Source organism: Escherichia sp. E4736, from assembly GCF_005781225.1.
Lineage (GTDB): Bacteria > Pseudomonadota > Gammaproteobacteria > Enterobacterales > Enterobacteriaceae > Escherichia.
The window spans coordinates 57,672-173,014 of sequence record NZ_VATT01000007.1 but is presented as its reverse complement, the minus strand read 5'-3'; the positions used below and the strand labels follow the sequence as shown (position 1 = coordinate 173,014).

General features: G+C 50.4%; 110 protein-coding genes, 2 tRNA genes and 3 pseudogenes (2 of these 115 cut by a window edge). 57 read left to right on the top strand and 58 right to left on the bottom strand.

Translation table 11 applies throughout. The features are described 5' to 3' along the window. The 4 genes from murJ to rimJ form a co-directional block, all read right to left on the bottom strand. On the bottom strand, positions 1-1,105 hold the 5' portion of the coding sequence (gene murJ / locus FEK46_RS05455) for a murein biosynthesis integral membrane protein MurJ (protein WP_130205507.1). 431 nt of this gene lie to the left of the window's left edge; 1,105 of the gene's 1,536 nt are visible here — the first part of the coding sequence; it begins with the start codon at positions 1,103-1,105; the stop codon falls past the left edge of the window. 108 nt (positions 1,106-1,213) lie between these two features. Next, the gene (locus FEK46_RS05450; protein ID WP_135559658.1) at positions 1,214-2,137 is read right to left on the bottom strand and encodes a Gfo/Idh/MocA family oxidoreductase; all 924 of its coding nucleotides are present in this window, start codon (positions 2,135-2,137) and stop codon (positions 1,214-1,216) included. 1 nt (position 2,138) lies between these two features. Next, positions 2,139-2,786, bottom strand: a complete 648-nt coding sequence (locus tag FEK46_RS05445) for a YceH family protein (protein ID WP_064528533.1) — start codon at positions 2,784-2,786, stop codon at positions 2,139-2,141. Positions 2,787-2,796: 10 nt separating this feature from the next. Then, positions 2,797-3,381 carry a ribosomal protein S5-alanine N-acetyltransferase gene (gene rimJ / locus FEK46_RS05440; RefSeq protein WP_130205501.1) on the bottom strand — a complete coding sequence of 195 codons (585 nt, stop codon included), beginning with the start codon at positions 3,379-3,381 and terminating at the stop codon, positions 2,797-2,799. A 235-nt stretch (positions 3,382-3,616) separates the two neighbouring features. Between rimJ and mdtH the strand changes: the two genes are divergently transcribed. The 10 genes and pseudogenes from mdtH (at position 3,617) to FEK46_RS05390 (ending at position 11,040) form a co-directional block, all read left to right on the top strand. After that, entirely contained in the window at positions 3,617-4,825 is a 1,209-nt protein-coding gene (mdtH, locus tag FEK46_RS05435; protein ID WP_131162252.1) for a multidrug efflux MFS transporter MdtH, read from the top strand. Positions 4,826-4,888: 63 nt separating this feature from the next. Continuing rightward, positions 4,889-5,536: a glutaredoxin 2 gene (gene grxB, locus FEK46_RS05430; RefSeq protein ID WP_130259666.1), complete on the top strand. Its 648-nt coding sequence runs from the start codon at positions 4,889-4,891 to the stop codon at positions 5,534-5,536. Between the two features lie 133 nt (positions 5,537-5,669). Continuing rightward, positions 5,670-6,230: a lipoprotein gene (locus FEK46_RS05425; RefSeq protein ID WP_064528527.1), complete on the top strand. Its 561-nt coding sequence runs from the start codon at positions 5,670-5,672 to the stop codon at positions 6,228-6,230. A 105-nt stretch (positions 6,231-6,335) separates the two neighbouring features. Continuing rightward, complete coding sequence (pyrC, locus tag FEK46_RS05420) at positions 6,336-7,382, top strand: dihydroorotase (RefSeq protein WP_135486305.1); 1,047 nt, start codon at positions 6,336-6,338, stop codon at positions 7,380-7,382. A gap of 73 nt (positions 7,383-7,455) precedes the next feature. After that, positions 7,456-7,701, top strand: coding sequence for a DNA damage-inducible protein I (gene dinI / locus FEK46_RS05415; RefSeq protein WP_001217771.1), 246 nt, complete (start codon positions 7,456-7,458; stop codon positions 7,699-7,701). 284 nt (positions 7,702-7,985) lie between these two features. Beyond that, on the top strand, positions 7,986-8,240 hold the full coding sequence (gene bssS / locus FEK46_RS05410) for a biofilm formation regulator BssS (protein ID WP_000414435.1): 255 nt from the start codon (positions 7,986-7,988) through the stop codon (positions 8,238-8,240). Between the two features lie 114 nt (positions 8,241-8,354). Further along, positions 8,355-9,473 (top strand): N-methyl-L-tryptophan oxidase, encoded by a 1,119-nt coding sequence (gene solA, locus FEK46_RS05405; protein WP_135559659.1) that lies wholly within the window; start codon positions 8,355-8,357, stop codon positions 9,471-9,473. Between the two features lie 47 nt (positions 9,474-9,520). Further along, positions 9,521-9,633, top strand: a pseudogene (locus tag FEK46_RS05400) (YceO family protein). A gap of 261 nt (positions 9,634-9,894) precedes the next feature. Then, complete coding sequence (locus FEK46_RS05395) at positions 9,895-10,461, top strand: cytochrome b (RefSeq protein WP_130205491.1); 567 nt, start codon at positions 9,895-9,897, stop codon at positions 10,459-10,461. Positions 10,462-10,464: 3 nt separating this feature from the next. Next, a complete protein-coding gene (locus FEK46_RS05390; protein ID WP_135559660.1) occupies positions 10,465-11,040 on the top strand; it encodes a YceI family protein in 576 nt (191 codons plus the stop codon). A 41-nt stretch (positions 11,041-11,081) separates the two neighbouring features. Here FEK46_RS05390 and FEK46_RS05385 read toward each other — a convergent pair whose 3' ends face one another. Beyond that, positions 11,082-12,134, bottom strand: coding sequence for a rhodanese-related sulfurtransferase (locus tag FEK46_RS05385; protein WP_130205489.1), 1,053 nt, complete (start codon positions 12,132-12,134; stop codon positions 11,082-11,084). Between the two features lie 223 nt (positions 12,135-12,357). On the opposite strand from FEK46_RS05385, the gene lpxL reads away from it, so the two are divergent. The 3 genes from lpxL to FEK46_RS05370 all read left to right on the top strand — a co-directional run bounded on the left by lpxL (position 12,358) and on the right by FEK46_RS05370 (position 15,133). Continuing rightward, entirely contained in the window at positions 12,358-13,278 is a 921-nt protein-coding gene (gene lpxL, locus FEK46_RS05380; protein WP_130205487.1) for a kdo(2)-lipid IV(A) lauroyltransferase, read from the top strand. A 171-nt stretch (positions 13,279-13,449) separates the two neighbouring features. Further along, a complete protein-coding gene (mdtG, locus tag FEK46_RS05375; protein ID WP_130215860.1) occupies positions 13,450-14,676 on the top strand; it encodes a multidrug efflux MFS transporter MdtG in 1,227 nt (408 codons plus the stop codon). Between the two features lie 82 nt (positions 14,677-14,758). Continuing rightward, complete coding sequence (locus FEK46_RS05370) at positions 14,759-15,133, top strand: MysB family protein (protein ID WP_130205483.1); 375 nt, start codon at positions 14,759-14,761, stop codon at positions 15,131-15,133. On the opposite strand, the gene FEK46_RS05365 is transcribed toward FEK46_RS05370, so the two are convergent. From FEK46_RS05365 to mdoG, 3 genes are all read right to left on the bottom strand, one after another. Further along, positions 15,134-15,361, bottom strand: a complete 228-nt coding sequence (locus tag FEK46_RS05365) for a YceK/YidQ family lipoprotein (protein WP_130205481.1) — start codon at positions 15,359-15,361, stop codon at positions 15,134-15,136. Between the two features lie 172 nt (positions 15,362-15,533). Further along, positions 15,534-18,077 carry a glucans biosynthesis glucosyltransferase MdoH gene (mdoH, locus tag FEK46_RS05360; protein WP_130205479.1) on the bottom strand — a complete coding sequence of 848 codons (2,544 nt, stop codon included), beginning with the start codon at positions 18,075-18,077 and terminating at the stop codon, positions 15,534-15,536. Beyond that, positions 18,070-19,605 carry a glucans biosynthesis protein MdoG gene (mdoG, locus tag FEK46_RS05355; RefSeq protein WP_130258319.1) on the bottom strand — a complete coding sequence of 512 codons (1,536 nt, stop codon included), beginning with the start codon at positions 19,603-19,605 and terminating at the stop codon, positions 18,070-18,072. Before mdoG ends, mdoH begins: the two co-directional genes overlap by 8 nt. 393 nt (positions 19,606-19,998) lie before the next feature. Between mdoG and mdoC the strand changes: the two genes are divergently transcribed. Continuing rightward, complete coding sequence (gene mdoC, locus FEK46_RS05350) at positions 19,999-21,156, top strand: glucans biosynthesis protein MdoC (protein WP_131162257.1); 1,158 nt, start codon at positions 19,999-20,001, stop codon at positions 21,154-21,156. Between the two features lie 7 nt (positions 21,157-21,163). Here the strand turns inward: mdoC and clsC are convergent, their stop codons facing one another. The 6 genes from clsC to csgB all read right to left on the bottom strand — a co-directional run bounded on the left by clsC (position 21,164) and on the right by csgB (position 24,989). Next, the gene (gene clsC / locus FEK46_RS05345) at positions 21,164-22,645 is read right to left on the bottom strand and encodes a cardiolipin synthase ClsC (RefSeq protein ID WP_135559661.1); all 1,482 of its coding nucleotides are present in this window, start codon (positions 22,643-22,645) and stop codon (positions 21,164-21,166) included. Beyond that, positions 22,587-23,120, bottom strand: coding sequence for an O-acetyl-ADP-ribose deacetylase (gene ymdB / locus FEK46_RS05340; protein ID WP_131162259.1), 534 nt, complete (start codon positions 23,118-23,120; stop codon positions 22,587-22,589). The genes clsC and ymdB overlap by 59 nt, the downstream gene beginning before the upstream one ends. Before the next feature lie 94 nt (positions 23,121-23,214). Beyond that, complete coding sequence (locus tag FEK46_RS05335; RefSeq protein WP_130205471.1) at positions 23,215-23,526, bottom strand: type 1 fimbrial protein; 312 nt, start codon at positions 23,524-23,526, stop codon at positions 23,215-23,217. A 117-nt stretch (positions 23,527-23,643) separates the two neighbouring features. After that, positions 23,644-23,976, bottom strand: coding sequence for a curli assembly chaperone CsgC (gene csgC, locus FEK46_RS05330; RefSeq protein WP_000992819.1), 333 nt, complete (start codon positions 23,974-23,976; stop codon positions 23,644-23,646). A gap of 58 nt (positions 23,977-24,034) precedes the next feature. Continuing rightward, positions 24,035-24,493, bottom strand: coding sequence for a curli major subunit CsgA (gene csgA / locus FEK46_RS05325; protein ID WP_000771421.1), 459 nt, complete (start codon positions 24,491-24,493; stop codon positions 24,035-24,037). A 40-nt stretch (positions 24,494-24,533) separates the two neighbouring features. Continuing rightward, the gene (gene csgB / locus FEK46_RS05320; RefSeq protein WP_130205467.1) at positions 24,534-24,989 is read right to left on the bottom strand and encodes a curli minor subunit CsgB; all 456 of its coding nucleotides are present in this window, start codon (positions 24,987-24,989) and stop codon (positions 24,534-24,536) included. Positions 24,990-25,746: 757 nt separating this feature from the next. Between csgB and csgD the strand changes: the two genes are divergently transcribed. The 4 genes from csgD to csgG are packed head-to-tail and all read left to right on the top strand — an operon-like array spanning position 25,747 to position 28,089. Then, positions 25,747-26,397, top strand: coding sequence for a biofilm master transcriptional regulator CsgD (gene csgD, locus FEK46_RS05315; protein WP_064528493.1), 651 nt, complete (start codon positions 25,747-25,749; stop codon positions 26,395-26,397). Between the two features lie 4 nt (positions 26,398-26,401). Then, positions 26,402-26,791 (top strand): curli production assembly/transport protein CsgE, encoded by a 390-nt coding sequence (csgE, locus tag FEK46_RS05310; protein ID WP_130205465.1) that lies wholly within the window; start codon positions 26,402-26,404, stop codon positions 26,789-26,791. Positions 26,792-26,813: 22 nt separating this feature from the next. After that, positions 26,814-27,230 carry a curli production assembly/transport protein CsgF gene (csgF, locus tag FEK46_RS05305; protein WP_130205464.1) on the top strand — a complete coding sequence of 139 codons (417 nt, stop codon included), beginning with the start codon at positions 26,814-26,816 and terminating at the stop codon, positions 27,228-27,230. A gap of 25 nt (positions 27,231-27,255) precedes the next feature. Then, positions 27,256-28,089 (top strand): curli production assembly/transport protein CsgG, encoded by an 834-nt coding sequence (gene csgG / locus FEK46_RS05300; RefSeq protein WP_130205462.1) that lies wholly within the window; start codon positions 27,256-27,258, stop codon positions 28,087-28,089. Positions 28,090-28,150: 61 nt separating this feature from the next. Here the strand turns inward: csgG and FEK46_RS05295 are convergent, their stop codons facing one another. From FEK46_RS05295 to ghrA, 4 genes are all read right to left on the bottom strand, one after another. Next, on the bottom strand, positions 28,151-28,642 hold the full coding sequence (locus tag FEK46_RS05295) for a DUF1097 domain-containing protein (RefSeq protein ID WP_135559662.1): 492 nt from the start codon (positions 28,640-28,642) through the stop codon (positions 28,151-28,153). A gap of 101 nt (positions 28,643-28,743) precedes the next feature. Continuing rightward, positions 28,744-29,298 (bottom strand): molecular chaperone YcdY, encoded by a 555-nt coding sequence (gene ycdY, locus FEK46_RS05290; protein WP_130205458.1) that lies wholly within the window; start codon positions 29,296-29,298, stop codon positions 28,744-28,746. 22 nt (positions 29,299-29,320) lie between these two features. Then, on the bottom strand, positions 29,321-30,058 hold the full coding sequence (gene ycdX, locus FEK46_RS05285; protein WP_130205456.1) for a zinc-binding phosphatase: 738 nt from the start codon (positions 30,056-30,058) through the stop codon (positions 29,321-29,323). Positions 30,059-30,112: 54 nt separating this feature from the next. After that, positions 30,113-31,051, bottom strand: a complete 939-nt coding sequence (ghrA, locus tag FEK46_RS05280; RefSeq protein WP_130205454.1) for a glyoxylate/hydroxypyruvate reductase GhrA — start codon at positions 31,049-31,051, stop codon at positions 30,113-30,115. A gap of 233 nt (positions 31,052-31,284) precedes the next feature. Here ghrA and FEK46_RS05275 point away from each other — a divergent pair. The 3 genes from FEK46_RS05275 to FEK46_RS05255 all read left to right on the top strand — a co-directional run bounded on the left by FEK46_RS05275 (position 31,285) and on the right by FEK46_RS05255 (position 33,635). Further along, positions 31,285-31,372, top strand: a tRNA-Ser gene (locus tag FEK46_RS05275). Between the two features lie 965 nt (positions 31,373-32,337). Further along, complete coding sequence (locus tag FEK46_RS05260; RefSeq protein ID WP_130205450.1) at positions 32,338-32,715, top strand: DUF1878 family protein; 378 nt, start codon at positions 32,338-32,340, stop codon at positions 32,713-32,715. Between the two features lie 209 nt (positions 32,716-32,924). After that, on the top strand, positions 32,925-33,635 hold the full coding sequence (locus tag FEK46_RS05255; protein WP_135559663.1) for a hypothetical protein: 711 nt from the start codon (positions 32,925-32,927) through the stop codon (positions 33,633-33,635). 262 nt (positions 33,636-33,897) lie between these two features. On the opposite strand, the gene phoH is transcribed toward FEK46_RS05255, so the two are convergent. The 5 genes from phoH to putP all read right to left on the bottom strand — a co-directional run bounded on the left by phoH (position 33,898) and on the right by putP (position 40,408). Further along, positions 33,898-34,686 carry a phosphate starvation-inducible protein PhoH gene (gene phoH, locus FEK46_RS05250; RefSeq protein ID WP_167852394.1) on the bottom strand — a complete coding sequence of 263 codons (789 nt, stop codon included), beginning with the start codon at positions 34,684-34,686 and terminating at the stop codon, positions 33,898-33,900. 608 nt (positions 34,687-35,294) lie between these two features. Then, positions 35,295-36,566: an iron uptake transporter deferrochelatase/peroxidase subunit gene (gene efeB / locus FEK46_RS05245; RefSeq protein WP_135559664.1), complete on the bottom strand. Its 1,272-nt coding sequence runs from the start codon at positions 36,564-36,566 to the stop codon at positions 35,295-35,297. 5 nt (positions 36,567-36,571) lie between these two features. Continuing rightward, positions 36,572-37,699, bottom strand: coding sequence for an iron uptake system protein EfeO (gene efeO / locus FEK46_RS05240; RefSeq protein ID WP_130205442.1), 1,128 nt, complete (start codon positions 37,697-37,699; stop codon positions 36,572-36,574). A 57-nt stretch (positions 37,700-37,756) separates the two neighbouring features. Next, positions 37,757-38,587 carry an iron uptake transporter permease EfeU gene (gene efeU, locus FEK46_RS05235; protein WP_000497942.1) on the bottom strand — a complete coding sequence of 277 codons (831 nt, stop codon included), beginning with the start codon at positions 38,585-38,587 and terminating at the stop codon, positions 37,757-37,759. A gap of 312 nt (positions 38,588-38,899) precedes the next feature. After that, on the bottom strand, positions 38,900-40,408 hold the full coding sequence (gene putP, locus FEK46_RS05230) for a sodium/proline symporter PutP (protein WP_135559665.1): 1,509 nt from the start codon (positions 40,406-40,408) through the stop codon (positions 38,900-38,902). A gap of 421 nt (positions 40,409-40,829) precedes the next feature. On the opposite strand from putP, the gene putA reads away from it, so the two are divergent. After that, positions 40,830-44,792 carry a trifunctional transcriptional regulator/proline dehydrogenase/L-glutamate gamma-semialdehyde dehydrogenase gene (gene putA, locus FEK46_RS05225; RefSeq protein WP_135559666.1) on the top strand — a complete coding sequence of 1,321 codons (3,963 nt, stop codon included), beginning with the start codon at positions 40,830-40,832 and terminating at the stop codon, positions 44,790-44,792. A 39-nt stretch (positions 44,793-44,831) separates the two neighbouring features. On the opposite strand, the gene rutR is transcribed toward putA, so the two are convergent. Further along, positions 44,832-45,470: an HTH-type transcriptional regulator RutR gene (gene rutR / locus FEK46_RS05220; RefSeq protein ID WP_000191701.1), complete on the bottom strand. Its 639-nt coding sequence runs from the start codon at positions 45,468-45,470 to the stop codon at positions 44,832-44,834. A 260-nt stretch (positions 45,471-45,730) separates the two neighbouring features. On the opposite strand from rutR, the pseudogene FEK46_RS23640 reads away from it, so the two are divergent. Then, positions 45,731-45,985: pseudogene (locus tag FEK46_RS23640) on the top strand (solute carrier family 23 protein); the annotation flags it as partial. Positions 45,986-46,243: 258 nt separating this feature from the next. Here the strand turns inward: FEK46_RS23640 and FEK46_RS05210 are convergent. Continuing rightward, a complete protein-coding gene (locus FEK46_RS05210; RefSeq protein WP_001273658.1) occupies positions 46,244-46,417 on the bottom strand; it encodes a general stress protein in 174 nt (57 codons plus the stop codon). A 376-nt stretch (positions 46,418-46,793) separates the two neighbouring features. On the opposite strand from FEK46_RS05210, the gene wrbA reads away from it, so the two are divergent. Both wrbA and FEK46_RS05200 read left to right on the top strand, forming a co-directional pair. Continuing rightward, positions 46,794-47,390: an NAD(P)H:quinone oxidoreductase gene (wrbA, locus tag FEK46_RS05205; RefSeq protein WP_001151442.1), complete on the top strand. Its 597-nt coding sequence runs from the start codon at positions 46,794-46,796 to the stop codon at positions 47,388-47,390. 20 nt (positions 47,391-47,410) lie between these two features. Beyond that, positions 47,411-47,638, top strand: coding sequence for a YccJ family protein (locus FEK46_RS05200; RefSeq protein WP_001143120.1), 228 nt, complete (start codon positions 47,411-47,413; stop codon positions 47,636-47,638). 400 nt (positions 47,639-48,038) lie between these two features. Here the strand turns inward: FEK46_RS05200 and agp are convergent, their stop codons facing one another. Then, on the bottom strand, positions 48,039-49,280 hold the full coding sequence (gene agp / locus FEK46_RS05195; protein ID WP_135559667.1) for a bifunctional glucose-1-phosphatase/inositol phosphatase: 1,242 nt from the start codon (positions 49,278-49,280) through the stop codon (positions 48,039-48,041). Between the two features lie 149 nt (positions 49,281-49,429). After that, positions 49,430-50,863 (bottom strand): gluconate:proton symporter, encoded by a 1,434-nt coding sequence (locus tag FEK46_RS05190; protein ID WP_130205434.1) that lies wholly within the window; start codon positions 50,861-50,863, stop codon positions 49,430-49,432. A gap of 272 nt (positions 50,864-51,135) precedes the next feature. On the opposite strand from FEK46_RS05190, the gene FEK46_RS05185 reads away from it, so the two are divergent. The 5 genes from FEK46_RS05185 to cbpM all read left to right on the top strand — a co-directional run bounded on the left by FEK46_RS05185 (position 51,136) and on the right by cbpM (position 55,146). Beyond that, a complete protein-coding gene (locus FEK46_RS05185) occupies positions 51,136-52,050 on the top strand; it encodes a LysR family transcriptional regulator (RefSeq protein ID WP_135492174.1) in 915 nt (304 codons plus the stop codon). Positions 52,051-52,100: 50 nt separating this feature from the next. Further along, positions 52,101-53,354 (top strand): D-amino acid dehydrogenase, encoded by a 1,254-nt coding sequence (locus FEK46_RS05180; RefSeq protein WP_135559668.1) that lies wholly within the window; start codon positions 52,101-52,103, stop codon positions 53,352-53,354. Continuing rightward, complete coding sequence (locus FEK46_RS05175) at positions 53,351-53,707, top strand: RidA family protein (protein ID WP_135559669.1); 357 nt, start codon at positions 53,351-53,353, stop codon at positions 53,705-53,707. The genes FEK46_RS05180 and FEK46_RS05175 overlap by 4 nt, the downstream gene beginning before the upstream one ends. A gap of 213 nt (positions 53,708-53,920) precedes the next feature. Next, a complete protein-coding gene (gene cbpA, locus FEK46_RS05170) occupies positions 53,921-54,841 on the top strand; it encodes a curved DNA-binding protein (protein ID WP_130205426.1) in 921 nt (306 codons plus the stop codon). Then, complete coding sequence (cbpM, locus tag FEK46_RS05165) at positions 54,841-55,146, top strand: chaperone modulator CbpM (protein ID WP_130205424.1); 306 nt, start codon at positions 54,841-54,843, stop codon at positions 55,144-55,146. Before cbpA ends, cbpM begins: the two co-directional genes overlap by 1 nt. A 155-nt stretch (positions 55,147-55,301) precedes the next feature. Here cbpM and torD read toward each other — a convergent pair whose 3' ends face one another. Genes torD through torC form a run of 3 tightly spaced genes read right to left on the bottom strand, consistent with a single transcriptional unit; the run spans position 55,302 to position 59,601 of the window. Then, entirely contained in the window at positions 55,302-55,901 is a 600-nt protein-coding gene (torD, locus tag FEK46_RS05160; protein ID WP_135559670.1) for a molecular chaperone TorD, read from the bottom strand. After that, the gene (gene torA / locus FEK46_RS05155; protein ID WP_135559671.1) at positions 55,898-58,432 is read right to left on the bottom strand and encodes a trimethylamine-N-oxide reductase TorA; all 2,535 of its coding nucleotides are present in this window, start codon (positions 58,430-58,432) and stop codon (positions 55,898-55,900) included. Before torA ends, torD begins: the two co-directional genes overlap by 4 nt. After that, a complete protein-coding gene (gene torC / locus FEK46_RS05150; RefSeq protein ID WP_130205418.1) occupies positions 58,432-59,601 on the bottom strand; it encodes a pentaheme c-type cytochrome TorC in 1,170 nt (389 codons plus the stop codon). The genes torA and torC overlap by 1 nt, the downstream gene beginning before the upstream one ends. Positions 59,602-59,732: 131 nt before the next feature. On the opposite strand from torC, the gene torR reads away from it, so the two are divergent. From torR to FEK46_RS05135, 3 genes are all read left to right on the top strand, one after another. After that, complete coding sequence (gene torR / locus FEK46_RS05145; RefSeq protein ID WP_135559672.1) at positions 59,733-60,425, top strand: two-component system response regulator TorR; 693 nt, start codon at positions 59,733-59,735, stop codon at positions 60,423-60,425. Positions 60,426-60,457: 32 nt separating this feature from the next. After that, on the top strand, positions 60,458-63,202 hold the full coding sequence (torS, locus tag FEK46_RS05140) for a TMAO reductase system sensor histidine kinase/response regulator TorS (protein ID WP_135559673.1): 2,745 nt from the start codon (positions 60,458-60,460) through the stop codon (positions 63,200-63,202). A 71-nt stretch (positions 63,203-63,273) separates the two neighbouring features. Further along, complete coding sequence (locus FEK46_RS05135; protein WP_135559674.1) at positions 63,274-64,347, top strand: 4Fe-4S binding protein; 1,074 nt, start codon at positions 63,274-63,276, stop codon at positions 64,345-64,347. A gap of 48 nt (positions 64,348-64,395) precedes the next feature. On the opposite strand, the gene FEK46_RS05130 is transcribed toward FEK46_RS05135, so the two are convergent. The 4 genes and pseudogenes from FEK46_RS05130 to cspG form a co-directional block, all read right to left on the bottom strand. Continuing rightward, the gene (locus tag FEK46_RS05130; protein WP_130205410.1) at positions 64,396-64,569 is read right to left on the bottom strand and encodes an addiction module toxin, GnsA/GnsB family; all 174 of its coding nucleotides are present in this window, start codon (positions 64,567-64,569) and stop codon (positions 64,396-64,398) included. Continuing rightward, positions 64,559-64,794: pseudogene (gene ymcE / locus FEK46_RS05125) on the bottom strand (protein YmcE). Before ymcE ends, FEK46_RS05130 begins: the two are co-directional and overlap by 11 nt. Further along, positions 64,763-64,951, bottom strand: a complete 189-nt coding sequence (locus FEK46_RS05120) for a cold-shock protein (protein WP_130205730.1) — start codon at positions 64,949-64,951, stop codon at positions 64,763-64,765. Before FEK46_RS05120 ends, ymcE begins: the two are co-directional and overlap by 32 nt. A gap of 10 nt (positions 64,952-64,961) precedes the next feature. Then, positions 64,962-65,174: a cold shock protein CspG gene (gene cspG, locus FEK46_RS05115; protein ID WP_000066493.1), complete on the bottom strand. Its 213-nt coding sequence runs from the start codon at positions 65,172-65,174 to the stop codon at positions 64,962-64,964. A 286-nt stretch (positions 65,175-65,460) separates the two neighbouring features. Here cspG and cspH point away from each other — a divergent pair, with 286 nt between their 5' ends. Then, on the top strand, positions 65,461-65,673 hold the full coding sequence (cspH, locus tag FEK46_RS05110) for a cold shock-like protein CspH (protein WP_130205408.1): 213 nt from the start codon (positions 65,461-65,463) through the stop codon (positions 65,671-65,673). Here cspH and FEK46_RS05105 read toward each other — a convergent pair. From FEK46_RS05105 to hyaA, 10 genes are all read right to left on the bottom strand, one after another. Beyond that, positions 65,661-66,971, bottom strand: a complete 1,311-nt coding sequence (locus FEK46_RS05105) for an AppA family phytase/histidine-type acid phosphatase (protein ID WP_135559675.1) — start codon at positions 66,969-66,971, stop codon at positions 65,661-65,663. The genes cspH and FEK46_RS05105 overlap by 13 nt on opposite strands. 80 nt (positions 66,972-67,051) lie before the next feature. Continuing rightward, positions 67,052-67,144, bottom strand: coding sequence for a cytochrome bd-II oxidase subunit CbdX (cbdX, locus tag FEK46_RS05100; RefSeq protein WP_032161491.1), 93 nt, complete (start codon positions 67,142-67,144; stop codon positions 67,052-67,054). A gap of 12 nt (positions 67,145-67,156) precedes the next feature. Further along, positions 67,157-68,293 (bottom strand): cytochrome d ubiquinol oxidase subunit II, encoded by a 1,137-nt coding sequence (gene appB / locus FEK46_RS05095; RefSeq protein WP_130205404.1) that lies wholly within the window; start codon positions 68,291-68,293, stop codon positions 67,157-67,159. Positions 68,294-68,304: 11 nt separating this feature from the next. Beyond that, entirely contained in the window at positions 68,305-69,849 is a 1,545-nt protein-coding gene (gene appC, locus FEK46_RS05090; RefSeq protein WP_131162308.1) for a cytochrome bd-II oxidase subunit 1, read from the bottom strand. Positions 69,850-69,983: 134 nt separating this feature from the next. Then, positions 69,984-70,841 carry a hydrogenase expression/formation protein gene (locus FEK46_RS05085; protein WP_135559676.1) on the bottom strand — a complete coding sequence of 286 codons (858 nt, stop codon included), beginning with the start codon at positions 70,839-70,841 and terminating at the stop codon, positions 69,984-69,986. Further along, positions 70,838-71,236: a hydrogenase-1 operon protein HyaE gene (gene hyaE / locus FEK46_RS05080; protein WP_135559677.1), complete on the bottom strand. Its 399-nt coding sequence runs from the start codon at positions 71,234-71,236 to the stop codon at positions 70,838-70,840. The genes FEK46_RS05085 and hyaE overlap by 4 nt, the downstream gene beginning before the upstream one ends. Further along, positions 71,233-71,820 (bottom strand): hydrogenase 1 maturation protease, encoded by a 588-nt coding sequence (hyaD, locus tag FEK46_RS05075; protein ID WP_130215801.1) that lies wholly within the window; start codon positions 71,818-71,820, stop codon positions 71,233-71,235. The genes hyaE and hyaD overlap by 4 nt, the downstream gene beginning before the upstream one ends. Further along, the gene (gene hyaC / locus FEK46_RS05070) at positions 71,817-72,527 is read right to left on the bottom strand and encodes a Ni/Fe-hydrogenase b-type cytochrome subunit (RefSeq protein WP_135559678.1); all 711 of its coding nucleotides are present in this window, start codon (positions 72,525-72,527) and stop codon (positions 71,817-71,819) included. Before hyaC ends, hyaD begins: the two co-directional genes overlap by 4 nt. Before the next feature lie 18 nt (positions 72,528-72,545). Then, positions 72,546-74,339, bottom strand: coding sequence for a Ni/Fe-hydrogenase large subunit (gene hyaB / locus FEK46_RS05065; RefSeq protein ID WP_130260792.1), 1,794 nt, complete (start codon positions 74,337-74,339; stop codon positions 72,546-72,548). After that, on the bottom strand, positions 74,336-75,454 hold the full coding sequence (hyaA, locus tag FEK46_RS05060) for a hydrogenase 1 small subunit (protein WP_010344442.1): 1,119 nt from the start codon (positions 75,452-75,454) through the stop codon (positions 74,336-74,338). The genes hyaB and hyaA overlap by 4 nt, the downstream gene beginning before the upstream one ends. Before the next feature lie 404 nt (positions 75,455-75,858). Here hyaA and FEK46_RS05050 point away from each other — a divergent pair. The 3 genes from FEK46_RS05050 to tusE all read left to right on the top strand — a co-directional run bounded on the left by FEK46_RS05050 (position 75,859) and on the right by tusE (position 77,225). Beyond that, positions 75,859-75,946 (top strand) — tRNA-Ser (locus tag FEK46_RS05050). 198 nt (positions 75,947-76,144) lie between these two features. Further along, complete coding sequence (gene yccA / locus FEK46_RS05045; protein WP_131162313.1) at positions 76,145-76,804, top strand: FtsH protease modulator YccA; 660 nt, start codon at positions 76,145-76,147, stop codon at positions 76,802-76,804. A 91-nt stretch (positions 76,805-76,895) separates the two neighbouring features. Further along, complete coding sequence (tusE, locus tag FEK46_RS05040; RefSeq protein WP_000904443.1) at positions 76,896-77,225, top strand: sulfurtransferase TusE; 330 nt, start codon at positions 76,896-76,898, stop codon at positions 77,223-77,225. Here the strand turns inward: tusE and yccX are convergent. Further along, a complete protein-coding gene (gene yccX, locus FEK46_RS05035; RefSeq protein WP_000048252.1) occupies positions 77,222-77,500 on the bottom strand; it encodes an acylphosphatase in 279 nt (92 codons plus the stop codon). The two genes, tusE and yccX, sit on opposite strands and share 4 nt — an antisense overlap. A gap of 94 nt (positions 77,501-77,594) precedes the next feature. Here yccX and rlmI point away from each other — a divergent pair, with 94 nt between their 5' ends. Together rlmI and hspQ are read left to right on the top strand one after the other, a co-directional pair. Further along, positions 77,595-78,785, top strand: coding sequence for a 23S rRNA (cytosine(1962)-C(5))-methyltransferase RlmI (gene rlmI, locus FEK46_RS05030; RefSeq protein ID WP_064528417.1), 1,191 nt, complete (start codon positions 77,595-77,597; stop codon positions 78,783-78,785). Positions 78,786-78,842: 57 nt separating this feature from the next. Continuing rightward, entirely contained in the window at positions 78,843-79,160 is a 318-nt protein-coding gene (gene hspQ, locus FEK46_RS05025) for a heat shock protein HspQ (RefSeq protein WP_001295356.1), read from the top strand. Positions 79,161-79,204: 44 nt separating this feature from the next. Here the strand turns inward: hspQ and FEK46_RS05020 are convergent, their stop codons facing one another. Continuing rightward, positions 79,205-79,618, bottom strand: a complete 414-nt coding sequence (locus FEK46_RS05020; RefSeq protein ID WP_064528416.1) for a CoA-binding protein — start codon at positions 79,616-79,618, stop codon at positions 79,205-79,207. 172 nt (positions 79,619-79,790) lie between these two features. On the opposite strand from FEK46_RS05020, the gene FEK46_RS05015 reads away from it, so the two are divergent. Together FEK46_RS05015 and mgsA are read left to right on the top strand one after the other, a co-directional pair. Continuing rightward, complete coding sequence (locus FEK46_RS05015) at positions 79,791-80,453, top strand: DUF2057 family protein (RefSeq protein WP_130205387.1); 663 nt, start codon at positions 79,791-79,793, stop codon at positions 80,451-80,453. Between the two features lie 95 nt (positions 80,454-80,548). Further along, positions 80,549-81,007 carry a methylglyoxal synthase gene (gene mgsA, locus FEK46_RS05010; RefSeq protein ID WP_064528411.1) on the top strand — a complete coding sequence of 153 codons (459 nt, stop codon included), beginning with the start codon at positions 80,549-80,551 and terminating at the stop codon, positions 81,005-81,007. 31 nt (positions 81,008-81,038) lie between these two features. Here mgsA and helD read toward each other — a convergent pair whose 3' ends face one another. After that, positions 81,039-83,093, bottom strand: a complete 2,055-nt coding sequence (helD, locus tag FEK46_RS05005; RefSeq protein ID WP_131162342.1) for a DNA helicase IV — start codon at positions 83,091-83,093, stop codon at positions 81,039-81,041. Positions 83,094-83,215: 122 nt separating this feature from the next. Between helD and FEK46_RS05000 the strand changes: the two genes are divergently transcribed. Together FEK46_RS05000 and yccS are read left to right on the top strand one after the other, a co-directional pair. Further along, complete coding sequence (locus tag FEK46_RS05000; protein ID WP_032161476.1) at positions 83,216-83,662, top strand: YccF domain-containing protein; 447 nt, start codon at positions 83,216-83,218, stop codon at positions 83,660-83,662. A 9-nt stretch (positions 83,663-83,671) separates the two neighbouring features. After that, the gene (gene yccS / locus FEK46_RS04995) at positions 83,672-85,834 is read left to right on the top strand and encodes a YccS family putative transporter (RefSeq protein ID WP_130205383.1); all 2,163 of its coding nucleotides are present in this window, start codon (positions 83,672-83,674) and stop codon (positions 85,832-85,834) included. Here yccS and sxy read toward each other — a convergent pair. Continuing rightward, positions 85,797-86,426, bottom strand: coding sequence for a CRP-S regulon transcriptional coactivator Sxy (sxy, locus tag FEK46_RS04990; protein WP_130205381.1), 630 nt, complete (start codon positions 86,424-86,426; stop codon positions 85,797-85,799). The two genes, yccS and sxy, sit on opposite strands and share 38 nt — an antisense overlap. A 217-nt stretch (positions 86,427-86,643) precedes the next feature. On the opposite strand from sxy, the gene sulA reads away from it, so the two are divergent. Beyond that, positions 86,644-87,153, top strand: coding sequence for an SOS-induced cell division inhibitor SulA (sulA, locus tag FEK46_RS04985; protein ID WP_064528402.1), 510 nt, complete (start codon positions 86,644-86,646; stop codon positions 87,151-87,153). 356 nt (positions 87,154-87,509) lie between these two features. Further along, positions 87,510-88,562: a porin OmpA gene (gene ompA, locus FEK46_RS04980; protein WP_064528817.1), complete on the top strand. Its 1,053-nt coding sequence runs from the start codon at positions 87,510-87,512 to the stop codon at positions 88,560-88,562. A gap of 74 nt (positions 88,563-88,636) precedes the next feature. Here the strand turns inward: ompA and matP are convergent, their stop codons facing one another. Beyond that, complete coding sequence (matP, locus tag FEK46_RS04975) at positions 88,637-89,089, bottom strand: macrodomain Ter protein MatP (RefSeq protein ID WP_064528401.1); 453 nt, start codon at positions 89,087-89,089, stop codon at positions 88,637-88,639. Between the two features lie 185 nt (positions 89,090-89,274). On the opposite strand from matP, the gene FEK46_RS04970 reads away from it, so the two are divergent. Continuing rightward, a complete protein-coding gene (locus tag FEK46_RS04970) occupies positions 89,275-91,035 on the top strand; it encodes a Lon protease family protein (RefSeq protein ID WP_135493635.1) in 1,761 nt (586 codons plus the stop codon). A 68-nt stretch (positions 91,036-91,103) separates the two neighbouring features. Further along, the gene (gene fabA / locus FEK46_RS04965; RefSeq protein ID WP_000227926.1) at positions 91,104-91,622 is read left to right on the top strand and encodes a bifunctional 3-hydroxydecanoyl-ACP dehydratase/trans-2-decenoyl-ACP isomerase; all 519 of its coding nucleotides are present in this window, start codon (positions 91,104-91,106) and stop codon (positions 91,620-91,622) included. Positions 91,623-91,691: 69 nt separating this feature from the next. Here fabA and rmf read toward each other — a convergent pair whose 3' ends face one another. From rmf to rlmKL, 6 genes are all read right to left on the bottom strand, one after another. After that, positions 91,692-91,859 (bottom strand): ribosome modulation factor, encoded by a 168-nt coding sequence (gene rmf / locus FEK46_RS04960; protein ID WP_000828648.1) that lies wholly within the window; start codon positions 91,857-91,859, stop codon positions 91,692-91,694. Positions 91,860-92,114: 255 nt separating this feature from the next. After that, positions 92,115-92,678, bottom strand: coding sequence for a membrane integrity-associated transporter subunit PqiC (gene pqiC / locus FEK46_RS04955; RefSeq protein ID WP_130222099.1), 564 nt, complete (start codon positions 92,676-92,678; stop codon positions 92,115-92,117). Next, on the bottom strand, positions 92,675-94,315 hold the full coding sequence (gene pqiB, locus FEK46_RS04950) for an intermembrane transport protein PqiB (RefSeq protein WP_130205377.1): 1,641 nt from the start codon (positions 94,313-94,315) through the stop codon (positions 92,675-92,677). The genes pqiC and pqiB overlap by 4 nt, the downstream gene beginning before the upstream one ends. Before the next feature lie 4 nt (positions 94,316-94,319). Beyond that, entirely contained in the window at positions 94,320-95,573 is a 1,254-nt protein-coding gene (gene pqiA / locus FEK46_RS04945) for a membrane integrity-associated transporter subunit PqiA (protein ID WP_130260790.1), read from the bottom strand. 204 nt (positions 95,574-95,777) lie between these two features. Further along, entirely contained in the window at positions 95,778-97,685 is a 1,908-nt protein-coding gene (locus tag FEK46_RS04940) for an ABC transporter ATP-binding protein (RefSeq protein WP_130260789.1), read from the bottom strand. A gap of 11 nt (positions 97,686-97,696) precedes the next feature. Next, positions 97,697-99,805, bottom strand: a complete 2,109-nt coding sequence (gene rlmKL, locus FEK46_RS04935; RefSeq protein ID WP_135559679.1) for a bifunctional 23S rRNA (guanine(2069)-N(7))-methyltransferase RlmK/23S rRNA (guanine(2445)-N(2))-methyltransferase RlmL — start codon at positions 99,803-99,805, stop codon at positions 97,697-97,699. 242 nt (positions 99,806-100,047) lie between these two features. Between rlmKL and ycbX the strand changes: the two genes are divergently transcribed. Then, positions 100,048-101,157 carry a 6-N-hydroxylaminopurine resistance protein YcbX gene (ycbX, locus tag FEK46_RS04930; protein ID WP_130260788.1) on the top strand — a complete coding sequence of 370 codons (1,110 nt, stop codon included), beginning with the start codon at positions 100,048-100,050 and terminating at the stop codon, positions 101,155-101,157. Here the strand turns inward: ycbX and zapC are convergent. Further along, the gene (gene zapC, locus FEK46_RS04925) at positions 101,154-101,696 is read right to left on the bottom strand and encodes a cell division protein ZapC (protein ID WP_064528385.1); all 543 of its coding nucleotides are present in this window, start codon (positions 101,694-101,696) and stop codon (positions 101,154-101,156) included. The two genes, ycbX and zapC, sit on opposite strands and share 4 nt — an antisense overlap. Positions 101,697-101,869: 173 nt before the next feature. Then, positions 101,870-102,880 (bottom strand): quinone-dependent dihydroorotate dehydrogenase, encoded by a 1,011-nt coding sequence (pyrD, locus tag FEK46_RS04920; RefSeq protein WP_135559693.1) that lies wholly within the window; start codon positions 102,878-102,880, stop codon positions 101,870-101,872. A 236-nt stretch (positions 102,881-103,116) separates the two neighbouring features. On the opposite strand from pyrD, the gene ssuE reads away from it, so the two are divergent. From ssuE to ssuB, 5 genes are read left to right on the top strand one after another with little or no spacing between them, the layout of a single operon-like run. Next, positions 103,117-103,683 (top strand): NADPH-dependent FMN reductase, encoded by a 567-nt coding sequence (gene ssuE / locus FEK46_RS04910; protein ID WP_135559680.1) that lies wholly within the window; start codon positions 103,117-103,119, stop codon positions 103,681-103,683. Further along, positions 103,676-104,635 (top strand): sulfonate ABC transporter substrate-binding protein, encoded by a 960-nt coding sequence (locus FEK46_RS04905; protein ID WP_135559681.1) that lies wholly within the window; start codon positions 103,676-103,678, stop codon positions 104,633-104,635. The genes ssuE and FEK46_RS04905 overlap by 8 nt, the downstream gene beginning before the upstream one ends. Further along, positions 104,632-105,777, top strand: coding sequence for an FMNH2-dependent alkanesulfonate monooxygenase (gene ssuD, locus FEK46_RS04900; RefSeq protein WP_135559682.1), 1,146 nt, complete (start codon positions 104,632-104,634; stop codon positions 105,775-105,777). Before FEK46_RS04905 ends, ssuD begins: the two co-directional genes overlap by 4 nt. Before the next feature lie 11 nt (positions 105,778-105,788). Next, entirely contained in the window at positions 105,789-106,580 is a 792-nt protein-coding gene (ssuC, locus tag FEK46_RS04895; protein ID WP_130205723.1) for an aliphatic sulfonate ABC transporter permease SsuC, read from the top strand. Next, the gene (gene ssuB, locus FEK46_RS04890) at positions 106,577-107,344 is read left to right on the top strand and encodes an aliphatic sulfonates ABC transporter ATP-binding protein (RefSeq protein ID WP_130205361.1); all 768 of its coding nucleotides are present in this window, start codon (positions 106,577-106,579) and stop codon (positions 107,342-107,344) included. The genes ssuC and ssuB overlap by 4 nt, the downstream gene beginning before the upstream one ends. A 198-nt stretch (positions 107,345-107,542) precedes the next feature. Here the strand turns inward: ssuB and pepN are convergent, their stop codons facing one another. Next, positions 107,543-110,155: an aminopeptidase N gene (gene pepN / locus FEK46_RS04885; RefSeq protein WP_135559683.1), complete on the bottom strand. Its 2,613-nt coding sequence runs from the start codon at positions 110,153-110,155 to the stop codon at positions 107,543-107,545. A gap of 265 nt (positions 110,156-110,420) precedes the next feature. Between pepN and pncB the strand changes: the two genes are divergently transcribed. The 4 genes from pncB to aspC all read left to right on the top strand — a co-directional run. Further along, positions 110,421-111,623 carry a nicotinate phosphoribosyltransferase gene (pncB, locus tag FEK46_RS04880; RefSeq protein WP_130205357.1) on the top strand — a complete coding sequence of 401 codons (1,203 nt, stop codon included), beginning with the start codon at positions 110,421-110,423 and terminating at the stop codon, positions 111,621-111,623. Positions 111,624-111,790: 167 nt separating this feature from the next. After that, positions 111,791-113,191 carry an asparagine--tRNA ligase gene (gene asnS, locus FEK46_RS04875; RefSeq protein WP_130205355.1) on the top strand — a complete coding sequence of 467 codons (1,401 nt, stop codon included), beginning with the start codon at positions 111,791-111,793 and terminating at the stop codon, positions 113,189-113,191. A 602-nt stretch (positions 113,192-113,793) separates the two neighbouring features. Then, positions 113,794-114,864, top strand: a complete 1,071-nt coding sequence (gene ompF / locus FEK46_RS04870; protein WP_130205353.1) for a porin OmpF — start codon at positions 113,794-113,796, stop codon at positions 114,862-114,864. Between the two features lie 183 nt (positions 114,865-115,047). Continuing rightward, positions 115,048-115,343: the start of an aspartate transaminase gene (aspC, locus tag FEK46_RS04865; protein ID WP_130205351.1), read on the top strand. It continues 895 nt past the right edge of the window; the window shows 296 of its 1,191 coding nt (coding positions 1-296); the start codon lies at positions 115,048-115,050; its stop codon lies beyond the right edge, outside the window.

The window sequence follows — 115,343 nt, the reverse complement described above, 5'->3', positions numbered from 1 at the left end:
CTTTCACCACAATCAGGCCAATCAAACCTACCGAGTAGGCAATTAACGCCCGCTGGGTCATCAGCGCATCAAAGGCGGTAAATTTACCGTACTGGAACAGCGAAACAGTTAACGGACCGGAGAGGATGCCCAGCGCCACCGCGCTTGGCAGCGCCAGCAGGAAACAGAGACGCAGCCCCCAGTCCATCAGACGGTTGTATTCATCGTGATTACCGCTGGCAAAACTTTTCGACAACGACGGCAGCAAAATGGTCCCCAGCGCCACGCCCAGTACACCGGACGGAAACTCCATCAAACGGTCGGCATAATACATCCATGACACCGAGCCGGAGGCAAGAAATGAGGCAAAAATAGTGTTGATGATTAAGGAAATCTGGCTAACAGAGACGCCAAGAATCGCCGGCCCCATCTGTTTCACTACGCGCATCGCCCCTGCATCGTGGAAGTTAATGCGCGGCAATACCAACATGCCAATCTTCTTCAGATGCGGCAGCTGATAAACCAGTTGCAGGATGCCGCCCACCGTAACTGCCCACGCCAGCGCCAGCACAGGTGGATTAAAGTACGGCGCAGCAAACAGCGCAAAGCCAATCATGCTGATGTTGAGTAACGTTGGGGCAAATGCCGGAATCGAGAAACGGTTCCAGGTATTCAGAATTGCCCCCACCAGCGATGCCAGTGAAATCAATAAGATATAAGGAAAAGTAATCTGTAATAACTGGCTGGTAAGTGCGAATTTGTCGGCAGTATCCGCAAAGCCCGGCGCGGTTACCATGATCACCCACGGCGCGGCGAGCATGCCGGCGACCGTCACAACCGCCAGCGCCAGTGTCAGCAGACCAGAGACATAAGAGACAAAGACCCGCGTGGCATCTTCACCCTGCTTGCTTTTATATTCCGCCAGAATCGGCACGAAAGCCTGGGAGAATGCCCCTTCAGCAAAGATACGGCGTAACAAGTTAGGAAGTTTGAACGCGACAAAAAAGGCGTCGGTTGCCATCCCTGCGCCAAAGATTCTGGCGACAATAGCGTCGCGTGCGAAGCCAAGCACACGCGAAAACATGGTCATCGAGCTGACGGCGGCCAGCGATTTTAATAAATTCATCGGTGTTCTAATCCAGACCCACGGCAAAACGCCTGCAAGGCAGGCGCTGAAAGAGGCGAATAGTCTACCTGGATTATGGTGAATTGCTACCGCCAGATGTTACAGGGTTTATTCACTCATCGCATCGCGCCAGATCTTATCAACGATGCGCTGCGCCAGCACCGCCTGTTCACCCGCGGTTTGCGGAACTGTCTGATTTTGCACGCATTCAATGAAATGGCGCGCACAACCGACAAATCCACGCTGCTCGAGGGTACTTTGCCAGCCAGGAATCGGTTTATGCACCACGCCCTGCCCACGCTCCTCACGCCATTCACGCATATCGGTGATGTCGATTAATGCCCCTTCAGTCACTGCCAGCACCGCTTCACGCTGACTTCCGGCACGACGATGCATACAGGTGGTGATTTGTAACTGACCTGCCGAAAAATGGTGCTCGGCAAACAGCATTTCGCCAGACTCATTAGTCAGCAACGTACCGCTTTCGAGAGTTGCATTGCCGCCAGACAACCACAACGCGGTATCAACCACATGCAGATAATCATCCAGCAAGGTGAAATAAAGATCGTGTGGCCCGACGCTATTGGTACGATGTTTATCCATTCTTAGCGAGGCTGCGCTGGCAAGCTGCGTTTTTAACTCACAGTACAGCGGCGCGAAACGACGGTTAAAGCCGACCATCAGTGTCAGTTTTTTGCGCGCTGCAAGTTCAACCAGTCGCTCGGCATCGCGCAGATTTTCCGCCAGCGGTTTATCGACACAGACATGTACACCTGCATTTAATAACGCACTGACCACCTCAAAATGACTGGCGGTGCTGGAGTGGACAAATACCGCATCGCAACTGGCGGCAAGGTTAGATAACGAATCGGCGTAAGGAATGCGCCAGCTTTCACAAATTGAGATGGCTTTCTCACGCGTTGGCGACCACGCCCCCTGTAGCGTCCAGTCAGACGCAGCTGTCAGCACTGGCAGCCACGCTTTTTGCGCGATGCCGCCTAAACCCACTACGCCGATACGTAATTTTTTCACGTTAATCTCCCAGATGGGCCAGCAACGAATCAAGACGCTGTTTCAGTTCTGCCACCTCGATTTCCAGGGCTTCGACGCGGGATTGTAAATCACCACCAACCGCGTCCGACGTTTCTGTAAGCACAGGCTGATCATCCACCTCGCCACTGAAAAGATGCATATAGCGGCTTTCGCGTTTACCCGGTTCGCGAGCCAGACGAACGACAAAAGGCCCATCTTCGCGATTAGCCAGTTGTTCCAGCGTCGTTTCTACTTCCGTCATATCGCTGAATTCATACATCCGCGCCGCGCGACTGCGCAGTTCACCTGGCGTCTGAGCACCGCGCAACAACAAGGTGGTAATTAATGCGACTTCCGCGGCGCTAAGTTTCAGGTCACCAAACTCAGAGTTGCAGAAACGCTGTTCATATTTGGTGACTCGATTACCAAAGCCACTCACCGTGCGCAGATAATGGCGTTTTACCAGATTATCCAGTTGCTCCTGTACCTCGGATTCGCTCAGATTCATTACCGGTTCACGGTTTGTTTTCTGGTTACAGGCCGTTACCACGCCATTCACGGAAAGCGGGTATTGCTCTGGCGTCGTCACCTGTTTTTCCAGCAAACAGCCAATCACACGGGCTTCCAGTGCGGTAAGTTGATACTTCATGAAATTCTCCTTAGCGGCCGGGCGTCCAGTCCGGGGTGGTTAATGCCGTCAGTACGTGATCGCGCCATTTTCCATCAATCAACAAATAATCTTTCGCATAGCCTTCTTTTTCAAACCCCAACCGCGCCAGCAAATCACCGCTGCGTTTATTGTGCGGCATATAGTTGGCCATAATGCGATGAATATGTTGGGTACGTTGCATATAGCGAATGGCGGCGGTCAGAGCTTCAAACATCAGTCCTTTCCCCTGCCATTTTTGTCCGATCGAATAACCGAGATAACAGGCGTGAAAAGAGCCGCGTACCACATTGGAAAAATTGGCTACGCCAATAATCTCTTTCTCATCTGGATCAAATAATCCAAAGTAAAAGGCTGAGCCCTGTTTATGAAATTCGTTAATCATGCTTAACCTGGCCTGCCAGCCTGAAGGATAGCAGTGGCTTTCATCGCGCACCGGCTCCCAGGGCTTCAGGAAATGGCGATTCTCTGCGTAATAATCCGCCAGTCGCCAGGCATCACGTTCATGCACCAGACGCACGACCAGTCGGTCGGTGGTTAAGCGCACTTTTGGCACGTTACTGCGATAGCCAAACATTCTATACCTACTCCTTCCCGTAACGTCTTTAATACGCTGTAAGTATTACTATACCTGCGCAACCAGAGCCTGTGAAAAGTCCAAAATACCATTTTCTGCATTATTCACATATTTGATAAAAACTCTCTATCAAAGCGACGTTTTGATAAAAAAATATTGTCCCCGATATGATGGGAAAAATCTTAGCAGCAATGCAGAATAGAAAGTGCTCATCTTTTATTTCCCGGGAGGGGAAATGTCGCGCGTATCGCAGGCGAGGAACCTGGGTAAATATTTCCTTCTCGTCGATAATATGCTGGTCGTGCTGGGGTTCTTTGTTGTCTTCCCGCTGATCTCTATCCGCTTCGTTGATCAAATGGGCTGGGCCGCCGTAATGGTCGGTATTGCCCTCGGTCTGCGTCAGTTCATTCAGCAAGGATTAGGCATTTTCGGCGGTGCTATTGCCGACCGTTTTGGCGCTAAACCGATGATCGTTACCGGTATGCTGATGCGCGCCGCCGGATTCGCCACCATGGGCATCGCCCATGAACCCTGGATGCTGTGGTTTTCTTGTTTGCTCTCGGGCCTCGGCGGTACGTTATTTGATCCGCCGCGTTCGGCGCTGGTGGTGAAATTAATTCGTCCGGAACAACGGGGTCGTTTTTTCTCCCTGTTGATGATGCAGGACAGTGCCGGTGCGGTCATTGGCGCGCTGTTGGGGAGTTGGTTATTGCAATACGATTTTCGCCTGGTCTGCGCCACGGGGGCAATTCTGTTTGTATTGTGTGCAGCGTTTAACGCCTGGTTGTTGCCTGCGTGGAAACTCTCTACCGTTCGCACGCCAGTCCGCGAAGGCATGACCCGCGTGATGCGCGATAAACGTTTTGTCACCTATGTCCTGACACTCGCGGGCTACTACATGCTGGCGGTGCAGGTGATGTTGATGCTGCCGATTATGGTCAACGACGTTGCCGGAGCGCCCTCTGCCGTTAAATGGATGTATGCCATCGAAGCGTGTCTGTCGTTAACGTTGCTCTACCCTATCGCCCGCTGGAGCGAAAAGCGTTTTCGTCTGGAACATCGGTTGATGGCGGGGCTACTGGTGATGTCATTAAGCATGATACCCGTGGGCATGGTCAGTGGCCTGCAACAACTTTTCACCCTGATTTGTCTGTTTTATATTGGCTCGATCATTGCCGAACCTGCGCGTGAAACTCTTAGCGCCTCGTTAGCGGATGCACGAGCGCGCGGCAGTTATATGGGGTTTAGTCGGCTGGGCCTGGCGATAGGCGGCGCTATTGGCTATATCGGCGGCGGCTGGCTGTTTGACCTGGGTAAATCCACGCAACAACCGGAGTTGCCGTGGATGATGTTGGGCGTTATTGGCCTCATCACCTTCCTTGCATTGGGCTGGCAATTTAGCCATAAACGTGCCGCACGTCGGTTGCTGGAACACGACGCCTGATTTGATACTCCCCCCTGACTCCTCCATACTGAAAGTGAACTGACAGCCAAATGGAGGAGTCACGTGAAGCTATATATTTACGATCACTGCCCTTACTGCCTCAAAGCCCGCATGATTTTCGGCCTGAAAAATATCCCCGTCGAATTACACGTTCTGCTCAACGACGATGCAGAAACACCCACCCGGATGGTCGGTCAAAAACAGGTTCCCATTCTGCAAAAAGATGACAGCCGCTATATGCCAGAAAGCATGGACATTGTTCACTATGTGGATAAGCTCGACGGCAAACCGTTACTGACGGGTAAACGCTCCCCTGCCATTGAAGAGTGGCTGCGCAAGGTCAACGGCTATGCCAATAAACTGCTGTTGCCGCGTTTTGCCAAATCGGCGTTTGATGAGTTTTCTACTCCCGCCGCACGCAAATACTTCATCGACAAGAAAGAGGTCAGCGCGGGTAATTTTGCCGAGCTTCTCTCACATTCTGATGGGTTAATTAAAAATATCAGCGATGATTTACGTGCACTGGATAAACTCATCGTCAAGCCAAACGCCGTGAATGGCGAGCTTTCGGAAGATGACATTCAACTTTTTCCGCTGCTGCGTAATCTGACGCTGGTTGCCGGAATAAACTGGCCAAGCCGCGTCGCTGATTACCGCGATAACATGGCCAAACAGACGCAAATCAATTTGCTATCATCAATGGCGATTTAATCCTGGCCTGCCGCGGCAGCCTGTATTCGCGGGTTGCCGCTGTTTTCAGTTTTTTCTGCTGGCGAGTTTATCGCTGGTGACACATGCTGCGTTGTGTCAGGATATTGACGCAGATTTCATGTCGAGGACTACCATGAACAAGTTTTTATTTGCCGCTGCATTAATCGTCAGTGGCCTGCTCGTTGGCTGTAATCAACTCACCCAATACACCATCACCGAACAAGAGATTAACCAGTCGCTTGCGAAACATAATAATTTCTCAAAAGATATCGGTTTGCCCGGCGTGGCTGACGCCCATATAGTTCTGACAAACCTGACCAGCCAAATTGGTCGTGAAGAACCTAATAAGGTTACCCTAACCGGGGACGCCAATCTGGATATGAACTCTCTGTTCGGTAGCCAAAAAGCAACCATGAAACTGAAGCTGAAAGCGCTGCCTGTGTTTGATAAAGAGAAAGGCGCCATCTTCCTGAAAGAGATGGAAGTGGTCGACGCGACCGTGCAGCCGGAAAAAATGCAAACCGTGATGCAAACGTTACTTCCCTATTTGAATCAGGCATTACGCAATTACTTTAACCAGCAGCCGGCTTACATCCTGCGCGAAGATGGCAGCAAAGGCGAAGCAATGGCTAAAAAACTGGCAAAAGGCATTGAAGTGAAACCAGGTGAAATAGTCATTCCGTTCACTGATTAATTACGAGGGCGTATTTGCGCCCTTTATTTTTCGTGCAAAGGAAAACGTTTCCGCTTATCCTTTGTGTCCGGCAAAAACATCCCTTCAGCCGGAGCATAGAAATTAATGACTGCACCATCCCAGGTATTAAAGATCCGCCGCCCAGACGACTGGCACCTTCACCTCCGCGATGGCGACATGTTAAAAACTGTCGTGCCGTATACCAGCGAAACCTATGGTCGGGCCATCGTTATGCCCAATCTGGCACCGCCTGTAACAACAGTTGAGGCTGCTGTGGCTTATCGCCAACGTATCCTTGACGCCGTACCGGACGGACACGATTTCACCCCGCTGATGACCTGTTATTTAACAGACTCGCTGGACCCCAATGAGCTGGAGCGTGGATTCAACGAAGGCGTATTCACCGCTGCAAAACTTTACCCTGCAAACGCCACCACCAACTCCAGCCACGGCGTGACGTCGGTTGACGCAATCATGCCAGTACTTGAGCGCATGGAAAAAATCGGTATGCCGCTGCTGGTGCATGGTGAAGTGACCCATGCTGACATCGACATTTTTGACCGTGAAGCGCGTTTTATTGAGACGGTCATGGAGCCACTACGCCAGCGCCTGACCGCGCTGAAAGTCGTTTTCGAGCACATCACCACCAAAGATGCTGCTGACTATGTTCGTGACGGAAATGAACTATTGGCCGCCACCATTACTCCCCAGCATCTGATGTTTAACCGTAACCATATGCTGGTTGGCGGTGTGCGTCCGCATCTCTACTGTCTGCCGATCCTCAAACGCAATATTCACCAACAGGCGCTGCGTGAGCTGGTCGCCAGTGGTTTTGATCGCGTTTTTCTGGGTACCGATTCCGCACCACATGCCCGTCATCGTAAAGAGAGTAGCTGCGGCTGTGCAGGTTGCTTTAATGCGCCATCGGCGCTGGGTAGTTACGCCACCGTATTTGAAGAGATGAATGCACTACAGCATTTTGAAGCATTCTGTTCTTTAAACGGGCCGAAATTCTATGGATTACCGGTCAATGAATCGTTTATTGAGCTGATACGCGAAGAACAGCAAATTGCTGAAAGCATCGCTCTGACAGACGACACGCTTGTTCCTTTCCTGGCAGGGGAAACTGTACGTTGGTCTGTTAAGCAATAAAAAACGTAGCCACCTGTTGTCTTTAGCTTATTTTGCCTGTATAAATAACCAGTATATTCAACAGGGGGCTATTATGCGAATTGAAGTCACCATAGCGAAAACTTCTCCACTACCCACTGGGGCCATTGACGCTCTGGCGGGTGAACTTTCTCGTCGTATTCAGTATGCGTTTCCGGACAATGAAGGTCACGTATCGGTACGATATGCTGCGGCAAATAATTTATCGGTTATTGGCGCAACAAAAGAAGATAAACAGCGCATTAGCGAAATTCTACAAGAAACGTGGGAAAGCGCCGATGACTGGTTTGTTAGCGAATAATATGCAGTGATGTTTGTTTTTGCCGGGTCGCCCCGGCTTTTTTATATTTTAAGATTGTTTGTACAAATTTTACACTCCCTCAAAATAATTGCACAATATGCTAAAAAAATATGAACGACATGCTGTTTTATTGTTCATATAAATCTTAAAAGCAAAAAAATATCTCACTACCCCTTTAAAATTTCGGTGAATACCCATATTTATTGATATACTGAAGTTGCTTCAGATAAAAACGCATTGAACCTCGAATAACGTTGTCTAGTAACACGAATTAGGGGGCCATGATGGAAAAAAACAATGAAGTCATTCAGACTCATCCGCTCGTAGGGTGGGACATCAGCACCGTTGATAGCTATGATGCGCTGATGTTGCGTTTGCACTACCAGACCCCAAATAAGTCCGAGCAGGAAGGGACTGAAGTTGGTCAGACACTCTGGTTAACTACTGATGTTGCCAGACAATTTATTTCGATATTAGAAGCAGGAATCGCCAAAATTGAATCTGGTGATTTCCATGTCAATGAGTATCGGCGTCATTAACATGACATGACCATCCACCCAAAAGGCACCTTAACGGTGCCTTTACCATTTCTGGGTTGTATATCGTTTGTTACTTATTTACTCTGCTTAAACCATGAGAGCAGAGAGAAAAAAATGAAATACGATCTCATCATTATTGGCAGCGGTTCCGTAGGCGCTGCAGCCGGGTATTATGCCACCCAGGCCGGTTTGAAAGTGCTGATGACCGACAGCCATATGCCGCCACATCAACACGGCAGCCACCACGGAGATACGCGATTAATTCGCCATGCTTATGGCGAAGGCGAAAAGTATGTCCCGCTAGTACTCCGTGCGCAAACCCTGTGGGATGAACTCTCCCGTCACAACAAAGAAGACCCCGTTTTTGTGCGCTCCGGCGTCATCAACCTCGGCTCTGCCGACTCCGAGTTTCTCGCCAATGTCGCCCACAGCGCGGAACAATGGCAACTCAACGTCGAAAAAATGGATGCACAGACAATTATGGCCCGCTGGCCGGAAATACGCGTCCCTGACAACTATATCGGGCTATTTGAGGCCGATTCCGGTTTTTTACGCAGCGAACTGGCGATTAAAACCTGGATCAAACTGGCGAATGAAGCTGGCTGCGCACAACTGTTTAACTGTCCGGTCACCGCAATTCGTCATGACGATAACGGCGTAACTATTGAAACGGCGGACGGCGAGTACCAGGCGAAGAAAGCGATCGTCTGTGCAGGTACCTGGGTAAAAGAGCTGCTACCAGAACTGCCCATCCAGCCCGTACGTAAAGTATTCGCCTGGTATCAGGCCGATGGCCGCTATAGCGTGAAGAATAAATTCCCGGCCTTTACCGGTGAATTGCCCAATGGCGATCAATACTACGGTTTTCCGGCGGAAAACGATGCTCTGAAGATTGGGAAACATAACGGTGGTCAGGTCATTCATTCAGCGGATGAGCGTGTTCCGTTTGCGGAAATCGACAGTGACGGTTCCGAAGCTTTCCCATTCTTACGTAGTGTGTTGCCAGGTATCGGCTGCTGCCTGTATGGCGCTGCTTGCACCTATGATAATTCGCCTGACGAAGATTTTATTATCGATACCCTACCAGGACACGCTAATACGCTACTGATTACCGGCCTGAGTGGGCATGGCTTTAAATTTGCTTCGGTATTAGGGGAAATAGCCGCTGATTTTGCGCAAGACAAAAAAATCGATTTTGATTTAACGCCATTCCGGCTTTCCCGCTTCCAATAATCATCATCACGGCCTCTAAGTTGAGGCCGTTTTTACAGGAGCTTTTAATGCGTCGCCTGGTGAACTATCTCATCAATAATATTCGCGAGCATCTCATGCTTTATCTTTTTCTCTGGGGGTATTGGCGATTATGGATCTGATCTATGTGTTTTATTTTTAATCGCCAGGCGCTGACACAAACTGACAAAAATTTAATTTCCCTTTCATTTGGCGTGAAAATTTGAATAAGCTTATTCCAGTCGCAACAGCATTCACCAGACATCCCTCAGCCTGGAACCACTAAACTTATGAAGATTCTTTCATTATTAAATCAAAATTATTGAAATAAAAATAAATATCATTCGGATTGTTGTTTTTAAGTTGCAATTCATCTCATGACAGGCCATTTTCATTACCTCGTGAATATGTTCTGGATGCAGTTATGCAATTCATAAATTCCCCTCAACGCTATGGTGTTATTTCTGCCGCTTTGCATTGGCTAACGGCAATTATTGTCTATGGCATGTTTGCTTTAGGTTTGTGGATGGTAACGTTAAGTTATTACGACGGTTGGTATCATAAGGCGCCAGAGTTGCATAAAAGCATCGGTATTCTATTAATGATGGGGCTGGTTATTCGCGTTCTCTGGCGTTTAATTTCTCCTCCGCCTGGCCCACTGAAAAGCTATTCTCCCGGTATACGCTACGGAGCGAAAGCAGGCCATCTGGCACTTTATCTTTTGCTCTTTGCTATTGGCTTGAGCGGCTACCTTATTTCGACCGCCGATGGCAAACCCATCAGCATCTTTGGTTGGTTTGAAATCCCCGCAACGCTTGCCGACGCAGGCACGCAAGCTGACTTAGCAGGCGCTCTACATTTCTGGTTTGCCTGGAGTGTCGTCGTCCTGTCAGTTATGCACGGATTTATGGCGCTGAAACATCATTTCATCGATAAAGACGACACCCTGAAGCGCATTCTGGGAAAGTCGTCATCTGACTATGGAGTATAAAAAATGAAAAAAAGCCTGCTTGGTTTAACCTTCGCTTCCCTGTTGTTCTCTGCCGGTTCAGCTATCGCTGCCGATTACAAAATTGACAAAGAAGGCCAGCACGCCTTTGTCAATTTCCGCATTCAACATCTGGGCTACAGCTGGGTTTACGGCACTTTTAAAGATTTCGACGGTACTTTTACGTTTGATGAAAAGAATCCGGCTGCCGATAAAGTCAATGTCACCATTAACACCACCAGCGTAGATACCAACCATGCCGAGCGCGATAAACATCTGCGCAGCGCGGATTTCCTCAACACAGCAAAATATCCGCAGGCAACCTTTACGTCCACTAGCGTAAAAAAAGACGGTGACGAGCTGGATATCACAGGTGCTCTGACACTGAATGGCGTAACTAAACCAGTAACGCTGGAAGCGAAGTTGATTGGTCAGGGCGACGACCCATGGGGTGGTAAACGTGCAGGCTTCGAAGCTGAAGGTAAAATTAAGCTGAAAGACTTCAATATCAAGTCAGATTTAGGTCCGGCCTCTCAGGAAGTTGATCTGATTATTTCGGTGGAAGGCGTACAGCAGAAATAATGCTGAAATGTTGCCGGATGACGCGCATCCGGCAATGATGTTTATTCCGCAGGATCAGGTATGCCCAGCGTCGTATTCAGGCGTCCCCGCGACTTATTGAAGATTTTATTGCCATTTTCTCGCCCGGCTCGACGGCGTCGTTGTTCTTCTGGCGGTAATGCGCTCTCTTCGCAGCAAATCTCACTACAACACCCCTTGAATTTCTCAGCACACGTCGGACACTGGATAAACAGCAAGTGACAGCCATCATTTTTACAGTTGGTATGGCTGTCGCATGGCGTGCCGCACTGATGGCAATGCGCAATAATTTCATCAGAGATGCGCTCGCCCATCCGTTCGTCAAAAACGAAATTTTTGCCAACAAAACGCACTGGTAAGCCTTGTTCACGCGCCTTACGGGCGTATTCAATAATGCCGCCTTCAATATGCCAGACTTTATTAAAGCCGTTATGCTTCATCCAGGCACTGGCCTTTTCGCAACGAATGCCACCAGTGCAGTACATGACGATTTTTTTATCTTTATGCGTCTGCATCATCTCAACCGCTTTCGGCAGTTGTTCACGAAAGGTATCAGCCGGAATTTCCAACGCATTTTCGAAATGGCCGACTTCATATTCATAGTGGTTGCGCATGTCGATAAACAGCGTATCGGGATCATCAAGCATGGCATTCACTTCCGCCGCTTGCAGGTATTCCCCGACATTAGTGGCATCAAATTGAGGATCGTCAATCCCGTCGGCGACAATCCGCTCGCGGACCTTCATGCGCAGCACCCAAAAGGATTTCCCATCATCATCCAACGCGATATTCAGGCGTAAACCATCTAACGCAGGATCAAAAGCATAAAGCTGTGCACGAAATGTCTCGACGTTGCTCGCTGGTACACTAATTTGCGCGTTGATCCCCTCATGTGCCAGATAGACCCGGCCAAAAACATTCAACGAAGCAAATAGCTGATATAAAGCATCGCGGGTCACTTTAGGATCGGCAATATGGAAATATTTATAAAACGAAATGGTGGTGCGCGGTTCACTCTCGGCCAGCATTTTGGCTTTCAGTGCGTCGTTGGAAATTCGGTTGTGTAACACTGGCATGGTGTACGGTTCCTGCGAGGTGGGAAAGTAAAATCCGGCGCATGATATAGCAATAATCGCAAATTAACATCCACACACTTTACGCTACATTTGCGCATTAAAAATTATTAATAGTTTACATGCGCGGCATTTTCGCCCAGTCTTCAGCCTCAAATTTTGGTTGAGGGCGAAAAAATGCGACAATACATACAATTGCCCGTATAGGTTGAAAGACAGGATTGATATGACGAATCTACCCAAGTTCTCCACCGCACTGCTTCATCCGCGTTATTGGTTAACCTGGTTGGGTATTGGCGTACTTTGGTTAGTCGTTCAGTTACCCTACCCAATCATCTACCGCCTTGGCATTGCGACGGGGCGACTGGCGTTACGTTTAATGAAACGACGCGCCAAAATTGTGCATCGCAACCTGGAACTGTGCTTCCCGGAAATGAGCGAACAAGAGCGCCAGCAGATGGTGATTAAGAATTTTGAATCCGTTGGCATGGGACTGATGGAAACCGGCATGGCATGGTTCTGGCCAGAAAGTCGGGTTGCCCGCTGGACGGAAGTTATCGGCATGGAGCATGTCCGTGACGTGCAGGCGCAAAAGCGTGGCATCCTGTTAGTTGGCATCCATTTTCTGACGCTGGAACTCGGTGCACGACAATTTGGAATGCAGGAGCCGGGGATCGGGGTTTATCGCCCGAATGACAATCCATTGATCGACTGGCTGCAAACCTGGGGCCGCCTGCGTTCGAATAAATCGATGCTCGATCGCAAAGATTTAAAAGGGATGATTAAAGCACTTAAAAAAGGTGAAGTCGTCTGGTATGCGCCGGATCACGATTACGGTCCGCGCTCGAGCGTTTTTGTGCCATTGTTCGCTGTTGAGCAGGCGGCAACCACTAGCGGCACCTGGATGTTGGCACGAATGTCCGGCGCATGTCTGGTGCCATTTGTCCCTCGTCGTAAGCCGGACGGCAAAGGTTATCAGTTGATCATGCTGCCGCCAGAGTGTTCACCGCCTCTGGATAACGCTGAAACCACCGCCGCGTGGATGAACAAAGTGGTCGAAAAATGCATCATGATGGCGCCAGAACAATACATGTGGTTGCATCGCCGCTTCAAAACGCGCCCGGAAGGCGTTCCTTCACGTTACTAACCTTCTTTATGCCGGATGCGCAGCATCGCATCCGGCACATCAGCATCAAATCCCCTGATTTAGCGATAAAAGCTCTCTGCATTGCGTCACTTATAAGTCAGGCGCATAATTAGTGTGCTTATCTTTTATTCTCTTGTTCACCGCGCCCTGGCGCACCAACAGCGGATTGCTATGTCACCCTGTGAAAATGACACTCCCATAAACTGGAAACGAAACCTGCTCGTTGCCTGGCTTGGCTGTTTTCTTACCGGCGCCGCCTTCAGTCTGGTAATGCCGTTCTTACCCCTCTACGTTGAGCAACTTGGCGTTACGGGCCACTCGGCACTAAATATGTGGTCAGGGATTGTCTTCAGTATTACCTTTCTATTTTCCGCCATTGCTTCTCCGTTCTGGGGAGGATTAGCTGACCGCAAAGGTCGAAAAATTATGCTCCTGCGCTCTGCCCTCGGGATGGGTATCGTGATGGTGTTGATGGGGGTAGTGCAAAATATCTGGCAATTTCTGATCCTGCGAGCATTGCTGGGTCTGCTCGGTGGATTTGTCCCTAATGCCAACGCACTAATCGCCACTCAGGTCCCACGCAATAAAAGCGGCTGGGCGCTGGGTACGCTCTCTACCGGTGGGGTTAGCGGCGCGCTGCTCGGCCCCATGGCTGGCGGCCTGCTCGCCGATAACTACGGCTTACGTCCGGTATTTTTTATTACCGCCAGTGTGCTAATACTCTGCTTTTTCGTCACCCTATTTTGTATCAAAGAGAAATTCCAGCCAGTCAGCAAAAAAGAGATGCTGCACATGCGGGATGTCGTGACATCGCTTAAAAACCCGAAGCTGGTACTTAGCCTGTTTGTCACAACATTAATCATCCAGGTCGCCACCGGTTCAATCGCGCCAATCCTGACACTCTATGTCCGCGAACTGGCGGGGAATGTCAGTAATGTCGCTTTTATCAGTGGCATGATTGCCTCGGTCCCCGGCGTGGCTGCGCTACTTAGCGCGCCACGGCTTGGCAAACTGGGGGATCGTATCGGGCCAGAGAAGATCCTGATAACGGCGCTGCTCTTTTCTGTGCTGCTGTTAATCCCTATGTCTTACGTCCAGACACCATTCCAGCTGGGGGTTTTACGCTTTTTACTCGGAGCCGCCGATGGCGCGTTACTCCCCGCAGTACAAACGCTACTGGTTTATAACTCAACAAACCAAATCGCCGGACGAATTTTCAGCTACAACCAGTCATTTCGTGATATTGGCAACGTTACGGGACCATTGATGGGCGCGGCTATCTCAGCAAACTATGGTTTCCGCGCAGTGTTTCTGGTCACCGCAGGAGTTGTGTTGTTTAACGCGGTTTATTCCTGGAACAGTTTGCGTCGCCGCCGATTGCCCCAAGTGACAGGCTGATTTTTCGCCTTTCATACTTGCAAAAGCGCATAATCAGCTATTCTTTCCCTGAATACATCATCAAATCAAAGGGAGAATCGTGATGACTATGTACGCAACGCTTGAAGAAGCCATTGATGCCGCACGGGAAGAATTTCTTGCTGACAACCCCGGAATCGATGCAGATGAAGCAAATGTGCAACAGTTCAATGTCCAGAAATATATTCTGCAAGATGGCGACATTATGTGGCAGGTTGAGTTTTTTGCTGATGAAGGCGAAGAAGGTGAATGTCTGCCAATGTTCAGCGGTGAAGCTGCACAAAGCGTCTTTGACGGCGATTATGATGAAATTGAAATCCGCCAGGAATGGCAGGATGAAAATACGCTGCATGAATGGGACGAAGGCGAATTTCAGCTTGAGCCGCCTCTGGATACTGAAGAAGGACGCGCTGCCGCCGATGAATGGGATGAGCGCTAATTACTCATATGGCCCATGTTGAATATCAATGGGCAGCAGTAAGGTATCAAAGACGAGGGAGAACGGCAGATCGAGGATCGTAACATAGCGCCATGCGGAGTCACGAACATCCCATTGCACCCCGGGATAATATTGGTTGCCATGCCCCTGCCCCGGTAAAGTGCGGCTAATGATGCTGCCACAGCCACTCAGTAAGGTAACCATGATGCCTACCACAATGAAACGCATTTGATACCTCTTTCCTAAAAAAATACCGGCATTACGCCGGTATTTTTATTGGCTCGTTGTTTTTGCCGGATGCGGCGTGAACGCCTTATCCGACCTACAAAATCTTGCAAACTCAATATATTGCAGGAACGATGTAGGCCTGATAAGCGTAGCGCATCAGGCAACTACATTTTTATTGCGAAGCCGCATCCGGGTTACGCAATGCCTGTGGATTCAGCTTTATCCCTTCATAGTAACTCACCCATGAAGAATATTTCTCCGGAGAGTTCCATACGCGGAAATGCAAACGTGCCATCGTTACCGGATCGCTCAAAAGCACCAGACGACGATCGCGGTTCAGCTTCTCTGGCGTCTCGTTCAGCGCCTGTTCAACGTGGCGGTCACGGGCGATTTCCAGCACCTTACTGGCGCGGTGACGAGCGGTCGCCATTGCCGTTGCCAGGGCGTTAAACGACGGGTTAAATACCGCGTGCATAAAGCCATCGTCGAGAGAACGTTGACGGTTCATCTCAAGGAAACGATCGGTATCTACCAGCACCTGCGGCGGTGAATACTCTTCCGGGATCAGGAACAGTTTCCAGCGTTTAGCACGCAGCCCCACGGTCGCACGGCTGGAGATCACCGAAACAAACGGTGACAGGATCAGCGAGAAGACAATCGGCGCCAGCCAGAACAGGAATCTCAGATCCAGCCATGCCATGCCAACCGCCCACACAAGACCCAGTAACAGTTGCGAACCGTGACGTTTAAACGCTTCTCCCCAGGAAGTGGAGTCATCATCACGTTGCGGTGAATTCCACACTACCTCCCAGCCGAGGAATGCACTAACCACGAATACCGTATGAAACAGCATGCGCACCGGCGCCAGCAGTACGGAGAACAGCACTTCCAGTAGCAGCGACAAGGTGACGCGCCAGAAGCCACCATACTCTTTAGTCCCTTTGCACCAGATGAGCAAAATACTCAACAATTTTGGCAGGAACAGCAGCACCATTGTTGAGGCAAACAGTGCAATCGCCAGTTCAGGACGCCATTGCGGCCACACCGGAAACAACTGCCGTGGTTGCAGGAAGTATTGCGGTTCGGTCAACGCATGCACTACCTGCAATGCGGTCGAGAGCGCGAGGAACATAAACCACAGCGGCGCAGAGAGATAAGACATTACCCCCGTCAGGAACACCGCACGGTGTACCGGGTGCATCCCTTTGACCAGGAACAGGCGGAAGTTCATCAGGTTGCCGTGACACCAGCGACGGTCACGCTTTAGCTCGTCCAGCAAGTTTGGTGGCAACTCTTCATAAGAGCCCGGGAGATCGTACGCAATCCATACTCCCCAACCTGCACGGCGCATCAGTGCCGCTTCTACAAAGTCGTGCGACAGGATTGAACCGGCAAAAGAGCCTTCACCCGGCAACGGCGCCAGCGCGCAGTGCTCGATAAAGGGTTTCACGCGGATAATCGCGTTATGCCCCCAATAGTGCGACTCGCCAAGTTGCCAGAAGTGCAGACCGGCAGTGAACAATGGCCCATAAACACGGGTCGCAAACTGCTGGCAGCGCGCGTACAGCGTATCCATACCAGATGCTTTCGGCGAAGACTGGATAATCCCGGCGTTCGGGTTGGCTTCCATCAGGCGCACCAGGCCGCACAAGCAATCACCGGTCATCACTGAATCGGCATCCAGCACTACCATGTAGCTGTACTGACTGCCCCAGCGACGGCAGAAGTCATCGATATTACCGCTTTTACGCTTTACACGACGGCGGCGGCGGCGATAGAAAATCTGCCCTTCGCCGCCGACTTCAGCGATAAGCTCCATCCAGGCTTTTTGCTCTGCGACGCAGATATCCGGGTTGTAACTATCACTCAGAATGTAGACATCAAAGTGTTTAGCATTGCCGGTGGCTTTTACCGATTCCCACGTTGCGCGCAAGCCTGCAAAGACGCGATTCACGTCTTCATTACAGATGGGCATGATCAATGCCGTACGATGCTCCGGGTTTAGCGGTTCATCGCCAACGGTCGACGCAGAAATACTGTATTTATCGCGACCAATGAGCAGTTGCAGGAACCCCATCAACGCGGTCCAGAAACCGGCAGACACCCAGCAGAAAAGAACAGCAAAGAGGATCAGAATGCCGGTTTGCAGCATATAAGGCAGGAGCTGCATAAAGGAAACCCACAGATCCTGATCGACCATATCAACCGGATTAATAAACGCCCACCCCTGGTACGGCAGAATCGTCTTCATGTACCAGGTAGCGACAACGGTTTGCGCCAGTGTCAGGATAAGCAGGATATAACGACGGATTGTCCCGACGGTACGCCACTTTTGCTCGCTTTCCTGTTCTTCTTTGGTTAACCGAGCCAGATAGCGCGGTGTCACATCGCGGCCGCGCAGACGATCCCAGAATCGCCCTACCGGGTTAGTTCGCCACGGATCGGGAAACATAGAGGAGCGTTTTGCTTTCGGCATTGCCTGAAGCTGATCGCGTCCTTCGTCGTCCTTAATTAACTGCCCATCAGCCAGCGAATCCGGCCAGGCTTGTTCAAGACGTGCCTTCACCGACCCTTGCGGGGAGTCATCCTCCCGCGCATAGATGCGGTGTTCGGCATCCAGCGCCTGATGAACGGCGCGGATATCGGTCTTCGGCAATGCCGCTTTCTCACTGGCGGAGATGGGCATTGCGTCAATGTACTCAGTTGTTTTATTCATTGGCAGGTAACTGGTAGCTCCAGGTTTCACTCAACGTCTGATCGGCATTCACCAGCGCAGCACGCATTTCAGTGGTTTTCTTGGCATCTTTCACTTTCACGCGCATTACCAGACGCCAGCCTTTGGTGACCGGGTTATAACGCACTGTACTCTCTACAATCTCACCATTATCGCCAATACTGGTTTGTGCGGTGACTGGCGTATCCGCTGGCAGTTTTTTCATTTCTGCACCAGTAAAATCGACCACAAAGGCGATAGTACCGTCAGGTTGACGAATCAGGTTTGATTGTTTCACATCCCCCGTTGAACGACGCGTCTGCTGTACCCAGGCGTTATCTGGCGCATGCAATTTGTCTTCGTCCCGGCTGAAGGTGATGGTGTATTTAAAGTTCATCTCTTTACCCGGTTCCGGCAGCTGGTCCGGCGTCCAGTAAGCGACGATGTTATCGTTAGTTTCATCGTTAGTCGGGATTTCTACCAACTCAACGCTACCTTTGCCCCACTCCCCTTTCGGTGTTACCCAGGCGCTTGGACGCAGATCGTAACGGTCGTCGAGATCTTCAAAACGAGAGAAGTTGCGGCCACGCTGTAACAGACCAAACCCTTGCGGATTCTCCATAGAGAAGCTGCTAACTGCCAGATGTTTCGGGTTATTCAGCGGACGCCAGATCCACTCGCCGTTACCGGCATGGATAGACAAGCCATTTGAGTCGTGCAATTCCGGACGATAGTTATTCGCCGGAGACGGCTGGTTCGGTCCGAACAGGAACATACTGGTTAGCGGCGCAACACCCAGTTTGCCGACTTTGTCGCGCAGATAAATTTTAGACTGCACATCAACAACCGTGTCACGTCCTGGCATAACCACAAACTTGTAAGCGCCTGTCGCTCGCGGTGAGTCAAGCAATGCATAAATGGTTAAACGTTTATCAGTCGGTTTTGGTCGCTCGATCCAAAACTCTTTAAAGCGCGGAAATTCTTCACCGGATGGCAACGCGGTATCAATTGCCAGGCCGCGGGCAGAAAGGCCATAAACCTGACCTGCACCAATCACGCGGAAATAGCTGGCCCCGAGCATGCTGACGATTTCATCGTTTTTATCTTTGCTGTTGATCGGGTAAAGCACTTTAAAACCGGCAAAACCAAGGTCTTTTACCGTGTCTTTGTCATGCTGAACATCGCCGAATGTAAAATAATCCGGACTGTATTTGATTCTTTTTACTGCCGTTGCAGTAACTTCATTGATTTTGACCGGCGTGTCGAAGTACATACCCTGATGGTAGAACTCGAGCTTGAATGGGGTCTTCAGATTGTTCCAGTAGGCTTTGTCATGATTAAACTGGATCTGCTGATAGTCCGCGTATTTCATGTCGCGGAAAACGGAGGGCAAGTTGCTTTTAGGCGCCTCATAGCCTTTTCCGGCTAAGGATTGAGCTTGCTTTGCAACATCGTCAATGCTGAACGCCCAGCTTGAAGAGGTATACAGGGTTAACATTACTGCAGCACTCAACCAACGCATTTTCATCATTTGTAGTTTATGTTTCATAATAAGTAAGCACTTCCCCCTTTGTGTGCTTATATCGATCCGATCTATTTTAATGGATAACCAGCCATTACGACAACAGAATCCCGGCGTTATTCAGCATGCTGGCTCATGGATTAAGCACTTGATTGCGGCCGTTTTCACTTTCCGTGCTTCTCCTAAAGACAGAAGCAGCGAGTTCGTGTAGGGTTTGCCAGCAAATTTATTTATCAACAGTCTTACAGACGCTTCCATTTTGGTTAGTGGTAGTGACTATGCCGCGCAAAAACACCCGCGAAGCCTGTGCCAGATGCGGTCAGGTCGATGTTGTTATGGCAAAAGTCTAAAGGCATTCCCCGGCAGGGATAAGACGAAAAATCCGAGATTAGTTAACCATATATGAATCCAGTACCCGCGCAGCGTGAATATTTCCTCGACTCCATCCGCGCCTGGTTGATGTTGTTAGGGATCCCTTTTCATATTTCTTTAATCTATTCAAGCCACACCTGGCATGTGAATAGCGCAGAGCCGTCCTGGTGGCTGACACTTTTTAACGATTTCATCCACTCGTTCCGCATGCAGGTATTTTTCGTTATTTCTGGTTATTTTTCCTACATGCTTTTTTTGCGCTACCCATTGAAAAAATGGTGGAAAGTTCGTGTCGAACGCGTGGGGATCCCGATGTTAACGGCCATTCCTCTGCTGACCTTGCCGCAATTCATTATGCTGCAGTATGTCAAAGGCAAAGCAGAAAGCTGGCCTGGCCTGTCATTGTATGACAAATATAATACACTGGCCTGGGAATTAATTTCGCACCTGTGGTTTTTACTGGTATTGGTGGTCATGACGACACTTTGCATATGGATATTTAAGCGCATCAAAGACAATTTAGATAATTCCGATAACAAAAATAAAAAATTCTCAATGGCTAAACTATCGGTGATCTTCTTATGCCTCGGCATCGGCTATGCGGCAATAAGAAGAACGCTCTTTATCGTTTATCCGCCCATTTTAAGCGATGGCATGTTCAATTTTATTTTCATGCAGACGCTGTTTTATATGCCGTTTTTTATCCTTGGTGCATTAGCTTTTATTTTCCCTAATCTTAAAGCCTTGTTTACCACACCTTCTCGTGGTTGCACACTCGCTGCAGCAATGGCATTTGTCGCCTATTTGCTCAATCAACGTTACGGTAGCGGCGATGCCTGGATGTATGAAACCGAGTCGGTGATCACGATGGTACTCGGCTTGTGGATGGTGAATGTGGTTTTCTCCTTTGGTCACCGTTTGCTCAATTTTCAGTCGGCGCGGGTGACCTATTTTGTAAACGCATCGCTGTTTATCTACCTGGTTCACCACCCGTTAACGCTGTTTTTCGGCGCATACATCACCCCGCATATCACCTCAAATTGGCTTGGTTTTCTCTGCGGCCTGATATTTGTGATAGGGATTGCGATAATTCTGTATGAAATTCATTTACGCATTCCGTTGTTGAAGTTTTTGTTCTCCGGAAAACCGGCCACTAAGCGCGAGAATGATAAAGCGCCAGCCCGCTGAGCCACACTTACAATAACCATTCAACGGGTAATATTGACGCCAGTCTGACCAAAACCCGCTTCCAGAAACTGGTTGCGGGTTCTTTTTTGAGAATAATTTCTTCCTTCCCGCGACGATCGACCCAGTTAATCCGCCCCCATCGATCCAGACGCAGCTGCCAGGCCGCATCATACTGACTCTGAATAAAGCGTTTATCGATCAGTTGCGCCAGCATTTTGCTCTCTATTACCAGGCCCATTTCAGTGTTGAGTAATGTTGAACGCGGGTCGAAATTGAATGAACCAATAAATACGGTTTTGCCATCGACACTGAAGGTCTTGGCATGCAGACTGGCACCGGAATTCCCGGTTATTCCGCGGTCGTGCAGTGTACCGGGTTGTTCCTGCGTCGGCTTTAGTTCATAGAGTTCCACGCCATAACGGAGCAATTTTTTGCGCCAGCGTGCGTAGCCAGCATGCACCACAGCGACATCATTGGCGGCAAGTGAGTTGGTTAAGATTGCTATCTTTACCCCTTTTCTTACCATCCGTAACAGTTGCGCTACACCTGCACGCGTCGGCACAAAATAGGAAGAGATAATATCAATCCGCTCACCGGGTGACCCCATGATATCGAACAGTCGCTGCGGCAGAAGGGAATGGCGTTTTGCTTTGCCCTCCCCTTTCGCAGGATCATCACTTAATAAACGCGTTTTTGCCCAAATAAGCGGTAACGCCCCCTCAACGAGTTGATTCATAAAAGGGCTTGATTCCAGTTTACGCAAATAGCGATGCGTGATGCTGTCATTATGCCAGGATGCGGGTAGTTCAATACGATCAGCCATTTCACCTTCTGGCACATCCAGAACATGCTGCAAGGGTGAAACTGATTTGCAATACCAGTAGCGGGCGAAATCATCAGCGACGTCCTCAACAACCGGCCCCATTGCCATCACATCTAAATCTGAAAAAAGCGGTTCTTCTCCTGCACCAAAATATGCATCGCCGATGTTTCTCCCCCCCACCAGCGTCACCACGCCATCGACGGTAAAACTCTTATTGTGCATACGTCGATTGAGACGGGAAAAATCGGTGATATAGCCAAGCGGACGCAATAAGCGAAATGAGAAAGGATTGAAAAGTCGAACTTCAATCCGCGGGTGGCTATCAAGCAAGCGTAAAATGTCATCAAGTCCGGGGGTATTGTTGTCATCAAGCAACAAACGAACGCGAACGCCACGCTTCGCGGCGGCTAACAGAGCGGAAAACAGTAACCGCCCCGACATATCGTCCTGCCAGATGTAATACTGAACATCCAGCGTATGTTCCGCCATTTCTGCCAGGCGATAACGTGCGGCAAACGCATCCAGACCTTTATCAAGGGGGAAAATGCCGCACAGTCCTGGATGTTGCGAACACAAGTGCAACACCGCGCTCGCCAGCCGAGGCAAATCATTCATCTCCTTGTTGGGTAAGGAGTCTTTCGTAGAGATGGGCGTTTTCTTCATCATAACAGACAAAGTATACCTGCTCGGGTAAAGCGTGACGGATAATAAATTCCGAAACGGTTTTTACTGCTATTTCAGCTGCTGCTGCGCGTGGGTATCCATAAACACCAGTACTAATGGCAGGGAAAGCTACCGATGTATAACTGTTCGCCGCCACCAGTCGCAGACTATTGAGATAGGCATCCTGCAATAGCTGATCTTCATTTTGTTCTCCGCCGCGCCACACGGGTCCAACAGTGTGTACAACAGCTTTGGCGGGGAGATCGCCTGCGAGGGTAATTACTGCGTGTCCCGTAGGGCAATCGCCCTGTTGTTGTCTGACTTTTAAACAGGCATCCAGCAGCGCCGGACCGGCAGCGCGATGTATAGCGCCATCGACGCCGCCTCCCCCCATCAACGATGGATTTGCCGCATTAACAATCACATCAACGGCCAGTTTGGTAATATCGCCCTGTACAACATGAATACGCGATTTCATAACGCCTCCTTACACCATCTTGTTTCTTAAGTGTACAGCAGGGTTTTTAGAGAAATCGCATTTTTCTTGTCGGCGACGTGAGTGGTTCAGAAACTTAGTTATATTCGATATTCATCACAGCCAGCTTTTTCTGCTCATCAAGATACTGCACTTTTACTGAGGCAATTTGCGCATTTTTAACTTTGCCGCTCATTAGCTCTTTGCTGGAATACGTTTTGCTCTGTACAGGACCATTTTGCATACAGGTCATTTCAACTGGCGCTTGTAGGGAGCTCACGTCACACGCCGGTTCCACAATTTGACCATAAAAATGAATCACGCCACCTTGCGCATTGCTTTCCGCTGTTGCAAAAAAAGGAAAAACCAGGCTGCCAAGCATAAGGGAGTTTAATAACGGTCTGAACATCTCTTCTATTTCCTCAATGATTAATCATCCTTGAGGGTGTGTTATCCATGCTTTCAGGTGGTCGATTCGTATCCGACCATTCTCTTCCGGCTCATTTTATGCTCAACTATCAATACATTAAGACTTTCCTGAAGAGGGCGGCCATTGTTGTGATAAATGAAGTGACTGTCCATCAGAAACAGTAACAACTATTTTCACCCGATCGTCCGGGGAAATATTTAAACTCAACTTCGTCAAGGCAATGGGTTGATTAGCGGGTAATGAAAGGGTCTTTTCTTGCTTCGTCTGACTTTGTCCCGAACTGCCTTCACGCAGAGATAATATTTGCACCCGGCACAAGCATGATTGCGTCAGAGTAACCTCAGGAATAATGGTGTACATGTCACCTTGCTGGGTTGTATTAAAGGTTATCTGGCTGGAAAGCGCCGCGAGAAGTAATAACGCGTTCATACTATTCTCCCGAAAAAAAACAGGGCTTGCGCCCTGTTTCTGTAATACAAATTCTATATTAGTACTGATGAGCGGTCGCGTTGTTACCAAAGCCAACCTGAGTTACGTTGACGCTGGAGTTAGATGCAGTCTGGTCAACTGCTGCACCGTTGCCGCCACCGAACTGTTTAACAGTCATTTCAGAGTTTTTACCGTTCCACTGATCCAGTGTCGCGCTGTTACCAAAGCCACGTTGGGTCAGTTCAATTGAGCTGTCATCAGAACCTTGTCCCACGTCTGCGCCATTACCGCCGCCGTGCTGGGTAATAGTCAGATCAGAGTTGCGGGCATCAGCCTGCAATGCAACAGCAGAGTTACCGCCACCGTATTGGTAAATATTCAGTTCAGAATTCGGGCCGCTGTTATTACCGCCACCACCGTGGTTGCCGCCGCCACCGCCGTACTGAGGAATAGAACCTGCCAGAGCGCTACCGGAGAATACGATTGCTGCAATTGCTGCTACTTTTAAAAGTTTCATGTAAAACCCCCATCGGATTGATTTAAAAGTCGAATGGAAATTAACGCTGTGTTACGCGAATAGCCATTTGCGACTGTCTCTGCACTACAATTGCCGTTTTTTGAGTACCATACTGCGTAATATTTGCTTTATTACCAGAACCTTTCTGGATAATCATTGCTGTATTACCATATGCGCCCTGCGAAATACTGGCATCGTTGGCATTGCCCGCCTGATCAATATACGCAAGGTTATAATCTCCTGTCTGGTCAATCTTTGCCCGGTTGTTATTACCATCTTGCGAAACAACCGACAAAAGTTTAGAGCCTCCCTGCCGTAACTGTGCACTATTATTAGCACCAGCTTGACCAATTATGGCTGCCTGATTAAATGAAGACTTACTCAATTCATTTACCGCAAAGTTATACTCTGAATTAGCTAAATCATAACCTGCCGCGGCTGCAATCCCAGGCGCACCCAGTACTGTTAACATCATAAATAACAATCTGTTTTTCATGTTGTCACCCTGGACCTGGTCGTACATTTAAGAAATTTAAATCATTTCAACTTGGTTGTTAACGCAAACCGTTTTTTGTTAACGCTGCGTTACGATGGAAAGTATGTCTGCGGAAATATTTTTAATAACTCACCCGCGCGTTGTATTTTTCTTTTTTTACTCATGCCAAAGTATTAAAACTCGCGTAAATACGCTGTTATTTACGCAAAAATTATTTTGTTTACTTTTAAACCGTCGTTTTTTGACCGCGAAAATTCGACAAACTATCTCTCCTCATGATTCACGAAGATTCTGTCGATATGTTTGCCTGACAAGCCGTCACAAACATCGTTTTTTTGCAGCCAAAAATTGTCCATGAAGAGAATCTGAAAATGCAGACAATTTTAGCGCAACAAAAGGACCAGAGATAAATAACATTTATTAAAATAATCATGTAGTTACGTGTATTTGTATGACTTTTCAAAATTGTGCAATAAAAGCCATATGTACAACTTTTCTATCATTACCAAACTTAACAATCCCTTAATGTTAACAAATTTAATTACCAGATTACATTTTGTTACATGTTTAACACTTGATTTAAGATTTGTAATGGCTAGATTGAAATCAGATGTAATCCATTAGTTTTATTTTTTACCCATTTAGGGTTGATTTATTACTACACACAGCAGTGCAACATCTGTCAGTACTTCTGGTGCCTTTATTGAATAAAGGCAGCTGTCAGGTGTGCGATTAATAAAAAGAGCGGGGTTTCATCATGTTTAATGAAGTCCATAGTATTCATGGTCATACATTACTGTTAATCACTAAACCTTCCTTGCAAGCGACTGCGTTATTGCAGCATTTAAAACAATCGCTGGCAATCACAGGAAAACTACATAACATTCAACGTTCTCTGGACGATATATCTTCTGGCTGCATTATTTTGTTGGATATGATGGAAGCAGATAAAAAACTCATCCATTACTGGCAAGATACATTAAGCAGAAAACACAACAACATCAAAACACTGTTGTTAAATACTCCAGACGATTACCCGTACCGCGACATTGAAAACTGGCCTCATATCAACGGTGTTTTTTACGCCCTGGAGGATCAAGAACGCGTCATCAATGGGTTGCAAGGCGTCTTACGCGGGGAATGCTACTTTACGCAAAAACTTGCCAGCTATCTGATTACACATTCAGGTAACTATCGTTATAACAGCACGGAATCTGCCCTCCTTACTCATAGGGAAAAAGAGATCCTTAATAAACTGCGTATCGGCGCCTCCAATAACGAGATTGCTCGTTCGCTGTTCATCAGCGAAAATACGGTTAAAACGCATCTTTATAATCTTTTCAAGAAGATAGCAGTCAAAAACCGGACTCAAGCAGTCTCATGGGCAAACGATAACCTCAGGCGATAAAGCCATGAAACGTTATTTATGCTGGATTGTAGCAGCGAATATTTTCTTCGCTGCGGGGAATGTTCACGCCGTAGAGGTAGAAGTACCGGGATTGTTAACTGACCATACTGTTTCATCCATTGGACATGATTTTTATCGTGCCTTTAGTGATAAATGGGAAAGTAGCTATACCGGGAACTTGACGATTAATGAAAGGCCCAGTGCACGATGGGGAAGCTGGATCACCATAACGGTAAATCAGGACGTTATTTTCCAGACTTTTTTATTCCCATTGAAAAGAGACTTCGAGAAAACTGTTGTCTTTGCACTGGCACAAACTGAAGAAGCACTGAACCGTCGACAGATTAGTCAGGCTTTACTGAGTACGGGCGATTTAGCGCCTGATGAATTTTAAATTAAATTGTCCGGAGGCTGCAATGCGTGTCAAACATGCAGTAATTCTACTCATGCTAATTTCGCCAATAAGTTGGGCCGGAAATATGACCTTCCAGTTCCGCAATCCTAATTTTGGTGGCAACCCCAATAATGGTGCTTTTTTACTAAACAGCGCCCAGGCACAGAACTCGTATAAAGACCCTAGCTATAATGATGACTTTGGTATTGAAACACCCTCGGCGTTAGATAACTTCACCCAGGCCATTCAGTCACAAATATTAGGTGGGCTGCTGACAAATATTAATACAGGTCAGCCAGGACGAATGGTGACTAACGAATATATCGTCGATATTGCCAACCGGGATGGTCAGCTGCAACTGAACGTAACCGATCGTAAAACGGGTCAAACGTCCACGATTCAGGTTTCGGGATTACAAAATAACTCAACCGATTTTTAAGCCCCAGCTTTGAAAGGAAAATAATATGCAGCGCTTATTTGTTTTGGTTGCAGTCATGTTGCTGAGTGGATGCTTAACCGCACCACCAAAAGAAGCCGCCAAGCCGACATTAATGCCTCGAGCTCAAAGCTACAAAGATTTAACCCATTTGCCTTCGCCAACGGGCAAAATCTTTGTCTCGGTATACAACATCCAGGATGAAACTGGACAATTTAAACCCTATCCGGCAAGTAACTTCTCCACCGCAGTTCCGCAAAGCGCGACCGCTATGTTGGTCACCGCATTGAAAGATTCGCGTTGGTTTGTACCGCTGGAGCGTCAGGGCCTACAAAACTTACTGAACGAACGTAAGATTATTCGTGCGGCACAGGAAAATGGCACCGTTGCGCTCAATAACCGGATCCCGCTACAGTCGCTGACGGCAGCCAATATCATGGTTGAAGGGTCGATTATTGGTTATGAAAGTAACGTGAAATCGGGCGGTGCCGGGGCGAGATACTTCGGTATTGGCGCCGATACGCAGTACCAACTTGACCAAATCGCGGTGAACTTGCGTGTCGTTAATGTCAGCACCGGTGAAATCCTGTCATCAGTGAACACCAGTAAGACCATTCTTTCCTATGAAGTCCAGGCCGGCGTCTTCCGCTTTATCGACTACCAGCGGCTACTGGAAGGGGAAGTAGGATATACCTCAAACGAACCCGTTATGCTATGCCTGATGTCGGCGATTGAAACCGGTGTTATCTTCCTGATTAATGATGGTATCGACCGCGGTCTGTGGGATTTGCAGAATAAAGCAGATCTGCAGAATGACATTCTGGTGAAATACCGCCATCTGTCAGTACCGCCGGAATCCTGATCCATAAAAAAGCCGGAGTATTAATCCGGCTTTTACGTATTCAATATAAAGCGTGATTCTCTCACGCTTTATTTTTTACTTGTTGCTCATGGTTAGCGGTCTTAGCACTGCGCGCCGCCAACCAAAGCCCACTGTTTTTCATCGCGTAACCAAACACCAGCCCAAGCGCCAGAGATGGCAATACCAGTTTCCAGTTTCCCTGCGCGGCAAACATCGCACACGCACCGATAAATGTACCCGGAACAAATGACAGCAATAGCTGTTTGGCCTGAATACACATCAGGAAAGCGACAATGCCAGTCATGACATAGCCAACTATTTCCAGATGGGGTGCCAGCGCACTACCGTAAATAATGACCATTGCCCACACCACACCGCTAAGCAGCGTCGCAGCGGAGATCGCCAACCCTTTCAGGCCACCTTGCGGACAGGCAAAGTAGGCCGTGCAGCCAAGGAAACCCGCCCAGCTGAGTAAACCAAGGGAAACGGCCACCCATCCCCAGATACCGGAGAGAATGCCTGTTGTGATTGCAATAGAGAGAAGTATGTTCATGCCGCGAATGATAGCAGAAAACGCGGCCATGAATGAGATCGAGCACACATTTTATGCAACGTAGAGTTTGATGTTGCATTCATTAGTGATCACGATCACACTTATTCTTCTTTTTCTTCCTCAAGTTCATCCCACATTGCGCCGATAGCATCGCGGGTCAGTGGTGCCATAGTGCGCCAGAACGGCGTGGTTGCATGGGCCTCAATTTTACCGAGAAATGCGCCACACCACGGCAACAGATACTCGCTGAACAACGTTTCCAGAGCTTCGCTTTCATCTTCCGTTGACTGATCCTCCAGCCAGGAAGCCGCAAGCAGTAACGTGCCGATGTGATCGGCTGGCGTATCTGCTAACGGCATCCCGCGTTCTGAAAGAAAAGCACGCACTTCCGCTTCCGTCGCGCCCTCAACCCAGGCACTGCGGTAAGGCGGTACTGCACATTCATCGCCGATAAACAGCGCATTGTAATCGGCAGATACTTGCGCCATATCACAACTTTTCTGCAAGCGTGCCAGCAACTCATCCTGCTCCAGAGGCCAGCTCGCTGCCAATTTTCCCTCACGAATCAGGGTAAACAGCGGAACCAGTAAAGGGTCCTGCGGTTGGCGGTAATAAAGTGACCCCAGTACACGACACAGGATAGAAAACTCGTTCATTTATTTATTTCCATAAAAGCAATTAAAGTTCAGCAAATTCCGCAATCGGCGCCATACCGCGGGATTCCAGGAAGTTGAGTAAACGGCGCGGTGAAACATTCAAAATGCGTTCTTCTGGAAAATCAACCGCGTCAAGAATTTTACGACACTCTTCAAAATCACCCATAGTAAACGCGGTATGAGAATCCGAGCCTAATGCCACCCAACCGCCAGCATCGCGCACCGCAGCGGCAACTGCACGGCAGTTATCTTCACTGCCTTTGCGCGAGTGTAGGAAGGACGAATTATTGATTTCCAGCGCGACCTGGTGTTTCGCGGCTGCTTCCGCAACTGCTTTGAAATCAATGGAATATTTCGGATTGCCCGGATGGCTTATTATGTGCACATTGCCGCTGGCGATAGTCGCGATCATCGCTTGCGTATTGGTCGCTTCATCATGTGGTGCAAAAACCGGTTCATGAAAACCAGCAATGATTAAATCCAGCGACTCAAACATTTTGCCGCTACAGTCAATTTCACCGTCAACATTTTTAATGTTGGCTTCAATGCCGCGCAGGATCCCTACCCCATCAACCACTCGTGGCCAAATACGCATATTAATGAAATGCCAGTGATGCGGCGCATCTTCCATATCCGGGCCGTGATCGGTAATTGCAAAAAGCTTGATTCCCTTCTGTTTAGCCTGGGCAATGTAGTCACTTAATGTGCTGTATGCATGCGTGCTGGCAACGGTATGCATATGTAGGTCGACGGGATACATAACTCTCTCCTGTATTCAATTCTTGCCAAGGATAGCAGGAATCCTGGCGCTTTATTAGTAGCCTCGAACTCGGTCGACTTGCCCGCTGACAGCCTCACCTCTTTCTAGCTGGGAAATGGTGCGCGAAATATACTCCACTGCTTCGACGGGGCGAGTAATAGCTGCCACATGTGGCGTTATCGTGACGCGTGGATGTTGCCAGAGCGGGCTTTCCGGCGGTAAAGGTTCACGATTAAAAACATCCAGCATTGCTCCTTTAATCTTGCCACTTTCCAGCGCCGCGAGCAGGTCATCTTCCACCACATGGACGCCACGCGCCAGATTGAGAAGATACGCGCCATCCGGTAATTGATTGAATAATTGTTGATTAATAATGCCGACGGTTTCGGGCGTATTCGGTAACAGATTAATCAGTACCCGGCATTGACTCAGAAATGCCTTCAGCTCTTCGCCTCCAGCAAAGCTTTGTACATCTGGCCAGGATTTACGACTGCGACTCCAGCAACGCAGCGGAAAGCGCCATGTTTGTAGACTCTGTGCGACTTTACTGCCCAACACGCCAGCGCCCAGGATGCCAATTGTAAAATCTTCCCGATGATATTCAGGCAGCGGTTGCCAGTGTGAAGCATTTTGCTGGATTCGATAATCGTCAAAACGTCGGAACCAATGTAGCACCTGGCTGACAGCATATTCCTGCATTTGCTCGCCCATACCGGTATCTTCCAGGCGGAAAAGCGGAATGGAGGGTTTAAGCATTTCAGGGTGTGCCTGTAGTTTACTCAATATAGAATCCACACCGGCGCCTAGTGCAAACACAGCTTTAAGATCGCGTCCTGCCAGCATTTCAACTGGAGGATGCCAGACTAACGCATAATCCGCGCCCTGGTTATCTCCGTTTTTCCAGGCTCTGACCCTGGCATGAGGTATCGCTTTACTCAGCGCCTCAATCCACCATTTTGAGTCAAAGGTTGGGTGATAAAAGATGATATCCATATTGGCTCCCGAAAAGAGTTGAGCGGAATTTATTCGCGCTTATTGTTATGATCTGCAAGGAACATCAGAATAGCAAATCTGCTGTCGGTGGCAAAAAAAGCGAAACTTGCTTATTTAAGCCGCAAATTGATTGAAGTTTGAATAAACGCACTTTTTTTTAAAAAAGTTTGTTGACCCGAGGCGACTATTTCCCTAAATTAGCGCCCGTTCCAGCAAGACAGGAACAACAATTTGGTGAGGTGTCCGAGTGGCTGAAGGAGCACGCCTGGAAAGTGTGTATACGGCAACGTATCCGGGGTTCGAATCCCCGCCTCACCGCCATATTTAAAGAAGAGCTCGTACGAAAGTACGGGCTTTTTTTTCGCATGTTGCACAACCTGGCGGGGATGAGAAGCCCGGACCGGGTTCGACAACTGGCGACAGCCAGTTGGACAGACCGCGAACGTAGTGAGCGGGCTGCCCGCAGGGCGAGCGAAGCGAGTCAATCCCCGCCTCACCGCCATATTTAAAGAAGAGCTCGTACGAAAGTACGGGCTTTTTTTTCGCATATTGCACAACCTGGCGGGGATGAGAATCCCGGACCGGGTTCGACAACTGGCGACAGCCAGTTGGACAGACCGCGAACGTAGTGAGCGGGCTGCCCGCAGGGCGAGCGAAGCGAGTCAATCCCCGCCTCACCGCCATATTCTGAGAAGAGCTCGTACGAAAGTACGGGCTTTTTTTTCGCATGTGACCCGTCCTGGCGGGGTGAGAAGCCCGGACCCGGGTTCGACAACTGCGGCAGCCAGTTGGACAGACCGCGAACGCAGTGAACGGGCTGCCCGCAGGGCGACGAGGAATTTCCCAACATAGTCTCCTGTTGCGTTCAGAAAGGATGCGGTAAGCGATACCTTGTTTTGCAAAATCATTTTTGCATTAGATAATACCGAAATAACATTTATTATTTACCAAAGCAAAAGCTGAATATAAATGTACAAAGTGATTCAATTCTAACTATTGCGGGTAAATGGATGGGAGTATCCTTTAATAACAGACAGCATGACTATGCTCTTCTGAAGCGAGCACAAGACAAAAGAGTTTCCGATATTGCTTTAGGAACTCTTGATACAAAAGATCCTGATGCTGATACTCACCTGCTTCTTGTTGAAGCAAAATAAATCTTAACTCTTACGAAACAGGTTGGCATTCAGGCACTCCAGACTCGCATATGTTCATGATCTACAAACCAAGACTCAAGATGTCATATCTGCGATGAATTCTACAAATTCTAAAATGGAGGATAAAGCATGAACTTAACTGAAATTTCAAAAGAAATTGAAAAATTGAAATACCATATAAGTATCCTTGGTGACATAATCGATTACCATAATCATCCTGTGGAGTCATTAACTATTTCAATGGATTGGAATGAAAAAAACATTAATCGTACACATGATATATTTGAAAAATACGATGAAAAATTAAGCAACAATGAAAAATTAAAATGGTATGAATTTGAAAACGACTTAAAAGATGAACTCGATATTGAATACCAAATGGTAAAACAAGTTATTCTTGCTTTTTACAAAAACCATCAGTGGACAGATGTTTGTTATCAATATGCGCTGAGTTTTGGCCCCAACATACCTGCCGAGTTTTACCAAATTATTCGCCACAATAACTGATTGTTTATCTGGTAGTAGGCTAAATCTATTACCAGATAAATGCTTTTGTTCATAATCATTTATTTATCAACTAATCTAATGCACAAACTGATATGGCATTGATTCGGGCGATGAGGCAGTAAATTATATACGATATTAATAATAATCTTGCGCATGCATTAATATCAATCAGTATAGTTTTCATAGTAAATCAATTTAAGGATATAACCATGTATAATACAAAGAGGATTGCCTGGCGTGCATATAAAAAAGGGTATCATACAGGGGAGAGTATAAAATGGTTTTCATATTTTCACTCAATTCTTACTGGAGCCTGCTTTACCTTTTTTATTGGGCTTTTTAGTGTACCCCCTGTTAATATCTCCAATAGTTTTCCGCTATGGTGGGCTACGTTAGGTTTCGCAATATCAACATTACTGAACACAGGCTTCTCATTATTTTACATATTCGCAAGTGACGAAAGGGAATTCATTTTTGAGCTACACTCATATAGTAAAGTCGGTAATTTATTGATTATTACTTCATTAGCACTACCAGTAATTTCATTTATCATGTTACTTTTTTATTACTCCACACATATTGGCGTAATTATTTTATTTGTCACGGCCATCATTTTATTGATAATAAAAAGAATGTTTTCAGAGATAAAATCAACAAAGGATAAAATAGAAAAGAGAAAATTATGGTCAATTGAAAATGATAAGTTTGATGATTATGATACAATATGTGAACAATATGACTTTCCAATTTTCACACCAGAAGAACAAACCCAGAGAAACATTGAGTTTTATTTCATTATAAAAATATGTAAAATCATAAAAAATTTTCAAGACAACAATCCTCAAATCGACAACATGGGTAATATTGACTTTTTAATAGCGAATTGCTCAACATTCTTCATGAAATGTATAACAGCATAAATTTCCACCCTGGAATTTTATCAAAAAAATCAAAGGAATTGATTTTATTAACCATGACTGACAACAATGAATTGAACAAGGAAAAAATCGCAGAAGAGCTGACAAAACTGAATGAATATATTGAGAACAGACTTTATTATTTAAAATAGCTATCCTGCATTGCAACTAAACCGGCTGTAGGTGGTTTTAGATAAATTTGCACTCCGGGCATAAACAGCAAAAACAAAGCCCGGTTAGCCCGGGCTCTGCGTTTGTAATGCGCTTAACTATAGGCATGTAGCGTACGTTGGCAAAGTGCCGAACGTACGCAATCATTTTTGCCGAACCGGACGATCCCGACCATTTCATCTTCTTCGAAACGTTCCAGCGCATCACTTAATCCGGAGCGCACGCCGCGAGGCAGATCGCATTGCGTGATATCACCATTGACGATAACCGTTACGTTTTCCCCGAGGCGGGTTAAAAACATTTTCATTTGCGCGGCAGTCACATTCTGCGCCTCGTCAAGAATGACAACTGCATTTTCAAAGGTACGTCCACGCATATAGGCGAACGGCGCGATTTCCACCTTCCCTATTTCCGGTCGCAGGCAATACTGCATAAAGGAAGCCCCCAGGCGCCGGACCAGCACGTCATAGACCGGACGAAAATAGGGAGCAAACTTTTCTGCGATATCCCCAGGTAAGAAGCCAAGATCTTCATCGGCTTGCAAAACTGGACGGGTGACGATGATCCTGTCGACATCCTTATGTATCAGGGCCTCAGCCGCTTTTGCCGCACTGATCCAGGTTTTTCCGCACCCGGCTTCGCCCGTGGCGAATATCAGCTGCTTACTCTCAATAGCCTTCAGATAGTGCAATTGCGCTTCATTTCGCGCGAGGATGGGCGAGGTATCGCGACTGTCGCGAGCCATACCAATGGCTTCTACGCCGCTCATCTGCACAAGCGAGGTGACCGATTCTTCTTCACGCTGCTTATGGCTGCGCGAATCCCGTCTCAGCACACGTTTTGCCTCGCGACGAGCTTTGATCACTGCTTTTTGTCTTCCCATGGAGAGCACCTTGAGTTGTTTGTATTCATCACACGCGCCGTTGGCAGCGCGATTATGCGCACGAACATCAGAGGGTTGGCTTCCTTGTAAGCCATAGTTTGCTTTTGGATAAAATGCCGAAAAACGGCTACGCACACCGTTTGCGGCGTCGGTAACACAAGAAAAGGGAGGAAGTGAGTAAAAATACAGAGTGACGAAGTTGCTACCGGAGGAGAAATCTCCGCGTTTGGTCGAGCGTTGATTGTCAAAAACATGTCCAGTGCAGGACGTTACCATCCGCGATCTCCATAGTGACTGACTATCACTGCCGGGAACTACCGCTGTTACTTAATAAGTACAACAGTTTTCGCATTCATTGCAACAATATTTTTACTTGCATTTAACGATAAACACCCATTTCGGTGACATTAGTTTCTACTGGAAAGATGACAGAGTGATGACAGTGATGGAAAAAGCTGTGTGCTTTCAGCAGGATTCGCAGGGCTGGTAAAATGTGCCTCGTGTTTGCCGGATTCGGCGCGAACGCCTTACCCGACCTACAAGTGATTAATAATTTGTGCACAAAACTCATGCCCGATAAACCTGCGCATCGGGCATATTTGCGTCGTTCAAACCTGCAATAGCGCCCTTCCCAGATAATCGTTCGCGTCCTTCACTCCCGGCAGCGCAAAAAAATAACCGCCGCCGATTGGTTTAACGTATTCCTCCAGCGCTTCGCCATTGAGCCTTTTTTGTACTGTCAGGAAGCCTTTTTCCAGATCGTGTTGGTAGCAGACAAACAGCAACCCCATATCCAGTTGTCCGGAGTTGGTGACGCCCAACGAATAACTGTAGCCACGACGCAGCATCAGGCTGGACTCACTCTCCGCCGTGCGGGGATTCGCCAGCCGGATATGGCTGTCCAACGCAATCACCTTCCCTTCCGGGTCGCTGGCGTAATCGGGAACATCATGCTCATGCTGCATTCCCAGCGGTGCGCCGGTTTGCTTATCACGGCCAAAAATCGTCTGCTGTTCTTTCAGCGGCGTTCTGTCCCAAAATTCCACTCGAAACTGAATCAAGCGTACTGCCTGATAGCTGCCACCGATTGTCCACGCAGGCTCCTGCTGATCTGCCGTCACCCATACCACTTTTTGCATCAACTTATCATTCTGGCTGTCGGGATTGGCAGTGCCGTCTTTAAAGCCCAGCAAATTTATCGGCGTCTCTTTGCCTTTACTACGCGCCGCGTGATCGGAAATAAACCCTTCCCGCTTCCAGCGCACACTGAGCAAATCCGGCGTGTGTTTGATGATATCGCGCAGCGCATGGATCACCGTGTCCTGGGTGTTGGCGCAAATTTGTAGCAACACATCACCATGACATAACGCCGCATCAAGCGAGTCGTTGGGGAAACGCGTCATCTTCTGCAACTTTTTCGGCATCTGCGGCGCAAGCCCAAACCGTTCATCAAACAATGAGTGGCCCACCGATAACGTGATGGTGAGATTATCGGGCGCAATGTAGTCGCCAAGAATGCCGGAATCGAGTGGTGGCAGGCGCGGATTTGGTGTTTCTGGTGCCGCTCCGCCCTTAGTCAGAAAAGCAAAACGCTGAGTCAACAAGCGAAACAATCGTTCAAGATCGGCTTTATCGCTGGCAAGCACATCAAACGCCACCAGCATCATTGCGGCCTGTTGTGGCGTCAGGATCCCTGCCTGATGCTCACCGTAAAACGGCTGTTTCTCATTACGTGCATCCGGTGAAAGCGTACCCGGCGCACTTTGCGTTTTTTGTGCATGAGCGACCGGACAACTTCCCGCCAGCGCCAGCGCACCAATCCCTTTCAATAAACGTCGGCGTGACAGTCCATTCACGCCGTTTTCATCTTCATACTGCATAACGCTTAGTCCAGCCCCAGCACACCGCGAAGTTGCGCCAGATCTTCCGCCAGCGCAGTAATCGGCCCTTTCAGCGCGTTACGGTCGGCGTCGGTCAGCTTGTCGTAGGTTTCAAAACCGTCTTTGGTACGGTATTTCGCCAGAATGGTATCGACCTTTTTGAAGTTAGCATCGACTTTTGCCAGCAGCTCCGGGTTGGCTTTTTGCAGTTGTGGACGCAGCAGATCGACAATTTTCTGCGAGCCTTCAACGTTAGCCTGGAAGTCCCACAGATCGGTGTGGCTGTAGCGATCTTCTTCACCGCTGATTTTGCTGGCTGCCACTTCCTCAATCAGTCCGGCTGCGCCGCCGACCACTTTTGAAGGTGGGAAAGCCAGTTCACTGATGCGTTTTTGCAAATCGACCACATCGGTATAAAGCTGGTCAGCGTACGTATCCATCCCTTTGGTGGTGTTGTCGCCAAACAATGCTTTTTCCAGACGGTGGAAACCGGTGAATTTTGGATCGGCGGCTTTTTGCTCGTAATCATCTTCACGGGCGTCAATGCTGCCATCCAGATCGGAGAACAGTTCAGCAATCGGTTCGATGCGCTCATAGTGCTGACGCGTCGGCGCATACAGTGCTTTCGCTTTTTCGATATCGCCTGCTTTAATCGCGTCGGTAAAGGCTTTAGTGTCGGTCACCAGCTGCGTGGTTTCTGCCATGACATACGCTTTATATGCAGTAATTGCACCACCAAGACTTAACAGCGCATCACTTTGCGCCGCATCCGCCGTTGCCTCGCCTTTGACGATCAACTTCCCTTTCGGGTTAGTCAGCAGACCGCAGGTCATATCGTATTCGCCAGGCTGTAAATTCGCCGTCATTTTCTGGCTAAAGCCAGGGGCGATATTTTCCCGCTCTTCCACTACCATTACGCCTTTAAGGATCTCCCACTCCAGCGCCTTCTGGCTGTGGTTCTGAATGATAAATTGCGTTTTCCCGGCGTTAACCGTAATGGACATCGGTTCGCACTGCTTATCCGTCACGGTCACTTTGACCTGCGGCACATCAGCGGCGTTAGCCATAAAAGCAGAAGAAAACAGCGCAGCCACGCTCAACTGCAATGCGTTACGGCGGAAGTTAATGGTCATGACGAGACTATCCCTTTAAAGTATGTTGTAACTAAGCAAGAGTTTGCGTCGTATTCGTTATGCGGAGCGAGACGCTGTCGCCCCTGCACGTGGTGGCAGAGCAAATGCCACCAGCGCCGGGATGAGATAAATAAACCAGACGGCGACTTCGCTGACGCTCGGCGCTTCCTGATAGCCAAAAATCCCTTCCATTAGCGTGCCGAATAGCGAGTGAGTTGAGAGCACCGCGCTCATATCGAAGGCGATTTCCTGAAAGTGGTTCCACAGGCCAGCTTCATGAAATGCGCGAATGGCACCAGCTGCCAGCCCTGCGGCGACGAAGAGAATAAACAGGCTGGTCCATTTGAAAAATGCGCCGAGATTAAGACGAATACCGCCCCAGTAGAGCAGGAAGCCGAGCACCACGGCAGTAGCAAGACCGAGCATTGCACCCAGCGGCGGCCAAATCCCGACATCTTGTTGAAATGCCGCCAGCAGGAAAAAGACCGACTCCAGCCCCTCCCTTGCTACGGCAAAAAAGACCATCATCACCAGCGCCCAGCCATGATGATTTCCACGCTGCAATGCGCTATCGACTGCCTGTTCCAGTTGCACTTTGACGTTGCGCGACACTTTGCGCATCCAGAAAACCATCCAGGTAAGGATCACCACGGCGATCACCGCCACGATACCTTCAAACAGTTCCTGTTCTTTTTGCGGAAATTCGCCGGTGGTTTCATTAATGAAGATCCCCAAGCCCAGGCACAACGCAGCGGCAAGCAACACGCCAATCCACATGACACCAATCCACCGGCCTCGCTGGGTACGCTTAAGATAGCTGGCAATCAAACTGACAATCAGCGCGGCTTCAAGTCCTTCGCGCAACATAATGAGAAACGGAACAAACATGCCACCACCCTTAAACGTTTTTCTGAGTCAATCTATGCAAAGAAAAGTAAATCGCAGTGATAGCGATTATCATTACGGTGAAGAAAAATACAAGCGGAATGTTTATAAAATGATGTTGGAATGTAAACAAAGAGAGGTAATGCCCGGGATATAAACGATTATTCCAGGGTAGAAAGATGGGATTGTTTACAACGAGCCATGTGTTCTTGCCAGATGCCGCGTAAGCGCCTTATCCGGCAAGAACCACACAACTATTTTAATGCTGCGCAACACGCTGCTGAAGCCAAACAAAACCGCCGCAGGCTAAGTCCCTTAGCTTTCCTGCAACCGTGACGGCGGCGCTGAATGATAGTGCGCATCGGCCTCGGCAAAGCGTTTTTGCATCGCCGCTGACGGCGCTTTACCCAGCAAACTGAACACCACAATTCCAATGCTACCAAAGATAAAGCCCGGAATAATTTCGTACAGACCCAGCCAGCCGAACTGTTTCCAGACGATAACCGTCAGCGCACCGATGATCATCCCCGCCAGCGCACCGTTGCGCGTCATGCGTGACCACATCACCGAGAACAGCACCACCGGACCAAACGCCGCGCCAAAGCCTGCCCACGCGTAGCTCACTAAGCCCAGTACGCGGTTTTCCGGGTTTGCCGCCAGCGCAATCGCCACCAGCGCCACCACCAGCACCATCACACGCCCTACCCACACCAGCTCTTTCTGGCTGGCATGTTTACGCAGAAACGCTTTGTATAAATCTTCGGTAATCGCACTGGAACATACCAGCAGCTGGCAGCTTAAGGTTGACATCACCGCCGCCAGAATCGCCGACAGCAAAATCCCGGCAATCCACGGGTTAAACAGAATTTGCGCCAGTTCGATAAACACGCGCTCGGCGTTCTGATTTACCGCACCCGCCAACGCCGGATGATCGTTAAAGTAAGCAATCCCAAAGAAGCCAACAGCCACCGCCCCTGCCAGGCAGAGGATCATCCAGGTCATACTGATACGACGCGCATGGACAATGCTGTGGTGAGAATCTGCTGCCATAAAACGCGCCAGAATGTGCGGCTGCCCGAAGTACCCCAGACCCCAGCCCATCAGCGAGATAATGGCGATAAAGTTCAGTCCTTTGAGCATATCGACGTTTTCAATGCTCTTTTGTTTGATCACTTCCAGCGAGTCGCCAAAGCCGCCAACGCTGATAATGACAATTACAGGCGTCAGGATCAGGGCAAAAATCATCAGGCTGGCCTGTACAGTGTCAGTCCAGCTCACCGCGAGGAAACCGCCAATAAAGGTGTAAAGGATCGTCGCCGCAGCTCCCGCCCACAGAGCCGTTTCATAGCTCATGCCGAAGGTGCTTTCAAACAGGCGCGCGCCTGCCACAATGCCCGAAGCGCAATAAATGGTGAAGAACAGCAAAATAACCAGCGCGGAGATAATGCGCAAAATGCGGCTTTTATCTTCAAAGCGCCCGGTGAAATAATCCGGCAGAGTTAAGGCGTTATTATTGTATTCGGTATGAACACGCAACCGCCCGGCCACCAGCTTCCAGTTGATCCACGCGCCTAATGTCAGGCCGATGGCGATCCAGCTTTCGGAAATCCCGGAAAGAAAGACTGCGCCCGGCAACCCCATTAACAGCCAGCCGCTCATATCCGACGCACCCGCCGATAATGCCGTCACGAATGGCCCAAGGCTACGACCGCCCAGAATATAGTCGTCAAAGTTTTTGGTTGATCGCCAGGCGATAAACCCAATCAATATCATGCCAAAGATATAGACACAAAATGTCACCAACATCGGTGTGCTAATAGCCATCTAAAGTCTCCAAAAATTATTATCGGCAATGTCGCAACTTGCCGTTATATCTGCCACCGGAACGGGGTAACAGAGTTTATGTTTTACCAGGGCGACCGTATCCTGCCGGAAGTGCTGGTTATTCACAATCGATTTAACACATCATTTACATCAAATTTTATTGCCCAGCGATACTATTTTTCATCAGGTTGCACTTCCTCACATTTTTCGCGGTTGCACCTTTCAAAAATGTTAACTGCCGCGGAGAAAAAGTCTGCATTACTTTTTTAATCCCTGTCATATCGATTTCTTTTATTAACATTTCATTCATTTTTAAGCTTGCTACGTAAGTCACATTTAACGTGGTTGCACAAAGTTGCAACATAATAGATATTTCACGATAACGTTAAGTTGCACTTTTCAGAACAACAGGAGCAATGGCATGGGAACCACCACCATGGGGGTTAAGCTGGACGACGCGACGCGTGAGCGTATTAAGTCTGCCGCGACACGTATCGATCGCACACCGCACTGGTTAATTAAGCAGGCGATTTTTTCTTATCTTGAACAACTGGAAAATAGCGATACCTTGCCGGAGCTGCCTGCGCTGCTTTCTGGCGCGGCTAATGAGAGCGATGAAGCGCCGAATCCGGCAGAGGAACCACACCAGCCTTTCCTCGACTTTGCCGAGCAAATTTTGCCCCAGTCGGTTTCCCGCGCCGCTATCACCGCGGCCTATCGCCGTCCGGAAACCGAAGCGGTTTCTATGCTGCTGGAACAAGCGCGCCTGCCGCAGCCAGTTGCCGAACAGGCGCACAAACTGGCGTATCAACTGGCCGATAAACTGCGTAATCAAAAAAACGCCAGTGGTCGCGCAGGTATGGTTCAGGGGTTATTGCAGGAGTTTTCGCTGTCATCGCAGGAAGGCGTGGCGCTGATGTGTTTAGCGGAAGCGTTGTTGCGTATTCCCGACAAAGCCACCCGTGATGCGTTAATTCGCGACAAAATCAGCAACGGTAACTGGCAGTCACACATTGGTCGTAGCCCGTCTTTGTTTGTTAATGCCGCCACCTGGGGGCTGCTGTTTACCGGCAAACTGGTTTCCACCCATAACGAAGCCAGCCTCTCCCGCTCGCTGAATCGCATTATCGGTAAAAGCGGTGAACCGCTGATCCGCAAAGGTGTGGATATGGCGATGCGCCTGATGGGCGAGCAGTTCGTCACTGGAGAGACTATTGCGGAAGCGTTAGCCAATGCCCGCAAGCTGGAAGAGAAAGGTTTCCGTTACTCTTACGATATGCTGGGCGAAGCCGCGCTGACTGCCGCGGACGCGCAAGCGTATATGGTTTCCTATCAGCAGGCGATTCACGCCATTGGTAAAGCATCCAATGGTCGTGGCATCTATGAAGGTCCGGGCATTTCAATCAAGCTGTCGGCGCTGCATCCGCGCTACAGCCGCGCCCAGTATGACCGGGTAATGGAAGAGCTGTACCCGCGTCTGAAATCATTAACCCTGCTGGCGCGTCAATACGATATTGGTATTAACATTGATGCCGAAGAGGCCGACCGTCTGGAGATCTCCCTCGATCTGCTGGAAAAACTCTGTTTCGAGCCAGAACTGGCAGGCTGGAACGGTATCGGTTTTGTTATTCAAGCTTATCAAAAACGCTGCCCGCTGGTGATTGACTACCTGATTGATCTCGCAACCCGCAGCCGTCGTCGTCTGATGATTCGCCTGGTGAAAGGCGCGTACTGGGATAGTGAAATCAAGCGTGCGCAGATGGACGGCCTTGAAGGTTATCCGGTTTATACCCGCAAGGTGTATACCGACGTTTCTTATCTCGCCTGTGCGAAAAAGCTGCTGGCGGTGCCGAATTTAATCTACCCGCAGTTCGCGACGCACAACGCCCATACGCTGGCGGCAATTTATCAACTGGCGGGTCAAAACTACTACCCGGGTCAGTACGAGTTCCAGTGCCTGCACGGTATGGGCGAGCCACTGTATGAGCAGGTCACCGGGAAAGTTGCCGACGGCAAACTTAACCGTCCGTGTCGTATTTATGCTCCGGTTGGCACACATGAAACGCTGTTGGCGTATCTGGTGCGCCGCCTGCTGGAAAACGGTGCTAACACCTCGTTTGTTAACCGTATTGCCGACACCTCTTTGCCACTGGATGAACTGGTCGCCGATCCGGTCACTGCGGTAGAAAAATTGGCGCAACAGGAAGGGCAAACTGGATTACCGCATCCGAAAATTCCCCTGCCGCGCGATCTTTACGGTCATGGGCGCGACAACTCGGCAGGGCTGGATCTCGCTAACGAACACCGTCTGGCCTCGCTCTCTTCTGCCCTGCTCAATAGTGCACTGCAAAAATGGCAGGCCTTGCCAATGCTGGAACAACCGGTAGCGGCGGGTGAGATGTCGCCCGTTATTAACCCGGCGGAACCGAAAGATATTGTGGGCTATGTGCGTGAAGCCACGCCGCGTGAAGTGGAACAGGCGCTGGAAAGTGCGGTTAATAAGGCGCCAATCTGGTTTGCCACTCCTCCGGCTGAACGCGCGGCGATTTTGCATCGCGCTGCCGTGCTGATGGAAAGCCAGATGCAGCAACTGATTGGTATTCTGGTGCGTGAAGCCGGAAAAACCTTCAGTAACGCCATTGCCGAAGTGCGCGAAGCGGTTGATTTTCTCCACTACTACGCCGGACAGGTGCGGGATGATTTCGCTAACGAAACCCACCGTCCATTAGGGCCTGTGGTGTGTATCAGTCCGTGGAACTTCCCGCTGGCTATTTTCACCGGGCAGATTGCTGCCGCACTGGCGGCAGGTAACAGCGTACTGGCAAAACCGGCAGAACAAACGCCGCTGATTGCTGCGCAAGGGATCGCCATTTTGCTGGAAGCGGGTGTACCGCCAGGCGTAGTGCAATTGCTGCCAGGTCAGGGGGAAACCGTGGGTGCGCAACTGACGGGTGATAATCGCGTGCGCGGGGTGATGTTTACCGGTTCAACCGAAGTCGCTACGTTACTGCAACGCAATATCGCCAGCCGCCTGGACGCTCAGGGGCGCCCTATTCCGCTCATCGCTGAAACCGGCGGCATGAACGCGATGATTGTCGATTCCTCCGCCCTGACCGAACAAGTAGTAATAGATGTGCTGGCCTCGGCCTTCGACAGTGCGGGTCAGCGTTGTTCGGCACTGCGCGTGCTGTGCCTGCAAGATGAGATTGCCGACCACACGTTGAAAATGCTGCGCGGCGCAATGGCCGAATGCCGGATGGGTAATCCGGGTCGCCTGACCACGGATATCGGTCCGGTGATTGATAGCGAAGCGAAAGCCAATATCGAGCGTCATATTCAGACCATGCGTAGCAAAGGCCGTCCGGTGTTCCAGGCTGTTCGGGAAGACAGTGAAGATGCCCGTGAATGGCAAAGCGGCACCTTTGTCGCCCCGACGCTTATCGAACTGGATGACTTTGCCGAATTGCAAAAAGAGGTCTTTGGACCGGTGCTGCATGTGGTGCGTTATAACCGTAACCAGCTGCCGGAACTGATCGAGCAGATTAACGCTTCCGGCTATGGCCTGACGCTTGGCGTCCATACGCGTATTGATGAAACCATCGCCCAGGTCACTGGCTCGGCCCATGTCGGCAACCTGTACGTTAACCGTAATATGGTGGGCGCGGTGGTTGGGGTGCAACCGTTCGGCGGCGAAGGGTTGTCCGGCACCGGGCCGAAAGCTGGCGGTCCGCTCTATCTCTACCGTCTGCTGGCGAATCGCCCGGAAAGCGCGCTGGCGGTGACGCTCGCGCGTCAGGATGCAGAGTATCCGGTCGATGCCCAGTTGAAAACCGCATTGACTCAGCCGCTGAATGCACTGCGGGAATGGGCGGCAAACCGTCCAGAATTGCAGGCGTTATGTACGCAATATGGCGAGCTGGCGCAGGCAGGAACACAACGATTGCTGCCAGGGCCGACGGGTGAACGCAACACCTGGACGCTGCTGCCGCGTGAGCGCGTATTGTGTATCGCGGATGATGAACAGGATGCGCTGACTCAGCTTGCCGCCGTGCTGGCGGTGGGCAGCCAGGTACTGTGGCCGGATGACGCGCTGCATCGTCAGTTAGTGAAGGCATTGCCATCGGCAGTCAGCGAACGTATTCAACTGGCGAAAGCGGAAAATATAACCGCTCAACCGTTTGATGCGGTGATCTTCCACGGTGATTCGGATCAGCTTCGCGCATTGTGTGAAGCAGTTGCCGCGCGGGATGGCGCAATTGTTTCGGTGCAGGGTTTTGCCCGTGGCGAAAGCAATATCCTGCTGGAACGGCTGTATATCGAGCGTTCGCTGAGTGTGAATACCGCTGCCGCTGGCGGTAACGCCAGCTTAATGACTATAGGTTAAACAGGTAGCCGGAGGATGTTACAACCTCCTCCGGCATCTTTAACGTGGTCGAATCCCCTCAATAATAATCCGCTGCACGTTTTCAACCGTTTGATTGAAAAATACCTCATCGCGCAACGTCGCGCCTGTCACCGCCTCCACCTGAGGGGCAAAATCGGCGTAATGTTGAGTGGAAGCCCAGATCATAAAAATCAAATGCTGCGGGTCAATCGGCGCGAGTTTGCCACTCTTGACCCAGCCTGCAATCAGCGCTGATTTCTCATCAATTAACGCCTTCAAATCGCCCGTCAGTTCATCCATTAACAGCGGCGCACCTGCCAGCATCTCCATACAGAACAGGCGCGAAGCCTGCGGATAATCGCGGGAGACTTCCAGCTTCAGACGAATGTACTCTTTGATCGCCGCCAGCGGGGCGAAATCTTCACGAAACGCCTTTAACGGCGCCAACCAGATATCGAGAATTTGCCGCAGCACGGCAATATACAGTGCCTCTTTCGACGGGAAGTAATACAGCAGATTGGTTTTAGAAACGCCCGCCAACTCTGCAATTTGCTCCAGCCTTGTGCCGTGAAAACCGAATTGCGAAAAAGTGTCCAGTGCCGCGCTAAGAATCGCTTTTTTCTTCGCGCTCACTGCGCGCGAACGTTTACCCGTTGTTTTCACTGCGCCTTGCGTCATGCGCTCTCCCCTCTTGTAGATTAGCAACAGGATAGCAAAACCCCCGTCTGGCCTCGACCTTCTGCACTCTCATCGCGCACGAACGCATGTTTTATGTGCAACTGTTTTGACCGTTTAGTCCACTTTTTACCAGTCATTTTCAACAACCAAACATTAATACATTAATAACATTGAATTTTTAAAAACTGGCATCCGCTTTGCCAACAAGCCATTACGCGGCTGAAAAGGATATGCAGGATGCAGCGCCCCGTCTGACTTTCACGTTATTGTTTTTCTTTATTACTGGCGGACACGTCCCCAGTTATCTCGGTTCCAGCGCGGCTTTTGTTGGCGTGGTGATTGCCGCAACGGGCTTTAACGGTCAGGGGATTAACCCGAATATCAGCATCGCGCTGGGCGGTTTTACGTTGGGAGGGATCGGTACAGCAACTTTTGGCGCGATTTTACTCAATGCGTTGTTAAGCAGAAAGTTGGTTGACGTTCCACCGCCAGAAGTTGTTCATCAGGAGCCATAAACAGAAAACCGCCGGGATTACCCGGCGGTGCAGATTGTTGACAACGTACGCATTGTTCATGCCGGATGCGACGTAAACGCCTTATCCGGCCTACAAAACAGTGCAAATTCAATATATTGCAATCTTCTGGTAGGCCTGATAAGCATCGCGCATCAGGCAAGCTTACATTTGTCATCAGTATCAACCGCCGGGGTAACCGGCGGTGATGGCTTTTTGACGAGCTAGAGACAAAAATGCATTCGTCATTGATTAGCCCGGCTAGTTGTCGCTTTTGCCGTGACTGCTCTTGCCACCTTTTTTACCTGCTTCAGATGCGCGCTGCGGGTCATTTTTGAAATTACCCCCGCTGTGCTGTCCACCTTTTTTACCTGCTTCTGATGCTCTTTCGCGGTCTTCTGCAAAATTACCTGAACCGCCTCGATGGTTTGCCATTACTGACCTCCGTCTTGATGTAGACATCATATTGCATTGCATAAGATTAACGCGGCGTATGGCGGTGCCATATTTTCGCTACGTGGGACTAAGCTTAGTGAACTGACGCGGGTGGACCCGCGTTTGGTAATATCCTGCAACAGGTTCTGAGCGAGAATAGATATCATTTCCAATAATTATCCATAAGCCTCTCTTATGATTAAAAAAACGCTATGGGATAAAAATGTATCATTTTGCGACAAATTTACGCGCTTGTGAAAGTTGTTATAAATCAAATAAGTGGTTGTGAAATTTGCACTCTGAAAAGGACGTCTTATCTTTAAAAGAGTGGTAGCGAATCGCTACGGAATAGAGATAACACGAGGAGTGGTTAGAAATGGCTAAAGTTCTGGTGCTTTATTATTCCATGTACGGACATATCGAAACGATGGCGCGCGCAGTCGCTGAAGGCGCAAGCAAAGTCGATGGCGCAGAAGTTGTTGTTAAGCGTGTACCGGAAACCATGCAGCCGCAATTATTCGAAAAAGCAGGCGGTAAAACGCAAACTGCACCCGTTGCAACTCCGCAAGAACTGGCCGATTACGACGCCATTATTTTTGGTACGCCAACCCGCTTTGGCAATATGTCCGGGCAAATGCGTACCTTCCTCGACCAGACTGGCGGCCTGTGGGCTTCTGGCGCATTGTACGGAAAACTGGCGAGCGTCTTTAGCTCTACCGGCACCGGCGGCGGTCAGGAACAAACCATCACATCCACCTGGACGACACTTGCGCACCACGGCATGGTGATTGTCCCTATTGGCTACGCAGCGCAGGAACTTTTTGACGTCTCGCAGGTTCGCGGCGGAACGCCGTACGGCGCAACCACCATTGCAGGCGGTGACGGTTCACGCCAACCCAGCCAGGAAGAGTTGTCTATCGCACGTTATCAGGGGGAATATGTCGCTGGTCTGGCAGTTAAACTTAACGGCTAATCTTCAACAGGAGGATACGCATGCCAACTCAAGAAGCGAAAGCTCATCACGTGGGTGAATGGGCATCTCTGCGCAATACGTCGCCGGAAATAGCCGAGGCCATTTTTGAAGTCGCCGGGTATGACGAAAAAATGGCGGAAAAGATTTGGGAAGAAGGTAGCGATGAAGTGTTAGTCAAAGCCTTTGCTAAGACCGATAAAGATTCGCTTTTTTGGGGCGAACAGACCATCGAACGTAAAAACGTTTAATCAGCAATTCCCCCGCTTCTCGCGGGGGAGCTTTCAAATTGTTGACAAAGTGCGCTTTGTTCATGCCGGATGCGGCGTGAACGCCTTATCCGGCCTACATGATCGTGCAAATTCGATATAGTGCAATTCTCGGGTAGGCCTGATAAGCGTAGCGCATCAGGCAATCTCACGTTTGTCATCAGTCTCATATTCCCCCGCTTCTCGCGGGGGAGCTTTCAAATTGTTGACAACGTGCGCTTTGTTCATGCCGGATGCGGCGTGAACGCCTTATCCGGCCTACGCGATCGTGCAAATTCGATATAGTGCAATTCTCGGGTAGGCCTGATAAGCGTAGCGCATCAGGCAATCTCACGTTTGTCATCAGTCTCATATTCCCCGCTTCTCGCGGGGGAGCTTTCTGTTATTTCACCGCTTCATTCAACACGCTATCAAACTTATCCATCGGGCAAAAACCGTTGGCATCTATCGGGCAGCCGGTAAGTTCAAGCGTCACGCGTTGAGCCGGAGCCTGCAACGTTAACGCGTCGGCATTACGCAACTGTTCCGAACTCTGGTACACATACTCGATTTTCATCAGGTCGCGGTTGGCTTTGCTGTCATGCCAACGCTGGAAAACGATTTTGCCGCCAATCGGCGTGCGTTCGTTCTGGTCATGCAGTTGATACGGTTTGAAATCCAGCGCCGTTAACAGAGAGGCAATGTTTGAGTCGTGCCCAACCAGCACTGTGATTTTCGGCGCACTGGCACGATCGGTAACCAGGGCTTTGTCGATATAACTGACCAGCGGTTTCGCGACATTGCGCGCCACTTCCGGTGAAGTAAACAGGCTATCCTGGTAGCCGTTTTTCAGTTTCGACAACACTTTCCATTGTTGATCTGATTTGATCTCCCCCCAGGCCACCTGATCCATCGGGAAACCTTCGTAGTATTGCAGGGTGAACGCGTCCACCAGCGAGTTGCCCACTTTTAGCGGCCCGGAAACGCCTGGTTCTTGTTGATACTTCGCGCTAAAGGTATTTTTACCGTCCACCAACGAGCACTGCTGTTTCTCTTTGCAGGCAGGAGAATCTTTATAGTTAACGATTTTTTCCAGTAGCTGGTAGCTGTCGGTAAGCTGAAGTTTACTAAGCTCTTTTTCCATTGCCGCCACCGCCTGCTCACTGAATGCGGCGGAATCATCGGTGATCACCGGGTTAAAGGTTGGGTCCATAGTGCCCATTTTTTCCTGGTGATGAACAGGAATATCACACCCTGGGAATGCGCCGGTAATAAAGAACTGCGCAGTGGCGACAGTGCGTTGCAAACTATTGGCATAGGCATAAACGGTGTCCGGCGGCGGGCATTCACCCGTTTTCACTATTCCCTGCTCTGCCAGCCACTCACGCATGTAATGGCCCATATACACTTCCAGCACGCCGCCTTTGGTCGTGAGTTGTCCACCAGGAACATCCCACTCCGGCCATTTATTCGGCGTCGACTGCTCAAGCACACTGCCATTATTTGCCAATGGCGCACGTAAATTATGACGGCTCATGAGTAGCACTTGCTGTAGCTGATAGCCTTCCGGCATGATCTGTGCCTGCGCATTCGAAGAGAGTAAAACCATTCCAGCCACGGCCGCAGCGATTAGCGTTTTTTTCATTCCCATCACCTCTTTAGTTATCAATCAATTAAGAGTGTGACAGAAATATGGCATTTTTCCGGGAACAGGTTCGCAATTTAGCAGATGACGAGGCGGGAAACCGTCAGGCGATAACGGACAGTAGTCGCGCTATCGCCTGGTTTGTATCGTTAAACTAATACCTGAAACAGCAAGGCAAAAAGAATGATATTGGCAATGACAATGGCCCAACCGTTATAAAGCATATATTTCAGGTGAGTAGATTGTGCCAGCCCCATTTGACCGAACATATCCGATGAAGGGAAAGGCCCAAACCAGTCCACTTGCGATGAGGCTAATAATACTGCCGTTGTACCCTGTGGCGGCACTCCCGCAGCCATCAACATCGGACCAAATATTTTATGCGTGAAGGTCATCTGAGCAACAGCAGCACCTGGCACATGACCGATAATGTTAAAGGCAAAAATACAGAAGCAAAGCCATGCCGGAGATATCCCGGTTAACAGTGGTTGTGTGTATTCGAGCAATCCCTGATACGCCTGCAGGCTATCCATAAGCTCCAGAATCGGGTTATACAGCCAGTAGAGCAGAAACATCCACACCAGTCTGCCACACCCTTTATACAGGGCTTGCAGGATCCCGGTTGGGCTTAATCCCCCCACCAGCCCGGTGATCAACGCCACCAACAGCATAACGATAATGGCAAAACTAAAACCTGCTTTTATCACTACGCCAATAACCGCCATCACAATAATGGTTGCAGCAAATGCCAGGGCGCTGAGTTTGCGACGACGATCGCGGGCAGGATCCTCTTCTTCCTGAGTTTTCTCTGAGAGATCCACTTCGTAGTGTAATTTTCCTTCCGTCATCTTCTGAATTCGCCCGGCCATTATCCAGCCAGCAAATAACGTCACGGCGCTCATTGGCAGCCCGACGTACATCAGGTATTGCGGATAAGTCAGGCCGCCGAGTTGTAAAATCGTCACGGTACTGGGAGTAAATGGCCCGGTAAACAATCCCACTGACCCCGCCGTCATCATCAGTGCAGCCACTGTAGGCGGTGTCAGCCGTACTGCCGCCGCCACGGGAATAATCACCGCAACAATAATGGCATTACCGCCTGCCATAGTACCCAGCGCGCCACAGATAAGAATGGATGAGACAACGATGCCAAATTTGACCCGTGTCTGGCTGGAAAGCCCGATACGATGCACCACAAATTTGACCAGTTCAACGGCGGCTCCGGTACGTGTTGCCACTTCACCTACGCCTGCGCCAAGCATAATGATCAAACCAACAGTGGCGATAAACGATCCCGTCGATTTTGCCAGCATGGCACCCATTTCAGGTAAGCCGGTGGAAGTCATTATCATCGCAATAATAATCGATGAAATAACCGCCAGAACAATATCGACGCCTATCAACGAGAGCACCGCTAACGCCACCAGTGGTGTAAAACCAAGCAGTCCGAGTTCATTACCTGGACGCCCCTGGCACCAGAACGCTATCAGTAAAAATGCAATCAATAACAAACCAATAATGACATTCTTTTTGGTGATATTTTGTCTGGTTAGTAAACCACCAGCGAGCATTGAGTCACTCATATAACTCCTTAACCCCATCGAATCGACTTTCAATATCAGCCGATGTATTTGGACAGCTCAGAAAATATCCCCCCTCGTTATTATTGTTAGCAAAATGCACTGAGGGTTTGTCCGGGTACTACAGGTATTATTCTGAGTTCGTAATTAACCCCTTTAGGTGGGCAAATAACGCTTTGTTACCAGAACAGGCGTTACAGATTAAATTTATGTTAACTTGGTGTTACCATGAAATGACTTTTTATCTATCGTCTATAACTCTGGGTTAACTCTTAATGAAACTGCGCCACCTGGAAATCTTCTATGCTGTGATGACATGCGGGACACTTTCACGGGCAGCGGAATCGCTGAATATTTCCCAACCGGCCGCCAGTAAAGCGTTAAAAAACGCTGAGCAAAAACTCGGTTTTCAGCTCTTTCAGCGAGTTCGTGGCAAGCTTCTTCCAACCAGCGAAGCGATCACACTTTTTGAAAAAGCGCAGTCGATTTATCACGAACTCGACAACCTGCGACTGCTGGCCGATAACCTGACGCGAGATCCGCGAGCCAGAATAGCCCTGGGATGCCTGCCAAGCCTGGGATTAAGTCTGGTGCCGGAAATAGTCACGGCGTTTTACCAGCAGAATGCGAATCTGGTCATGACACTGACGACAGAGCACACTGAAACGTTGGTTAAAAAGCTTGATCTGCGTGAGATTGATCTGGCCCTGACGCTACAGCCGATTCAACAGGGGGAAATTATGACGACGCTGATAGCCGAAGTTCCGCTGGTTTATATCGACCGGGACTATCGCCAGGGCGCAGTAGAAATAGACAAGATTGACCAACAACGCTGGATTTCTCCCGGCCCTCATTCCCTTTCCGATGCAATAGCTAAACGACGTGATTTTTTGACAACGCGCCTGAATGTCCAGACCTATTACATGGCCACGGAATTTGTAAAACGCGGAATGGGATGCAGTATTACCGATATTTTCTCTGCCCGTCATAACCTCCCGGCAGAGACGATTCACCCCATCGAACCCCCAATGAAAATTGATCTTTGTTTGCTACGCCGTGCCGACGTTTCACTTAGCCCTATTACACAAAAATTTGTCGATTTCCTTTGTCAGCAATTACGTCTCCAGCTGCGAGCCATTAACCTTGAGTTATACCCTGAAAATAAAAAGTCAATTGCTCCTCAGGCCTAAATGCTTTGACATAACCCCAACGCATTTATTAGCGGTGGATATCTCAGGTGATGAAAAAACGCATTGTAATTATTGGCGGCGGGGTAATTGGTCTGGCAACAGCATGGGTGCTGGTAAAACAGGGCCATCAGGTACAATTGTTAGAACGCAACAGTCAGGCAGGTATCGCCACCAGTTTCGCTAATGCTGGGCAACTCAGTTATCGCTACGTTGCTCCTCTGGCGGATAAAGGCGTACCGATGCAGGGGCTTAAATGGATGGGGAAAAGCAACTCTCCCCTGAATATGCGTTTGCGCATGTCATTTAGCCAGTGGCGCTGGTTGCTGGAATTTTTATTGGCCTGCAATAGCCGGACAAATAAACTCAATGGCGACCATATTTTACGCTTATCACTGTTAAGCCGTCAGGTCATGGAAAAGTGGCTGCTGGAAGATAATCTTGATGATTTTCACTGGCGCCGTTCTGGCAAACTGATTATTCATCGCCGCCCGCAAGATTTAGCCAAAGCGGCAAAAGGCATTAATCCGCAATTTCAACAGGCTTTATCACGCGAAGAGTGCGTTCATCTTGAACCAGCACTAAAACATATTGGTCATTCATTGTGTGGCGGTATTTACTCTCCCGGCGATGAAACGGCGGACTGCTATAAGTTCTGCCAGGCATTACTTGCCAAACTTAATGCCAGCGCAAATTTTTCGCTACAAACCGATTGTGAAGTTTTGCAGTTGAATAAAAAAGGCGAGCGCATTGACTCCCTTACCACCAGTACAGGAACGCTGGTTGCGGATGATTATGTCGTTGCCGCGGGTAATGGTAGTAAGCATTTACTTGCCGAAACCGGGACTCACGTACCGATCTGCGGTCTTAAAGGTTACAGTCTGACACTTCCCTTCCCACAAGAAATGGGGATCGCACCGCAAATCAGTGTCACCGACTACGGTCATAAAATTGTCTATGCCCGACTCGGTGAGCGGTTGCGTATCGCCGCTATGGTCGATATTGGCTATGACGGAAATGAATTGCGCCCTGAACGAATCAATGCCTTAAAGCAGATCGTAGCTAACAGTTTTCCGCAACTGCAAGGCATCGATGATGCCGAATTATGGACAGGTATGCGTCCATCCACCCCTGCGGGTCCGCCACTATTAGGACGGGCGAAGTATCAAAATCTGTGGATGAATCTTGGTCAGGGCAGTCTGGGTTTTACGCTGGCGGCAGGTAGTGCCGTAGTGTTAGGCGCGCTGCTGTCGGGCGAAGATCCCGCAATTTCCCTTGATGGACTGACATGGAGCCAATCAGCTTGAATATCAAACGTAATAACCCACAACCTCGTCTTGCCACCAGTGTGGAATATGGCAATCTTGTATTTCTCTCCGGTCAGACACCGAAGAGCAATACTCCTGACATCGCGCAACAAACGCGCGAAGTGCTGGAGAAAATCGACGCATTACTTGCTGAAGCGGGCAGTGATAAATTTCATCTCTTGTCCGCTCAGGTATGGCTGAAAGATATCAGCCGCGATTTTGCCGATTTCAACGACGTATGGGTTAACTGGATGCCAGAAGGATATAGCCCGGCACGTGCTGCCGTGCAGGCTGAGATGGCCCGCCCGGAGATTCTGGTTGAAGTGATGATCACTGCGGTAAAAGCAGGATAATTCACCATTTTCCGCCCCCTGACAACGTCGTCATGGGGCATCTGTGAAGGTTAAACGTCCCCTCTTTTACCTGCCAAAATTCAGGCTGAAAATATCATTTTTAGTTATGTTTTTATCACTGGCCTACGATTTTTTCTGATTTCCCCTACACTTAACTCTGATACCTTGTCAGGGGTTTCCCTTTGTCTGTATTGATTTACGCGAGATAACGCTATGGAATTAAAGGATTATTACGCCATCATGGGCGTGAAACCGACGGACGATCTCAAGACAATCAAGACCGCCTATCGTCGGCTGGCCCGCAAATACCATCCTGATGTCAGCAAAGAGCCCGATGCCGAAGCCCGCTTCAAAGAGGTTGCTGAAGCCTGGGAAGTGCTAAGTGATGAACAGCGTCGCGCTGAATATGATCAGATGTGGCAGCATCGCAACGATCCGCAATTCAACCGCCAGTTCCAGCATGGCGACGGTCAGAGTTTCAATGCCGAAGATTTTGACGATATCTTCTCGTCAATTTTCGGTCAACATGCCCGCCAGAGCCGTCAACGCCCCGCCACACGTGGCCACGATATTGAAATTGAAGTTGCGGTATTCCTGGAAGAAACGCTTACTGAGCACAAACGTACCATCAGCTATAACCTGCCGGTTTATAACGCCTTTGGCATGATCGAACAGGAAATCCCGAAAACGCTGAATGTGAAGATCCCGGCGGGTGTCGGCAATGGTCAACGTATCCGCCTGAAAGGCCAGGGGACGCCAGGCGAAAACGGTGGTCCAAATGGCGACCTGTGGCTGGTGATTCATATAGCCCCGCATCCGTTGTTTGATATTGTCGGTCAGGATCTGGAAATTGTGGTGCCGGTTAGCCCGTGGGAAGCGGCTCTGGGTAGCAAAGTCACTGTACCAACGCTGAAAGAAAGCATTTTGTTGACCATTCCGCCAGGCAGTCAGGCCGGGCAACGATTGCGCATTAAAGGCAAAGGTCTGGTAAGCAAAAAACAGACTGGTGACTTGTATGCTGTGCTGAAAATCGTCATGCCGCCGAAACCGGATGAAAATACTGCCGCGCTGTGGCAACAACTGGCAGACGCCCAGTCGTCTTTTGATCCACGTAAAGATTGGGGGAAAGCATAATGGCTCATGTTACGGTGACTTTTACCATTACCGAGTTTTGCCTGCATACCGGCATTTCTGAAGAGGAGTTGAATGAAATTGTCGGTTTGGGGGTGGTTGAACCGAGAGAGATCCAGGAAACAACCTGGGTATTTGATGACCATGCCGCCATTGTGGTGCAACGCGCGGTACGTCTGCGTCAGGAACTAGCGCTGGACTGGCCGGGGATCGCGGTGGCGCTAACGTTAATGGATGATATTGCACATCTGAAACAGGAAAACCGCCTGCTACGCCAGCGGCTTTCCCGGTTTGTGGCTCACCCGTGAGTGTGGCTGCCGGAACTGGCTGCCGGATGCGACGCTTAACGCGTCTTATCAGGCCTACAAAAATCACCGTTCCCGTAGGCCGGATAAGCCGTTCACGCCGCATCCGGCAGCTATGCCATAATGCCTGATGCGACGCTTAACGCGTCTTATCAGGCCTACCAATCGGCATTATCTCTATTGGTTATCGCAAGCAATAACTGGCTTAGTGCCGCGTAAAAACCAAAGCTGTCATACTGATGGCAACGCACAGCAAACTCTGGTAACCATTGCCGCAGCGCCGTCAGTGTTTTTTGCCGCAGATTGTCAACTTCCTGTGCAGGTACAATCCCCTCTCCCCGGGCAAAATGCAGATAACTTAACAATTCAAGAAAAATCGCCAGATGATCTGCCGGTTCGTTAAAATTGCCACTGGTTTCCATACCTGCCTCAACTAACAAGCGTTTAATCTCTTGCTCGTCCTGTTTATAGGCCGAAGCATACGGCAGTGCCGCTTGTTTATCGGTCATCAGAAACAGGCTGCAAAAGTCAGCGGCAAGTTCCAGACGGGCGTCGTCACGTACCGTCAAGGCGGCGATTTTAGCTTCCAGCTCATTCACCGCCGCAGTCAGCGGCGGCTCGCGTTTCAGCAAAGAAAACCATTCAGCCATCTGTGCACTGGCGATTTGCGTCAGTTGTTCATCGTCCAGTTCACGGGAGAACAACTGCGCCAGCCAGGCGTAGATACAGGCATTCTGTTCCACCGTTAGTGAAGTCATGATTTCACCTGCGGTGCCGGAACATATTCGCACTGCGCCACCATCTCAATCGGACCGCTAAACGCCGTTACCTTCTCTATTGGACCGGTGAATTTTTCAATTTCCACAATGGTCGTGTGTGAGCTGGTGGCCTGCGCCAGTTGCGAAGTCCCGATGTCGGGCGTTAGCACATTAGGGTTACCGTATTTACACAGCGCATTGAGCTCACCGCCTTTATCCGGATCATACCAGGCGCCTTCATGGATCCGGATCACGCCTGGTGCATAGAGATCAGAAACCACAGCGCCCACCAGAACCTGCCCCCGATCGTTAAAGACACGCACCACATCACCGTTAGCAATCCCGCGCGCACGGGCATCATGCGGGCTGATATATACCGGCTCTTTGCCCGCTACGCTGTAATGCTGACGCAGTGTTTCAGATTCACACAGTTGCGAGTGGACGCGATAATCGGGATGCACCGATTGCAGATGCAGTGGATACTTCTGCGAACCAGGTCCACCGTGGGAACGTTCAATTTTCTCAAACCACATTGGATGCCCCTGACAATCGTCATAGTGCATGTCGGCGATAGTTTGCGAGTAGATCTCAATCAACCCGCTCGGCGTCCCCAGCGGTTCGAGGTCGGGATCTTCGCGGAACGCCTGATGACGCACGAACATCTGCGGATGGTCATAGACCACGTATTCTTTACTGTTCCACAACTCATCAAAGGTCGGTAAATGGATGCCGAGTCCTTTGGCCTGCTGGAGCGCGTCCTGCCAGATGCGCTTAAGCCAACCCATCTCATCCAGACCTTCAGTAAAGGCTTCCTCACGGTCAAAGCGGCGGCATAACTCGCGGAAAATATCAAAGTCGTTGCGCGCCTCAAATTGCGGCTGCACCACCTGTTTAGTGGTGATAAGCCCATGGCTGGCATAGTCACCAAACTGGTCGAGATCGTTACGCTCAAACTGTGTGGTTGCGGGTAATACAATGTCGGAAAAGCGGCAACTGGAGGTCCACTGGTTATCAATGGAAATCACCGTCTCCAACTTGCGCCAGCCTTCAATTATGCGGTTGATCTGCTGATGGCGGTGGAACGGATTGGTCCCGCTGAAAACACACATTTTCAGCGGCGGCAACTTAACTGTTTTGCCGTCCCAGTTGATCTCTTTCCCCGGTTCCAGAATGGCGTCGATATAACGGGCCGTTGGGATGGTGCTGCTGTAACCTTTGTAATCGTTGTTGTTATGAACTGGCGGAATTTTCGTGGCACCGGGAAAACCGCTCAGGATAATCCCTTTACGACCTGGCACGCCTGAGCCGCTGCTGTGCCAACTAAAACCAAAACCGCCACCTGGCAGGCCAATCTGCCCGAGCATTGCCGCCAGCACCACTATCATCCATGACCACTGCTCGCCGTGCTGCATACGTTGGGCGCACCAGCCAGCCATAATTTGCGTTCTTGTGCCCGCCATTTTCCGCGCCAGCGCGCGGATCGTTTCGGCGTCAATGCCGCACAGTTTTTCTGCCCAGACGGCATCCTTCGGCTGGCCGTCTTCCTCACCCAGCAAATACGGCAGAAATTGCTCGAAACCGACGCAATAATCAGCAATGAATTGTTTGTCGTACAGATTTTCGCTGTACAGGGTATGGGCCATCGCCAGTTGTAGCGGCACATCGGTTTGCGGGTTAACAACAATATGTTTAACGTGCTCGCGCCCCAGATATTCATGCGTTGAACTGACCACCGGGTCGATGCTGATGACTTCGATTTCGCCCGCCGCCACCTTTTCTTTCAGTTGCTCGTAATATTCATAAACATCGTGAGACGGGCAGCGGAAATTAACCTGCTGATTCTTCACCAAATCGGTGCCCCACATGACGATGATTTTGCTGTTTTGCAACACTAACGGCCAGGATGTTTGTTGTTCGTAAACTTCCATTGATCCCACCACCCGCGGCAGGATCACCTGCGCTGCCCCGGTGGAATAGTCACCGCCGGTACTCACTTTATTGCCATGTAGTGCGATGGCTTTCGACAGCATTCCCCCGGCGCTATGAAATTTACCTGATGATTGCCCGCCGCTGGCGGTCAGTAACGCACTGGGGCCATAGGTTTTTTGCACCCGTTCCAGTTCTTCATAGAACATGTCCAGGGCTTCATCCCAACTGACGCGGACAAAACGGTTATCACCGCGTTGAGTGGTGTCACTTAGATGGCGCTTACGCAGCCAGTCGACTCGCACCATCGGATAGCGAATACGCGCCGGATTGTGGACGTGATCCGGCAGCCCGGCGATAATTTTCGTCGGGTACTTATCCAGTTCAAACGGTTTCACCGCCACAAAGCGCCCGTCTTTCACCGTCGCGCGAATGGCGCCAAACCGCGAACCGGTCAGGATACCCTCTTTCGACGTAACAGCTTGCGCTGCGTTAACGCGGCGTGGAGTTAACAGCGATGGCCCCAGCATCCCTGCCAGCGTTAAGCCGCCAAGCTGGGTAAGAAAGCGTCGACGTGATGCCTGAAAAATGTCTTTATTTTTCATTATTTTCCTTCCTTATCGCTGTGAGACTTCCCTGCGGTATCCGACGCATGCATTTGCAGATATTTCAGCATGGTGCGTTCTTCCCGTTTATCCAGGCTGGTAAAACCAATCATGCCGTTGATTTGGCCGATCCAACCGTTGGCGTCGTAATGGGTCGTTGCTGACGCGCCGTGACACTGTTTACAGGCACTGCTGTACAGCGTATCGCCATAGGCCCAGATTGGTTTGATGTCGTCGACCATATCGCCCTTCTTCAACCATGCGGTGGCCTGCATCTTACTCCACTCGGTTTTGGTGTCAGCAACGGTGGTTTTCTCCAGCATTTTCGCCTGCTGCTGGATATCGCCGCGAATAGAGGCGACAAAAATCCGTTTGCCGGGCAACTCGGTCAGAACCCGTTGAGTTCCAGCGCTTTCCGTCCAGCCGATGATAGCCACCTGCAACCAGTCGCCGTCACGTTTAAGCACTTTCACTTCAGAGGCTGGCAGCAGTGAACCCGTCGCTTCTTTATCATCCTTTGCTGCATAAAGCGGCTTTATATCTATAGAATAAAGGATGTCTTTATCATCTCTGCCGCTGGCGCGTAGCTCTTCGAACTGTTTACGCGAGCCGCTGCTCATATCCGGCAGCTGGTGGGCAATGCCTTTATGGCAGTCGATACAGGTCTGATTATCTTTCGCTGCGGCGGCCATTTGACGTGCGGCTTCCGGATGCTGCTTTGCATGATCCATCGCGTCGTAGTTATGGCAGGAACGGCAGGTCGCTGAATTGTTCTCTTTCATCCGCGCCCATTCGCGCTCGGCGAGTTCTGCGCGTTTAGCGTTGAATTTCTCAGGGGTATCGATGGAGTGACCAATAACGGTCTGATACACCTCATTACTCGCTTCCAGTTTCCGCTTCAGCATTCCCGGTAAATCTGACGGGACGTGGCAGTCATGACACTCGGCGCGTACGCCGGAAGCATTCTGGAAATGCGCCGACTTTTTATATTCTTCATACACCGGCGTCATACTGTGGCAACTGACGCAAAACTCAGTACTGCTGGTGGCCTTGATCCCGAAGTGAGGTAACACAATCAAGGCAATACCGATCACGATCCCCATCAGCACCAGCGCTAACACCGACCAACGCGCACTTGGCCGACGCAGCGCACTCCATAGTCGTCTCATAATAACTCCTGTAAAAATATAATTTGGCAACTGTGATCTTAATAAGCAAATATGAATAGCGGCACTCGTCAGGATGAATGGCTTATGACAGCATATGAATGGATATGAACAGGAAGATCGGGAAAGCAGGGATGTCACACCATATTGTCATTGTTGAAGATGAGCCTGTGACGCAGGCACGTTTGCAAAGCTACTTCATCCAGGAAGGGTATCTCGTGTCGGTCACGGCAAGCGGCGACGGACTACGGGAAATTATGGAAAACCAGCCTGTTGATCTCATTTTGCTGGATATCAACCTGCCCGATGAAAACGGCTTAATGCTTACACGAGCCCTGCGCGAACGCTCAACGGTGGGGATTATTCTGGTGACCGGGCGCAGCGATCCTATCGATCGAATTGTCGGTCTGGAGATGGGCGCCGATGATTATGTCATCAAACCGCTGGAGCTGCGTGAACTCGTGGTACGGGTAAAAAATCTGCTCTGGCGTATCGATCTGACCCGTCAGGCCAACGCTCTCACTCAGGATAACTGCTATCGTTTTGCCGGATATTGTCTGAATATCTCACGCCACACGTTGGATCAGGACGACCGACCTATCAAACTCACCCGCGCGGAATACGAAATGCTGGTGGCCTTTGTCACTAATCCTGGCGAGATCCTCAGCCGTGAACGACTGCTGCGTATGCTCTCCTCCCGGCGGGTAGAAAACCCCGATTTGCGCACCGTGGACGTACTGATCCGCCGTTTGCGTCATAAACTCAGCGCCAACCTGTTAGTTACGCAGCATGGCGAAGGGTATTTCTTAGCCGCTGATGTCTATTAATCCACCGATTCAGGTAATGTGGTGCACCAAGGATGATTTTCACTCTGGCCAAAAGATTGTGGATGGCGTTTGCCTTGATGGCATTGCTGACTCTGGTAAGTATCTTTGTAGGTTGGTATAACCTGCGCGTTTTAACTCAAAGCGCTCAGACCAATACTCTGGCCCTGATCCCAACCATGAATATGGCCCGTCAGTTGAGTGAGGCCAGCGCGTGGGAACTCTTTACCGCCCAAAATCTGAACAACACGGATAGCGCAGAGATGTGGCAATCCCAGGGGAGAACGTTATCGGCGCAGAAGCTGAAAATTGACTCCCTGTTGCAGGGGCTGCGCGAGAAAGGGTTTGAAACGATAGCTATTGAACGGCAAGCCTATGAGATTGACCACTCGCTACGTCAACAGGGCGATCTGGTCGGTCAGCGGCTGAAACTCCACGATCAACAGCAACAACTCAGCCAGCAAATCGTCGCCTCGGCCGGAGAAATCGCCAACATCGCGCAATCCCAGACCCATTACATAGCCATCGCCACCGCATCACCGCAGTCTGGCCCGCAAAGTGTGTTTGGCTACAATCATAACAGGTCGGCAGAGAGCGCCGTCGAACAGTGGGTTGCTGGCGATCGTGAGTACGTCAGGCAGATGCACGAAATGCGCTTTAGCGCTCTGCAAATACAGCATTTCGTTATGAAACTGGAGCTGGAGGAGAGTGAAAAAAATAAGAACAGGCTGCCTGTTCAATTGAAAAACGCCCTTAACAGGGTACAGCTTCAACAAAGGCGCATTAAGGCCCCACCGGTTCGCGCGCAGGCTGAAAAGGCGCTGGAGACAGTACAACGATATGTCGAGTTACTGGCGCTGTACCAACGTGAAAAAGCACTCAATACTCACCTGCAGACGCTGACGCAAAATAATATTGTGCAGTTTGCACAGTTCAGCAACGAAGTTAATCAGTTGGTCGCAACCATTGAGCAGCGTAATCGGGCCGGACTTACACATCTGGAAAGCGCCAGTGAACATGTACGGTTTAACCTGCTACTGCTGGGCGTCGTTTCTCTTTGCTCATTGATTCTGATCCTCTGGCGCGTGGTTTATCGCTCAGTCACGCGTCCACTTGCCGAACAAACGCAGGCGCTGCAACGCTTACTGGACGGTGATATCGACTCTCCTTTCCCGGAAACCGCTGGCGTACGGGAGCTGGATACCATCGGGCGGCTGATGGATGCGTTTCGCAGCAGTGTTCATGCGCTTAATCGCCACCGCGAACAACTGGCGGCGCAGGTCAAAGCGCGCACTGCCGAATTGCAGGAGCTGGTGGTCGAACACCGACTGGCACGGGCGGAAGCAGAAAAAGCCAGTCAGGCAAAATCGGCGTTTCTGGCAGCAATGAGCCATGAGATCCGCACACCGCTGTACGGAATTCTCGGCACCGCGCAGTTGCTGGCAGATAACCCGGCGCTTAACGCCCAGCGTGATGATTTGCGGGCGATTACTGACTCTGGCGAATCGTTGCTGACCATCCTCAACGATATTCTCGATTATTCGGCTATCGAAGCAGGCGGCAAGAATGTTTCGGTCAGCGATGAGCCCTTTGAACCGCGCCCACTGCTGGAAAGTACCCTGCAATTAATGAGCGGACGGGTGAAAGGTCGCCCGATTCGCCTGGCAACGGCAATTGCCGACGATGTCCCAACCGCGTTAATGGGCGATCCGCGCCGTATTCGCCAGGTTATTACCAATTTGTTGAGTAATGCCCTGCGTTTCACCGATGAGGGGCTGATTATCCTGCGCAGCCGCATTGATGGCGAGCAATGGCTTGTCGAAGTGGAAGACAGCGGCTGTGGTATTGATCCCGCGAAACTGGCTGATATCTTTCAGCCGTTTGTTCAGGTGAGCGGCAAACGCGGCGGCAGCGGCCTGGGGCTGACTATCAGTACCAGTCTGGCTCAGGCGATGGGCGGCGAACTGACCGCCTCCAGCAAGCCGGGAGTAGGAAGCTGTTTTGGCTTACGGTTACCGTTACGTGTTGCCACTGCGCCCGCACCAAAAACAGTCAATCAGGCGGTGCGTCTGGACGGTTTACGATTACTGTTGATTGAAGATAACCCGCTAACGCAGCGTATTACCATCGAGATACTTAACACCAGTGGCGCTCAGGTCGCGGCCGTAGGAAATGCCGCGCAGGCTTTAGATGCTCTGCAAAATAGTGAACCGTTTGCTGCCGCGCTGGTGGATTTTGATCTGCCGGATATCGACGGCATTACACTTGCCCGGCAACTTTCGCTGCTATATCCGTCGCTGGTTTTGATTGGCTTTAGCGCCCATGTCATCGACGAAACGCTGCTCCAGCGTACCAGTTCGCTATTTCGCGGAATTATCCCTAAACCGGTGTCGCGTGAAGTGCTTGGTCAGTTACTGGCTCACTATCTGCACCTGCAAACACATAACCATCAACCACTGGATGTATCGCAGCTCAATGAAGATGCGCAGTTAATGGGGGTGGAGAAAATCCACGAATGGCTGGCATTATTTAAACAACATGCCCTGCCCCTTCTCGATGAAATGGACACAGCCCGCGCCAGTCACGACAGCGACAAAATCAAACGTGCCGCGCATCAGTTGAAAAGCAGCTGCGCCAGTCTGGGCATGCGCAGTGCCTGTCAGTTGTGCGGACAACTTGAGCTGGAACCATTAACCGCGGCCCTGCCGCGTGAAGAAATTACGCGTAGCATCGCGGCCCTGGAACAGTGGCTGAATAAGAAAGCCCCGAACCCGATGTGAATCAATATCATCTCGTTGAGAAAACTTAGAATAGTGGCATTTGGTATGCAACTTAACGGGCGGGCAAAATCATGGCAGAGAAAAAAAGAATCCGCTGGCAGCGACGGCCAGGCACGACGGGCGGTAAATTACCGTGGAATGACTGGCGCAATGCCACGACCTGGCGTAAAGCGACGCAATTATTACTGTTGGCAATCAATATTTATATTGCCGTCACCTTTTGGTACTGGGTGCGCTATTACGAAACGGCAGGTAATACGGCATTTGTCGCCAGACCGGGGGGCATTGAAGGTTGGCTGCCGATTGCTGGTCTGATGAATCTGAAATACAGCCTTGCAACAAGTCAGTTACCTTACGTGCACGCCGCCGCGATGCTGTTATTGGTCGCTTTTATCATTATCAGCTTACTGCTGAAAAAAGCCTTTTGTTCGTGGCTATGCCCTGTTGGTACGCTCTCTGAATTAATTGGCGATCTCGGGAAAAAACTGTTTGGTCGACAATTCGCCCCTCCCCGCTGGCTGGATATTCCTCTACGCGCGGTGAAATATTTGCTATTAAGCTTTTTTCTTTATATCGCGTTATTCATGCCCGCCCAGGCGATTCACTATTTTATGCTATCGCCTTATAGCGTGGTGATGGACGTTAAAATGCTCGATTTCTTTCGCCATATGGGGAAAGCGACATTAATCAGCGTGACGGTTTTGCTGATTGCCAGCCTGTTTATTCGCCATGCCTGGTGTCGTTATCTCTGCCCATATGGTGCGCTGATGGGACTGGTTTCGCTATTATCGCCGTTTAAGATTCGTCGCAATGCCGAAAGCTGTATCGACTGCGGTAAATGTGCGAAAAATTGCCCATCACGGATCCCAGTCGATAAATTAATTCAGGTCAGAACGGTGGAATGTACCGGTTGTATGACCTGCGTGGAGTCATGCCCGGTGGCCTCAACATTGACCTTTTCGCTGCAAAAACCTGCGGCAAATAAAAAGGTCTTTGCCTTGTCTGGCTGGCTCATGGCACTACTGGTATTGGGAATTATGTTCGCGGTGATTGCTTATGCGATGTATGCGGGAGTATGGCAGAGCCCGGTGCCAGAGGAGTTGTACCGACGCTTAATTCCACAAGCGCCAATGATTGGTCACTAAATTAGCAACAAGCGGAACATCACCTCGCACGGGGTGATGTTCACAAAATCACATTATTTTGATTTTGACATCATAACTTTCAAGCCCGGTCATTTTCTCCCGCGCGGTGAAGCGAATTTCAGAGACTTCTTTCCCTGTGTTCTTGTTAAATTCGGCGATTTTTTGCGCGATAAAATCTGAGATTTCCGTTTCGGCTTGTTTTTTTAGCTCTTCAATATTCACTGTTAACCTCTTCTGGTCTTAAAAGACAGCAACACGCCAGTAAGGTGTTGGTTCCCGGTACCTGGTCAGGTAAGAAATGTTATAAGCCATCTCCCTGAAAGATTCAATAATCAACAGGTTATCGCTTATTATACATACAGAGTTGAGGAAAAATAAGCCAGATATAAAAAAGGCTCCACGAGGGAGCCTGATATTATTTGGTGAAATCCAGTGGTGTCTGGTCAGTGCGTATTTGCAATGCGATGTTATCAAAGGTGATCATCATCGATTTACAAAAAATACACTTTGCACCTAAAGGGTTTCGCTCCGTCACATCGAATGCCGATGTGCGGTACTGTGAACCATGACAACATGGACAGCGGAAATGGAGATGCTGAGTAATAGCGGCAACCTTAGAGCGTAACAACGTTCGCTGCCGAGGGACCACGTTGCCCCTGCTCAATAGAAAATTCGACTTTCTGATTTTCGTTCAGCGTGCGGAATTCATTGCTCTGGATGGCGGTGAAATGGACGAAAACGTCCTTGCTGCCATCATCAGGAGTGATAAAGCCGAAACCTTTATCTGCGTTAAACCATTTTACTAAACCAGTCATTTTATTAGACATATTATTACTTCCTTCATTTTGGGCCTTTCGGCAAACAGGGCTTTAATACAGAAACTACTTAGTGTTCAGGAGAGAGACTCAAAAGAAGGGGATAATGCCTGATAATGAGAACTGCTTTAGTAAACTACTTTGTATGATGTCTGTCTTTCAAACCGACGCAGCTATTAACGCATGATAAATAATATTAAGCAAACTTTATTTTGGCCGTCCAGCGGTCTTAAATAAAACTGGCTTTATTTTATTTAGACCGTATAGTGCAGCGCAGATTTATCAGTAAGGAATTTGTTTGTCCCGTAAAATGACAGGAATTGTCAAAACCTTTGATCGCAAAAGCGGCAAAGGATTCATCATCCCCTCCGACGGTCGTAAAGAAGTCCAGGTCCATATTTCCGCATTCACCCCCCGCGACGCAGAAGTGCTCACCCCAGGGTTACGCGTGGAATTTTGCCGCGTCAATGGCCTGCGTGGCCCCTCAGCGGCAAATGTTTATTTGTCCTGATGGAGAGTGCATGCCGGAATGCGTGCTTCATTCACGATTTGCGTAAAACCAGCCAACGAACACATGCCCTGCGCGTTTCTTTCGCCACACTCAGCCAACGTTAACGCCACTTCGCCTGGCGGAGTTTTTAGCGACAACGGAGTTTTGTCACGCATCTGCTGTAGGGTCTGGAATACCAGCGATACCTGAATCCACTGGCTGTTATCACTAAGTCGCCGCCAACGTTCAAAAACCAGTTCGCCCCCCGGTGGGGTATTATCCGGCTGGCCTGGTAGCGTCCAGTTAAGCTCTAGCGCGCCCCCCAGATTCGCCAGATTAGTGTCGTGTCCGGCAATAAATAGCAGCGAAGTGGGTAATGTCACGCCATAAACCTGTTGTTGCGTGTTATTTGGCGTCAGCGCCGTCAGCACTAAATCCAGCAACGGCGTGGCGCGACTACGGGCAACCTCTGGTGTCCGTTGCAGCAAATAAAACTGCGCGTTATGCAGACTTAGCAAGGTGTTCCACTGGTGTGAATCAGTAATTCGCCCCCAGCCAGGCTCCGGCATTCCCTGTGCCTGTTGCAGGAGAAATATCTCCGTCAGCATTGAAGCCAGACTTGCCGCACCGGTCAGAGATACATTGTCATCACTCACTTTGAGTTCGGACGGCAATGCCTGAGTCAACGTACAACTTTCGTCCTGATTGTCTCGTTTGAGGCACAGATTTGATTGCTGGAAATTGAGAACCTGCTCCAGTTCGCGAAATGCGGTTTGCCGATGCTCGGTAAACTCCGCTATCGATCCCCCTGCTCTACTGAGAATAGTCTCGGTAACGTTGGTCTTATCCAGTTGGCAAACGCCAGTTTTAAGGGGATTAAACAAGGGATCGGGCCGGGAAGTATCTGGCTGGGTATGTACTGTAATCGTACAGTTGGGTGCCAGCCCGGCAGCAAAGGCTTCACCTGTTTTACGCGTACGTTCATCGACATCCGCAATAATCGCAACCTGATCAGGTTTCGGGCAGCCATTTTTTGCCAGTAAACCGTCAGCGACCAGGCGTTGGCGTTGATAATGTCCAAGATAAGTGACCAGTTCGCCGCCACGCGGGGTCAACCAGCCCAATTTCACCGGCCACTCAGGCCATGTGTCTGGAGTGACATCCTGCATGAGTGGCGTGGCTTTGGTGGGCGCACGCACGCCATGACGGCTGACAATCACCACCCGCTCCAGCTTCAGTTCCGGCTCACTCTGAGCGAATGCAGGTGGCGAGGTTAACGGAATCAGAAGAGATAAAAATGGGATCAAAATCGCTTTCATCGATATGTTTCCGTTTTTCATATCCGACATGACTGCCTGATGCGACGCGTCGTATCAGGCCTAAGTTCGTTGTACGCCAGTCATCCCTTCAGGCGCGGATCCAGCCATACCAACACGACGGTAGAAAGCGAACACATCAACAAAATGCCGACGAACCACAATAGATACCACATTGTTCATGCTCCTTAGTACAGCTCATGATCGTGACGGCGCAGCGTTTCAGTCGTCATACGACCCCACATTTTGTAGTAGCTCCATAGAGTGTAGAGCAACACTATTGGCAAAAATATCAGTACAATTACTAACATAATGCTAAGTGTCAGTTGGCTGGAGGTACTGTCCCACACGGTCAGGCTGGATATCGGACTGATACTCGAAGGCATAACAAAGGGAAATAACGTAACGCCAGCGGTGAAAATCACACCAAATTGCATCAACGACGCCATCAGAAATCCCCAACCGGGGCGGCCACGATAAATTGCCATCGCTGTCAGTAACGGGCAGAAGAAGCCGAGCAGTGGGAAGATCCACAAGACTGGCGATTCGATGAAGTTATTCATCCAGGCGCCTGGCAGTACCGTCACCATTTTCATCAGTGGATTTGACGGACCGTTGACATCCTGAGCGAGTAACACAAAGCCATCAATACCGACCCACAGCCAGTATCCCGCCAGCAGGAAGCAGAGCATCACCAGCAGCGCGGCGCGTTTGGTCGCCAGTTGTGAACGCAGATGAATAGCGCCAACGGTTTTCAGCTGCAACCAGACGCCCCCTTGCAAAATCACCATACCCAGACTGAGCAAGCCGCACAGCAAAGGGAATGGCGTCAGCAACTGCCAGAAGCTACCGAGATACTCCACGCGTAATTGTGGTGTGAAGCTAAACGGCACGCCAAGTAACAAGTTACCAAACGCAATACCAAAGACCACAGGCGGGACCAGACTACCAATGACCAGACCGGCATCCCACATTTTGCGCCAGCGGGCATCCGCTATTTTGCCGCGATAATCAAAAGCTAACGGGCGGAAGAACAGCGAGCACAGCACCAGGATCATCGCCACATAAAAGCCAGAAAACGCCGCTGCGTAGACTCTGGGCCAGGCGGCAAATAATGCCCCACCTGCGAGGATCAGCCAGACCTGGTTACCCTCCCAGTGAGCGCCAACGCTGTTGATCACTATCCGGCGTTCATCATCGTCACGCGCCACCAGTGGCAGCAGACAACCGATCCCCATATCAAATCCGTCGGTGACCATAAAGACCACCAGGATGACGCCCATCAGCAGCCACCAGATGAACCGTAATGTTTCATAATCAAACATGACTCTCTCCTTTACCCCTGTTGCTGCGCTGGTTGTTCACTCTGCATCGCACTCGGCCCCAGGCGGGCATATTTCTGCATCAGGTAGACTTCGGCGATTAAGAACAGGGTGTAAAGCCCTACGATCATGATCAGAGAGAAGGCCAGTTGGCCCGTGGTTAATGCAGAGTGCGCGGAGTATGTCGGTAAGATGTCCTGAATCGCCCACGGCTGACGACCAAACTCGGTCATAAACCACCCGGCCTCAATGGCAATCCACGGCAGTGGCAAACTCCAGAGCGCCATTTTCAGCACCCAGCGATGTTGATCGATTTTGCCGCGCAGCGTCTGGACGAGCGCAATCAGCATCACCAGTAACAGCAGCGAACCGCAGCCAACCATGATGCGGAAACTCCAGAATACCGGCGCAACTTGCGGGATTGCGCCACGCATCGCCGCCTGGTACTGCGCAGCAGTGACATGATTCATATCCGGTGCATAACGAGAGAGCAGCATGCCGTAACCGAGATCGCCTTCTAACTCGCGAAACGCCTGTAATACATGCGGCTCGCGGTTGCCCTGCGATATCTCCTGCATTAACAGCCAGGCTATGCGTCCCCGTTGCAGCCGTGGGTAGGTTTCGGCCATCAAATTTTTCAGCCCGGGAACAGGTTTATCCAATGAATGAGTGGCGAGGATCCCTAACAGGGCTGGGATTTTAATGGCAAAAGCGTTGCGTTCTTGATCCTGTTCCGGCCAGGCTACGAGATGGAACGGCGCGGGTGCTGGTTCGGTTTGCCACTCCCCTTCCATCGCCGCCAGTTTTACCGGCTGTACTCGTGCGACTTCATATGCAGAGCTGTCTCCGAGTTGCAGCGCGCCGATTATCGCCAGGGTCCCGAAGACAGAACCGATGGCAAACGAGCGGAGTGCAACGTCGCGCTCCCGCCCACGCAGCAAATACCACGCGCTGATCGCCATAATGAACATCGCCCCGGTCACATAACCTGCCATCACCGTGTGCACAAATTTCACCTGGCTGACAGGGTTAAAGACCAGATCGCTGAAGCTGGTCATCTCCATACGCAGGGTATCGATATCGAAATGCGCCCCGGTCGGGAACTGCATCCAGCCATTGGCATTCAAGATCCACAATGCGGAGATATTTGAACCGAATGCCACCAACCAGGTGACCAACAGGTGTTGGTATTTATTCAGGCGTTGCCAGCCGAAGAAGAACAGACCAACAAAAGTGGATTCGAGGAAGAAGGCCATTAATGCTTCCATCGCCAGCGGTGCGCCGAAAATGTCGCCTACATAGTTGGAATAGAATGACCAGTTAGTACCAAACTGAAACTCCATCGTCAGGCCGGTGGCCACGCCGAGAGCAAAGTTGATACCGAAGAGCTTACCCCAGAAACGCGTCATATCGCGGTAGATTGTTTTGCCGGTAACCACGTAAATAGTTTCCATGATGGCCAGCAAAAAAATCAGCCCCAGGGTAAGGGGCACAAATAAAAAGTGATACAGCGCGGTCAGCGCAAACTGCCAGCGCGATAAGTCAATAACATCCCACATGCTAACTCCTGTAGGCGAAGAGAGGGTAATAACCCTTTAATAGTAGATCCCTCTTTTTATCCTTACAGTTTGTAGGTAGTTGTATTCGCTAATTGCGATATTCACAGGACCGAAAGCGATATTTGCCACCGTTTTTACTGTTGTGCGCTTTCCGCCAGCCACTGACAAACCTCGCCGAGACGCTGCGCAGAGTCCGCCAGATCTTCCGGCGCAGCCAGCACAACTTCGGGTATCGGGCAGATTTCATAACTCTCAAGCAGGGGGCCTTTTAAGGTGTCCATACAGCGTAAATGCCAGACATGGCGTAATCCCGTAGCATTGATATAGCTCTCGCCGTAGCCAATGGTCCGAATCTGAATATTTCCCGGTCCGCAAAGACGCGACAGAAAAAGCCGATCAGCCTCGCTGATGGGTAGCTGCGTCAGATTAATACTGTGCGGCTGCGCGTCGGGGTTTCGTACATGCGCCAGCAACTCATGGGCCAGCGGTAAGCCATTCATCAGGCCATTGATGGGGGGCGGTAATAGCGAATCTGTCGGCAGCGCGTTTTGCGTTGCCGCCTGCCACAACGCCAGCGGCGCGCAGCCAGCCTCCAGTGTGTCCTCCAGCAACTGTTCGCCGCGACGTCTGCGTACACGCCATAATCCACAGAATATCGCCTCCTGAATTTCACTTTCACTGCCGTCAGCGTGCTGGATGCGCACTGATACTTCCCCTTCCCCAAGCAGCGTATTGATGAAATGACGATCGTCGGCGTTGAGATTTAACAGATCGACTGCCAGCACCTCGCCCAACGGCAGCTGACGTTCGCTTAGTTGATGTTGCAACTCGTTTAACAGCGCCATCACCTGCGGGCTGTGAGCACATTGCTCCAGTGCCGCCATACTTGGTTCATCATTCACCTGACAGGTAATCGGCAGTGGATTCATACTGAAACTGTCGTCGCCAGGTTGTGTTCCCGGTCCCAGCAGATGGAAGAAAGTGTCGCTCATGAGGCTCGCTCCTGTTGCGGTTCGACAAGCCCACGCATCAGGTTTATCAGCTCCGCCCACGGGTGGATGCCGTTCAACACGCCGCGATAGCTACCGCCGGTAAACACCAGGGTGGCGGGAAAGCGAAAAACACCAAAGCGATCGCCAATGACTTCGCTTTGCTCAAGATCGGCAATCGCCACCTTCCACGCATAGTCTGGAAACTCGCGCAGTAGCTCGCCGATCATTACCGGATTGTCGCTGACTTCAGGCGTCCGTTTTGGGTCACAGCTTAACAACACCACGCCGTCTGGCGCTTGCGTAAGCCAGTCATCAAGACAGGATTCACTAACCTGCGTCCAGCCGCGCGCCAGCATTCGTTGCCACAACGCATCAAATGGCGTGTCGTTGCTCATCCCTGCTCCTCCAGCGTCATCCGGTACTGGCGCAAGCGAACGCCTTCGTAATTTTCCATCGACAGACAGTCATAATTGAGACAACGAGACTCCTCAGTCGGTTGCGGTACAACTCCCCACTCAGCCAACTGGACCAGCGCCGCCTGTTCCGCAGCGGGCAGTTGCTCTCGCGCCAGTTCGCTCAGGCTGCCGCCGTAGTCGTCGAGCATCGCGGGTTGCAGGCCGACGAGGGCAATATGTGCTGGCAGATGTCCGCGGATATCTGCCAGCGCCAGCACTTCGGAGAAACTGTTCTGGTGCAGGCTCATTTTCTTCGCGCTGAGATAGGCCGGAATACGTTCTCCGGCATAGGTTCGTAGCGTTCCTGGCTCCAGCCCATAATCAATGGCATCGAGAATCAACAAGTGGCTGGCGCTTTCGACATAGCCCAGCAAGTTCAGCCCCTGAGTGCCGCCATCAACAATCTCCACTTCCTCGGGCCAGTGATAATGGGCATACAGCCGTTCTGCCACCCGCACGCCGAAGCCTTCATCGGCCCACAGCAGGTTACCCAGCCCCATTACCACCACGCGTTGCTCGCTCATGAACGCTCCTTGTTGCTTTTGACTTTAAAAAATTTGTGGCTGCGGTAGCCATTCACCATAGTGGAGATCACCGTGTCATCAGACATGATGTCTTCACGCAGCGCCATGTACACATGACCGATCACAAACGCGCCAATCAGCCACATCCCCAGCCGATGCCAGCTGTGAATGTCCATTGAGTTGCCGCCCGTCCAGTAGAAAAATTCCACCACGTAACGGAACGGTGTGAAGATGGCATACTGACTATGTTCGCTGAACAGCGCAAAACCGGTGACGATCATAAAAACGGACATCAGGAAATAGCCGAACATCGCGGCCTGGGCGATGGGATTATGACCAATATCAGCACTCGGGCGTTTTGCCAGAAACAGATACCAGCGGATTTCATACCACACGCCCAACCACCAGCGTTTACGCCACACCGGCACGATGAACAGCTCGCGTGAGTAGCGATTACCGAAAAATGCCCAGTAGATCCGCATCAGTAATATCACAGTAAAAATCATCCCGGCACTGAAGTGAATTAACCGGATGTACCCCATGTAGAACAGATAAGTCGCCTCGCCGCTGACCGAAGGCAGCGGTTTACCAATAAAGTAGCCAGTAACCATCAACACTGCCATGCACAGCACTGTCAGCCAGTGCCAGATCCGCACGGGCGCTTCAAAGACATAGTGGCTGACAACGTTGTCGCTTTTCTGTTGCATGATGATTCTCCTTCGCTGTTAACGCACCTGCACGGAGATAAGCTCGCTGCCATCGTCGCCTAGCACGTGAGTTGAACAGGCGAGGCACGGGTCGAAGCTGTGCAAAGTACGCAGGATTTCCAGCGGCTGTTCAGGAATAGCCATTTTGGTGTTCATCAGCGCCGCTTCATACGCACCAATTTGCCCTTTGGGATCGCGCGGGCTGGCGTTCCAGGTGGTCGGCACCACGCACTGATAGAGATCAATCTTGCCATCGCGAATGGCGGCCCAGTGACCTAACGCCCCGCGCGGCGCTTCGGTAAAACCGACGCCCCGGCACTCTTTCGGCCAGGTAGCAGGCTCCCATTTTTCAGTGGAGGCGGTGGCGAGGTTGCCGTTTTTCAGGTTGGTCATCAGCTTGTCAAAGAAGTATTGCAACTTACCTGCGGCCCACTGCGCTTCGTGCGCGCGGCACAAAATGCGGCCCAACGTTGACTGGATGCCATAAAGCGGCAGGTTCAGTGCCGACATCATGCGATCGACAGACTCAACGGTTGCCGCATCGCCTTTGTGGTAAGCGATCAACGTGCGCGCCAGCGGCCCCACTTCCATCGCATGACCGCGCCAGCGTGGCGCTTTGATCCACGAGTAGCGTTCCTGTTCATTCAGTTGCTGAATGTTAGTATCACTGCCTTTGACATCGCCGGGGTTGTACCACGGATCGGTAATACCATCGAAGGGATGACGTCCAACCCGATCGTCGGGATAACGATACCAGGCGTGATCGACAAACTCCTGCACCTGCTGCGGATCAACCAAATCTACTGGCAGCACGTTTTTGAAGTCGCCGTTAATTACTGCGCCGCCAGGCATCAGCAGACTTTTTTCGCCAAAGTCGTTGGCGATATCGGGGAACGCACCGTAGCTGAGGACGCATTGATCCGAAAGGCCCGTGCCGATTTCGCTCCACGGTTTGTTGAACTGGCCGATGGCTAAAGCGTCGGGGATCATCACGTTATTAATGAAGTCCGCCGTACGGGTGATAATCGACTGCACCAGGTTCAGGCGTTCCATATTGACCGCACCGACCGCGCCGCTTTCGTCAATGTTAATTGCGCATGGCATCCCGCCGACAATCCAGTTTGGATGAGGGTTTTTACCGCCAAAGACCGCGTGGATTTTGACAATTTCACGCTGAAAATCGAGAGCTTCGAGATAGTGGGCAAAGCCCATCAGGTTGGCTTCTGGCGGCAGTTTATATTGCGGATGGCCCCAGTAGCCGTTACGGAAGATCCCCAACTGCCCGCCTTCAACAAATTTCTTCAGTCGGTTTTGCACATCGAAGAAATAGCCAGGGGACGATTTCGGCCACGAAGAGAGGCTTTGCGCCAGTTCGGAGGTTTTCCGCGGATCAGCTTTCAGCGCATCTAACACATCGATCCAGTCCATCCCGGCGAGCTGATAGAAATGCACCAGATGATCGTGGCACCAGAGCGTTGCCAGCATAATATTGCGGATGATATTGGCGTTGTCCGGCACTTTAATACCGATGGCATCTTCGATGGCGTAAACCGAAGCCAGGGCGTGTACGCCGGTACAGACGCCACAGATACGTTCAACGAACGCCCACGCATCGCGCGGATCGCGCCCTTGCAGGATGATCTCCAGCCCGCGAAACATAGTGCCGCAGGAGACGGCATTGGTTATCACATTCTGATCGTTGATATTTACTTCACAGCGCATATGGCCTTCGATGCGCGTGATCGGATCAACCACCAGGCGACGTCCGGCATTGTTGATGGTGTATCCCTGAGTTTCGTACTGAGTGCTCATGCCTGTTTATCCTCGTTGCCCGGCTGTTGTTCTGCTTCTGCAAGTTGCTGGTTATGACGTCTGCGCTGGTCAACGGCGCTGGCGACTGCATGTACGCCAACTGCCGCAGCCACCACGCCAAGCGCGGTTAAGCCGACGGTATCGGCGGTGGAATGAGTCCCCATTTGCGGAATATCGACCACGCGACTGTAGAACGAGCCACGATCCCAGAAGCCATTTTCAGAACAGCCAAGACAACCGTGACCAGACTGAATCGGGAAGGAAACGCCATCATTCCAGCGGGTAGAGGAACAGGCGTTATACGTAGTTGGCCCTTTGCAGCCCATTTTGTACAGGCAGTAACCTTTACGCGCCGCGTCATCATCCCAACTCTGCACAAACTCTCCGGCGTCGAAGTGGGCGCGGCGATAGCATTTATCGTGAATACGCTGACCATAGAACATCAGCGGACGCCCCATTCTGTCGACATCCGGCAGGCGATCGAACGTCACCATGTAAGTAATGATGGCGCTCATCACATCCGGGATTGGCGGGCAGCCAGGCACTTTGATAATGGGTTTGTCGGTGATGACTTTGTCGATAGGCGTTGCCTGCGTCGGATTGGGCCGCGCGGCCTGCACGCAGCCCCATGAAGCGCAGGTTCCCCATGCGATAATCGCACTGGCTCCGGCAGCGGCACGTTTGAGTTTTTCAATAAACGGCCTACCGCTGCTGATACAGAACATCCCCTGCTCACCCAGTGGCGGATTGCCCTCCACCGCAAGGATATATTTACCATTGTATTGTGTGATGATGTCTTCAAAGACTTCTTCCGCCTGAGTTCCGGCGGCAGCCATCAGAGTATCGTCGTAGTCGAGAGAAATAAGGGAAAGAATGACATCCTTCGCCAGTGGGTGAGCGGAGCGGATAAAAGATTCGGTACAGCAGGTGCATTCCAGACCGTGGATCCATACCACCGGAATGCGCGGTTTATTTTCCAGCGCCCAGGCAATCTTTGGTGCCATTCCCGCGCCTAATCCCAGCGAGGTTGCAGCCAGACTGCAATATTTGAGAAAGCTGCGCCGGGTGACCCCCTGACGCCGCATGGCCTGGTAAAATGTCTCCTCGTTATTCATATCGCACGTCTCTTCTCCTTGCGACACCAGCAGGACGCCGGGCGCTTATGGTCGGCAAGCGACGTCCCTGTAGCAAGGCAAACCATCGTTTTACGTGAGAGGCTGAAAACGAAAGCTCATCCTTCTGCACTGGCGCACGTCGCCAGAAAGTATTGTTAATAAAGCGTAGTGAAACTTTTGCACAAAACAATACAAACTGTGTGGATTTGTCTTTTAGCGATAAAAATGGGCCTTATTTTCCTTAAGGTTTGGCGCAGAACGATTACGAGCTCATTTTTATGGCGACAGAATACCCAAATTGCTGTTATTTCACGCAATCAACGCGCATTTGTCTGTTTTTCAAGCAAACAAACAAATTGGGGGTTTACACGACGCATCGGGATGTTTATAGTTCGCGTCATTCCGGAAGTGTGGCCGAGCGGTTGAAGGCACCGGTCTTGAAAACCGGCGACCCGAAAGGGTTCCAGAGTTCGAATCTCTGCGCTTCCGCCAAATAAGATAAGGGGTTAGCTAAATGCTAACCCCTTTTTCTTTTGCCTGTCAAAATGCTATACCACACTCAGTGGCTTAACCATCCTCTGCTAAACCTGTTCCAGATCAAATGCGTAAAGATGGGTAAAACCTCTGGGTAGCTTTCGGCATTATCATTATGCTGCTTCATTAATTACATCTGTCATAGAGAGTGACTCAATGGATCGTATTGTTAGTTCTTCACATGACCGTACATCGCTGCTTAGCACCCATAAGGTGCTGCGTAATACCTATTTTCTCCTGAGCCTGACACTGGCCTTTTCGGCGATTACCGCGACGGCCAGTACGATTTTGATGCTGCCATCTCCGGGGCTGATTCTGACGCTGGTGGGTATGTATGGTTTGATGTTCCTGACCTATAAAACGGCGAATAAGCCGACCGGGATTATCTCCGCGTTCGCGTTTACCGGTTTTCTGGGTTATATCCTCGGGCCAATTCTGAACACCTATCTGTCAGCCGGAATGGGTGACGTAATTGCCATGGCGTTGGGCGGTACGGCATTAGTGTTCTTCTGCTGCTCTGCGTATGTGCTGACCACTCGCAAGGATATGTCGTTCCTCGGCGGTATGCTGATGGCAGGTATTGTTGTTGTCCTGATCGGGATGGTAGCGAATATCTTCCTGCAACTGCCTGCTCTGCATCTGGCGATCAGCGCGGTGTTCATTCTGATCTCCTCTGGCGCAATTCTGTTTGAAACCAGCAACATCATCCACGGCGGTGAAACGAACTACATTCGTGCCACTGTGAGCCTGTATGTGTCGCTGTATAACATCTTCGTTAGCCTGTTGAGCATTCTGGGCTTCGCCAGCCGCGATTAATCTCGCCCGCTATCTCTTTCTGAGCCTCGCTTTATGCGGGGCTTTGTTTTTTGTTACACTGCCGCCAGTCTGACTAAGGTAGTAAATAATTATGCTGATCTTCGAAGGTAAAGAGATAGAAACCGATACCGAAGGCTATCTCAAAGAGAGTAGCCAGTGGAGCGAACCACTGGCGGTGGTCATTGCAGAGAACGAAGGTATTACACTGTCGCCAGAACACTGGGAGGTGGTGCGTTTTGTGCGTGACTTCTACCTGGAATTTAATACCTCTCCGGCAATTCGTATGCTGGTTAAAGCGATGGCGAATAAATTTGGTGAAGAGAAAGGCAATAGCCGTTATCTGTACCGACTGTTCCCGAAAGGCCCGGCAAAGCAAGCCACCAAAATTGCTGGCCTGCCTAAACCGGTGAAATGCATTTAACGAATACGAAAATCCGTTAACTCCCCGGAGGGATGATGCGGCTCGCTAAGCACCCGTTCCACACGCGCTGAACGCGGGCCGCCGCTTTTTAACCACTGCATTAATTTTTCCACCTGCCCTTCTTCACCGCAGGCAACGACTTCCACGCTGCCATCGTCAAGATTTTTGGCGTAACCGGTTAATCCCAATCTTTTCGCTTCGTACTGGGTGGTATAGCGAAATCCTACCCCCTGAACCCGGCCGTATACCCAGGCAATTATGCAGACTTTCGACATGACTGCTCCCCTTATCCTTAATGGACGCGTTGCAAATCCATGGAAAACTCCGGACAATAGCGCCCATTTCTTTGCATCGACAGAATAGTTAATTATGAGTGTACGTTTAGTGTTAGCCAAAGGGCGCGAAAAATCATTACTTCGTCGCCATCCGTGGGTCTTTTCCGGCGCCGTTGCCCGAATGGAAGGTAAAGCCAGCCTCGGAGAAACCATCGATATTGTTGATCATCAGGGAAAATGGTTAGCACGCGGCGCTTATTCGCCAGCATCGCAAATCCGTGCGCGCGTCTGGACGTTTGACCCGTCAGAATCCATCGACATTGCCTTTTTTACTCGCCGTTTACAACAGGCGCAAAAGTGGCGCGACTGGCTGGCGAAAAAAGATGGCCTCGACAGCTATCGTTTAATCGCTGGCGAATCTGATGGCCTGCCTGGCATTACTATCGACCGCTTCGGCAATTTTCTGGTGCTGCAACTGCTGAGTGCTGGCGCAGAGTATCAGCGCGCGGCATTAATTAGCGCCCTGCAAACGCTCTATCCGGAGTGCGCAATTTACGACCGCAGCGACGTTGCTGTACGTAAAAAAGAAGGTATGGAGCTGACCCAGGGCCCCGTTACCGGCGAGCTGCCGCCTGCCCTGCTGCCGATTGAAGAACACGGTATGAAGCTGCTGGTGGACATTCAACACGGCCACAAAACGGGCTACTACTTGGATCAGCGTGACAGCCGCCTGGCTACCCGCCGCTACGTTGAAAATAAGCGCGTACTCAACTGTTTCTCCTATACCGGTGGTTTCGCCGTCTCGGCATTAATGGGTGGATGCAGCCAGGTAGTCAGTGTCGATACTTCGCAGGAAGCCCTGGATATCGCGCGGCAGAACGTTGAGCTGAACAAGCTGGATCTGAGCAAGGCTGAGTTTGTCCGTGATGACGTCTTTAAATTGCTGCGTACCTATCGCGATCGCGGTGAAAAATTTGACGTTATCGTGATGGACCCACCGAAGTTTGTTGAGAATAAAAGCCAGTTGATGGGCGCATGCCGTGGCTATAAAGACATCAACATGCTGGCCATTCAGCTGTTGAATGAAGGCGGAGTTCTCCTGACTTTCTCATGTTCTGGCCTGATGACCAGCGATTTATTTCAGAAAATCATCGCTGACGCCGCAATTGATGCCGGTCGTGATGTACAATTTATAGAGCAGTTCCGTCAGGCCGCCGATCACCCGGTGATCGCTACCTACCCGGAAGGGCTATATCTGAAAGGGTTTGCCTGTCGCGTCATGTAACTTGAAAAGTGAAATTTTGCCCATATATCAAAGGTAAAGATTTCCCGGGAGGTGACTATGATTGCCAGCAAATTCGGTATCGGCCAGCAGGTCCGCCATTCCCTGTTAGGTTATCTCGGAGTGGTCGTGGATATCGACCCGGTTTACTCGCTCTCTGAACCGTCGCCTGATGAGCTGGCGGTGAATGACGAGCTTCGCGCCGCTCCGTGGTATCACGTGGTGATGGAGGATGACAACGGCCTACCGGTTCATACCTACCTGGCTGAAGCCCAGCTAAGTAGCGAATTGCAGGATGAACATCCAGAGCAACCGTCAATGGATGAGCTAGCGCAGACTATCCGCAAACAACTCCAGGCGCCGCGTCTGCGTAACTAATCCTCATAAACATGCCCGGAAGGTTTTCGCCTTCCGGGTATTTTTTATTTCGCCAGGCCCAGACGAGGGATCTCAATCGCCGGGCAGCGATCCATCACCACGTTTAGCCCTGCATCACGCGCCAGCACTGCCGCCTGTTCATTTATAACACCCAGTTGCATCCATAAGGTTTTCGCACCAATAGCGATCGCCTCCTGCGCCACGCCCCATGCTGCTTCTGAATTACGGAAAACATCGACCATATCCACTTTTTCCGGAACCTCCGCCAGCGTGCCGTAACCTTGCTGGCCTAACAGCGTTTTACCGGCGACCTTTGGGGAGACGGGAATAACGTGATAGCCCTGATCGAGCAGATACTTCATTACGCGATAACTTGGACGATCGGGTTTGTCACTTGCTCCCACCAGCGCAATGGTGCGAGTGGACGTTAAAATGCCTGCAATATCGGTTTCTTTCATCATTTCCTCCAGACTATTTACCAAAGTGTACGACAATCCCGACATGCCAACCATGTAGCTACTACGAATGTATGAGAGCAAAAGCAGAAAACATGTCTATATGTTAGTAAGTATGATTAAAGAAAAATTTTGATACATTATTAGTCGGGCGGTCTTTGGACAGGAGCTACCTATGAAAACCGGCATTATGACCACCTTGATTGCACTGTGTTTGCCGGTATCCGTTTTTGCCACCACACTGCGGCTATCCAGCGATGTTGATCTCCTGATACTCGACGGCAAAAAGGTTTCCAGTTCTCTGCTTCGCGGTGCTGATAGCATCGAACTGGATAATGGACCACATCAGTTAGTGTTTCGCGTTGAAAAGACAATCCATCTTTCCAGTAACGAAGAACGACTTTATATCTCCCCGCCGCTGGTCGTTAGCTTTAATACCCAGCTCATTAGTCAGGTGAATTTTCGTCTCCCTCGCCTGGAGAATGAACGAGAAGCGAACCATTTTGACGCAGCGCCGAACCTTGAATTGTTAGATGGCGATGCGACGCCGATTCCGGTGAAGCTGGATATTCTCGCCATTACCTCTGCCGGGAAAACAATCGATTATGAGCTGGAAGTCGAACGCTATAACAAATCCGCAAAACGCGCTTCGCTACCGCAATTTGCCACTATGATGGCGGACGACAGTACACTGCTCTCCGGCGTTTCGGAACTGGATGCGATTCCTCCGCAGTCACAGGTGCTCACTGAACAACGGCTGAAGTATTGGTTTAAACTGGCTGACCCACAAACGCGTAATAACTTTCTGCAATGGGCGGAAAAACAACCTTCTTCCTGAGATTTTTGTGCCTGTGCGCAGGCTTTTTCAGTCTTTATCTTGCAGCGATAAGTGCTTACAGTAGTCTGTAGGAAAGTTAACTACGGATGTAAATTATGGAACTGACAACTCGCACAATGGCGGCGCGTAAACATATTGCGCTGGTGGCACATGATCACTGCAAGCAAATGCTCATGAGCTGGGTGGAACGGCATCAGCCGCTTCTGGAGCAGCACGAACTTTATGCAACGGGCACCACGGGTAACTTAATTTCCCGCGCGACAGGAATGAACGTCAACGCGATGCTGAGCGGCCCGATGGGCGGCGATCAGCAGGTTGGCGCATTGATCTCAGAAGGGAAAATTGATGTGCTGATTTTCTTCTGGGACCCGCTGAATGCTGTACCACACGACCCCGACGTGAAAGCGTTGCTGCGTCTGGCGACGGTGTGGAACATTCCGGTCGCCACCAACGTAGCAACGGCTGATTTCATCATCCAGTCACCACATTTCAACGACGCTGTAGATATTCTGATCCCGGATTATCAACGTTATCTCGCAGAACGCCTGAAGTAAGTTCGCACAGGCGGCACTCGCCGCCTGTTTCTTACGGTTTCCTTGCTACCGGTACATCCAGTTTTTTCAGGTCGTCCACAAAGGGAGAAGGATTCTCTTTGCTGAACAGTACCCAAACCCGATGCCGTGCGCGAGTGAGCGCAACGTACATTAATCGCCGTTCTTCGGCGTCCGGATAGTCCTCTACTGGCGGCAGTAGCGCCTCTTCCATAATGGACTCACGCGCCACAGCCGGGAAGCCATCACTCCCCTCCTGCAAACCAACGATGATGACGTAGTCGGCCTGTTGCCCTTTGCTGGCATGAATGGTCATAAAGTCGATTTGCAGCTTCGGCCAGCGCGTCGTGGCTTTATCCAGAGTAACGGGCTTCAGATGATGGTAACGCGCCAGTACCAGAATGCGCTCTTCGGGTTTGACATAACCAGATAGCTTGTCCAGTAAAGCGTCAAGCTGACTCTCATCCAACAAGGTGACGGCTTTTTTGTCACCATTCGTTAAGCTATTCAGCGGTTTTTTCAACTGATTAGGGTTCTGCTGAATAAAACGGTTTGCCACCTCTCCGATACGGCTATTGAAACGGTAAGTCGTGTCTAAATCACAGCGATCGCCTTCACCGAAGTTTTCATGGAAGGCCGTGGTGAGCGACATTTGCGCGCCGCTGAAGCGGTAAATAGCCTGCCAGTCATCGCCAACGGCAAACAACGTTGTCTGACTATTTTGTTTACGCAATGCTGCCAGCAAGGCCGCTCGCTGTGGGGAGATGTCCTGGAATTCATCAACCAGAATATGTTTCCACGGGCTGATAAACCGCCCTTTCTCAAGGATAGCAATCGCCTGATGAATCAGACCTGAAAAATCGACAGCGTTTTCCGCTTTCAGCGCACCTTTCCAGGCTTTCAGCAACGGTGCCATCAATTTGATTCGTTTACTGAACAGTTCCCGAATCTCTTCTGGCGCACTGGCAATCATTTCAGCCTGCGCGCCACCGTGCATCCGCATCAGACTGACCCAGCGATCGAGGCGAGATGCGAGACGACGCTGCAATTTGTCATCATCCCAGAAGTTGCCTTCTGGCACTGACCACTGCAGTTCTTCCATCAACCATTGTCGCCAGCCCTTCGCCTGTGCTTTCTTTTCACTACACTGCTTACGCCACTCAGCAATAAAGAGTTCATGGCGGGCTGCGGTGTCATTTTCCAGGTTGCTGACTGTCGGTACTTTTTTGCTACCTTGCTGAATAATATGCAGGGCCAGAGAATGAAACGTGCGCGCGGCAATCTCTTCGGTATGCAGCCGTTCGCGGATCCGCTCGTCCATCTCTTCCGCCGCTTTTCGACCAAACGCCAGCAATAAAATTTGCTCGGGTGATGCTTCACCACGCGCCAATAACCAGCCAGCGCGCGCCACCAGCACAGACGTTTTACCGCTTCCTGCGCCAGCCAGCACTAACAGGGAATGCTCACCATTAACCACCGCCCGGGCCTGCGCCGGATTAAGCGGTGAAGACTCAACCTGACGGAAAAAATCCGCATATTCGTTAAGCATGGTTTCGGTATACGCCTGATTATGCTGCAACCGACTGCCTTCAATATCTTTCAGCCAGGCCTGACATTTGCGCCACGCCTCACGACAGTTATCAAATTCCTCCAGGCGATTAACCGGTAATGGCAACGCTGACAAAGCCTGACGAATTTGTTGCTGTACCCCAGTGGTTTGCTCCCGCGTCAGCCATTTATTTTCTCCAGTGCGTGCAGCAATAAGATCCAGTTGTTGCTGCAATACGCCAGCGGCAATTTCGCTCATTTCCTCGCTCCAGCGCCGCCAGTGAGCATCAAGATGATGGTGAAAACGCTGCGTCTCTGCCCATTCAGTGCCATGAAGACGCACGACTTTTTCATCAGGCAATACAAATTCCAGCTCACCCCATACCAAACCACGTTTGCAGTGAATAGCCAGTAATTGATTGAAAGGAATAAGGTATTCGTGGCGATCGCCGGAAACTTTTATCCCGGCATTGAGGATCACCGCCCGATCGTAAGGGTGCTGTGCCAGACGTTTGCCAAGAGTTGTCGCTTTCAGTTCCATGTCTCTGTAGATCCACACGATGTCATTTCTTATCAGTGTAACCGCCAGAGAAAACGTGCTCCAGCCCAAAAAAACGTTACAATTGCCGCCCATTACTGAAAACCACAGTAAAGCGAGGTTTTATGCGTACCGTTTTGAACATTCTGAACTTTGTGCTTGGCGGATTCGCCACCACTCTTGGCTGGCTGTTAGCGACCCTGGTCAGTATTGTGCTGATTTTCACCTTACCGCTGACACGGTCCTGCTGGGAGATAACCAAACTGTCTCTGCTGCCTTATGGCAATGAAGCTATTCATGTCGATGAACTAAATCCGGCAGGCAAAAATGTGCTGCTTAACACTGGCGGTACGGTGCTGAATATTTTCTGGCTGGTTTTTTTCGGCTGGTGGCTATGTCTGATGCATATCGCAACAGGTATCGCGCAATGCATTTCCATCATTGGTATTCCGGTTGGTATTGCGAACTTTAAAATTGCCGCTATTGCTCTGTGGCCGGTCGGACGCCGCGTGGTATCGGTAGAAACAGCTCAAGCTGCGCGTGAAGCCAATGCACGTCGCCGTTTCCAATAATCCAACATTATGGCCTTTATGCTAAGTCCTTTGCTCAAACGCTATACCTGGAACAGCACCTGGCTGTATTACGCGCGCATTTTTATCGCACTTTGCGGCACCACTGCGTTTCCGTGGTGGCTGGGTGATGTAAAACTTACGATTCCGCTGACTCTCGGAATGGTGGCGGCAGCACTGACCGATCTCGACGACCGACTGGCGGGACGTCTGCGTAATCTCATTATTACGCTGTTCTGTTTTTTTATTGCCTCGGCTTCAGTAGAGCTGTTATTTCCGTGGCCCTGGCTGTTCGCCATTGGTTTAACGCTCTCCACCAGCGGCTTCATTTTGCTCGGCGGTCTGGGTCAACGCTATGCGACCATCGCTTTCGGTGCATTGCTGATTGCCATTTACACGATGCTGGGAACCTCCCTGTATGAGCACTGGTATCAGCAGCCTATCTATCTGCTTGCTGGTGCGGTTTGGTACAACATCCTGACGCTTATTGGTCATTTGCTGTTCCCTGTCCGCCCGTTGCAGGACAACCTGGCTCGTTGTTATGAACAACTGGCGCGGTATCTGGAACTCAAGTCACGTATGTTTGATCCTGATATTGAGGATGAAAGCCAGGCACCGCTGTATGATTTGGCGCTCGCCAACGGGCAACTTATGGTGACGCTGAACCAGACGAAAATCTCGTTGCTGACCCGCTTACGCGGCGACCGCGGTCAGCGGGGAACGCGTCGTACACTACATTACTATTTTGTAGCGCAGGATATCCACGAGCGGGCAAGCTCTTCACATATTCAGTATCAAACGCTGCGAGAACATTTTCGCCACAGCGATGTGCTGTTCCGCTTCCAGCGCCTGATGTCGATGCAGGGCCAGGCTTGCCAACAATTGTCACGCTGTATTTTGCTGCGTCAGCCTTATCAGCACGATCCACATTTTGAACGCGCTTTTACGCATATTGACGCCGCACTTGAGCGGATGCGCGAAAATGGTGCGCCCGCCGATCTGCTAAAAATACTGGGATTCCTGCTGAACAATTTACGTGCCATAGATGCCCAACTGGCGACTATTGAATCAGAACAAGCCCAGGCGCTGCCCCCCAATGCAGACGAAAATGAACTCGCCGACGACAGCCCTCGCGGGTTTAGCGATATCTGGCTGCGTCTTAAACGTAACTTAACGCCGGAGTCTGCACTATTTCGCCATGCAGTGAGAATGTCGCTGGTATTGTGTGTTGGTTACGCCATCATTCAGATAACCGGAATGCATCACGGGTATTGGATCTTGCTGACAAGTCTGTTTGTCTGCCAGCCAAACTATAACGCCACGCGCCACCGTCTGAAGTTAAGGATTATTGGTACGTTGGTGGGTATTGCGATTGGTATTCCTGTGCTGTGGTTTGTTCCGTCACTGGAAGGACAACTGGTGCTGCTGGTGATTACCGGCGTGCTCTTTTTTGCCTTCCGTAACGTGCAATACGCTCATGCAACGATGTTCATTACGCTTCTGGTGTTACTGTGCTTCAACCTGCTGGGTGAAGGTTTTGAAGTCGCGCTGCCTCGCGTAATCGATACGCTGATCGGCTGTGCAATAGCATGGGCGGCGGTGAGCTACATCTGGCCCGACTGGCGGTTTCGCAATCTGCCGCGAATGCTTGAACGCGCGACGGATGCTAACTGCCGTTATCTCGATGCCATTCTTGAGCAATATCATCAGGGGCGTGACAACCGTCTGGCGTATCGTATTGCCCGACGCGATGCTCACAACCGTGATGCTGAACTGGCGTCGGTGGTGTCGAATATGTCCAGTGAACCGAACGTCACACCGCAAATTCGCGATGACGCGTTCCGTTTACTGTGCCTTAACCATACTTTTACCAGCTATATTTCTGCCCTCGGCGCACACCGCGAGCAGTTAACCAACCCTGAAATTCTGGCGTTTCTTGATGACGCAGTTTGCTATGTTGATGACGCGCTACATCATCAACCTGCCGATGAAGAACGCGTCAATCAGGCATTAGCTGGCCTGAAACAGCGGATGCAACAACTTGAACCGCGGGCAGACAGCAAAGAACCTCTGGTCGTACAGCAAATCGGGTTACTGATTGCATTACTGCCAGAAATTGGCCGTCTGCAACGCCGGATTACTCAAGTTCCTCAGGAAACTCCTGTTTCGGTGTAATAGAATCTGCCCATTCTGCAAGCTCCTGGCGGCGTGCCACCGGGAGCGCAGCTTCATGAATACCGATAATTGCGCCTTCAAGCATGAACAGAATCTTTTCTGTCACCAGACTGTTATGCTGCCGTAGTCGCAACCAGCACATTTTCGCCCCAAGTATACGTAGCGCCCGAACATCCTTAATCCCCACTTCCCCGAGAATCGCTTCCAGGTGATAAGACATATTGGGCAAATCTTTCAGCCGTTGCTGGGTGTCGCGCGTACTTTTCTCTTTAAGCGCAGCGTCCAGCGAATATTTCGACAACCGCACCAACTTCTGTTGATTCCGCCATAAGCTTTCATCAACCCGGTAGTAATTGAGAGTAACGGGACGGCCACACTTTTTGTATGTCAGCCAGACTGGTGGATGTTTTACACAGTACTGTGCGCTTTGCTCACAAGCCCGAAGATACAACTCACCATCAGAAACCATCGCAAACACTGTATCGTCAACGGTCAGACTGTAACTGCCAAACAACGATCGATATTCAATAGTGCCTAACGTCGACAGGTATTCTTGTGACTTATAGATCCGCTTGTAGGAGAGGCTTTTCATAAAATTCCTTTTAAAATCATAATATAAAAGAATGATTCACATTAACGGATCCGTTAAATACGAAAATAGGCAACTTATTCTCAAGGGGCAAGATTAATTTAAGTTTTCAGGTCACCAACGACAAAAATTGCGAGGCTCTTTCCGAAATTTGTGTTGATCTTTGTTGTCACTGGATGTACTGTATATCCATACAGTAACTCACAGGGCTGGATTGATTATGTACACTTCAGGCTACGCAAATCGTTCTTCGATGTTCTCCTCCACTGCAAGCAAAATTGCGCGTGTCTCTACGGAAAACACTACAGCCGGGCTAATTAGTGAAGTTGTCTATCGCGAAGATCAGCCCATGATGACGCAACTCCTGCTTTTGCCATTATTACAGCAACTCGGCCAACAATCGCGTTGGCAACTTTGGTTAACGCCGCAACAAAAACTAAGTCGTGAATGGGTTCAGGCAGCGGGACTACCCTTAACTAAGGTGATGCAGATAAGCCAGCTTTCCCCTTGTCACACCGTGGAATCAATGGTTCGTGCTTTGCGTACGGGAAATTACAGCGTAGTGATCGGTTGGTTGGCAGACGATCTGACAGAAGAAGAGCATGCTGATCTTGTTGATGCCGCCAATGAAGGTAACGCAATGGGGTTTATTATGCGTCCAGTAAGCACACACTCTCACGCCACGAGACAACTTTCTGGGCTAAAAATTCACTCAAATTTGTATCATTAAGTAAATTTAGGATTAATCCTGGAACTTTTTTTGTTAACCCGTAGACGCTTTCACTTGTCACTAATTTTACTTGTGGAGGCTTGTCTGAAGCGGTTTCCGCGATTTTATCCTGTAAAGTATCGTTAACAAAAAAGGTTAAACGCACCTTATACAAGTCTTTTTTTTCATATGCCTGACGGAGTTCACACTTGTAAGTTTTCAACTACGTTGTAGACTTTACATCGCCAGGGGTGCTCGGCATAAGCCGAATTTATCGGCAGAGTTACAATTGAGCAGATCCCCCGGTGAAGGATTTAACCGTGTTATCTCGTTGGAGATATTCATGGCGTATTTTGGATGATAACGAGGCGCAAAAAATGAAAAAGACAGCTATCGCGATTGCAGTGGCACTGGCTGGTTTCGCTACCGTAGCGCAGGCCGCTCCGAAAGATAACACCTGGTACACCGGTGCTAAACTGGGCTGGTCCCAGTACCATGACACTGGTTTCATTCCTAACAATGGTCCGACCCACGAAAACCAACTGGGTGCAGGTGCTTTTGGTGGTTACCAGGTTAACCCGTATGTTGGCTTTGAAATGGGTTACGACTGGTTAGGTCGTATGCCGTACAAAGGCGACAACATCAACGGCGCATACAAAGCTCAGGGCGTTCAGCTGACCGCTAAACTGGGTTACCCAATCACTGACGATCTGGACATCTACACTCGTCTGGGTGGTATGGTATGGCGCGCAGACACCAAGGCTAACGTACCTGGTGGCCCATCCTTTAAAGACCACGACACCGGCGTTTCTCCGGTATTCGCAGGCGGTGTTGAATACGCGATCACTCCAGAAATCGCTACCCGTCTGGAATATCAGTGGACCAACAACATCGGTGACGCTAACACCATCGGTACTCGTCCGGACAACGGTCTGCTGAGCCTGGGTGTTTCCTACCGTTTCGGTCAGGGCGAAGCAGCTCCAGTAGTTGCTCCGGCTCCAGCTCCGGCACCGGAAGTACAGACCAAGCACTTCACTCTGAAGTCTGACGTTCTGTTCAACTTCAACAAAGCAACCCTGAAACCGGAAGGTCAGGCTGCTCTGGATCAGCTGTACAGCCAGCTGAGCAACCTGGATCCGAAAGACGGTTCCGTAGTTGTTCTGGGTTACACTGACCGCATCGGTTCTGACGCTTACAACCAGGGTCTGTCCGAGCGTCGTGCTCAGTCCGTCGTTGATTACCTGATCTCCAAAGGTATCCCGTCTGACAAGATCTCCGCACGTGGTATGGGCGAATCCAACCCGGTTACTGGCAACACCTGTGACAACGTGAAACAGCGTGCTGCTCTGATCGACTGCCTGGCTCCGGATCGTCGCGTAGAGATCGAAGTTAAAGGCATCAAAGACGTTGTAACTCAGCCGCAGGCTTAAGTTCTCGTCTAATAAAAAACCCCGCTACTGCGGGGTTTTTTTTCATCTGTAGTAAAGTAAATGACCTTCGCCAGTTATTCCTTACCAAGTAATGCCTGCAAATCCTGCTTCAAAGAAGACATTTTATTCGCATACTTCTCTTTGTTTTCCGCATCTTCAATCAGCTGGACAATCGTTTCGGATAGCGTTTTACCACGACGTTGCGCAAGCCCTGCTAACCGTTGCCAGACAATAAATTCCAGATCGATAGATTTCTTGCGCGTATGCTGATGCTCCGCATTAAAGTGCCGTTTTCGTCTGGCCCGAATCGTCTGTTTCATGCGATTAAGCAGCTCTGGATTCATATGTTTTTCAATCCAGCCATTTACGAGTACAGGTTCGTTCTCCAGCGATAGCAACACATCGACGGCTTCCTGGGCGGCACTGGCCTCTATGTAACGGGTGATCAACTCACCTTCACGGTGCTTCTTCACCAGATATTTCCATTTCCAACCACTTTCAAGATTTTCAAGTTGTTGATATTTCATAGCGATCTCAATGTTACCGTGTAACTCTTTACAGAATATCAGCTTTTTACCTGCGTGATGAAAAGAATCTCTGTCCTGTGAGCTTTAACGCGCATGCCGGGACTTTTGTCGGTGCTTTCTACGTGTGCTGCAGTGCCGGTTACGGTATAATCGCGCCTTTGACAACAGACTAAAAAACATCGACTTTGACCATTACGAAACTTGCATGGCGTGACCTGATTCCTGATACCGAAAGCTATCAGGAAGTATTCGCACAGCCACATTTGATTGACGAAAACGATCCTTTATTCAGTGACACTCAACCGCGACTGCAATTTGCGCTTGAGCAGTTGCTGCACGCGCGGGCATCATCCTCTTTTATACTGGCAAAAGCGCCGGAAGAATCCGATTATCTAAATCTTATAGCCGATGCTGCACGCACGCTACAAAGCGATGCAGGCCAACTGATGGGCGCTCACTATGAGATTTCCGGCCACACCATACGCTTACGGAACGCAGTTAGCACTGATGATAATTTTGCGACCTTAACCCAGGTTGTTACTGCTGACTGGGCTGAAGCCGAACAGCTTTTTGGCTGTTTGCGCCAGTTTAATGGCGACATTACCTTGCAGCCAGGACTGGTACATCAGGCCAATGGCGGCATTTTGATTATCTCCTTGCGTACACTGCTGGCCCAGCCATTGCTGTGGATGCGTCTGAAGAACATCGTCAACCGCGAACGCTTCGATTGGGTAGCATTTGATGAGTCGCGCCCTCTCCCCGTCTCTGTACCTTCAATGCCATTGAAGCTGAAAGTCATTCTGGTAGGCGAACGCGATTCATTGGCCGATTTCCAGGAGATGGAGCCAGAACTGTCTGAACAAGCGATCTATAGCGAATTTGAAGATACTCTGCAGATAGTCGATGCCGAATCCGTACGCCAGTGGTGTCGCTGGGTGACGTTTATTGCCAGACTTAACCACTTGCCAGCGCCAGGTGCCGACGCCTGGCCGGTGCTTATCCGCGAAGCAGTACGCTATACCGGTGAGCAAGAAACGCTGCCCCTTAGTCCGCAGTGGATCCTCCGCCAGTGTAAAGAGGTCGCTTCATTGTGCGAAGGTGATACCTTCTCTGGCGAGCAGCTAAACTTAATGCTACAGCAGCGGGAATGGCGCGAAGGTTTCCTCGCCGAGCGCATGCAGGATGAAATCCTTCAAGAGCAGATCCTGATTGAAACCGAAGGTGAACGCATCGGGCAAATTAACGCCCTTTCGGTCATTGAATTTCCAGGCCATCCACGCGCATTTGGCGAACCTTCTCGCATTAGCTGCGTTGTGCATATTGGCGATGGTGAATTCACCGACATCGAACGAAAAGCGGAGCTTGGCGGCAACATTCACGCTAAAGGGATGATGATCATGCAGGCGTTTTTGATGTCGGAACTTCAGCTTGAGCAACAGATCCCATTCTCGGCGTCACTGACCTTTGAGCAATCTTACAGTGAAGTGGATGGTGACAGCGCATCAATGGCCGAGCTCTGCGCTCTGATCAGCGCCCTTGCTGATGTCCCGGTGAATCAGAGTATCGCCATTACAGGTTCAGTGGATCAGTTTGGTCGCGCCCAGCCTGTGGGCGGTCTGAATGAGAAAATCGAAGGCTTCTTTGCTATCTGCCAGCAGCGTGGGTTAAGTGGGAAGCAAGGTGTGATTATCCCCAGCGCTAACGTTCGCCATTTAAGTCTCCACAGTGAACTGGTGAAGGCGGTAGAGGAAGGCAGATTCACCATCTGGGCAGTGGACGATGTGACTGATGCACTGCCGTTATTATTAAATCTGGTGTGGGATGGCGAAGGCCAGACGACGCTGATGCAAACTATCCAGGAACGTATCGCACAAGCATCGCAACAGGAAGGGCGTCACCGTTTTCCGTGGCCACTACGTTGGCTGAACTGGTTTATTCCGAACTGATCGGACTTGTTCAGCGTACACGTGTTAGCTATCCTGCGTGCTTCAATAAAATAAGGCTTACAGAGAACATGGTAGATAAACGCGAATCCTATACAAAAGAAGACCTTCTTGCCTCTGGTCGCGGTGAACTGTTTGGTGCTAAAGGCCCACAATTGCCAGCACCGAACATGCTGATGATGGACCGTGTGGTCAAAATGACCGAAACGGGTGGTAACTTCGACAAAGGGTATGTAGAAGCAGAGCTGGATATTAATCCGGACCTGTGGTTCTTCGGTTGCCACTTCATCGGCGATCCGGTAATGCCGGGCTGCCTTGGCCTGGACGCGATGTGGCAGCTGGTAGGATTCTACCTCGGCTGGCTGGGCGGCGAAGGTAAAGGCCGCGCCCTGGGCGTTGGCGAAGTGAAATTCACAGGCCAGGTGCTGCCGACGGCGAAAAAAGTGACCTATCGTATTCACTTTAAACGCATTGTTAACCGTCGTCTCATTATGGGCCTGGCGGATGGCGAAGTGCTGGTTGATGGTCGTTTGATCTATACCGCCAACGACCTGAAAGTAGGTCTGTTCCAGGATACGTCTGCATTCTGATTTTAATCAGACAGAGTATAAAAAGGCGAAACCTCCGCAATGCGGAGGTTTCTTTTTAAAGAGACAGAATCAGGCCATTACTACCCTGTCCGCCATGGCTTCTCGCCAGCCTCCCAGCCATTGTGACCTTTGATTCAGCGTCTGATAGGGACACATTTCTTTTGAGCGTCCGGCGATGCCGGCCTGATAACCACGTTGATGTGCCCGTTCCAGGCGATCTCGTTTTTGTCTCTTCATGCCTCGTTTCCCTCATACTGGTTTCTGGTGGAAAAGAAAACAGTGATTACTAAATGTGCAATCACAGTTAAGCAATACCGCGAATCATAACTGCCGTCAATGCGCAAAATTCACGCCACTGCCATATTTGTGAGCTACACGGGCATGTCGGTTGTACAAAAAATGTGAAGCGGAACAAGTTTTCCCATGGCTTATAAACAAAAAAACCGCCTCAGGCTACATGCCGGAGACGGTTTTATTTACAAATCTTTATAATTAAGGTAGACGCTTTATCTCTTGCGCAATAGTCGCGGCTTCCTGACTCCAGACACTGGCCAGCACTTTGACCATTTCATCGTAGCCATCCTGATTCTGCACACCTTCCACACGGAACGGACGTTTTATCAGTTGTCCCTGATGGTTTAGTAGCCACTCGCCACTCACAATCACCTTACCATCGTAACGGCCATTAAACTCCGTCACTGTCACATTAAGCGTGTCCTGGGTACTTCCCAAAGGCTGGGAGGCTACGACCCAACCGGGCAGTTGCGCACTCAGGTTAGCGACCAAAGTATTGCGCAACTGTTGATCCAGCGGGCTGGCCCACAGGTTGTTATTGGCAATCACATACTTCACATCACTGGTTTGATAAACCACACCATTCCCCGCCAGATAATCAGGAACAACGACCTGCTCTACCCATAGCAGGCGGTTACCCTGGCTGGCGGTACTTTGCGTACCGCTCTGCACCACAGGCAATTGGTAATAGTTTTTGTTAATTTCACCGGAGCTGCATCCGGCCAGCCACAGTGCCGCTATCGTCACTAGCCACTTTTTCATTGTTTCGCCCTCTTCGGCTCTGGATCTTTTTTATCCTTCGCTTCAAATACCAGCGCGTTGCTCTTCTCGTTGAGCGTTTTCAGAACCGGTTGCAGTTCACGCAATACCTGATCAAGACGCTGCATATCCGCCACCATCTTGTTATAAGCTGCGGAACCCGGCTGGAAGCCCTGCATGCTACGATTCAATTCGCGCAGTGTCGACTGCATATCCGTCGGCAACTGTTGCATCGACTGACTGGCAAGGATCTTGTTCATACTATCCAGCGTAGTCTGCAGGTTTTTCATCGTGCGCTGACTTTCCGACAGCGTACTGGTCGCCTGTTCAATCATCGGGTTCAACGGCAGTTTGTTAATCTTATCCAACGCTTCCATCAGACGTTGCTGGATTTGCGCCAGACCACCGCTAACGGTCGGGATTATTTGATAGCCATTAAACTCACGCACACCGGTAATTGCCGGAGCATTTGGATAGAAGTCCAGATCGACGTACAGCGCTCCCGTGACCAGATTCCCGGTTTTCAGTGAACCGCGTAAACCGCGCTTCAGCAATTCGGCCAGGTGTTCTACCACATCAGCATTTTCACCTAGCTGCATTTTCAGTCGTTCTGGTTCAATACGCACCATGACTGGAATGCGATAATCATCGTTAAAGACCTGACGCATATTCGGCGCAAAGAATGGCACTTTGCTTACCGTACCGAGACGAATACCGCGGAATTCCACTGGCGCGCCAGGTTGCAGACCGCGTACCGAATCTTTAAAGAACATCAGATAATCAATGTGATCTGTGTACAGTGAATCCTGGATACTCTTCTGATCATCATACAAAACGAATGACGTTTTTGGCGCAACCGGCTGTCCCAAGTCCAGTCCTTCAGGCACGTCAAAGCTGACACCACCACTTAGCAACGTCGTCAATGACCCCATCTCTACGCGCATCCCCGCCGAGGTTAGATCCACCGCTATGCCGCTATCTTTCCAGAAGCGAACGTTGCTCGTTACCAGGCGGTCATAAGGCGCATTGATGAACAGTTGATAGCTGATATTACGCTTCTGAGTATCGAAGGTGCTGGTTTCAACCGACCCTACGCGATAACCACGAAACAGCACGGGATCTCCCGCCGTGAGCTGCCCAGCTTTGTTGCTGTCAAGAATGACACGGATCCCTTTGGCATCTGGTGGGGCCAACGGTGGAGAATCAAGCAAATCATATTTTGTTTGCTTGCTGCCTGCAGCCCCCGGTTGCAACTCGATATACACCCCGGAAAGCAACGTACCAAGGCCACTAATGCCTTCACGACCAATTTGTGGTTTCACTACCCAAAAGACCGTATCTTTGTGCAGCAGTTTTTCCATACCGGCGTTGAGACGCGCTTTGATTTCAACATGCGTTAAATCATCAGCCAGCGTGGCACTTTCGACCACACCGACGTCCACGCTACGACTTTTAATGGTAGTCTTGCCGCCTTCTATTCCTTCCGCATTAGCAGTGATCAGGGTAACTTCCGGCCCTTGATGACTGTAATGATAAAAAAGTACCCAAGCCCCGATCAGTGCCGTAACGATGGGAAATATCCACACAGGGGACCAGTTCTTCACTTTCTGGATTTTGGCTTCCCCACTATTAGATTCCATACTGTCAGGACTCCTCATGCTCTGGTTCAGGTTGACGATCCCACGACAAACGTGGATCAAACGTCATCGCAGAAAACATTGTCATAATGACGACTAAAGCAAACATTAATGCACCCATTGCAGGATAAATACTCATTAAGCCTCCCATACGCACCAGCGCCGAGAGCACCGCTATCACGAAAACGTCAATCATTGACCAGCGGCCTACAAACTCAACAACTTCGTAAATCAAATGCATTCTTTCACTATCACGCTTGCCGTGCCCTTTCGCATCCCAGCACAGCCAGGCTATAGCGATCATCTTTAAAGTTGGCACCATGATACTGGCTAAAAAGATGACGGCGGCAACCGGATAAGAGCCTTCGCTCCATAATAAGATGACCCCGGCGAGAATGGTCGACGGCATCTTAGAGCCTAAAAAATCGGTCACCATAATGGGTAAGATGTTCGCCGGGAGATATAACATGACCGACGTAAAAAGCAGTGCCAACGTCCATTGCAGGCTGTTTTTGCGTCGAACATATCCTTTGGTGCCACAGCGCGGACACACTGGATCATCGGCAGGAAGAATTGCCGTACAGCATGAGCAAGAGCGCAGCCCCTGGCGTATTCCCGTTATGCCCGGTTTCAGCGTCTGGTGAAGCTCTGGCATCGGGGCAATATCATCCCATAACCAGCGGCGATCAACGCACTGAAAGGCGCGTAATTGCAGCACACAAAATAAACACCAGGGAATGAAACTACTGCCCACGCCAATGCTGCCGTAAGCCATCAGTTTGACAAAACTGACCAACACACCGGCAAGGAAAATCTCCGCCATTCCCCAGGTTTTGAGCTGAAAAAGTACCCGCCCCAGTTGTTCTTTTAAACGAACTGGTATTTCCGCGCGATTAACCAACAGCAAAATAGTGATCAGGCAAAACGCGGGGACCAGTTGCACAAACAACAGGAAAAAAGTACCGAGGCTGGCATAGTCCTCGGAAAACAGTACGCCCGGGATTTCCAGCAACGTAATCTCACTGGTTACCCCCGCAACGTTCATATTGACAAAAGGGAACAGGTTGGACAGCAGCAGCATGAACAGTGCAGCCAACGCATAAGCGGTAGGACGCTGTCGAGGGGCATCCCACGCAACGGTTAACGTTGTGCCACACCGAGGACATGCCGCCTTCTGACCATGCTCAAGGTGGGGTAAAACCACCAGCATGTCACACTGCGAGCACAGGATGTGCTTCGCGGCATGATGATGTTCGCACATTGGTACTCCTTAATGATGCGCTATTCTACAGAATGCTGACATAGCACTCGCTTTTAATGCCGGATGCTGAACTACCGCATTATCCGCTCAGGGAGCTCGTGGAAACGCAATAAATTGACGTTTCCACCCAGGGCAGATAAGCGTAGCGCATCAGGCAATTTGGCCGTTATCAGCAGTCTCTCTTTTCACTTAACTGATTAGCGATCAGCCACCATTTTTTAACGCTTCAAGATACTCCCAACGTTCAAATGCCTGCTCCAGTTCCTGTTCAGCGGCAGTCAGATCAGCGAGCACTTTTTGCGTATGCTCATGTGGCTGGCTGAAGAAAGAGGCATCTGCCACCTGCGCCTGTAAGGCTTCCAGTTTTGCTTCTAAATCTTCAAGCAGTTGCGGTAACTGTTCTAATTCGCGCTGCAATTTATAGCTTAGTTTGCTACTGCTGCGTTTTACAGTTTCTGCTTTCGGCGCAGCTACTTCTTCGTTTTTTTTCACCGCAGGCTGTTTTAACGCCACATACTGTTCTTGCTGTCCGCGCGCGTCGTGATAACCGCCGACATAACGGCCAATTTTGCCGCCACCTTCGAAGATCCAGCACTCTGTTACGGTGTTATCAACAAACTGACGATCGTGACTAACCAGCAATACTGTACCCTGGTAGCTGTCGATCAGCTCTTCAAGCAGTTCCAGCGTTTCAACATCGAGATCGTTGGTCGGTTCGTCGAGGATCAGTAAGTTACTGGGTTTCAGGAACAGACGCGCCAAAAGCAGACGGTTACGTTCCCCGCCAGAAAGCGCGCGCACCGGCGTCATCGCCCGTTTCGGATGGAACAGGAAGTCCTGTAAATAGCCCAGTACATGGCGCGGTTTACCGTTAACCATCACCTCTTGCTTACCTTCAGCAAGGTTATCCATCACCGTTTTGTCGGGATCGAGTTCCGCGCGGTGCTGGTCAAAATAGGCGACTTCCAGTTTAGTGCCGACATGAATGCGTCCGCTGTCCGGCTGAAGTTGACCAAGCATCAGTTTCAGCAGCGTGGTTTTGCCGCACCCATTCGGACCAATCAGGGCAATTTTGTCGCCACGTAGAACCTGGGCAGAAAAATCTTTCACCAGTTGCTTGCCGTCAACCTGGTAGCAAACGTCTTCCATTTCGAAAACGATCTTACCGGAGCGACTGGCCTCTTCTACCTGCATCTTTGCAGTACCCATCACTTCGCGACGTTCGCCACGCTCGCGACGCATTGCTTTCAGCGCACGCACGCGGCCTTCATTACGGGTACGGCGTGCTTTGATCCCCTGGCGGATCCACACTTCTTCCTGTGCCAGTTTGCGATCGAACTCGGCATTTTGTAGTTCTTCCACGCGCAGGGCTTCTTCTTTTTCCAACAAATACTGGTCGTAATTACCCGGATAGGTGACCAATTTGCCGCGATCGAGATCGACAATACGCGTCGCCATATTGCGAATAAATGAACGGTCGTGGGAGATGAAAATAATCGTACCGCTGAACGTTTTCAGGAAACCTTCCAGCCAGTCGATGGTTTCAATATCCAGGTGGTTTGTCGGTTCGTCGAGCAGCAGCACGCGCGGATTGCTCACCAACGCGCGTCCTAATGCCGCTTTACGCAACCAGCCGCCGGAAAGCGACGACAGCGCAACGTTAGGATCTAATCCCAGCTGTGCCAGCACTTCGTTGATGCGGTTTTCCAGTTGCCACAGGTTGTGGTGATCCAACTGTTCCTGAACCTTCGCCAGTTCGTTAAGATTCTTCTCGCTCGGGTCGTTCATCACCAGGCGCGAAATATCGTGATAGCGTTTCAGGTATTCCGCTTGTTCTTCAATGCCTTCGGCAACGAAATCATAAACGCTACCCTCAACGTTACGCGGTGGATCCTGCTGCAAACGCGCAACGATCAAATCTTGCTCGTAAATAATGCGACCGTCATCCAGCCCCTGTTCACGGTTAAGGATTTTCATTAACGTCGATTTGCCTGCGCCGTTACGGCCCACCAGACAAACACGTTCGTTATCTTCGATATGCAGTTCTGCGTTATCGAGAAGCGGCGCGTCGCTGAACGACAGCCATGCGCCATGCATACTGATTAATGACATTACTATTCCTTTCAGGCTGCGGTAATCAGCCAGCAGTTGTGGATCTGGCGGTTACGGGCGAAATCCTGGGAGAGCGTTTTTTGCGTAATTTCTTGTGCTTTCAGTCCCAGTTTTGCCAGTCCGTCAAGATCCATACGGAAACCACGTTTGTTGTTCGAGAACATGATCGTCCCACCTGCACGCAGCAGACGTTTCAAATCTTTCATCAGCGCCAGATGATCGCGCTGAACATCAAACGCATCTTCCATTCGTTTTGAGTTAGAGAACGTTGGTGGATCGATAAAGATCAGATCGAACTGTTCATTAGCCTCACGTAACCACGCCAGGCAGTCGGCCTGAATCAGGCGATGCGCACGACCGGTTAAGCCGTTAAGGCGCAGGTTACGTTCTGCCCACTCCAGATAGGTACGCGACATATCCACCGTAGTGGTGCTGCGCGCGCCGCCTAATCCCGCGTGCACAGTGGCGCTACCGGTATAGGAGAACAGGTTGAGGAAATCTTTGCCTTTACTCATCTGACCGAGCATACGACGGGCGATACGGTGATCGAGGAACAAACCAGTATCAAGATAATCCGTCAGGTTCACCCACAGATGAGCGTTATATTCGGTGACTTCAAGAAACTCGCCCTTCTCGCCCAGTTTCTGGTACTGATTTTTGCCCTTCTGGCGTTCACGGGTTTTCAGCACCAGTTTGTTTGGCGCAATCCCGAGTACCGAAATGGTCGCCGCGATAATATCGAACAGACGTTGGCGCGCTTTGTGCGCATCAATGGTTTTCGGCGGCGCATACTCCTGCACCACCACCCAGTCGGCATAACGGTCAACGGCAACGTTGTATTCCGGTAGATCGGCGTCGTACAGGCGGTAGCATTCAATGCCTTCCTGACGCGCCCACTTCTCGAATTTTTTGAGGTTCTTACGCAGACGGTTGGCGTAGTCTTCTGCCACCATTGCCGGTTTGCTGTCTGGAGTGCTTTCGGCAACGTGGTAATTTTTCTGCACGCAGTCTAATGGACCGTTTTTCGCTTTGTACTGTTTGTCTGCACGCAGCTGCAGGCAACTTAACAGATCCGGCGAGGCACTGAATAAAGAGAGATTCCAGCCGCCGAACTGGTTTTTCATGATTCGGCCCAGCAGGCTATGCAGCGCAATCAGCGCCGGTTCGCTGTCCAGACGTTCGCCGTAAGGCGGGTTGCTCAACACTGTACCGTACGGTCCTTTTGGCAGCGGATTGGTCAATTGCGCGACATCTTTCACTTCAAAAGTGATCAGTTCGCCAATCCCCGCAAGACGGGCGTTGGTGCGCGCACGTTGAATCACCCGCGCATCGCTGTCGGAACCGTAGAAATGAGAGTTGTACTCAGCCAGACCTTTACGGGCGCGGGTTTGCGCTTCCGCTTTTACTTCTTGCCAGATAGCTTCATCATGTTGCGCCCAGCCGCTAAAGCCCCAACGCCCGCGGTGCAAGCCCGGTGCGCGGTCGGTCGCCAGCATCGCCGCTTCAATCAGCAACGTACCAGAACCACACATTGGATCGAGCAGCGGTATTCCTGGCTGCCAACCGGAACGCATCACAATTGCCGCCGCCAGAGTTTCTTTGATCGGCGCAATACCAGCACGATCGCGATAGCCGCGCAGATGCAAACCATCACCACTTAAATCGAGAGCGATGCTGGCGGTTTCTTTATTTAGCCACACGTTCACGCGGATATCCGGCGCATCGCGATCGACATTCGGACGCGGCAAATTCTTACGGGTGAAAGCATCAACGATCGCATCTTTGACTTTCATCGCGCCGTACTGGCTGTTGCGGATAGTGTCATTCAGACCGCTGAAGTGGACAGCAAAGGTCGCGCCAGGATTAAACATCTCTGTCCAGTTGATCGCCTGAACGCCGAGATAAAGGTCTAAGTCGCTGTAAACCTTGCACTCGCCCAGCGGCAACATAATACGTGAGGCCAGGCGACTCCACATCAGGCTCTGGTAAACAAGCCGCGTGTCGCCCTTGAAATGGACCCCACCCTGAACCACCTGGCATTCAACGGCCCCCAGGTTTTCGAGTTCAGTTTTTAACAGCTCTTCCAGCCCACGGGCCGTACTGGCAAACAGAGAATTCATATCGTCACTTTTACTCTAAGGCCTACCGCAGTAGGCGTAATTGTTGCAGTCAGTTTGGACATGGACAGCATGGAGAAACCGGAACGTACACCAGTACGTGAGGATTTCGAGTACTGCCCAGGGCTAAACTGACAAATAAAATAGCCTAACGGGATAGGCACTAAGAAAATTGTTGCGCATTATAGCTAATAAGCGCGTCATGTCATAAAGTTGAGGGCTTATTTTCATATGAGGACCGCACCGTGACGACATTAACCCGGCTTTTTATTCATCCTGTTAAATCGATGCGCGGCATCGGTCTGACACATGCTCTGGCTGATGTCAGCGGTCTGGCCTTCGATCGCACCTTTATGGTCACAGAACCTGACGGTAGGTTTATTACTGCCCGCCAGTTTCCGCAGATGGTGCGGTTTACCCCTTCGCCCGTGCATGACGGCTTACATCTCACCGCGCCAGATGGCAGCAGCGCATACATCCGTTTTGCTGATTTCGCTATGCAGGACGCGCCAACCGAAGTGTGGGGTAACCATTTTACTGCACGCATTGCGCCAGATGAGATCAACAAATGGTTAAGCGGCTTTTTCTCCCGTGAAGTGCAATTGCGCTGGGTAGGACCGCAGATGACACGGCGCGTAAAACGCCATAACACTGTACCCTTGTCGTTTGCTGATGGCTATCCGTATCTGCTCGCTAATGAAGCCTCACTGCGTGATGTGCAGCAACGCTGCCCGGCAAGTGTAAAAATGGAGCAATTTCGCCCCAATCTGGTGGTTTCCGGCGCGGCAGCCTGGGAAGAAGATACCTGGAAAGTGATTCGCATTGGCGATGTGGTGTTTGACGTGGTAAAGCCCTGCAGCCGCTGCATTTTCACCACTGTCAGCCCGGAAAAAGGACAAAAGCATCCGGCAGGCGAACCGTTAAAAACGCTGCAATCCTTCCGTACTGCCCAGGATAATGGCGATGTCGATTTTGGTCAGAATTTAATTGCCCGCAATAGTGGCGTTGTTCGTGTTGGTGATGCAGTGGAAATTCTTGCTACTGCACCGGCGAAAATCTACGGCGCGGCAGCCGCAGACGATACTCTCCCGACAAAGCAGCAAATGGATGCGAATGTAGATATCGACTGGCAAGGACTGGCATTTCGCGGTAATAATCAACAGGTATTGTTAGAACAATTAGAAAATCAAGGGATTCGGATCCCCTATTCTTGTCGCGCGGGCATATGTGGAAGTTGTCGAGTTCAGCTTCTGGAAGGCGAAGTCACCCCGCTGAAAAAATCAGCTATGAGCGACGACGGGACAATTCTTTGCTGTAGTTGTGTACCGAAGACTGCATTGAAACTGAAAGGTTAAACGGCCTGTTCAAGGCTGAAGCTGTCATAACTCATATGAGGTTTCAGCCTGTCATTCATAATTTTGATGGCGTCACCCAGTTGCATGGCGCGACCAGCGATGACAACACAAGGCTGCGCAAGGAGGCACAGCGCGGCATTTTCACCAGATTCAACAACCAGAAGGCTGACTTGTTCATTGGTATCGCTTAACCAGACACAGGCTGCATCACCCGGCACTGGCGACCACATTTCACCATGAGAAACAAAATGCCAGCTTTTCGGCATTTGCGGTTTGAGATAACGAACTGCCACCAGCGCATTAAGCACCAGTTCAGCTTTTTGTTCTTTTGATAAGTTAAGGTCGCGGCATTTTTCTTCAAACGAGAAATAGAGCGCGGCGTCATCAACGCAGAATCCCGCAGGAGAAAAGGCGTCTGGTGTCAACATCTTGCGCGCAAAACGTGAGCGAAATAGCATGCCATTGGCTAAATCAAGCATCATTCGATCATGCTCTTCATCATAATACCAACGCCAATTATCGTCTGGTTTAATTCGCATATGCTTCTCCTCTACCCTATAAATCCACTGCAACATATTCCATTGTTGCTTCGCTTAATAACCTCAACAAGAAAAGTACAAAATGTCTAAATAAGTAACAGCAATGAATATAAAACAACCAGGGCTGAAAATAAAGCCCTGATTATCTTATAAAGAGAAAATGAAAGAAATAATTAGATATGGTTAACGATTTCTTTAATCAGCGGCGGACCTTTAAAAATAAAACCGGAATAAATTTGCACCAAAGAAGCCCCCGCAGCTATCTTCTCGCGAGCAGCGATTACCGAGTCAATACCACCAACACCAATAATCGGTAAGCGGCCGTTTAATTCCTGCGACAAGCGACGAATAATTTCCGTACTTTTTAATTGTAAGGGACGACCACTTAAGCCACCGGTTTGATCACAATTTTTCATTCCCTGAACTAAAGAACGATCGAGGGTCGTATTAGTTGCAATGACGCCATCAATATTATGGCGAACTAAACTATCGGCGACCTGGATCAACTCTTCTTCAGAAAGATCCGGCGCGATCTTCACTGCTATTGGTACATATTTGTGGTGGTGCGCTTGCAGATCATTTTGTTTATTTTTAATTGCCGTTAATAAATCATCCAGCGCTTCGCCATATTGCAGAGTGCGTAATCCCGGGGTATTTGGTGATGAAATATTGATGGCAATATATCCTGCAAAGGCGTAGATTTTTTCCATACAAATCAGATAGTCATCTTTGCCTTGCTCAACCGGAGTATCTTTATTTTTGCCGATATTGATTCCCAGAACACCGTCGTAATGGGCTTTTTTAACGTTCTCTACGAGGTTATCAACGCCGAGGTTATTAAAACCCATACGGTTTATTAAACCTTCAGCATCTACCAGGCGAAAAAGACGCGGTTTGTCGTTTCCTGGTTGTGGACGCGGGGTGACAGTACCGATCTCGATCGATCCAAATCCCATTGCACCAAGGGCATCAATACACTCCCCGTCTTTATCAAGACCGGCTGCCAGACCAAGCGGGTTTTTAAAGGTCAGTCCCATACAGTTAACCGGCTTCGCTGGAACATTTTGCCGAACAAGCGCTTCAAACGGTGTTCCGGTGATGCGGCGTAATTGCTGAAAAGTAAACTCGTGTGCGCGCTCTGGATCGAGCTGGAAAAGGGCTTTACGAACGAAGGGGTAGTACATGAACTCTCCTGGATTCCCGGTGTGCAAACCGGGGGCGTATTATGTGCGAGTTCGCAGCAAAAGGGAATTGACCTGCGGCAATAAATAGCAAACGTTTTCTTGTTGCGCCTTTTTTATGCTTTTTTTGGCTTTCCTTCTTCAGATAAATCATTTCGACTCACGAACGCCCTCTGTCAGACTGACCGAATTGTTATCAATGTTAACAAAACAAGAACAATTGGTTATAAGGAGAGAGTATGCGTGTCATCACCCTGGCGGGTAGTCCTCGCTTTCCTTCTCGCTCCAGTTCCTTACTGGAATATGCGCGGGAAAAACTGAATGGCCTGAATGTTGAGGTTTATCACTGGAATCTGCAAAACTTCGCCCCGGAAGATCTGCTCTATGCCCGTTTCGATAGTCCGGCACTCAAGACCCTCACCGAACAGCTGCAACAGGCCGATGGGCTGATTGTCGCCACACCTGTGTATAAAGCCGCCTATTCCGGTGCGCTGAAAACCCTGCTCGACCTGCTGCCAGAACGCGCTTTGCAAGGCAAAGTGGTACTGCCACTGGCGACGGGCGGCACGGTGGCTCATCTGCTGGCGGTTGATTACGCACTTAAACCAGTTTTAAGTGCGCTGAAAGCCCAGGAGATCCTGCACGGCGTGTTTGCCGATGACTCTCAGGTGATTGATTACCATCACAAACCCCAGTTCACGACAAATCTGCAAACCCGTCTTGATACCGCGCTCGACACCTTCTGGCAGGCGCTGCACCGCCGCGATGTTCAGGTTCCTGATCTGCGAGGTAATGCCCATGCGTAAGATCATTAAACTGGCGCTGGTTGGATTACTTAGCGTCTCCACACTTGCGGTTGCCGCAGAGTCTTCGCCAGAGGCGTTAAGGATTGGCTATCAGAAAAGCAATATCAGTTCGGTACTGGCGAAAAATTACCACATGCTGGAAAAACGCTATCCGCAAACAAAAATCTCCTGGGTGGAGTTCCCCGCTGGCCCGCAGATGCTGGAGGCGTTAAACGTTGGCAGTATTGATCTCGGCAGTACCGGGGATATTCCGCCAATCTTTGCTCAGGCCGCCGGGGCTGATTTGGTGTACGTGGGCGTCGAGCCACCAAAGCCAAAAGCCGAAGTGATTCTGGTTGCAGAAAACAGCCCGTTCAAAACCGTGGCCGATCTTAAAGGCCACAAAGTTGCCTTTCAGAAAGGTTCCAGTTCGCACAACCTTTTACTGCGCGCCCTGCAACAGGCCGGGCTTAAATTCACCGATATCCAGCCCACTTACCTGACGCCAGCTGATGCCCGCGCCGCGTTCCAGCAAGGTAACGTCGACGCCTGGGCTATCTGGGATCCCTACTACTCCGCCGCGTTATTACAGGGCGGCGTGCGGGTGTTGAAAGATGGCACCAGTCTCAATCAAACCGGATCGTTTTATCTGGCAGCTCGTCCATATGCGGAGAAGAACGGAGCCTTTATTCAGGGCGTACTGGAAACCTTCACCGAGGCCGATGCGTTAACCCGCAGCCAACGCGAACAGAGTATCGCCCTGTTGGCAAAAACAATGGGCTTACCTACGCCAGTGATTGCCTCGTATCTGGATCATCATCCCCCTACCACCATCAAACCGGTGAACGCTGAAGTTGCTACCTTGCAGCAGCAAACAGCAGATCTGTTTTATGAAAACCGTCTGGTGCCGAAAAAAGTCGATATTCGCCAGCGCATCTGGCAGCCCACGCAACTGGAAGGAAAACAATTATGAGTCTGAATATGTTCTGGTTTTTACCGACCCACGGTGACGGACATTACCTGGGAACGGAAGAAGGTTCACGCCCGGTTGCTCACGGTTATCTGCAACAAATTGCGCAAGCGGCGGATCGTCTGGGCTATACCGGTGTGCTAATTCCAACGGGGCGATCGTGTGAAGATGCGTGGCTGGTTGCGGCGTCGATGATCCCGGTGACGCAGCGGCTGAAGTTTCTTGTCGCCCTGCGCCCCAGCGTAACCTCACCTACCGTTGCCGCCCGCCAGGCCGCCACACTTGACCGCCTCTCTAATGGACGTGCGTTGTTTAACCTGGTCACAGGCAGCGATCCACAAGAGCTGGCAGGCGACGGCGTATTTCTCGACCATAGCGAGCGTTACGAAGCCTCGGCGGAATTTACCCAGGTCTGGCGACGTTTATTGCTGGGCGAAACCGTCGATTTCAACGGTAAACATATTCATGTGCGGGGAGCCAAACTGCTCTTCCCGCCGATTCAACAGCCATATCCTCCGCTTTACTTTGGCGGATCGTCAGACGTCGCCCAGGAGCTGGCGGCAGAACAAGTTGATCTCTACCTCACCTGGGGCGAACCACCAGAACTGGTTAAAGAGAAAATCGAACAAGTGCGGGCGAAAGCTGCCGCGCATGGACGAAAAATTCGTTTCGGTATTCGCCTGCATGTGATTGTCCGCGAAACCAACGACGAAGCGTGGCAGGCCGCCGAGCGGTTAATCTCGCATCTTGATGATGAAACTATCGCCAAAGCACAGGCCGCATTCGCTCGGACGGATTCCGTAGGACAACAGCGAATGGCGGCGCTACATAACGGCAAGCGCGACAATCTGGAGATCAGCCCCAATTTATGGGCGGGCGTTGGCTTAGTCCGCGGCGGTGCCGGGACGGCGCTGGTGGGCGATGGTCCTACGGTCGCTGCACGAATCAACGAATACGCCGCGCTTGGCATCGACAGTTTTGTGCTTTCTGGCTATCCACATCTGGAAGAAGCGTATCGGGTCGGCGAGTTGCTGTTCCCGCTTCTGGATGTCGCCATCCCGGAAATTCCCCAGCCACAACCGCTGAATCCGCAAGGCGAAGCGGTGGCGAATGATTTTATCCCCCGTAAAGTCGCGCAAAGCTAAGGAACACGATGATGGCAACGCCAGTGAAGAAGTGGTTATTACGCGTTGCCCCCTGGTTTTTACCGGTGGGCATCGTGGCGGTGTGGCAACTGGCCTCCTCAGTTGGCTGGCTGTCGACGCGTATTTTACCCTCTCCGGAAGGAGTGGTGACGGCGTTCTGGACGCTCTCCGCCAGCGGCGAATTGTGGCAGCATCTGGCGATCAGCTCCTGGCGGGCGTTGATTGGCTTTTCAGTTGGCGGATCGCTGGGGTTGATTCTGGGACTGATTAGCGGACTGTCGCGCTGGGGAGAACGGCTGCTGGATACCTCAATTCAGATGTTGCGCAACGTGCCGCATCTGGCACTGATCCCGCTAGTGATTTTGTGGTTTGGCATTGATGAATCCGCGAAAATCTTTCTGGTGGCGCTCGGCACGCTTTTCCCCATTTATATCAATACCTGGCACGGCATCCGTAATATCGATCGCGGGCTGGTGGAAATGGCGCGTAGCTATGGCTTATCCGGATTACCGCTGTTTATCCATGTGATCCTGCCTGGCGCCCTACCCTCAATTATGGTCGGCGTGCGCTTCGCGTTAGGTCTGATGTGGCTAACGCTGATTGTTGCTGAAACCATTTCTGCTAATTCTGGCATTGGTTATCTGGCGATGAATGCGCGGGAGTTTTTGCAAACGGACGTGGTGGTGGTTGCCATTATTCTCTACGCCCTGCTCGGCAAACTTGCTGACGTCAGCGCGCAACTTTTAGAGCGCCTCTGGTTGCGCTGGAACCCGGCTTATCATCTGAAGGAGGCCACTGTATGAATACTGCTCGTCTGAACCAGGGTACGCCGCTACTGCTCAATGCGGTAAGCAAACATTACGCGGAAAATATCGTCCTGAACCAACTGGATTTGCATATTCCGGCAGGCCAGTTTGTGGCGGTAGTGGGCCGCAGCGGTGGTGGCAAAAGTACCCTGCTGCGACTGCTGGCCGGGCTGGAAACGCCAACCGCAGGCGATGTGCTGGCAGGCACAACACCGCTGGCTGAGATTCAGGATGATACGCGAATGATGTTTCAGGATGCGCGTCTGCTGCCATGGAAATCGGTGATTGATAACGTTGGGTTAGGCCTTAAAGGCCAGTGGCGCGATGCCGCTCGTCGGGCGTTGGCTGCGGTAGGGCTGGAGAATCGCGCGGGGGAATGGCCGGCCGCACTTTCTGGCGGGCAGAAACAGCGTGTGGCGCTGGCGCGAGCGTTGATCCATCGACCGGGTTTATTGTTGCTTGATGAACCACTCGGTGCGCTGGACGCTTTAACGCGACTGGAGATGCAGGATTTGATTGTGTCACTCTGGCAGGATCATGGCTTTACTGTTTTGCTGGTGACGCATGATGTGAGCGAAGCGGTAGCGATGGCTGACCGGGTGCTGTTAATTGAAGAAGGAAAAATTGGTCTGGATTTGACGGTGGATATCCCCCGTCCGCGCCGGTTAGGATCAGTACGATTAGCGGAGCTGGAAGCGGAAGTGTTGCAGCGGGTGATGCATCGTGGGCATTCTGAACAACCGATTCGGCGTCATGGTTAATATGCCGGATGCGGCGCACAAAACCAGCAGCTTCAACGGGCTTGTAGGCCTGATAAGACGCGTCAAGCGTCGCATCAGGCAGTTGGACACGGTTGCCGGATGCGGCGTGAACGCCTTATCCTGCCTACAAAACCAGCAGTTTCAACGGGTTTGTAGGCCTGATAAGACGCGTCAAGCGTCGCATCAGGCATGTTTGTATCAAGCCAGAGCTTTAGTTATTTTCTCGTACAGATCGCCAGAGAGATTTTCCAGCCCTTTCAACTGTTCCAGCGCCGCGCGCATTTTCTCCTGACGTTTGGCATCGTAACGTTTCAGGCGAATCAACGGCTCAATCAGACGTGAAGCCACCTGCGGGTTACGGCTGTTAAGGTCGGTAAGCATTTCCACCAGGAACTGGTAACCGCTGCCATCTTCGGCATGGAACGCTGCCGGGTTGCTGCCCGCAAATGCACCAATTAACGAACGAATACGGTTCGGGTTGCTCATGGTAAATGAGCGATGCTGCAACAGACCACGCACCGTCTCCAGCACATTCGCCGCCGGGCTGGTGGCTTGCAGGATAAACCATTTATCCATTACCAGACCGTCCTGATGCCACTTATCGTCGTATTCCTGCATCAACTTGTCACGGCATGGCAACTGCGCAGCAACCGCCGCAGAGAGCGCCGCCAGCGCATCGGTCATATTGTTCGCTTCGTGGAACTGCTTGCTCACCAACACATCAGCCAGATGCGTTTCACCAAAAGCGAGGAAGCGCAGGCAGGCGTTACGCAGCGTCCGTTTCGCAATATCTTCATGCTCAACGCGATACTCACTCTGGTAATTCGCGTTATAGATTGCCAGCAGCTCATCCGCCAGTTCAGTCGCCAGAGTACGAGTGAGTGCTTCGCGTACTTCGGCAATAGCAATCGGATCAATGATATCGAACAGTTCCGCCATTTCATTGACGGAAGGCAGTGTCAGAATTTCTGCCGCCAGTGCCGGGTCAATCTTCTCATCCAGCAGTACCGCGCGGAAAGCATCGGCAACGTGTGCTGGTAAAGACAATGGTTGACCTTGCTGATGACGGGCGACGTTCAGCTTGATGTAGGTTGCCAGCAAACTTTGCGCCGCGTCCCAGCGAGAGAAGTCATTACGCGCATGACGCATCAGGAAGGTCAGTTGCTGATCGCTCCACTTATATTCCAGTTTCACTGGCGCAGAGAATTCGCACAGCAGCGCAGGCACCGGCTGGAAGTAGACATTATCAAAGACAAAGGTCTGTTCCGCCTGGGTGACGTTCAGCACTGAATTCACCGGATGATCGCCTTTCTGCAACGGGATCACTTTGCCTTCGTTGTCATACAGTTCGATGGCAAACGGAATATGCAGCGGCTGTTTTTCTGCCTGATCCGGCGTAGCAGGCGTGCGCTGGCTGATGGTCAGGGTGTACTGCTCGGTTTCCGGATTGTAGTCGTCTTTGACGGTCACAACCGGCGTGCCGGACTGACTGTACCAACGGCGGAAATGGGAGAGATCGACATTCGACGCGTCTTCCATCGCCTGAACGAAATCGTCGCAGGTCGCTGCACTGCCATCATGACGCTCGAAATAGAGCTGCATCCCTTTCTGGAAGTTTTCTTCGCCCAGCAGGGTGTGGATCATACGGATCACTTCCGCGCCCTTCTCGTAAACGGTCAGGGTGTAGAAGTTGTTCATTTCAATGACCATGTCCGGGCGGATCGAGTGTGCCATCGGGCTGGCGTCTTCCGCAAACTGCAATCCGCGCATGGTGCGCACGTTATTGATGCGGTTAACTGCGCGGGAACCAAGGTCAGAGCTGAATTCCTGATCGCGGAACACCGTTAAGCCTTCTTTCAGACTAAGCTGGAACCAGTCGCGGCAGGTCACACGGTTACCGGTCCAGTTATGGAAATATTCATGACCGATAACGCGTTCAATATCAAGGTAATCTTTGTCGGTGGCGGTGTCGGTGCGCGCCAGTACATACTTGGAGTTAAAGATATTCAGACCTTTATTCTCCATCGCGCCCATATTGAAGAAATCCACCGCAACGATCATATAGATGTCGAGGTCATACTCCAGGCCGAAGCGTTCTTCATCCCACTTCATGGAATTTTTCAGGGACGTCATCGCCCACGGAGCGCGATCAAGGTTGCCGCGATCGACATACAGCTCCAGCGCTACTTCGCGGCCAGAACGCGTGGTGAAGGTGTCGCGCAGCACGTCGAAGTCGCCTGCCACCAGCGCAAACAGGTAGCACGGTTTCGGGAACGGGTCCTGCCACTGTACCCAGTGACGTCCGTTTTCCAGTTCGCCTTGCGCAACGCGGTTACCGTTGGAAAGCAGGAATGGATATTTGGTTTTATCAGCAATAATTTTGGTGGTAAAACGCGCCAGCACGTCCGGGCGGTCGAGATAATACGTAATATGGCGGAAACCTTCGGCTTCACACTGAGTGCAAAGCGCATCGCCTGATTGATAAAGCCCTTCCAACGCGGTATTCGCTGCCGGACTAATTTCATTAACAATCTTGAGCGTAAAACACTCCGGCAAATTACTGATGACCAGTGCGCCCTCTTCTTCTTTCCAGGCGTTCCACGGCTCATCATTAATATGAATAGAAACCAGTTTAAGATCTTCGCCATCAAGACGAAGCGGTGCATCTGATGCACCATGACGGACAGCCTGGCTGACTGCGGTAACTACCGTCTTTTGCGCGTCCAGGTCAAAGGTCAAGTCAATATCAGTAATCTGGTAATCCGGCGCACGATAATCGTGACGGTATTTGGCTTGTGGCTGTTGAGTCATAAATAACCTTTAGCATCTTTTATAGAGTCTGGTGTTCAGTCTATTCCTGTTGCGTAAATCTCGCTACGCAGAATCTTCATCTTTTCAGGTACAAACGCTTTTATTGCTACATTTGTATAACATACACAGCGCAACGCTATCGACCATAAAGGTGGCATATGGTGTGATCGGGGTTCAATAAATTGCGAAACAAGGTATACTCCAGCAGTTTCCTAAGATGTTTATTGTACTAAACGCTCCCGTAAGAGGACGCTACTGCGCACCTATGACACAATTCGCTTCTCCTGTTCTGCACTCGTTGCTGGATACAGATGCTTATAAGTTGCATATGCAGCAAGCCGTGTTTCATCACTACTATGATGTGCATGTCGCGGCGGAATTTCGTTGCCGTGGTGACGATCTGCTGGGTATTTATGCCGATGCTATTCGTGAACAGGTTCAGGCGATGGAAAACTTGTGCCTGCGGGATGATGAATATCAGTGGCTCTCTGCCCTGCCTTTCTTTAAAGCCGACTATCTCGACTGGCTGCGTGAATTCCGCTTTAATCCGGAACAGGTCACTGTTAGCAACGATAACGGTAAGCTGGATATTCGTTTAAGCGGTCCGTGGCGTGAAGTCATCCTATGGGAAGTCCCGTTGCTGGCGGTGATTAGTGAACTGGTACATCGCTATCGCTCACCGCAGGCTGACGTTGCGCAAGCCCTCGACACTCTGGAAAGCAAATTAGTCAACTTCTCGGCGTTAACCGCCGACCTTGATATGTCGCGCTTCCATCTGATGGATTTCGGCACTCGCCGCCGTTTTTCTCGCGAAGTACAAGAAACCATCGTTAAACGTCTGCAACAGGAAAAGTGGTTCGTTGGCACCAGTAATTACGATCTGGCGCGTCGCCTTTCCCTTACGCCGATGGGAACCCAGGCACACGAATGGTTCCAGGCACATCAGCAAATCAGCCCGGACCTTGCCAACAGCCAGCGAGCTGCACTTGCTGCCTGGCTGGAAGAGTATCCCGATCAACTGGGGATTGCGTTAACCGACTGTATTACGATGGATGCATTCTTACGTGATTTCGGTGTGGAGTTTGCCAGCCGCTATCAGGGCTTGCGTCATGACTCTGGCGACCCGGTAGAATGGGGCGAAAAAGCGATTGCACATTATGAGAAACTGGGGATTGATCCGCAAAGCAAAATACTGGTTTTCTCCGACAATCTGGATTTACCTAAAGCGGTTGAGCTTTATCGCCACTTCTCTTCTCGCGTGCAATTAAGTTTTGGCATTGGTACACGCCTGACTTGTGATATTCCTCAGGTAAAACCCTTGAATATCGTGATTAAACTGGTGGAGTGTAACGGTAAACCGGTGGCGAAACTTTCTGACAGCCCTGGCAAAACTATCTGCCATGACAAAGCGTTTGTCCGCGCGCTGCGTAAAGCATTCGACCTTCCGCACATTAAAAAAGCCAGTTAATATCATCAGGGAGCCATAACGGCTCCTTTTTTGCCTTTTATTCCGAAATCTTTTGCCCCATCTGCGAATTCTGCTTGTCTGATTGCAGATGCCAGGTAACATAGGTATCCCCCCATTGACGGGTGGACAAGTGTTTATTTTTTCCGACTATTAACAGAGAGAATATTATGAGCGTTGTGCCTGTAGCCGACGTACTCCAGGGCCGCATAGCCGTTGACAGCGAAGTCACCGTGCGCGGATGGGTACGTACCCGCCGAGATTCAAAAGCTGGCATCTCCTTCCTCGCCGTTTATGACGGTTCCTGCTTTGATCCTGTACAGGCTGTCATCAATAATTCTCTGCCCAATTACAATGAAGACGTACTGCGTCTGACCACCGGTTGCTCGGTCATTGTGACGGGTAAAGTCGTGGCATCGCCGGGCCAGGGGCAACAATTTGAAATTCAGGCCAGCAACGTTGAAGTTGCCGGTTGGGTTGAAGATCCAGACACTTACCCGATGGCCGCAAAACGCCACAGCATCGAATATCTGCGTGAAGTCGCTCACCTGCGTCCGCGTACCAACCTGATTGGCGCAGTAGCACGCGTTCGCCACACGCTGGCACAGGCACTGCATCGCTTCTTTAACGAGCAGGGCTTCTTCTGGGTTTCTACGCCGCTGATTACCGCGTCCGATACCGAAGGCGCTGGCGAAATGTTTCGCGTTTCAACGCTGGATCTGGAAAACCTGCCGCGTAACGATCAGGGCAAAGTCGATTTCGATAAAGACTTCTTCGGTAAAGAGTCTTTCCTGACCGTATCTGGCCAGTTGAACGGCGAAACTTATGCCTGTGCGCTGTCGAAAATTTATACCTTCGGCCCGACATTCCGTGCTGAAAACTCCAACACCAGTCGTCACCTGGCGGAATTCTGGATGCTGGAGCCAGAAGTCGCGTTTGCTAATCTGAACGATATCGCCGGTCTGGCTGAAGCCATGCTGAAATATGTCTTCAAAGCAGTTCTCGAAGAACGTGCTGACGACATGAAATTCTTCGCTGAACGCGTGGACAAAGATGCTGTAAGCCGCCTGGAACGTTTCATTGAAGCAGACTTCGCCCAGGTTGATTACACCGAAGCAGTCACCATCCTTGAAAACTGCGGTAAGAAATTTGAAAACCCGGTTTACTGGGGCGTCGATCTCTCTTCTGAGCACGAGCGTTATCTGGCGGAAGAACACTTTAAAGCACCGGTAGTGGTTAAAAACTATCCGAAAGACATTAAAGCGTTCTATATGCGCCTTAACGAAGACGGTAAAACCGTTGCCGCAATGGACGTTCTGGCGCCGGGTATCGGTGAGATCATTGGTGGTTCGCAGCGTGAAGAGCGTCTGGACGTGCTGGACGAGCGCATGCTGGAGATGGGCCTGAACAAAGAAGATTACTGGTGGTATCGCGATCTGCGTCGCTACGGTACTGTTCCACATTCCGGTTTCGGTCTTGGCTTTGAACGCCTGATTGCCTACGTGACCGGCGTACAGAACGTGCGTGACGTGATTCCTTTCCCACGTACTCCGCGTAACGCCAGCTTCTAATTCACTTCCTGAAAGAGCCAGCGCACGCTGGCTCTTTTTTATCCCCTTCTGTCAAGTTATCTGTTTGTTAAGTCAATCAATCTATTTGCAACCCCTCAAGGCCCCTCTTCCTGTTACGGAATATTTCTCTGAAATATTTGCGAACAAAAAATTAACCCACAGTCTTATTGCGGATTAGCAATTTCTTAGCTGATAGCACAATTTTTATACTTATTTTTGGCTTTCTGGACGCCTGAAAGCGTGATTCAGCGAGACTGCGGGGAAAAATGATCAGAAAGAAAATTTTCGTTTAGTTAATTTAAACATAAGGAAATCATATAAATAGATCAAATTCACTGCAAATATCATTAAAGTCCAATGGAAATATGACGGCGTTCACAAAGTCCCTTAAATTTTACCATTGGTTACACATTTTTGCTTTTTGTAACTATATCTTTATCTTTGTAGCACTTTCACGGTAGCGAAACGTTAGTTTGAATGGAAAGATGCCTGCAGATACATAAAACACCAAACTCTCATCAATAGTTCCGTAAAGATTCATTGACAGAGCTTATTGGCGGCAGTGGCAGGTGTTATAAAAAAAACCATGAGGGTAATAAATAATGATGAAGCGCAATATTCTGGCAGTGATTGTCCCTGCTCTGTTAGTAGCAGGTACTGCAAACGCTGCAGAAATCTATAACAAAGATGGCAACAAAGTAGATCTGTACGGTAAAGCTGTCGGTCTGCATTATTTTTCCAAGGATAACGGTGAAAACAGTTACGGTGGCAATGGTGACATGACCTATGCCCGCCTTGGTTTTAAAGGGGAAACTCAAATCAATTCCGATCTGACCGGTTACGGTCAGTGGGAATACAACTTCCAGGGTAACAACTCTGAAGGTGCTGACGCTCAAACTGGCAACAAAACCCGTCTGGCATTCGCTGGTCTGAAATACGCTGACGTAGGTTCTTTCGATTACGGTCGTAATTACGGTGTTGTTTATGACGCACTGGGCTACACCGATATGCTGCCAGAGTTCGGTGGCGATACCGCATACAGCGATGACTTCTTCGTTGGTCGTGTTGGCGGCGTTGCGACTTACCGTAACTCCAACTTCTTTGGTCTGGTTGACGGCCTGAACTTCGCTGTTCAGTACCTGGGTAAAAACGAGCGTGATACTGCACGACGTTCTAACGGCGACGGTGTTGGCGGTTCCATCAGCTACGAATTCGAAGGATTTGGTATCGTTGGTGCTTATGGTGCAGCTGACCGCACCGACCTGCAAGAAGCTCAGCCTCTCGGCCAGGGTAAAAAAGCTGAACAGTGGGCAACTGGCCTGAAGTATGATGCAAATAACATCTACCTGGCAGCAAACTACGGTGAAACCCGTAACGCCACCCCGATCACTGGTGGCTTTGCCAACAAAACGCAAGACGTTCTGTTAGTTGCGCAATACCAGTTTGACTTTGGTCTGCGTCCGTCCATCGCTTACACCAAATCTAAAGCGAAAGACGTAGAAGGCATCGGTGATGTTGATCTGGTGAACTACGTTGAAGTGGGCGCAACCTACTACTTCAACAAAAACATGTCCACCTATGTTGACTACATCATCAACCAGATCGATTCTGACAACAAACTGGGCGTAGGTTCTGATGATACCGTTGCTGTAGGTATCGTTTACCAGTTCTAATAGCAGACCTCTTTGTTAAATGCCGAAAAAACAGGACTTTGGTCCTGTTTTTTTATGCCTTCCAGAGCAATCTCACGTCTTGAAAAAACAGCCTGCGTTTTCATCAGTAATAGTTGGAATTTTGTAAATCTCCCGTTACCCTGATAGCGGACTTCCCTTCTGTAACCATAATGGAACCTCGTCATGTTTGAGAACATTACCGCCGCTCCTGCCGACCCGATTCTGGGCCTGGCCGATCTGTTTCGTGCCGATGAACGTCCCGGCAAAATTAACCTCGGGATTGGTGTCTATAAAGATGAGACGGGCAAAACCCCGGTATTGACCAGCGTTAAAAAGGCTGAACAGTATCTGCTCGAAAATGAAACCACCAAAAACTACCTCGGCATTGACGGTATTCCTGAATTTGGTCGTTGTACTCAGGAACTGCTGTTTGGTAAAGGTAGCGCCTTAATCAATGACAAACGCGCACGTACAGCCCA

Coding starts and splice junctions, on each gene's coding strand:
- putA (WP_135559666.1), top strand. CDS start 40,830: ATGGGAACCACCACCATGGGGGTTAAGCTGGACGACGCGACGCGTGAG.
- zapC (WP_064528385.1), bottom strand. CDS start 101,696: ATGCGAATTAAACCAGACGATAATTGGCGTTGGTATTATGATGAAGAG.
- hyaD (WP_130215801.1), bottom strand. CDS start 71,820: ATGAGCGAGCAACGCGTGGTGGTAATGGGGCTGGGTAACCTGCTGTGG.
- pqiA (WP_130260790.1), bottom strand. CDS start 95,573: ATGTGCGAACATCATCATGCCGCGAAGCACATCCTGTGCTCGCAGTGT.
- FEK46_RS05210 (WP_001273658.1), bottom strand. CDS start 46,417: ATGGCAAACCATCGAGGCGGTTCAGGTAATTTTGCAGAAGACCGCGAA.
- phoH (WP_167852394.1), bottom strand. CDS start 34,686: ATGGGAAGACAAAAAGCAGTGATCAAAGCTCGTCGCGAGGCAAAACGT.
- csgB (WP_130205467.1), bottom strand. CDS start 24,989: ATGAAAAACAGATTGTTATTTATGATGTTAACAGTACTGGGTGCGCCT.
- yccS (WP_130205383.1), top strand. CDS start 83,672: ATGGCCTTTATGCTAAGTCCTTTGCTCAAACGCTATACCTGGAACAGC.
- bssS (WP_000414435.1), top strand. CDS start 7,986: ATGGAAAAAAACAATGAAGTCATTCAGACTCATCCGCTCGTAGGGTGG.
- torC (WP_130205418.1), bottom strand. CDS start 59,601: ATGAGACGACTATGGAGTGCGCTGCGTCGGCCAAGTGCGCGTTGGTCG.
- pqiB (WP_130205377.1), bottom strand. CDS start 94,315: ATGGAATCTAATAGTGGGGAAGCCAAAATCCAGAAAGTGAAGAACTGG.
- mdoH (WP_130205479.1), bottom strand. CDS start 18,077: ATGAATAAAACAACTGAGTACATTGACGCAATGCCCATCTCCGCCAGT.
- torA (WP_135559671.1), bottom strand. CDS start 58,432: ATGAAAAATAAAGACATTTTTCAGGCATCACGTCGACGCTTTCTTACC.
- cbpM (WP_130205424.1), top strand. CDS start 54,841: ATGGCTCATGTTACGGTGACTTTTACCATTACCGAGTTTTGCCTGCAT.
- csgA (WP_000771421.1), bottom strand. CDS start 24,493: ATGAAACTTTTAAAAGTAGCAGCAATTGCAGCAATCGTATTCTCCGGT.
- ghrA (WP_130205454.1), bottom strand. CDS start 31,051: ATGGATATCATCTTTTATCACCCAACCTTTGACTCAAAATGGTGGATT.
- appB (WP_130205404.1), bottom strand. CDS start 68,293: ATGTTTGATTATGAAACATTACGGTTCATCTGGTGGCTGCTGATGGGC.
- putP (WP_135559665.1), bottom strand. CDS start 40,408: ATGGCTATTAGCACACCGATGTTGGTGACATTTTGTGTCTATATCTTT.
- FEK46_RS05295 (WP_135559662.1), bottom strand. CDS start 28,642: ATGAACATACTTCTCTCTATTGCAATCACAACAGGCATTCTCTCCGGT.
- tusE (WP_000904443.1), top strand. CDS start 76,896: ATGCTGATCTTCGAAGGTAAAGAGATAGAAACCGATACCGAAGGCTAT.
- ssuB (WP_130205361.1), top strand. CDS start 106,577: ATGAATACTGCTCGTCTGAACCAGGGTACGCCGCTACTGCTCAATGCG.
- matP (WP_064528401.1), bottom strand. CDS start 89,089: ATGAAATATCAACAACTTGAAAATCTTGAAAGTGGTTGGAAATGGAAA.
- ssuD (WP_135559682.1), top strand. CDS start 104,632: ATGAGTCTGAATATGTTCTGGTTTTTACCGACCCACGGTGACGGACAT.
- ssuE (WP_135559680.1), top strand. CDS start 103,117: ATGCGTGTCATCACCCTGGCGGGTAGTCCTCGCTTTCCTTCTCGCTCC.
- FEK46_RS05335 (WP_130205471.1), bottom strand. CDS start 23,526: ATGTTCAGACCGTTATTAAACTCCCTTATGCTTGGCAGCCTGGTTTTT.
- sulA (WP_064528402.1), top strand. CDS start 86,644: ATGTACACTTCAGGCTACGCAAATCGTTCTTCGATGTTCTCCTCCACT.
- FEK46_RS05020 (WP_064528416.1), bottom strand. CDS start 79,618: ATGAAAGAAACCGATATTGCAGGCATTTTAACGTCCACTCGCACCATT.
- FEK46_RS05180 (WP_135559668.1), top strand. CDS start 52,101: ATGAAAAAACGCATTGTAATTATTGGCGGCGGGGTAATTGGTCTGGCA.
- pqiC (WP_130222099.1), bottom strand. CDS start 92,678: ATGAAAAAGTGGCTAGTGACGATAGCGGCACTGTGGCTGGCCGGATGC.
- mdtG (WP_130215860.1), top strand. CDS start 13,450: ATGTCACCCTGTGAAAATGACACTCCCATAAACTGGAAACGAAACCTG.
- ymdB (WP_131162259.1), bottom strand. CDS start 23,120: ATGAAATCGCGTATTCATGTTGTACAGGGCGATATTACCAAACTGGCC.
- hyaB (WP_130260792.1), bottom strand. CDS start 74,339: ATGAGCACTCAGTACGAAACTCAGGGATACACCATCAACAATGCCGGA.
- FEK46_RS05260 (WP_130205450.1), top strand. CDS start 32,338: ATGAACTTAACTGAAATTTCAAAAGAAATTGAAAAATTGAAATACCAT.
- FEK46_RS05135 (WP_135559674.1), top strand. CDS start 63,274: ATGGCAGAGAAAAAAAGAATCCGCTGGCAGCGACGGCCAGGCACGACG.
- mgsA (WP_064528411.1), top strand. CDS start 80,549: ATGGAACTGACAACTCGCACAATGGCGGCGCGTAAACATATTGCGCTG.
- rlmKL (WP_135559679.1), bottom strand. CDS start 99,805: ATGAATTCTCTGTTTGCCAGTACGGCCCGTGGGCTGGAAGAGCTGTTA.
- ssuC (WP_130205723.1), top strand. CDS start 105,789: ATGGCAACGCCAGTGAAGAAGTGGTTATTACGCGTTGCCCCCTGGTTT.
- asnS (WP_130205355.1), top strand. CDS start 111,791: ATGAGCGTTGTGCCTGTAGCCGACGTACTCCAGGGCCGCATAGCCGTT.
- FEK46_RS04940 (WP_130260789.1), bottom strand. CDS start 97,685: ATGTCATTAATCAGTATGCATGGCGCATGGCTGTCGTTCAGCGACGCG.
- efeU (WP_000497942.1), bottom strand. CDS start 38,587: ATGTTTGTTCCGTTTCTCATTATGTTGCGCGAAGGACTTGAAGCCGCG.
- FEK46_RS05185 (WP_135492174.1), top strand. CDS start 51,136: ATGAAACTGCGCCACCTGGAAATCTTCTATGCTGTGATGACATGCGGG.
- FEK46_RS05445 (WP_064528533.1), bottom strand. CDS start 2,786: ATGAAGTATCAACTTACCGCACTGGAAGCCCGTGTGATTGGCTGTTTG.
- FEK46_RS05390 (WP_135559660.1), top strand. CDS start 10,465: ATGAAAAAAAGCCTGCTTGGTTTAACCTTCGCTTCCCTGTTGTTCTCT.
- mdoG (WP_130258319.1), bottom strand. CDS start 19,605: ATGATGAAAATGCGTTGGTTGAGTGCTGCAGTAATGTTAACCCTGTAT.
- FEK46_RS05255 (WP_135559663.1), top strand. CDS start 32,925: ATGTATAATACAAAGAGGATTGCCTGGCGTGCATATAAAAAAGGGTAT.
- FEK46_RS05425 (WP_064528527.1), top strand. CDS start 5,670: ATGAACAAGTTTTTATTTGCCGCTGCATTAATCGTCAGTGGCCTGCTC.
- csgD (WP_064528493.1), top strand. CDS start 25,747: ATGTTTAATGAAGTCCATAGTATTCATGGTCATACATTACTGTTAATC.
- mdoC (WP_131162257.1), top strand. CDS start 19,999: ATGAATCCAGTACCCGCGCAGCGTGAATATTTCCTCGACTCCATCCGC.
- efeB (WP_135559664.1), bottom strand. CDS start 36,566: ATGCAGTATGAAGATGAAAACGGCGTGAATGGACTGTCACGCCGACGT.
- fabA (WP_000227926.1), top strand. CDS start 91,104: ATGGTAGATAAACGCGAATCCTATACAAAAGAAGACCTTCTTGCCTCT.
- ompF (WP_130205353.1), top strand. CDS start 113,794: ATGATGAAGCGCAATATTCTGGCAGTGATTGTCCCTGCTCTGTTAGTA.
- FEK46_RS05365 (WP_130205481.1), bottom strand. CDS start 15,361: ATGCGTTTCATTGTGGTAGGCATCATGGTTACCTTACTGAGTGGCTGT.
- FEK46_RS05385 (WP_130205489.1), bottom strand. CDS start 12,134: ATGCCAGTGTTACACAACCGAATTTCCAACGACGCACTGAAAGCCAAA.
- rmf (WP_000828648.1), bottom strand. CDS start 91,859: ATGAAGAGACAAAAACGAGATCGCCTGGAACGGGCACATCAACGTGGT.
- FEK46_RS05395 (WP_130205491.1), top strand. CDS start 9,895: ATGCAATTCATAAATTCCCCTCAACGCTATGGTGTTATTTCTGCCGCT.
- pyrC (WP_135486305.1), top strand. CDS start 6,336: ATGACTGCACCATCCCAGGTATTAAAGATCCGCCGCCCAGACGACTGG.
- csgG (WP_130205462.1), top strand. CDS start 27,256: ATGCAGCGCTTATTTGTTTTGGTTGCAGTCATGTTGCTGAGTGGATGC.
- cbdX (WP_032161491.1), bottom strand. CDS start 67,144: ATGTGGTATCTATTGTGGTTCGTCGGCATTTTGTTGATGTGTTCGCTT.
- hspQ (WP_001295356.1), top strand. CDS start 78,843: ATGATTGCCAGCAAATTCGGTATCGGCCAGCAGGTCCGCCATTCCCTG.
- ompA (WP_064528817.1), top strand. CDS start 87,510: ATGAAAAAGACAGCTATCGCGATTGCAGTGGCACTGGCTGGTTTCGCT.
- sxy (WP_130205381.1), bottom strand. CDS start 86,426: ATGAAAAGCCTCTCCTACAAGCGGATCTATAAGTCACAAGAATACCTG.
- FEK46_RS05190 (WP_130205434.1), bottom strand. CDS start 50,863: ATGAGTGACTCAATGCTCGCTGGTGGTTTACTAACCAGACAAAATATC.
- mdtH (WP_131162252.1), top strand. CDS start 3,617: ATGTCGCGCGTATCGCAGGCGAGGAACCTGGGTAAATATTTCCTTCTC.
- yccA (WP_131162313.1), top strand. CDS start 76,145: ATGGATCGTATTGTTAGTTCTTCACATGACCGTACATCGCTGCTTAGC.
- FEK46_RS05105 (WP_135559675.1), bottom strand. CDS start 66,971: ATGAAAGCGATTTTGATCCCATTTTTATCTCTTCTGATTCCGTTAACC.
- FEK46_RS05370 (WP_130205483.1), top strand. CDS start 14,759: ATGACTATGTACGCAACGCTTGAAGAAGCCATTGATGCCGCACGGGAA.
- hyaC (WP_135559678.1), bottom strand. CDS start 72,527: ATGCAACAGAAAAGCGACAACGTTGTCAGCCACTATGTCTTTGAAGCG.
- agp (WP_135559667.1), bottom strand. CDS start 49,280: ATGAAAAAAACGCTAATCGCTGCGGCCGTGGCTGGAATGGTTTTACTC.
- pyrD (WP_135559693.1), bottom strand. CDS start 102,880: ATGTACTACCCCTTCGTTCGTAAAGCCCTTTTCCAGCTCGATCCAGAG.
- torR (WP_135559672.1), top strand. CDS start 59,733: ATGTCACACCATATTGTCATTGTTGAAGATGAGCCTGTGACGCAGGCA.
- FEK46_RS05015 (WP_130205387.1), top strand. CDS start 79,791: ATGAAAACCGGCATTATGACCACCTTGATTGCACTGTGTTTGCCGGTA.
- dinI (WP_001217771.1), top strand. CDS start 7,456: ATGCGAATTGAAGTCACCATAGCGAAAACTTCTCCACTACCCACTGGG.
- rutR (WP_000191701.1), bottom strand. CDS start 45,470: ATGACGCAAGGCGCAGTGAAAACAACGGGTAAACGTTCGCGCGCAGTG.
- yccX (WP_000048252.1), bottom strand. CDS start 77,500: ATGTCGAAAGTCTGCATAATTGCCTGGGTATACGGCCGGGTTCAGGGG.
- FEK46_RS05200 (WP_001143120.1), top strand. CDS start 47,411: ATGCCAACTCAAGAAGCGAAAGCTCATCACGTGGGTGAATGGGCATCT.
- hyaA (WP_010344442.1), bottom strand. CDS start 75,454: ATGAATAACGAGGAGACATTTTACCAGGCCATGCGGCGTCAGGGGGTC.
- appC (WP_131162308.1), bottom strand. CDS start 69,849: ATGTGGGATGTTATTGACTTATCGCGCTGGCAGTTTGCGCTGACCGCG.
- ycdX (WP_130205456.1), bottom strand. CDS start 30,058: ATGTATCCCGTCGACCTACATATGCATACCGTTGCCAGCACGCATGCA.
- wrbA (WP_001151442.1), top strand. CDS start 46,794: ATGGCTAAAGTTCTGGTGCTTTATTATTCCATGTACGGACATATCGAA.
- FEK46_RS05085 (WP_135559676.1), bottom strand. CDS start 70,841: ATGAGCGACACTTTCTTCCATCTGCTGGGACCGGGAACACAACCTGGC.
- hyaE (WP_135559677.1), bottom strand. CDS start 71,236: ATGAGCAACGACACGCCATTTGATGCGTTGTGGCAACGAATGCTGGCG.
- clsC (WP_135559661.1), bottom strand. CDS start 22,645: ATGATGAAGAAAACGCCCATCTCTACGAAAGACTCCTTACCCAACAAG.
- rlmI (WP_064528417.1), top strand. CDS start 77,595: ATGAGTGTACGTTTAGTGTTAGCCAAAGGGCGCGAAAAATCATTACTT.
- helD (WP_131162342.1), bottom strand. CDS start 83,093: ATGGAACTGAAAGCGACAACTCTTGGCAAACGTCTGGCACAGCACCCT.
- csgF (WP_130205464.1), top strand. CDS start 26,814: ATGCGTGTCAAACATGCAGTAATTCTACTCATGCTAATTTCGCCAATA.
- FEK46_RS05000 (WP_032161476.1), top strand. CDS start 83,216: ATGCGTACCGTTTTGAACATTCTGAACTTTGTGCTTGGCGGATTCGCC.
- solA (WP_135559659.1), top strand. CDS start 8,355: ATGAAATACGATCTCATCATTATTGGCAGCGGTTCCGTAGGCGCTGCA.
- efeO (WP_130205442.1), bottom strand. CDS start 37,699: ATGACCATTAACTTCCGCCGTAACGCATTGCAGTTGAGCGTGGCTGCG.
- FEK46_RS04905 (WP_135559681.1), top strand. CDS start 103,676: ATGCGTAAGATCATTAAACTGGCGCTGGTTGGATTACTTAGCGTCTCC.
- csgE (WP_130205465.1), top strand. CDS start 26,402: ATGAAACGTTATTTATGCTGGATTGTAGCAGCGAATATTTTCTTCGCT.
- ycdY (WP_130205458.1), bottom strand. CDS start 29,298: ATGAACGAGTTTTCTATCCTGTGTCGTGTACTGGGGTCACTTTATTAC.
- csgC (WP_000992819.1), bottom strand. CDS start 23,976: ATGAACGCGTTATTACTTCTCGCGGCGCTTTCCAGCCAGATAACCTTT.
- pepN (WP_135559683.1), bottom strand. CDS start 110,155: ATGACTCAACAGCCACAAGCCAAATACCGTCACGATTATCGTGCGCCG.
- pncB (WP_130205357.1), top strand. CDS start 110,421: ATGACACAATTCGCTTCTCCTGTTCTGCACTCGTTGCTGGATACAGAT.
- cbpA (WP_130205426.1), top strand. CDS start 53,921: ATGGAATTAAAGGATTATTACGCCATCATGGGCGTGAAACCGACGGAC.
- rimJ (WP_130205501.1), bottom strand. CDS start 3,381: ATGTTTGGCTATCGCAGTAACGTGCCAAAAGTGCGCTTAACCACCGAC.
- lpxL (WP_130205487.1), top strand. CDS start 12,358: ATGACGAATCTACCCAAGTTCTCCACCGCACTGCTTCATCCGCGTTAT.
- cspG (WP_000066493.1), bottom strand. CDS start 65,174: ATGTCTAATAAAATGACTGGTTTAGTAAAATGGTTTAACGCAGATAAA.
- torD (WP_135559670.1), bottom strand. CDS start 55,901: ATGACTTCACTAACGGTGGAACAGAATGCCTGTATCTACGCCTGGCTG.
- torS (WP_135559673.1), top strand. CDS start 60,458: ATGATTTTCACTCTGGCCAAAAGATTGTGGATGGCGTTTGCCTTGATG.